The organism is Streptomyces liliifuscus, from assembly GCF_016598615.1.
Taxonomy (GTDB): Bacteria; Actinomycetota; Actinomycetes; order Streptomycetales; family Streptomycetaceae; genus Streptomyces; species Streptomyces liliifuscus.
Map to the genome: position 1 here is coordinate 2,011,285 of NZ_CP066831.1, position 115,343 is coordinate 2,126,627.

The 115,343-nt window shown below is 70.6% G+C and carries 94 protein-coding genes, 1 pseudogene and 1 riboswitch (2 of these 96 only partly in view); of the genes and pseudogenes, 41 read left to right on the forward strand and 54 right to left on the reverse strand.

Going from position 1 to position 115,343, the window contains the following annotated elements; translation table 11 throughout:
- Positions 1–1,179, forward strand: partial view of a glutamate dehydrogenase gene (locus tag JEQ17_RS08625; protein WP_200394671.1) — the 3' portion only. 12 nt of this gene lie to the left of the window's left edge; only the last 1,179 of its 1,191 coding nucleotides appear in the window; its start codon lies off the left edge, out of view; it ends in the stop codon at positions 1,177–1,179.
- 100 nt (positions 1,180–1,279) lie between these two features.
- A complete protein-coding gene (locus JEQ17_RS08630) occupies positions 1,280–1,900 on the forward strand; it encodes a TetR/AcrR family transcriptional regulator (RefSeq protein ID WP_234048121.1) in 621 nt (206 codons plus the stop codon).
- Positions 1,901–2,164: 264 nt separating this feature from the next.
- On the opposite strand, the gene JEQ17_RS08635 is transcribed toward JEQ17_RS08630, so the two are convergent.
- The 4 genes from JEQ17_RS08635 to JEQ17_RS08650 form a co-directional block, all read right to left on the reverse strand.
- The gene (locus tag JEQ17_RS08635) at positions 2,165–2,950 is read right to left on the reverse strand and encodes an SGNH/GDSL hydrolase family protein (protein ID WP_200394672.1); all 786 of its coding nucleotides are present in this window, start codon (positions 2,948–2,950) and stop codon (positions 2,165–2,167) included.
- Positions 2,951–3,096: 146 nt separating this feature from the next.
- Positions 3,097–3,816: a DUF6250 domain-containing protein gene (locus JEQ17_RS08640; RefSeq protein WP_200394673.1), complete on the reverse strand. Its 720-nt coding sequence runs from the start codon at positions 3,814–3,816 to the stop codon at positions 3,097–3,099.
- 197 nt (positions 3,817–4,013) lie between these two features.
- Positions 4,014–4,934 (reverse strand): M23 family metallopeptidase, encoded by a 921-nt coding sequence (locus tag JEQ17_RS08645; protein WP_200394674.1) that lies wholly within the window; start codon positions 4,932–4,934, stop codon positions 4,014–4,016.
- A 2-nt stretch (positions 4,935–4,936) separates the two neighbouring features.
- Positions 4,937–5,103: riboswitch (cyclic di-AMP (ydaO/yuaA leader) on the reverse strand.
- Between the two features lie 295 nt (positions 5,104–5,398).
- Positions 5,399–7,480, reverse strand: coding sequence for an alpha-galactosidase (locus tag JEQ17_RS08650; RefSeq protein ID WP_200394675.1), 2,082 nt, complete (start codon positions 7,478–7,480; stop codon positions 5,399–5,401).
- Between the two features lie 169 nt (positions 7,481–7,649).
- Between JEQ17_RS08650 and JEQ17_RS08655 the strand changes: the two genes are divergently transcribed.
- A complete protein-coding gene (locus JEQ17_RS08655) occupies positions 7,650–8,447 on the forward strand; it encodes a tyrosine-protein phosphatase (protein ID WP_200394676.1) in 798 nt (265 codons plus the stop codon).
- Positions 8,448–8,519: 72 nt separating this feature from the next.
- Here the strand turns inward: JEQ17_RS08655 and JEQ17_RS08660 are convergent, their stop codons facing one another.
- From JEQ17_RS08660 to JEQ17_RS08750, 20 genes are all read right to left on the reverse strand, one after another.
- Entirely contained in the window at positions 8,520–8,645 is a 126-nt protein-coding gene (locus JEQ17_RS08660) for a DUF6126 family protein (RefSeq protein WP_055616152.1), read from the reverse strand.
- A complete protein-coding gene (locus tag JEQ17_RS08665; RefSeq protein ID WP_200394677.1) occupies positions 8,642–9,274 on the reverse strand; it encodes a helix-turn-helix domain-containing protein in 633 nt (210 codons plus the stop codon). Before JEQ17_RS08665 ends, JEQ17_RS08660 begins: the two co-directional genes overlap by 4 nt.
- Before the next feature lie 100 nt (positions 9,275–9,374).
- Positions 9,375–10,772, reverse strand: a complete 1,398-nt coding sequence (locus tag JEQ17_RS08670; RefSeq protein WP_200394678.1) for an aspartate aminotransferase family protein — start codon at positions 10,770–10,772, stop codon at positions 9,375–9,377.
- The gene (gene dxs, locus JEQ17_RS08675) at positions 10,769–12,871 is read right to left on the reverse strand and encodes a 1-deoxy-D-xylulose-5-phosphate synthase (RefSeq protein WP_200394679.1); all 2,103 of its coding nucleotides are present in this window, start codon (positions 12,869–12,871) and stop codon (positions 10,769–10,771) included. Before dxs ends, JEQ17_RS08670 begins: the two co-directional genes overlap by 4 nt.
- A 29-nt stretch (positions 12,872–12,900) precedes the next feature.
- Positions 12,901–14,082, reverse strand: a complete 1,182-nt coding sequence (ispG, locus tag JEQ17_RS08680) for a flavodoxin-dependent (E)-4-hydroxy-3-methylbut-2-enyl-diphosphate synthase (RefSeq protein WP_200394680.1) — start codon at positions 14,080–14,082, stop codon at positions 12,901–12,903.
- 4 nt (positions 14,083–14,086) lie between these two features.
- Positions 14,087–15,109: an adenosyl-hopene transferase HpnH gene (gene hpnH, locus JEQ17_RS08685; RefSeq protein WP_200394681.1), complete on the reverse strand. Its 1,023-nt coding sequence runs from the start codon at positions 15,107–15,109 to the stop codon at positions 14,087–14,089.
- Between the two features lie 5 nt (positions 15,110–15,114).
- A complete protein-coding gene (locus JEQ17_RS08690) occupies positions 15,115–15,759 on the reverse strand; it encodes a phosphorylase family protein (RefSeq protein WP_200394682.1) in 645 nt (214 codons plus the stop codon).
- Positions 15,759–17,777, reverse strand: coding sequence for a squalene--hopene cyclase (gene shc, locus JEQ17_RS08695; RefSeq protein WP_200394683.1), 2,019 nt, complete (start codon positions 17,775–17,777; stop codon positions 15,759–15,761). Before shc ends, JEQ17_RS08690 begins: the two co-directional genes overlap by 1 nt.
- A 112-nt stretch (positions 17,778–17,889) precedes the next feature.
- On the reverse strand, positions 17,890–19,020 hold the full coding sequence (locus tag JEQ17_RS08700; protein WP_200394684.1) for a polyprenyl synthetase family protein: 1,131 nt from the start codon (positions 19,018–19,020) through the stop codon (positions 17,890–17,892).
- Complete coding sequence (gene hpnE / locus JEQ17_RS08705) at positions 19,017–20,441, reverse strand: hydroxysqualene dehydroxylase HpnE (protein WP_200394685.1); 1,425 nt, start codon at positions 20,439–20,441, stop codon at positions 19,017–19,019. The genes JEQ17_RS08700 and hpnE overlap by 4 nt, the downstream gene beginning before the upstream one ends.
- Positions 20,438–20,578 (reverse strand): DUF6380 family protein, encoded by a 141-nt coding sequence (locus tag JEQ17_RS50850; RefSeq protein WP_383386815.1) that lies wholly within the window; start codon positions 20,576–20,578, stop codon positions 20,438–20,440. The genes hpnE and JEQ17_RS50850 overlap by 4 nt, the downstream gene beginning before the upstream one ends.
- The gene (hpnD, locus tag JEQ17_RS08710; RefSeq protein WP_383386767.1) at positions 20,578–21,498 is read right to left on the reverse strand and encodes a presqualene diphosphate synthase HpnD; all 921 of its coding nucleotides are present in this window, start codon (positions 21,496–21,498) and stop codon (positions 20,578–20,580) included. Before hpnD ends, JEQ17_RS50850 begins: the two co-directional genes overlap by 1 nt.
- 26 nt (positions 21,499–21,524) lie before the next feature.
- Positions 21,525–22,427, reverse strand: a complete 903-nt coding sequence (hpnC, locus tag JEQ17_RS08715) for a squalene synthase HpnC (RefSeq protein WP_200394687.1) — start codon at positions 22,425–22,427, stop codon at positions 21,525–21,527.
- Positions 22,428–22,801: 374 nt separating this feature from the next.
- Complete coding sequence (locus tag JEQ17_RS08720; RefSeq protein ID WP_200394688.1) at positions 22,802–23,581, reverse strand: ABC transporter ATP-binding protein; 780 nt, start codon at positions 23,579–23,581, stop codon at positions 22,802–22,804.
- Positions 23,574–24,503, reverse strand: a complete 930-nt coding sequence (locus JEQ17_RS08725; protein ID WP_055616163.1) for an ABC transporter permease — start codon at positions 24,501–24,503, stop codon at positions 23,574–23,576. The genes JEQ17_RS08720 and JEQ17_RS08725 overlap by 8 nt, the downstream gene beginning before the upstream one ends.
- A gap of 98 nt (positions 24,504–24,601) precedes the next feature.
- Positions 24,602–25,486: a glycosyltransferase family 2 protein gene (locus JEQ17_RS08730; protein ID WP_200394689.1), complete on the reverse strand. Its 885-nt coding sequence runs from the start codon at positions 25,484–25,486 to the stop codon at positions 24,602–24,604.
- Positions 25,483–26,262, reverse strand: a complete 780-nt coding sequence (locus JEQ17_RS08735; protein WP_200394690.1) for a CDP-alcohol phosphatidyltransferase family protein — start codon at positions 26,260–26,262, stop codon at positions 25,483–25,485. The genes JEQ17_RS08730 and JEQ17_RS08735 overlap by 4 nt, the downstream gene beginning before the upstream one ends.
- Positions 26,240–27,301, reverse strand: a complete 1,062-nt coding sequence (locus JEQ17_RS08740; protein WP_200394691.1) for an iron-containing alcohol dehydrogenase family protein — start codon at positions 27,299–27,301, stop codon at positions 26,240–26,242. The genes JEQ17_RS08735 and JEQ17_RS08740 overlap by 23 nt, the downstream gene beginning before the upstream one ends.
- Complete coding sequence (locus tag JEQ17_RS08745; protein WP_200394692.1) at positions 27,289–28,041, reverse strand: phosphocholine cytidylyltransferase family protein; 753 nt, start codon at positions 28,039–28,041, stop codon at positions 27,289–27,291. Before JEQ17_RS08745 ends, JEQ17_RS08740 begins: the two co-directional genes overlap by 13 nt.
- Entirely contained in the window at positions 28,038–29,831 is a 1,794-nt protein-coding gene (locus JEQ17_RS08750) for a DUF5941 domain-containing protein (protein WP_200401386.1), read from the reverse strand. The genes JEQ17_RS08745 and JEQ17_RS08750 overlap by 4 nt, the downstream gene beginning before the upstream one ends.
- A gap of 336 nt (positions 29,832–30,167) precedes the next feature.
- Between JEQ17_RS08750 and galE the strand changes: the two genes are divergently transcribed.
- The 3 genes from galE (at position 30,168) to idi (ending at position 33,184) form a co-directional block, all read left to right on the forward strand.
- Positions 30,168–31,148 carry a UDP-glucose 4-epimerase GalE gene (gene galE / locus JEQ17_RS08755; protein WP_200394693.1) on the forward strand — a complete coding sequence of 327 codons (981 nt, stop codon included), beginning with the start codon at positions 30,168–30,170 and terminating at the stop codon, positions 31,146–31,148.
- Positions 31,149–31,318: 170 nt separating this feature from the next.
- Positions 31,319–32,257: a cation diffusion facilitator family transporter gene (locus JEQ17_RS08760; RefSeq protein ID WP_200394694.1), complete on the forward strand. Its 939-nt coding sequence runs from the start codon at positions 31,319–31,321 to the stop codon at positions 32,255–32,257.
- A gap of 333 nt (positions 32,258–32,590) precedes the next feature.
- Positions 32,591–33,184 (forward strand): isopentenyl-diphosphate Delta-isomerase, encoded by a 594-nt coding sequence (gene idi / locus JEQ17_RS08765; RefSeq protein ID WP_200394695.1) that lies wholly within the window; start codon positions 32,591–32,593, stop codon positions 33,182–33,184.
- Between the two features lie 60 nt (positions 33,185–33,244).
- Here the strand turns inward: idi and JEQ17_RS08770 are convergent, their stop codons facing one another.
- Entirely contained in the window at positions 33,245–33,751 is a 507-nt protein-coding gene (locus JEQ17_RS08770) for an ATP-binding protein (protein ID WP_200401387.1), read from the reverse strand.
- A gap of 267 nt (positions 33,752–34,018) precedes the next feature.
- Here JEQ17_RS08770 and JEQ17_RS08775 point away from each other — a divergent pair, with 267 nt between their 5' ends.
- Positions 34,019–34,792 (forward strand): enoyl-CoA hydratase/isomerase family protein, encoded by a 774-nt coding sequence (locus JEQ17_RS08775; RefSeq protein WP_200394696.1) that lies wholly within the window; start codon positions 34,019–34,021, stop codon positions 34,790–34,792.
- On the opposite strand, the gene JEQ17_RS08780 is transcribed toward JEQ17_RS08775, so the two are convergent.
- Positions 34,779–35,414 (reverse strand): DJ-1/PfpI family protein, encoded by a 636-nt coding sequence (locus JEQ17_RS08780; protein WP_200394697.1) that lies wholly within the window; start codon positions 35,412–35,414, stop codon positions 34,779–34,781. The two genes, JEQ17_RS08775 and JEQ17_RS08780, sit on opposite strands and share 14 nt — an antisense overlap.
- A 116-nt stretch (positions 35,415–35,530) precedes the next feature.
- On the reverse strand, positions 35,531–36,499 hold the full coding sequence (locus JEQ17_RS08785; RefSeq protein ID WP_200394698.1) for a GlxA family transcriptional regulator: 969 nt from the start codon (positions 36,497–36,499) through the stop codon (positions 35,531–35,533).
- A gap of 146 nt (positions 36,500–36,645) precedes the next feature.
- Here JEQ17_RS08785 and JEQ17_RS08790 point away from each other — a divergent pair, with 146 nt between their 5' ends.
- From JEQ17_RS08790 to JEQ17_RS08800, 3 genes are all read left to right on the forward strand, one after another.
- Positions 36,646–37,512, forward strand: coding sequence for an SCO6745 family protein (locus JEQ17_RS08790; RefSeq protein WP_200394699.1), 867 nt, complete (start codon positions 36,646–36,648; stop codon positions 37,510–37,512).
- A 230-nt stretch (positions 37,513–37,742) separates the two neighbouring features.
- Entirely contained in the window at positions 37,743–37,886 is a 144-nt protein-coding gene (locus JEQ17_RS08795) for an LPFR motif small protein (RefSeq protein ID WP_186001070.1), read from the forward strand.
- A gap of 159 nt (positions 37,887–38,045) precedes the next feature.
- The gene (locus JEQ17_RS08800) at positions 38,046–40,436 is read left to right on the forward strand and encodes a Tex family protein (RefSeq protein ID WP_200394700.1); all 2,391 of its coding nucleotides are present in this window, start codon (positions 38,046–38,048) and stop codon (positions 40,434–40,436) included.
- A 75-nt stretch (positions 40,437–40,511) separates the two neighbouring features.
- On the opposite strand, the gene JEQ17_RS08805 is transcribed toward JEQ17_RS08800, so the two are convergent.
- Both JEQ17_RS08805 and JEQ17_RS08810 read right to left on the reverse strand, forming a co-directional pair.
- Positions 40,512–42,152, reverse strand: a complete 1,641-nt coding sequence (locus JEQ17_RS08805) for an ABC-F family ATP-binding cassette domain-containing protein (protein ID WP_200394701.1) — start codon at positions 42,150–42,152, stop codon at positions 40,512–40,514.
- A 202-nt stretch (positions 42,153–42,354) separates the two neighbouring features.
- On the reverse strand, positions 42,355–43,374 hold the full coding sequence (locus JEQ17_RS08810) for an oxidoreductase (RefSeq protein ID WP_200394702.1): 1,020 nt from the start codon (positions 43,372–43,374) through the stop codon (positions 42,355–42,357).
- A gap of 66 nt (positions 43,375–43,440) precedes the next feature.
- Here JEQ17_RS08810 and JEQ17_RS08815 point away from each other — a divergent pair, with 66 nt between their 5' ends.
- On the forward strand, positions 43,441–44,400 hold the full coding sequence (locus JEQ17_RS08815) for an FAD-dependent oxidoreductase (protein ID WP_200394703.1): 960 nt from the start codon (positions 43,441–43,443) through the stop codon (positions 44,398–44,400).
- Positions 44,401–44,683: 283 nt separating this feature from the next.
- Here JEQ17_RS08815 and JEQ17_RS08820 read toward each other — a convergent pair whose 3' ends face one another.
- From JEQ17_RS08820 to JEQ17_RS08830, 3 genes are all read right to left on the reverse strand, one after another.
- Entirely contained in the window at positions 44,684–46,390 is a 1,707-nt protein-coding gene (locus tag JEQ17_RS08820) for a BCCT family transporter (protein WP_200394704.1), read from the reverse strand.
- Between the two features lie 89 nt (positions 46,391–46,479).
- Positions 46,480–47,757 (reverse strand): M14 family metallopeptidase, encoded by a 1,278-nt coding sequence (locus tag JEQ17_RS08825; protein ID WP_200394705.1) that lies wholly within the window; start codon positions 47,755–47,757, stop codon positions 46,480–46,482.
- On the reverse strand, positions 47,757–49,718 hold the full coding sequence (locus tag JEQ17_RS08830; RefSeq protein WP_200394706.1) for a Xaa-Pro dipeptidyl-peptidase: 1,962 nt from the start codon (positions 49,716–49,718) through the stop codon (positions 47,757–47,759). The genes JEQ17_RS08825 and JEQ17_RS08830 overlap by 1 nt, the downstream gene beginning before the upstream one ends.
- A gap of 217 nt (positions 49,719–49,935) precedes the next feature.
- Here JEQ17_RS08830 and JEQ17_RS08835 point away from each other — a divergent pair, with 217 nt between their 5' ends.
- On the forward strand, positions 49,936–51,429 hold the full coding sequence (locus tag JEQ17_RS08835; protein ID WP_200394707.1) for a M1 family metallopeptidase: 1,494 nt from the start codon (positions 49,936–49,938) through the stop codon (positions 51,427–51,429).
- Between the two features lie 125 nt (positions 51,430–51,554).
- Here the strand turns inward: JEQ17_RS08835 and JEQ17_RS08840 are convergent, their stop codons facing one another.
- The gene (locus JEQ17_RS08840) at positions 51,555–52,034 is read right to left on the reverse strand and encodes a macro domain-containing protein (RefSeq protein ID WP_200394708.1); all 480 of its coding nucleotides are present in this window, start codon (positions 52,032–52,034) and stop codon (positions 51,555–51,557) included.
- Positions 52,035–52,179: 145 nt separating this feature from the next.
- On the opposite strand from JEQ17_RS08840, the gene JEQ17_RS08845 reads away from it, so the two are divergent.
- Positions 52,180–52,887, forward strand: coding sequence for a MerR family transcriptional regulator (locus tag JEQ17_RS08845; protein ID WP_200394709.1), 708 nt, complete (start codon positions 52,180–52,182; stop codon positions 52,885–52,887).
- A 42-nt stretch (positions 52,888–52,929) separates the two neighbouring features.
- On the opposite strand, the gene JEQ17_RS08850 is transcribed toward JEQ17_RS08845, so the two are convergent.
- Complete coding sequence (locus tag JEQ17_RS08850; protein WP_200394710.1) at positions 52,930–53,655, reverse strand: SDR family NAD(P)-dependent oxidoreductase; 726 nt, start codon at positions 53,653–53,655, stop codon at positions 52,930–52,932.
- A gap of 228 nt (positions 53,656–53,883) precedes the next feature.
- Here JEQ17_RS08850 and JEQ17_RS08855 point away from each other — a divergent pair, with 228 nt between their 5' ends.
- The 3 genes from JEQ17_RS08855 to JEQ17_RS08865 all read left to right on the forward strand — a co-directional run bounded on the left by JEQ17_RS08855 (position 53,884) and on the right by JEQ17_RS08865 (position 57,589).
- Positions 53,884–54,942, forward strand: coding sequence for an ABC transporter permease (locus JEQ17_RS08855; protein WP_200394711.1), 1,059 nt, complete (start codon positions 53,884–53,886; stop codon positions 54,940–54,942).
- A gap of 90 nt (positions 54,943–55,032) precedes the next feature.
- Positions 55,033–56,103, forward strand: coding sequence for a sugar ABC transporter substrate-binding protein (locus JEQ17_RS08860; protein ID WP_200394712.1), 1,071 nt, complete (start codon positions 55,033–55,035; stop codon positions 56,101–56,103).
- A gap of 1 nt (position 56,104) precedes the next feature.
- Positions 56,105–57,589 (forward strand): sugar ABC transporter ATP-binding protein, encoded by a 1,485-nt coding sequence (locus tag JEQ17_RS08865; RefSeq protein WP_200394713.1) that lies wholly within the window; start codon positions 56,105–56,107, stop codon positions 57,587–57,589.
- A gap of 37 nt (positions 57,590–57,626) precedes the next feature.
- On the opposite strand, the gene JEQ17_RS08870 is transcribed toward JEQ17_RS08865, so the two are convergent.
- From JEQ17_RS08870 to JEQ17_RS08900, 7 genes are all read right to left on the reverse strand, one after another.
- Positions 57,627–58,379, reverse strand: a complete 753-nt coding sequence (locus JEQ17_RS08870) for an IclR family transcriptional regulator (RefSeq protein ID WP_200394714.1) — start codon at positions 58,377–58,379, stop codon at positions 57,627–57,629.
- A gap of 168 nt (positions 58,380–58,547) precedes the next feature.
- On the reverse strand, positions 58,548–60,173 hold the full coding sequence (locus tag JEQ17_RS08875; protein ID WP_200394715.1) for a thiamine pyrophosphate-binding protein: 1,626 nt from the start codon (positions 60,171–60,173) through the stop codon (positions 58,548–58,550).
- 363 nt (positions 60,174–60,536) lie between these two features.
- Positions 60,537–62,723, reverse strand: a complete 2,187-nt coding sequence (locus JEQ17_RS08880; RefSeq protein WP_200394716.1) for a 3-hydroxyacyl-CoA dehydrogenase NAD-binding domain-containing protein — start codon at positions 62,721–62,723, stop codon at positions 60,537–60,539.
- A 51-nt stretch (positions 62,724–62,774) separates the two neighbouring features.
- Entirely contained in the window at positions 62,775–63,989 is a 1,215-nt protein-coding gene (locus tag JEQ17_RS08885; protein ID WP_200394717.1) for an acetyl-CoA C-acetyltransferase, read from the reverse strand.
- A gap of 40 nt (positions 63,990–64,029) precedes the next feature.
- Positions 64,030–65,172: an acyl-CoA dehydrogenase family protein gene (locus JEQ17_RS08890; protein WP_200394718.1), complete on the reverse strand. Its 1,143-nt coding sequence runs from the start codon at positions 65,170–65,172 to the stop codon at positions 64,030–64,032.
- Entirely contained in the window at positions 65,169–66,380 is a 1,212-nt protein-coding gene (locus JEQ17_RS08895) for a CaiB/BaiF CoA transferase family protein (protein WP_200394719.1), read from the reverse strand. The genes JEQ17_RS08890 and JEQ17_RS08895 overlap by 4 nt, the downstream gene beginning before the upstream one ends.
- A gap of 118 nt (positions 66,381–66,498) precedes the next feature.
- Positions 66,499–66,879, reverse strand: a complete 381-nt coding sequence (locus tag JEQ17_RS08900) for an MmcQ/YjbR family DNA-binding protein (RefSeq protein WP_200394720.1) — start codon at positions 66,877–66,879, stop codon at positions 66,499–66,501.
- 112 nt (positions 66,880–66,991) lie between these two features.
- Between JEQ17_RS08900 and JEQ17_RS08905 the strand changes: the two are divergent.
- Positions 66,992–68,181, forward strand: a pseudogene (locus JEQ17_RS08905) (saccharopine dehydrogenase family protein).
- A 243-nt stretch (positions 68,182–68,424) separates the two neighbouring features.
- On the opposite strand, the gene mmpA reads toward JEQ17_RS08905, so the two are convergent.
- The 3 genes from mmpA to JEQ17_RS08920 form a co-directional block, all read right to left on the reverse strand.
- Positions 68,425–68,571: a morphogenic membrane protein MmpA gene (gene mmpA, locus JEQ17_RS08910; RefSeq protein WP_169801948.1), complete on the reverse strand. Its 147-nt coding sequence runs from the start codon at positions 68,569–68,571 to the stop codon at positions 68,425–68,427.
- Between the two features lie 103 nt (positions 68,572–68,674).
- Complete coding sequence (locus JEQ17_RS08915) at positions 68,675–69,379, reverse strand: endonuclease V (protein ID WP_200394721.1); 705 nt, start codon at positions 69,377–69,379, stop codon at positions 68,675–68,677.
- A 76-nt stretch (positions 69,380–69,455) separates the two neighbouring features.
- On the reverse strand, positions 69,456–70,517 hold the full coding sequence (locus tag JEQ17_RS08920) for a WD40/YVTN/BNR-like repeat-containing protein (protein WP_200401388.1): 1,062 nt from the start codon (positions 70,515–70,517) through the stop codon (positions 69,456–69,458).
- 295 nt (positions 70,518–70,812) lie between these two features.
- On the opposite strand from JEQ17_RS08920, the gene ssgD reads away from it, so the two are divergent.
- Positions 70,813–71,229, forward strand: coding sequence for a spore wall synthesis regulator SsgD (gene ssgD / locus JEQ17_RS08925; RefSeq protein ID WP_055614704.1), 417 nt, complete (start codon positions 70,813–70,815; stop codon positions 71,227–71,229).
- 15 nt (positions 71,230–71,244) lie between these two features.
- On the opposite strand, the gene JEQ17_RS08930 is transcribed toward ssgD, so the two are convergent.
- Positions 71,245–72,087 carry an isocitrate lyase/PEP mutase family protein gene (locus tag JEQ17_RS08930; protein WP_200394722.1) on the reverse strand — a complete coding sequence of 281 codons (843 nt, stop codon included), beginning with the start codon at positions 72,085–72,087 and terminating at the stop codon, positions 71,245–71,247.
- Positions 72,088–72,243: 156 nt separating this feature from the next.
- A complete protein-coding gene (locus JEQ17_RS08935; protein ID WP_200394723.1) occupies positions 72,244–72,912 on the reverse strand; it encodes a GOLPH3/VPS74 family protein in 669 nt (222 codons plus the stop codon).
- A gap of 322 nt (positions 72,913–73,234) precedes the next feature.
- Between JEQ17_RS08935 and JEQ17_RS08940 the strand changes: the two genes are divergently transcribed.
- From JEQ17_RS08940 to JEQ17_RS08955, 4 genes are all read left to right on the forward strand, one after another.
- Positions 73,235–74,866, forward strand: coding sequence for an ABC-F family ATP-binding cassette domain-containing protein (locus JEQ17_RS08940; RefSeq protein ID WP_200394724.1), 1,632 nt, complete (start codon positions 73,235–73,237; stop codon positions 74,864–74,866).
- Between the two features lie 10 nt (positions 74,867–74,876).
- Positions 74,877–77,258 carry an ATP-binding cassette domain-containing protein gene (locus JEQ17_RS08945; RefSeq protein WP_200394725.1) on the forward strand — a complete coding sequence of 794 codons (2,382 nt, stop codon included), beginning with the start codon at positions 74,877–74,879 and terminating at the stop codon, positions 77,256–77,258.
- A 187-nt stretch (positions 77,259–77,445) separates the two neighbouring features.
- The gene (ddaH, locus tag JEQ17_RS08950; RefSeq protein WP_200394726.1) at positions 77,446–78,222 is read left to right on the forward strand and encodes a dimethylargininase; all 777 of its coding nucleotides are present in this window, start codon (positions 77,446–77,448) and stop codon (positions 78,220–78,222) included.
- 216 nt (positions 78,223–78,438) lie between these two features.
- Positions 78,439–79,419, forward strand: coding sequence for an acyl-ACP desaturase (locus JEQ17_RS08955; protein WP_200394727.1), 981 nt, complete (start codon positions 78,439–78,441; stop codon positions 79,417–79,419).
- A gap of 111 nt (positions 79,420–79,530) precedes the next feature.
- Here JEQ17_RS08955 and JEQ17_RS08960 read toward each other — a convergent pair whose 3' ends face one another.
- Positions 79,531–82,950, reverse strand: a complete 3,420-nt coding sequence (locus JEQ17_RS08960; protein ID WP_234048122.1) for a hypothetical protein — start codon at positions 82,948–82,950, stop codon at positions 79,531–79,533.
- A 156-nt stretch (positions 82,951–83,106) separates the two neighbouring features.
- Here JEQ17_RS08960 and JEQ17_RS08965 point away from each other — a divergent pair, with 156 nt between their 5' ends.
- Positions 83,107–85,578 carry a glucosidase family protein gene (locus JEQ17_RS08965; protein WP_200394728.1) on the forward strand — a complete coding sequence of 824 codons (2,472 nt, stop codon included), beginning with the start codon at positions 83,107–83,109 and terminating at the stop codon, positions 85,576–85,578.
- A gap of 12 nt (positions 85,579–85,590) precedes the next feature.
- Here JEQ17_RS08965 and JEQ17_RS08970 read toward each other — a convergent pair whose 3' ends face one another.
- Positions 85,591–85,857 (reverse strand): WhiB family transcriptional regulator, encoded by a 267-nt coding sequence (locus tag JEQ17_RS08970; RefSeq protein WP_186001068.1) that lies wholly within the window; start codon positions 85,855–85,857, stop codon positions 85,591–85,593.
- Between the two features lie 315 nt (positions 85,858–86,172).
- Here JEQ17_RS08970 and JEQ17_RS08975 point away from each other — a divergent pair, with 315 nt between their 5' ends.
- Positions 86,173–86,961 carry a VOC family protein gene (locus JEQ17_RS08975; protein WP_200394729.1) on the forward strand — a complete coding sequence of 263 codons (789 nt, stop codon included), beginning with the start codon at positions 86,173–86,175 and terminating at the stop codon, positions 86,959–86,961.
- Positions 86,962–87,219: 258 nt separating this feature from the next.
- Positions 87,220–88,446 carry a glycoside hydrolase family 64 protein gene (locus tag JEQ17_RS08980; protein WP_200394730.1) on the forward strand — a complete coding sequence of 409 codons (1,227 nt, stop codon included), beginning with the start codon at positions 87,220–87,222 and terminating at the stop codon, positions 88,444–88,446.
- A 176-nt stretch (positions 88,447–88,622) separates the two neighbouring features.
- Here the strand turns inward: JEQ17_RS08980 and JEQ17_RS08985 are convergent, their stop codons facing one another.
- Entirely contained in the window at positions 88,623–89,663 is a 1,041-nt protein-coding gene (locus tag JEQ17_RS08985; protein ID WP_234048123.1) for a LacI family DNA-binding transcriptional regulator, read from the reverse strand.
- 194 nt (positions 89,664–89,857) lie between these two features.
- Positions 89,858–90,826: a multicopper oxidase domain-containing protein gene (locus JEQ17_RS08990; protein WP_200401391.1), complete on the reverse strand. Its 969-nt coding sequence runs from the start codon at positions 90,824–90,826 to the stop codon at positions 89,858–89,860.
- Between the two features lie 254 nt (positions 90,827–91,080).
- Here JEQ17_RS08990 and JEQ17_RS08995 point away from each other — a divergent pair, with 254 nt between their 5' ends.
- Positions 91,081–93,588, forward strand: a complete 2,508-nt coding sequence (locus JEQ17_RS08995) for a ThuA domain-containing protein (RefSeq protein WP_200401392.1) — start codon at positions 91,081–91,083, stop codon at positions 93,586–93,588.
- A 14-nt stretch (positions 93,589–93,602) separates the two neighbouring features.
- On the forward strand, positions 93,603–95,819 hold the full coding sequence (locus tag JEQ17_RS09000; protein ID WP_200394731.1) for an OmpL47-type beta-barrel domain-containing protein: 2,217 nt from the start codon (positions 93,603–93,605) through the stop codon (positions 95,817–95,819).
- Here the strand turns inward: JEQ17_RS09000 and ligD are convergent.
- The gene (gene ligD, locus JEQ17_RS09005) at positions 95,806–96,834 is read right to left on the reverse strand and encodes a non-homologous end-joining DNA ligase (RefSeq protein ID WP_200394732.1); all 1,029 of its coding nucleotides are present in this window, start codon (positions 96,832–96,834) and stop codon (positions 95,806–95,808) included. The two genes, JEQ17_RS09000 and ligD, sit on opposite strands and share 14 nt — an antisense overlap.
- Before the next feature lie 94 nt (positions 96,835–96,928).
- Here ligD and JEQ17_RS09010 point away from each other — a divergent pair, with 94 nt between their 5' ends.
- Both JEQ17_RS09010 and JEQ17_RS09015 read left to right on the forward strand, forming a co-directional pair.
- Positions 96,929–97,999 (forward strand): ATP-dependent DNA ligase, encoded by a 1,071-nt coding sequence (locus JEQ17_RS09010; RefSeq protein ID WP_200394733.1) that lies wholly within the window; start codon positions 96,929–96,931, stop codon positions 97,997–97,999.
- A gap of 201 nt (positions 98,000–98,200) precedes the next feature.
- The gene (locus tag JEQ17_RS09015) at positions 98,201–99,187 is read left to right on the forward strand and encodes a DUF3048 domain-containing protein (protein WP_200394734.1); all 987 of its coding nucleotides are present in this window, start codon (positions 98,201–98,203) and stop codon (positions 99,185–99,187) included.
- Positions 99,188–99,190: 3 nt separating this feature from the next.
- On the opposite strand, the gene JEQ17_RS09020 is transcribed toward JEQ17_RS09015, so the two are convergent.
- Complete coding sequence (locus tag JEQ17_RS09020; protein ID WP_200394735.1) at positions 99,191–99,664, reverse strand: MarR family winged helix-turn-helix transcriptional regulator; 474 nt, start codon at positions 99,662–99,664, stop codon at positions 99,191–99,193.
- 204 nt (positions 99,665–99,868) lie between these two features.
- On the opposite strand from JEQ17_RS09020, the gene JEQ17_RS09025 reads away from it, so the two are divergent.
- From JEQ17_RS09025 to pcaDC, 7 genes are all read left to right on the forward strand, one after another.
- Entirely contained in the window at positions 99,869–100,651 is a 783-nt protein-coding gene (locus JEQ17_RS09025) for a CoA transferase subunit A (protein WP_200394736.1), read from the forward strand.
- Positions 100,651–101,322 (forward strand): CoA transferase subunit B, encoded by a 672-nt coding sequence (locus JEQ17_RS09030; RefSeq protein ID WP_200394737.1) that lies wholly within the window; start codon positions 100,651–100,653, stop codon positions 101,320–101,322. Before JEQ17_RS09025 ends, JEQ17_RS09030 begins: the two co-directional genes overlap by 1 nt.
- A complete protein-coding gene (locus tag JEQ17_RS09035) occupies positions 101,319–102,521 on the forward strand; it encodes a thiolase family protein (protein ID WP_200394738.1) in 1,203 nt (400 codons plus the stop codon). Before JEQ17_RS09030 ends, JEQ17_RS09035 begins: the two co-directional genes overlap by 4 nt.
- A gap of 8 nt (positions 102,522–102,529) precedes the next feature.
- Positions 102,530–103,300, forward strand: coding sequence for a protocatechuate 3,4-dioxygenase subunit beta (gene pcaH, locus JEQ17_RS09040; protein ID WP_200394739.1), 771 nt, complete (start codon positions 102,530–102,532; stop codon positions 103,298–103,300).
- Positions 103,301–103,302: 2 nt separating this feature from the next.
- On the forward strand, positions 103,303–103,866 hold the full coding sequence (gene pcaG, locus JEQ17_RS09045) for a protocatechuate 3,4-dioxygenase subunit alpha (protein WP_200394740.1): 564 nt from the start codon (positions 103,303–103,305) through the stop codon (positions 103,864–103,866).
- A 77-nt stretch (positions 103,867–103,943) separates the two neighbouring features.
- Complete coding sequence (gene pcaB, locus JEQ17_RS09050; protein ID WP_200401393.1) at positions 103,944–105,293, forward strand: 3-carboxy-cis,cis-muconate cycloisomerase; 1,350 nt, start codon at positions 103,944–103,946, stop codon at positions 105,291–105,293.
- Complete coding sequence (pcaDC, locus tag JEQ17_RS09055) at positions 105,290–106,441, forward strand: bifunctional 3-oxoadipate enol-lactonase/4-carboxymuconolactone decarboxylase PcaDC (protein WP_407700042.1); 1,152 nt, start codon at positions 105,290–105,292, stop codon at positions 106,439–106,441. The genes pcaB and pcaDC overlap by 4 nt, the downstream gene beginning before the upstream one ends.
- 255 nt (positions 106,442–106,696) lie before the next feature.
- On the opposite strand, the gene JEQ17_RS09060 is transcribed toward pcaDC, so the two are convergent.
- Positions 106,697–109,387: an ATP-binding protein gene (locus JEQ17_RS09060; protein ID WP_200394741.1), complete on the reverse strand. Its 2,691-nt coding sequence runs from the start codon at positions 109,385–109,387 to the stop codon at positions 106,697–106,699.
- A 225-nt stretch (positions 109,388–109,612) separates the two neighbouring features.
- Here JEQ17_RS09060 and JEQ17_RS09065 point away from each other — a divergent pair, with 225 nt between their 5' ends.
- The 3 genes from JEQ17_RS09065 to JEQ17_RS09075 are packed head-to-tail and all read left to right on the forward strand — an operon-like array spanning position 109,613 to position 113,240.
- Complete coding sequence (locus JEQ17_RS09065; protein ID WP_200394742.1) at positions 109,613–110,917, forward strand: MFS transporter; 1,305 nt, start codon at positions 109,613–109,615, stop codon at positions 110,915–110,917.
- 58 nt (positions 110,918–110,975) lie between these two features.
- On the forward strand, positions 110,976–112,223 hold the full coding sequence (locus JEQ17_RS09070) for an anhydro-N-acetylmuramic acid kinase (RefSeq protein WP_200394743.1): 1,248 nt from the start codon (positions 110,976–110,978) through the stop codon (positions 112,221–112,223).
- A 54-nt stretch (positions 112,224–112,277) separates the two neighbouring features.
- Positions 112,278–113,240, forward strand: a complete 963-nt coding sequence (locus JEQ17_RS09075; protein WP_200394744.1) for a DUF2510 domain-containing protein — start codon at positions 112,278–112,280, stop codon at positions 113,238–113,240.
- Between the two features lie 178 nt (positions 113,241–113,418).
- On the opposite strand, the gene JEQ17_RS09080 is transcribed toward JEQ17_RS09075, so the two are convergent.
- Positions 113,419–114,042 (reverse strand): TetR/AcrR family transcriptional regulator, encoded by a 624-nt coding sequence (locus JEQ17_RS09080; RefSeq protein WP_200394745.1) that lies wholly within the window; start codon positions 114,040–114,042, stop codon positions 113,419–113,421.
- Positions 114,043–114,291: 249 nt separating this feature from the next.
- Here JEQ17_RS09080 and JEQ17_RS09085 point away from each other — a divergent pair, with 249 nt between their 5' ends.
- Both JEQ17_RS09085 and JEQ17_RS09090 read left to right on the forward strand, forming a co-directional pair.
- The gene (locus JEQ17_RS09085; RefSeq protein ID WP_200394746.1) at positions 114,292–115,167 is read left to right on the forward strand and encodes a phosphatase PAP2 family protein; all 876 of its coding nucleotides are present in this window, start codon (positions 114,292–114,294) and stop codon (positions 115,165–115,167) included.
- On the forward strand, positions 115,164–115,343 hold the start of the coding sequence (locus JEQ17_RS09090; RefSeq protein WP_200394747.1) for a DMT family transporter. The gene runs 771 nt beyond the window's last position; the window shows 180 of its 951 coding nt (coding positions 1–180); the start codon lies at positions 115,164–115,166; the stop codon falls past the right edge of the window. The genes JEQ17_RS09085 and JEQ17_RS09090 overlap by 4 nt, the downstream gene beginning before the upstream one ends.

The window sequence follows — 115,343 nt, forward strand, 5'->3', positions numbered from 1 at the left end:
GACAGCAGCCCGTTGATGACGCTCACCTGGACGGACCACGTCACCGGCCGTCAGGGGCACCTGGTCGTGGACCGGCTGGTACGCGGCGTCTCCAGCGGCGGTCTGCGCATGCGGGCGGGCTGCACGCTGGACGAGGTCGCCGGGCTCGCCCGTGGCATGACCATGAAAGAGGCCCTGCACTACAACCCCGAGAGCCGCTATGTGCCGCTGGGCGGCGCCAAGGGCGGCATCGACTGCGATCCCCAGGCCCCGGAGGCGTACGGCCTGCTCGTGCGCTATCTGCGCGCCATGCGCCCGTACATCGAGAGCATGTGGACCACCGGGGAGGATCTCGGCCTCACCCAGGACCTCGTCGACCGGGCCGCGGCGGAGGCGGGGCTCGTGTCGTCGATCCAGGCCGTGTATCCGCTGCTCGACGACGAGGCGGCGGCCAGGCGGCGGCTGGCGGACGCGTTCGCCGTCGAGGTGGACGGCATCGGGCTCGACGAGTTGGTCGGCGGCTGCGGGGTGGCCGAGTCGGTCCTCGCGGCCCTGGACCGGGCCGGGGTCGCGTACGAGGGGACCCGGGTCGCCGTGCAGGGTCTGGGCACGATGGGCGGGGCCACGGCCCGCTTCCTCACGCGCGCTGGGCTCAGCGTCGTGGCCGTCGCCGACGTGAAGGGCACGATCGCGAACCCCGGAGGGCTCGACGTCGACGCGCTGCTCGCCGCCCGGGACTCGTACGGAACGATCGACCGCGCGGTGCTGCGTCAGGGCGACCGCGAACTGCCCGGCGACGCCTGGCTGTCCGCCGATGCCGACGTACTGGTGCCGGCGGCGGTCTCGTACACGATCGACACCACCAACCAGGGGCGGATCACGGCCCGTTGGATCGTCGAGGCCGCCAACATGCCCGTCCTGCCGGGCGCTGAGCAGCTGCTCGCCGGCCGCGGTGTCACCGTCCTGCCGGACGTCGTGGTCAACTCCGGGACCAACGCCTGGTGGTGGTGGACGCTGTTCGGCGACATCGGGGCCGACGCGGACGAGGCGTTCGCGTACACGCGGCGCTCGATGCGTGCCCTGATCGACCGGACGCTCGCGCGCGCGGAGGCCGACGGGACGACACCGCGGGCGGCCGCGCACGCGATCGTCGCGGACCGGCTGCCGGTGATCGCGGAGCGGTTCGGCTGGTACCGCTGACGCCCGCGGGCACGGCCGGACGAGAACGGTGACGGCCCGGCCGCGGCCGGTAACCGACCCTCCACCGGCGCGGCCCGGAGCGACGCAATAGGGTTGCCCGGTGGCAAGAGTGCGGTTGAGCGTGGCGGAGCGGCGTGAGGAACTGCTGCGGGCCGCCATCCAGCAGATCGAGGAGCGGGGCGTGTCCGCGGTGCGGATCGCCGATGTGGCGACCTCGCTCGGGGTGAGCAACGCGCTGGTGCTCTATCACTTCTCGACGAAAGAGAAACTCGTCGCTGCCGCGTTCACGTACGCGGCCGAGGACGACCTCGCCCATCTGCGCAAGCTGCTCGGCCGCCGGACGACCGCGCTGCGCCGGCTGCGGGCTGCGGTCCGCTGGTACGCGCCCACCGGACAGGCCAAGGGCTGGCGGCTGTGGATCGAGGGCTGGGCGGTGGCGCTGCGCGATCCCGCACTGCGGGACGTCACCCGTGACCTCGACCGGCAGTGGAAGGCCGCGATCACCGAGGTCATCGCGGAGGGCGTCGCCTCGGGCGAGTTCCACTGCCCGGACCCCACCGGTACGGCCCTGCGCCTCACCGCCCTGCTGGACGGGCTCGCCGTCCAGATGACGGCGTACCCCGGCGCGGTGTCACGCGCCCGCACCCAGGAGTGGGTGGACGAGGCACTGGCCCGGGAGCTGGGCCTGGACCGCGAGGCGCTGACGACTCCGGGCGCCTGAGTCGACGTACCGACTTACCGACGTACCGCCGGTTCACGGGCGAGGAACAGCGCGCCCCCGTTCACATCCCCGCGTTCACATCACCGCCGAGGGACGACGGGGCTTCCTCGGCATCACCGGCCGGGAGACGGTTCGGCCTCACCCACAAAGAAAGCGCGGGGCTTCCCCGACGTCACCCGTCAGGAAAGCCCCGCCCCTCCGCGGGCATTCGGGCCACCGGTCGAACCGCGGTCCGCCTCCGAAGGCCCTTAGGCCCCCGGACCTTCAAGCCACCGGCTCGATCCGCATCCTGATGTCACCGGGCGACAGGCTCCCCTTCGCCACCACACGGTCCCCGGAGGACTCCCCGCGCAGTCGCCGCCCGATCCAGGGCACCAGGTACTCGCGCGCCCAGTGGATGTTGTCGCGCCGCATTTCGAGCGTGCCGCGCGGCGGCAGCGGGGGCCACGGCTGGTCGGGGTCCGCGGGCACTTCCAGGCCGAGGACCTGCCCTGCCCGCAGGGCGACCCTCGTGTGCCCCTCGGGCGACAGATGGAGCCGGTCGCCGTCCCAGGCCCGCCGGTCCTGGATGGTCTTGAGGGACCACAGGTCGAGCACGGGACAGCCGTACCGGTCGGCGATGGCCCGGATATGGAGGTTGTACGTGGCGATCTTGCCGCGCATGTGCTTGAGCACGGGTACGCCACGGGTGTCGAAGCCGGTGGTCACGAGGACCGTGCCGACGGCCGACGTGAGGTCCGCGACGGCACGCTCGAAGCGCTCCGCGACCTCGTCGGGATCGGTGCCCGGCCGGATGATGTCGTTGCCGCCCGCGCAGAAGGAGACCAGGTCCGGCGCGAGCTCCTTCGCGCGCGTCAACTGGTCCTCGACGATCTGGTCGAGGAGTTTCCCGCGGACGGCGAGGTTGGTGTAGTCGAAGTCGCCCTCGGGCCGGCGGTCCGCGAGAAGCACCGCGAACCGGTCGGCCCAGCCGACGAACGCCCCGTCCGGGCCAAGGTCGCCGACGCCCTCGGTGAAGCTGTCCCCCACCGCCACGTACGACCCGATCACTGATCTGTTGTCATTCTTCGAATCGTCTGCCACATCGGGCCATGATTCACCTTCGGGTGTGAGCTACGCGACCGTAGGAAGGGGTTGACGCGCGGTGAGATAAGCCACTCGTCAAGTGTTGGTCAATCCCGGAATAAGGGGCTCGTTCAGGGACGTTGTCGCAGCTCCCGCACCCTGAAGTCCGTGATCCTGAAGTGGCTCCACACGGTCCGGAACGCGAAGTGCCCGCTCGTGTACGGCTCTTGGTCCACGAAGTCGAGGACGAGCCGCCCGTTGTTCCACCACTGGACCGTCGAGCCGTTCGAGACGATCCGGACCCGGTTGGGTTCGTTCGCCGTGAGCAGGGGCTCCGTGTAGTCGAGGACGAGCGGCCGCACACCCGCCCGACCGACGTAACGGCGCAGCCTGGTCGTGGTGTTGGTGTTGGCGCCGTATCCGGCGTAGTACGTCGTGAGGTGGTCGTACTCTTCGAGCGCGCCGCCCCGGTGCGTGGCGAAGATGTCGTTCGGGGAGCGGACGTCCGTGGCGTTCCAGAAGTTGTTGAGGTCCGAGACCCGGTCGTTGACGCCGCCCGCGGAGACCGGTGTGGCGGTGTACTCCAGGACGTACGGACCCTGGAGCCTTCGCTTGAACCACACGGTCGCGCCGCTCGGCACGTCCATCTCCAGGACGCCCCGGGACGCGGTGACGCTGCCGCCGGCCTGCAGTTCCGTCGCCCACTGACCGAGGCCGTGCCGGAAGTCGTCGCGGGCGATGAGCCGCCCCGGACGGTGACGTACCGCGGCGCCCGCGGTCTGCGTGGGGACGAGTGCCGTGAGTGCGGCACCGGCGGCCAGGACTCCGAACGCTCTGCGTGTGGTCGTCATAGGGACCTCCATGGCGTGGAAGGCGCGTAGAAAGCGCTTGCGGAGATCACTGTGTCCCGGCTTCCGCACCCCTGTCGATACACCGCCCGGCCATGCCACAGAACCGCAACACCGAAGGCCGGACCCCGGGGATCACAGGGTCCGGCCTTCGGAGACGAGCGGAGTGGTACGCCGCATGGGGCGTGCCCGGCGTCGGGTCAGATGGAGACGCCCTTGCCGCGCAGGTAGGCCAGCGGGTCCACGTCCGAGCCGTAGTCCGGGGTGGTGCGGATCTCGAAGTGCAGGTGCGGGCCGGTGACGTTGCCGGTCGCGCCGGAGAGGCCGACCTGCTGGCCCTCGGTCACGGCCTGTCCGGCCGAGACGGAGAGGGAGGAGAGGTGGGCGTACTGGGCGTAGTGGCCGTCGTCGAGCTGGATGACGACCTGGTTGCCGTACGCGCCGCCCCAGCCGGCCGAGACGACCGTGCCCGCACCGACGGACTTGAGGGACGTGCCGGTCGGCACCACGAAGTCGACGCCGGTGTGGTACCCGCTGGACCACATGCTGCCCGACATCTTGTACGGGGTGCCGACGCTCGCGCCCGCGACCGGCAGCGTGAAGCCGGCGGCGCTGGCGTCGTCCGCGGCCTTGGGGGCGGCGGCGGCCTTGGGGGCGGCCGCCTTCTTCGCGGAGGACTGGGTGGCCTTGGAGGCGCCGGAGTCGGAGCTCGACGTGGCGGCGGCCTTGCCGATCGACAGCTTCAGGCCCGGGTGGATGAGCGCCGGGTCACCGCCGATCGCCTTGCGGTTGTCCTCGTACAGCTTCTTCCAGCCACCGCTGACGTCCTGCGTGTCGGCGATCTTCGACAGTGAGTCGCCCGCACGCACGGAATAGGTCTTGGCCGCGGCCTTCTTCGCCTCGGCCTTCTTGTCGGCGGCGGCAGGCGCGGATTCGGCGGCCTTGCTCGCGACATTCGAGACGCTCGCCACGGAATCGGCGGCGGACTGCGGAGTCGCGGCGTGCGCTCCGGTCGCGCCGAGCAGCGGAAGGGCGAGCGCCGCGCCGCCGGTTCCTGCGACGGCTATGGAGCGGGTGAAACGCTGGGACTTGGGACGGCGGTGCTTACCCTTCGCGGGCATGGCGAATTCCTCTCCGGCGCCTGCGAGGTGAGCTGTCGGGTGCGAGCTGGAGATGCCCGGCCGTGTTTGCGCACGACTTAACCCCTAGCCGTTCCGGAGACCGGAACAGGCGTTCTACCTGTGGGTCCCCCGCTCCTGCCGTGTACGGGTGGGTGAGCGGATTCCGGGCGGCGGCAGGATTGGGCGTCCGTCCGGATTGGTGGCGAACGTAAGCGACATGAAGACGCAGTAACAACCTTTGGGGTTTCCTGTGTGCCCCGTTCTCTTGATCCCTGACCGAAATGACGGTCACGCTGCGTAAAGCAGGGATCTCCCCCGTTTGTTAAATCCCTGAAAACACAGCTGAATCACGTGAACATGGCGACAGCGGACCGTCACGAATATGACGCTGCTCACGGAGTGCCGTTTCAGGAGCCTTTATTCCAGAGCGAGTTGGAACTTAGGCTCCATTACGGACACAACAGTCACATGCGACGCAGCCGGAAAACTGCCGCATCAAGGTCACCTTGCAGCCCCGTCCGCAACCCGTGATGCAACAGCACCGCACCTCGGTGGACTTCGCCCGTTTCGAGGCATTCGTACGCCGCTGCCGGGTCGAGTCCGCACAGTCGCACCGGAGCGACCGGCTCGCCGTAGTGCTGGGCCTGGAGCCAGGCGAGGACGACGACCTCGCCGTCACGCGTGTACTGGACGGCGCTCAGGCCACCCTCCGGCGCCCGCAGCCGGTGGAGGTCCCCGCCCTGCACGACGGGCCGGATCTCCTTGTAGAGCTCCACCCAGGTCCGCGCCTCGGCCAGCTCCTCGTCGCTCCAGCGGGTCAGATCGCCGCCGACACCGAGCACTCCGGCCATCGCACTGACGAAGCGGAAGCGCAACGAACTGACGCGGCCGTTGAGCTGGACGTTCGGGCTGTCGGTGACCCAGGCAGCCATGGTCCGCGCGGGATGCACCTGGGTGAAGCCGTGCTGGATGGCGAGCCGGTCGAGCGGGTCGGTGTTGTCCGAGGTCCACACCTGGTCCGTACGCGCCATGATCCCCAGGTCGATACGGCCGCCGCCGCCCGAGCAGGACTCGAAGGCGACGCCCGGGTGGGCCTCCCTCAGCCGGTCCAAGAGGCGGTACAGGGCGTGCACATGGTCCACCCAGAGCCGCTGCGGGTAGGCCTCGCCGGGCCACCCCGCGTCCGTGAAGCAGCGGTTGAAGTCCCACTTCACATAGTCGATCGGCGCACTGGAGAGCAGTGTGTCGAGCTGCTCCCAGAGGTACTCCTGGACGTCCTCACGGGCGAGGTTCAGAACGAGCTGATTGCGCAGCTCCGTCCTCTTTCGTCCTGGTTGGAACTGCACCCAGTCGGGGTGCGCGCGGTACAGCTCGCTGTCCGGATTGACCATTTCGGGCTCGACCCAGATCCCGAACTGCATCCCCAGCGCGTGCACCTCGTCGGCGAGGGGCTTGAGGCCGGCCGGGAAGCGGTCGGGGTTGGGCGTCCAGTCGCCGAGCCCGGCCCGGTCGCTGGTGCGCGCCCCGAACCAGCCGTCGTCGACCACGAACAGCTCGACCCCCATCTCGGCGGCCCGCCGCGCCAGCGCCCCCTGCTGCTCCTCGGAGATGTCGAACTCCGTGGCCTCCCAGGAGTTGTAGAGCACCGGCCGATGCCTGTCCGCGTCCGGGATCACATACGCGTGCTGGTAGGCGTGCCAGGCACGGCTCGCGCCGCCGAATCCGCCGTCGCTCCACAGCCCCGCGAAGACGGGTGTGACGAAGCTCTCCCCCGGCTCCAGCCGCAGCAGCCCCGAGTCGTCGTACCCGACGCCGCCGGTGATCTGCACGCGCGCGTCCGGGAGTTGCGCCACGGCGATCCGCCAGGTGCCCGACCAGGCGAGGGCGCAGCCGTAGACCTCGCCCCGCTCCTCGGTGGCCGCCCCGTCGGCGTCCAGGGCGACCCACGGCAGGTGCTGGTGCGAGGTGTGCCCACGCCGGCTGCCGATGACCTTCTCACCGTAGGTGAGTTCGGAGCGTACGAGCCGGGACTCGGCCGCCCACCGCCCGTGCAGCTGGGACAGCCGCCAGCCGTCGCGCTGCGGCAGCGTCCAGGCCGCGGAGTCGGCGCGCAGCACCTCCAGGGCGGGCCCTTCGTTGTCGAGGGTCACCCACCTCTCCACGACGTCGGTCCCGGCCCGCATCCGGTAGTGCAGCGTGATCCCGAGCCCGGAGTCGGAGAACCGCAGCCGCAGCTCGTCGCCGTCGGCCTCGTACGTCTCGAAGCGCCACTCGGTGCCGCGCCGCTCGTCCGTCCGCACGGACAGGGCGGGCCGTACGAAACGGGGGCCGCCCTCCACCGGGTACTCCTCGTGTCCGTCGAGGGTGGCCTCGAAGGCCCAGTACTCCGGTCCCGGGCCGGCGGCGAGTGCCTCGGCGTCGGCGAGCGCGATACGCGGACCCCAGTGCAGATGCAGCAGCGCGTCGTCCTCGCCGAGCCGCAGGGCATAACTGCTCGCCGGGCCCGAAAGAAGCCACGTACGACCGTCTTCGCCGATCTCCAACATCAAACCCTCACAGATCCGAACAGGCACGCTCAATCATCAACATCATTATGTGCCGCGTACGTCCGCGGCAACGCCTGTGGACAACTCATTGGCCTACGAATCGATGTCGTATCGTCGAGAACGCACCTCGCCGACGAGCCGCGTCGGCAGCCGAATGGGAGGAGCCCCCGTGACGCAGCAGGTCCCGTCGACCGAGCCCGAGCTGGCTGGAGTGCGCAACTTCCGTGATGTGGGCGGCCTGCCGACGGTGGACGGCCGGCGGGTGGCGTACGGAAAGCTGTTCCGCAGTGGCCATCTCGCGCACGCGACGGAGTCGGACGCCGAGTTCCTCGCGTCCCTGGGCCTGCACACGATCTTCGACTTCCGCAATGCCGCCGACCAGAAGCTGGAGGGGCAGGACGTCGAGCTGCCCGGCGTGCGGAACGTCAATCTCCCGCTGACCGACCCGGCGCACGGCGCGGAGTTCTGGACGATGGTCCGGGACGGCGACCTGGACCAGCTGCGCTCGATCCTCGGGGACGGCAAGGCGGCGGACCGGATGATCGGTTCCTACCGCGCGATAATCAAGGAGCGCACGGCCGAGCACCGCCAAGTGCTGCACTCGATGGCCGAGGACAGCGTCCCCGCCCTGATGCACTGTGCGGCGGGCAAGGACCGGGCCGGCATCTCCATCGCCGTGACCCTGCTCGCCCTCGGCGTCGAGCGCGAGGCCATCGTCGCGGACTATCTGGAGTCGAACGCGACGCACCGCCGCTACAAGGTGCACCGCAGCAAGTCCTCCGCCTCGGCGTACTCACCCGAGGTGATGGAGCTGCTCAGCCCCCTCTTCGACGCGCGCGCCGAGTACCTGCAGGCGGCGTTCGACACGATCGACGAGAAGTGGGGCGGGGTGGACGCGTATCTGGAGCAGGGCCTGGGCGTCACCCCCGAGATCCGGGAGCGCCTGCGGGAGCGGTTCCTCGACTGACCGACAGCCCGCCCGCCCGACGGCCGACCCGGCCCCCGCATCCCACATCCCGCCCTCGGAGTGCGCTACTGCTCACTGCCCCTGGGCTCCGAGCGAGAACAGCAGGTAGATGAAGGCGGCGAAGATGTGCCCGACCGCCACGTAGATGATGAGCCGCACCCACAGAGCGCGCGGGAACTTCTCCTCCATGTCCTTCATGGCGTCTCTCCAGGGGTCGTCGGCCCGAGGCACAGGGTGGCCGTGGGGCTCTGCAGCAGGGTGTGTACGAAGAGGAGCTCGGCCCCGTCCCGGTCCGCGGCGGCGATCCGGTGCGGGGTAAGCGAGTCGAAGTGCGCGCTGTCGCCGGGCGCGAGGACGTGCGCGGTGTCCCCGAGGCGCAGCCGCAGCCGCCCCTCCAGGACGTACAGCCACTCCTCCCCGGGGTGGACGCGCACGATGTCGCCCTGGGCCCCGTACGGGACGTGCACCCGCAGGGACTGCATGCCCCGGCCCGCCGCACCGGCCTGCCAGTACGTCCAGCCACCGGCCCGGGTGGGCTCCATGTCGGCGGCGCGCACGACGGCGTCCCGCTCGGCGACCGTCTCGCCGAGCAGCTCGGAGACGGTCGTGCCGTAGATGCGGGCCAGTGCGAGCAGCATCGGCAGCGAGGGCTGGCGCTGTCCGGTCTCCAGCCGGGACAGATGCGCGGGCGAGAGCCCGGCGGCGCCGGCCGCGGACTCCAGGGTGAGAGAGGCACGGCGCCGCAGCGCACGCAGTTGCGGTGCGACCGCGGGCAGCTCGTCGGCCGCCCCCGGCTCGGAAGGGCCCGTACCCTTGACAGGGTTCATGTCTCCATTGAGCCGGAGGCTTGCCTCTGAGGCAAATTTCTTACCTCAGAGGCAAAAAGCCGGTTTCACGGCGACGGGGCCGGCCCTGCGGCAGAGGGCCCTACCGGTTGGCGACCGCCTGCTTCACCAGCGTCTTCCCGAAGTCCCACATCAGCCCGCCCCCGCTGTGCGCGTCGTCCATCACCGCGGTGAAGGCCTCCACGAACCGGTCGACGTCCCGCTCCCCGACGACCAGCGGCGGGATCAGCTTGATCACCTCCAGGTGATCGCCGGAGACCTGGGTGAGGATCCGGTGCCGTTGGAGCAGCGGCACGACCACCATCTGGGCGAACAGCCCCTTCCGCGCGGCCTGCAGCATCGTCCAACGGCTGCGCAGTTTCAGCGACTTGGGCCGCCCGAACTCGATGCCGATCATCAGCCCACGACCGCGGACGTCGCTCAGCAGTTCGTACTTGTCGACGAGCGCCGCGAGCCGGGACTTCAACTGCTCTCCCGTGGCGCGGGCGTTGGCCACGATCTGCTCGTTCTCCATGACGGACAGCACGGCGAGGCCCGCCGCCATGGCCTGCGCGTTGGCCCCGAAGCTCGCGGAGTGCACGAGGACGCGGTCCATGGTCGAGTAGACCTTCTTGAAGATCCAGTCCTTGCCGAGCGTCGCCCCGACCGGCACATAGCCGCCGGACAGCGCCTTGGCCACACAGACCAGATCCGGCTCGACACCCTCCTCGTGCTGATAGGCGTAGAAGTCCCCGGTCCGCCCGAGCCCCGTCTGCACCTCGTCCGCGATGAGCAGTGCCTTGTGCTTGCGCAGCAACTCCTGTGCGCCGCGCAGATATCCGGGCGGCGGCTCATGCACGCCCTTGCCCTGGATCGGCTCGACGATCAGCGCGGCGACGTCGCCCTTCTTCAACTCCCTTGCCAGCGCGTCGAGATCACCGAGGGAGACGGCCGTGTCGGGCAGCAGCGGGGCGAAGCCGTCCCGGAAGCCGTCCTCGCCGTTCACGGACAGGGACCCGGTGGTCAGGCCGTGGAAGGCGTGCGTGCAGTACAGGACGCGCGGCTTCCCGGTCGCGTACCGGGCGAACTTCAGCGCGGTCTCCACGGCCTCCGTACCGCTGTTGCCGAAGAACACCCGGTCCAGATGCGGACTGTGCGTGAGCAGCTTCTCCGCCAGCAGCCCGGGCAGCGGCTGGCAGTCGAACCGGGTGAGGTCGGCGAGCTGGGCGTCGAGGACGTCGTGCAGCGCCTTGCGGACGACGGGGTGATGGCGGCCCAGACCCATCACCCCGAACCCGGCCAGCATGTCCAGGTACTCATTGCCGTCCGCGTCCCAGAAGTACGCGCCCTCGGCCCGCTCGTAGACCTTGTCGAAGCCGATGGTGTGCAGCATGCGCGGCAGTTGGTGGTTCAGGTGCTTGGCATGCAGCTCGTAGCGCTCGGCCCCGCGCTCGGCGAGGAGACCCGCGAGGTCGAACTCCTGGGGCTTGCTGGTGGTCATTCCTGTTTCTCCTTGGACGCGTGCTCCTTGCCCGCCGGCTTCTTGGCAGGCTGCCTCTTCGCGACGCGCTGCCTGGCGGGCTGCGCCTTCGCAGCACTCTGCCCGGCGGACCGAGCCTTCGAGGCGCCCGACACGGAGGCCTTGCCCGCAGCGGCCTGCCCGTTCACGGCCCGCCCCTCCGGGACCGGCCCCTCGACCGCGGGTTCGGCCTCCATGACCGTCGAGCGCGCCTCCCGAGTGGCCAGGCTCGCGCTGATCCGCCCCGCGATCTCGACCGGCGTGAGACCGATGTCGGCGAGCACCTCACCGCGTTTGGCGTGCGCGAGGAACTGCTCGGGGATCCCGAACCGCCGTACGGGTACGTCGACTTCGGCGTCTCCGAGGGCGAGCGCGACCGCCGCGCCCACGCCGGCCGCCCGGCTGTTGTCCTCGACGACGGCGACCAGGCGGTGCTCGGCGGCGAGGCCGGGCAGCGCGGGATCGACGGGCTTGACCCAACGCGGGTCCACGACCGTGCAGTTGAGGCCCCGCGCCTCCAGCAGTTCCGCCGCCTGGAGGCACACCGGTGCCATCACGCCGACGGCCACGAGGAGCACTTCGGGCCGCTCGCCGCGATGCAGGACGTCCAAGCCGCCCACACGGTCGACCGCCGGAACGACCGGCCCCACCGATTCCTTGGGGAACCGGATCAGGGTCGGGGCGTCGTCCACCGCGACCGCCTCGCGCAACTGGGCGCACAGCTGGTCGGCGTCGCGCGGCGCGGCGATCCTGAGCCCCGGCACGACCTGGAGGATGGACATGTCCCACATGCCGTTGTGTGACGCTCCGTCAACTCCCGTGACCCCGGCGCGGTCCAGCACGAAGGTCACTCCGCAGCGATGCAGTGCGACATCCATCAGCAGCTGGTCGAAGGCACGGTTCAGGAAGGTCGCGTACACCGCGACGACCGGATGCAGTCCGCCCGTCGCGAGCCCGGCCGCGGACACCGCGGCGTGCTGCTCGGCGATGCCCACGTCCCACACCCGGTCGGGGAACCTCTCCGCGAACTTCGCGAGTCCCACCGGGTGCAGCATGGCCGCCGTGATCGCGACGACGTCCTCGCGCGCCTCCCCGATCCGTACGATCTCGTCGCCGAACACCGAGGTCCAGGAAGGGCCGTTGGACGGCGCGAGGGGCTCGCAGGTGAGCGGGTCCATCACACCGACCGTGTGGAAGTGGTCCTCCTCGTGGGCGATCGCGGGCTCGTAGCCGCGCCCCTTCTCGGTCAGACAGTGGATGAGCACGGGCCCGTGGAAGCGTTTCGCGCGCCGCAGCGCCGACTCCACCGCGCCCACGTCGTGCCCGTCGATCGGCCCGACGTACTTCAGCCCCAGGTCCTCGAACATGCCCTGCGGCGCGAAGGCGTCCTTGAACCCCTTCTTCGCGCCGTGCAGCGACTCGTAGAGGGTGCCGCCGATGACCGGCGTGCGCAGCAGCACGTCCTTGCCCCAGGCCAGGACCTTCTCGTAGCTGTCGGTGGTCCGCAGGGTCGCCAGATGGTTCGCGAGACCGCCGATGGTCGGCGAGTACGAGCGTTCGTTGTCGTTGACGACGATGATCAGCGGCCGGTCCTTGGCGGCCGCGATGTTGTTCAGCGCCTCCCACGCCATCCCGCCGGTGAGGGCCCCGTCGCCGATGACCGCGACGACGTGGCCCTTCTCCCCCTGCACCTGGCGGGCCTTGGCGAGCCCGTCGGCCCAGCCGAGCGCGGTGGACGCGTGGCTGTTCTCGATGATGTCGTGCTCGGACTCCTCGCGCGACGGGTAGCCGGACAGGCCGCCCTTGCCGCGCAGCTTGGAGAAGTCCTGACGCCCCGTCAGCAGCTTGTGTACGTAGCTCTGATGGCCGGTGTCCCACAGAATGCGGTCGACCGGCGACTCGAAGACCCGGTGGAGCGCGATGGAGAGTTCCACCACCCCCAGGTTGGGTCCCAGATGACCGCCGGTCCTGGCGACCGCGTGCACCAGGAACTCCCGGATCTCGTCGCCCAGTCGACCTATCTCCGCCTCGGACAGCGCCTTCAGGTCGCGTGGTCCCCGGATGCTCTCCAGAATCGTCACGCTCGGCCCCCTCTCGGTCCGTGCTGCAGCTAACTCGCGGTGACGGTGGGTTGTCCCGGCACCGTGACCTCCGGCTCGCCTGACGCGACGCCGTCCGCCTCCATCTGCTCGGCGATCTTCATCGCCTCGTCGATGAGGGTCTCCACGATCTTCGACTCGGGCACGGTCTTGATGACTTCGCCCTTGACGAAGATCTGGCCCTTGCCATTGCCGGAGGCGACCCCCAGGTCCGCCTCCCTGGCCTCTCCCGGTCCGTTGACGACGCAGCCCATGACCGCGACGCGCAGCGGCACTTCCATGCCCTCCAGGCCGGCCGTGACCTCGTCCGCCAGCTTGTAGACGTCGACCTGGGCCCGTCCGCAGGAGGGACAGGACACGATCTCCAGCCGCCGCTGCCTGAGATTCAGCGACTCGAGGATCTGGATGCCGACCTTGCACTCCTCGGCGGGCGGCGCGCTCAGGGAGACCCGGATGGTGTCCCCGATGCCCTCGGCGAGCAGCGCCCCGAAGGCCACCGCGGACTTGATGGTCCCCTGGAAGGCAGGTCCCGCCTCCGTGACACCCAGGTGCAGCGGGTAGTCGCACTGGGCGGCCAGCTGCCGGTAGGCGTTGACCATCACGACCGGGTCGTTGTGCTTGACCGAGATCTTGATGTCCCGGAACCCGTGCTCCTCGAAGAGCGACGCCTCCCACAGGGCCGACTCGACGAGCGCCTCGGGCGTCGCCCTGCCGTACTTCTGGAGCAGCCGTCGGTCCAGCGAACCGGCGTTGACCCCGATGCGGATCGGCGTGCCGTGGTCCTTCGCGGCGCGCGCGATCTCCTTCACCTTGTCGTCGAACTGCTTGATGTTGCCCGGGTTCACCCGGACCGCCGCGCAGCCCGCCTCGATCGCGGCGAACACGTACTTCGGCTGGAAGTGGATGTCCGCGATCACCGGGATCTGGGACTTGCGCGCGATGGTGGCCAGCGCGTCCGCGTCGTCCTGTGTGGGACAGGCGACGCGGACGATCTGGCAGCCGGACGCGGTGAGTTCGGCGATCTGCTGCAGGGTGGCGCCGATGTCCGACGTACGCGTCGTCGTCATCGACTGGACGGACACGGGTGCCCCGCCCCCGACCGCCACCGGTCCGACCTGGATCTGCCGCGACACGCGACGCTCCGCGATCGGCCGGACCGGCACCTCGGGGAGGCCCAAGGAGATGGCGGTCATGACGTCACCCGCGGTTTCCGGAGACGGTGTCACGGGCGGCCCGCAGGGACTCCTTGAGGGAGCCCATGGTGGCCAGGACCGCGGTCGGCTCGTAGCCGCAGTGCGCCATGCAGTTGGCGCAACGCGGGTCCTTGCCGCGGCCGTAGGAGTCCCAGTCGGTGTCCTCGATGAGTTCCCGGTACGTGGTGACGTACCCGTCGCTCATCAGGTAGCAGGGCTTCTGCCAGCCGAACAGCGAGTAGTTGGGGATCGCCCACGCCGTGCACGGGAAGTCGACCTTGCCCTCCAGGAAGTCCAGGAAGAGCGGGGAGTGGTTGAGCCGCCAGCGCCGCCGGTTGCCGCCCGCGAAGGCCTTCTTGAACAGTTCGCGGGTCTGCTCCACGCCCAGGAAGTGCTCCTGGTCGGGCGCCTTCTCGTAGGCGTAGGCGGGCGAGATCATCATCTCGTCCACCTTCAGGTCGTCATTGAGGAAGTTGAGGACCTCGATGATCGTCTGCGGGGTGTCGGTGTTGAAGAAGGTCGAGTTGGTGGTGACCCGGAAGCCGCGCTTCTTGGCCTCCTTGATGGCCTCCACGGCCTCGTCGAACACTCCCTCCTTGGCGACGGACTCGTCGTGCCGCTCACGCAGGCCGTCGATGTGCACGGCGAACGCGAAGTACGGCGAGGGCGTGAACTTGTCCATCTTCTTGCGCATCAGCATGGCGTTGGTGCACAGGAAGACGTACTTCTTCCTGGCCACCAGCTGCCGCACGATCTCGTCGATCTTCGGGTGCATCAGGGGCTCGCCGCCGGCGATGGACACCATCGGCGCCCCGGACTCCAGCACCGCCCCGACGGCCTGGGCGACCGGCATGCGCTGCTTGAGCACTCCGGCCGGGTGCTGGATCTTGCCGCAGCCCTCGCATGCCAGATTGCAGGCGTAGAGCGGTTCAAGCTCGACGATCAGCGGAAACTTCTCGCGCTTGCGCAGTTTCTGTTCAAAGAGATACGTCGCGACCTTGATGGTCTGGCGGAGCGGCATGGCCATCTGGCTCACCTCCTGGGGAGCAGCAAAGAACGGTGCCATTCGAAGAAAGCGGGTAGAACGGCACGAAGAACGCGGAAGGCTGATATTCCACCGCGCACCGTGCCGATCCGGACGAGTTCATGTTCTGGAGCGTCCACGACCACCCGGACGGCCGCAACCGGGCGCATGCCCGCGCGGACGGCGCTGTGGAGCGTGGCCGCCGACTCCATGTCGACCGCGATCGCGCCGGTCGCGAGCAGTTCCGACCGTTCCTGACCGCGGATGACGTGATCGGAGCCGGTGAGCGGCCCTGTGTGGACAGTGCGCCCGGGCAGGGCTCGCGCCAGTTCCTTGACGAGCAGATCGGTGCCGACGCAGGGCGTGGTGCCGCGCGGGTCCCTGGTCTCGTCGGCGACGACCAGGTCCCCCGGGTGCATGCCGGGGGCGAGCCCGGCACAGAAGCCCGTGGCCAGCACGGCCGCCCCGCTCAGCGCGGGTCCGGCCAGGGCCCGGGTGACCGCCCGCTCGGCGGCCTCGGGACCCATGCCCGTACGCAGCACGGTGACCGGGCCGTCGGCGCCGCCCCGGTCGCCGCCGGTGCGCAGGGCCAACTGCTCGATGCCGAGCGCACAGGCGATCAGCAGCGGGGCGGCGGCCGGTGTCGTGGTCATCAGCTCGCCCTGCCGAAGGAGCCCTGCCGGTCGGCGAACGGTTCGCCGTTGACGTACCGGCCGAGCGCGGTGAGCGGGAAGACCTGCCGGTAGAGGTGGTAGTTGATCGAGAAGTCCCACGGGAACCCCGTACCGGTGAAGTACGGCTCGTCCCAGGAGCCGTCCGCCAGCTGGGTCTCCGCGAGCCAGGCGACACCGCGCTCGGCGGCCTTGGAGTCGCGCTCCCCGGCCGCGAGCAGCGCCAGCAGCGCCCAGCCGGTCTGGGAGGCGGTCGAGGCGCCACGGCCGCTCCACTCGGCGACGTCGTGGTAGGAGCGCAGGTCCTCGCCCCAGCCGCCGTCGTCGTTCTGCACGGTCTCCAGCCACGCCACGGCCCGGCGGATCGCGGGATGCGACCCGGGCAGCCCGGCGGCGACCAGCGCGGGCACCACCGACCCCGTTCCGTATACGTAGTTGACGCCCCAGCGGCCGAACCAGGAGCCGTTCGCCTCCTGTTCGGCGAGCAGCCACTCGATGCCGCGGCGGGTGCGCGGGTCGTGGGACAGTCCCTCGACCGCGAGCATCTCCACGACGTGCGCGGTGACGTCGGCGGACGGCGGGTCGATGACCTCGCCGAAGTCGCAGAACGGCAGCCGGTTGGGGAAGGGGCTGGTGTTGTCGACGTCGAAGGCGCCCCACGCGCCGTTCCTCGACTGCATGCCGAGGTTCCAGCGCACCCCGCGCCCGATCGCCTTGTCGAGGCGCTCCGGGTCGTGGTGCTTGACGCGGCGCAGCGCGAGGACGACCTCGGCGGTGTCGTCGATGTCGGGGTAGTTGTCGTTGTGGAACTCGAACGCCCAGCCGCCCGGCGGCAGATGGGGCCGCTTGACCGCCCAGTCCCCCGGGCGGACGATCTCCTCTCCGAGCATCCAGTCCGCGGCCTTCACCAGCTGCGGATGGTCGGCGGGCACGCCCGCGTCGGCGAGCGCGATGGTCGCGAGGCAGGTGTCCCACACCGGCGACTGGCAGGCCTCGATCATCCGGGCCCCGTCCTCGCGCCAGACGGTGAACCGGTCGAGGGACGCCAACCCCTCGCGCATCACGGGATGTTCGAGGTCGTAGCCCAGCAGGTGCAGTGCGATGATCGAGTACACGGCGGGCGGCTGGATGCCTCCCCAGCAGCCGTCGTTCTCCTGCCGCTCGATGATCCAGCGGGCGGCGGTGTTCATCGCGGCTCTGCGGAGTCTGCGCGGCGCGACCTTGCGGTAGGTGTGCAGGGCCTTGTCGAGCCGCTGGAAGACCCCGTCCCAACTACCCACGGGGGCAAGGGGCTTGACCGGGTTCGGATTGCTCGCGTCGGTGTGCAGCTCGTCGAGCGGGAACGGCGCGGGCCGCACCGGACGCTTCGCCGAGACGACGGTGAGCGGCACGATGGTCTGCCTCGCCCAGCAGCCGAAGTCGTAGATGTTGAGAGGCACCCACTTGGGGAAGTAGATGAGCTCCGGCGGGAGTTCGGGCAGGTCGTCCCACTTCCACCAGCCGAACAGGGCGAGCCAGATCCTGGTGAAGACCCGGGCCGAGGCGATGCCGCCCCGCTCGCGGATCCACGCGGACGCCCTCGCCATGTGCGGCTCGTCCGGCGCGTCACCGGCCAGCCGCAGCGCGACGTACGCCTCGATGGTGGTGGAGAGTTCGCCCGGTCCGCCGTAGAAGGTGGCCCAGGTGCCGTCCTCGCGCTGCTCGCCGCGGATGAAGAGGCCGGCCGCGCGGGTGGTCGCCTCGTCGCGGATGCCCAGGAACTGGCGCAGCAGCAGGTCTTCGGCGTCCATCGTGACGTTGGTCTCGAGGTCGCCCTTCCACCAGCCCTGGGCGTCCTGCGTGGAGAGCAGGAAGTCGGTGGCGCGCAGTATCGCGCGCTCGGCGGCGTCTCGGGTGTCGACTGTCCCGGCCGCCTCGGGAGTCGTGACTTCTGTGGTTTCGCTGGCCGCGGCTGCCCGGGGCGGCAGGGCCCCGGTGCTTCCGTCGGTCGTCGCTGTCATGGCTTCCCCTTCGTGCAGTGGCATGTCTCTGCTGTGGGTCCGCCGTCGGCCGGTGCTCGTTCTCCCGCGGCACCGGCCGGCGACTACGCGAGGCTTATTCGACCGATAGTGATCATCTCTTTCGTACGACGACGAAGTCGGCGAGCTCCACGAACTGGGCCCGTACGTGGTCCGGCATGAGGATCGTGTCGAGCGCCTCGATGGCGATGGTGTGCTGGCGGCGCGCCTCCTGGGCGGTCCACTCGCGGCCGCCCGCCTGCTCGATGAGCGCGGCGCGCGCGGCGAACTCCTCCTCGGAGAAGTTCTCGAAGTCGCTGCTCTTGGCGTCCTCGGCGAGCAGTTCCCCCAGGCGCTCGGAGGCCGGGCCACCCGCCGCGAGCGCGGCCACGACCGGCAGGGACTTCTTGCGCTGGCGCAGGTCGCTCCAGGTCTGCTTGCCGGTGGCCACCGGGTCGCCCCAGATGCCGAGCAGGTCGTCGACGGCCTGGAAGGCGAGGCCGAGGTGGTAGCCGTACTTCTCCAGCGTGTCGGCGGTGACGTCGTCGGCGCCGCCGAGGACCGCGCCGATGGAGCAGGCGCAGGCGAGCAGGGCGCCCGTCTTGTTGCCCTCCATCTCCAGGCACTCCTCGACGCTGACCCGGTCGCGGTGCTCGTAGGAGATGTCCTGCGCCTGGCCGTCGATCAGGGCGCGGGTGGCGGTGGTCAGGCGGCGCGTGGCACGGCCCGCCTCGACCGTGCCGAGCTCCAGGAGCAGCTCGTTGGCCAGCGCGAACAGGGCGTCGCCGACGAGGATGGCCTGGGCGGGGCCGTGCACCTTCCAGACGGTGTCACGGTGGCGGCGCTGCTCGTCGCCGTCCATCAGGTCGTCGTGCAGGAGCGAGAAGTTGTGCACCAGTTCAACGGCGACCGCGCCCGGCACGCCCACCTCGGGGGCCGCGCCTGCGGCCTCGGCGGACATGACGGCGAGGGCGGGACGTACGGCCTTGCCGCCGTCTCCCTCGGCGGGGTTGCCTTCGGCGTCGATCCAGCCGAAGTGGTAGGCGGCGACGGTGTCCATGGGAGGGGCGAGGCGGTTGATGGCCGCCCTCAGTACCGGAGTGGCCAGGGTCCGGCCGCGCTCCAGGAGCGCGGTCACGTCCACCGCGTCGGCAGCCGTCGATGCCGGGGGCACAGTGGGCACAGTCTCTCCTCTTGTGGTGATACGGGGGGTGCGGGGGCCCGCCGCGCTCAGTTCGAGCGTCACGCCGCCTCCTCGAAGAGTTCGAGGAGGTGGTCGCGGGGCCGGCCCAGGGCGCTCAGCGCGGCGTCCGCCGCACTCACGCCACTGCGGACCGCACTCTCCATGGTCGCGGGCCACCCTGTGGCGGTCCACGCGCCGGCCAGGTAGAGGCCGGGTGCCTTGGTGCGGGCGCCGGGCCGCAGCCGCCCGACGCCTGGGGTCGGAGCGAACGTCGCCGTGCGCTCCCTGGTCACGAAGAAGTCCCGGACCTCGGCGCCGCGGGTGCCGGGCAGCAGCCGCTCCAGCTCCGGCAGGTACCGCTCACGCAGTGCCGAGACGGGTGCGTCGATCTCGTCCTGCGCGGCCGACTGCGACAGCGCGAGGTACTGGCCGTCCGGGAGCCCGGACGCCTCGGTCCGGTCGAAGACCCATTGCACCGGCGAGCCGAGCGCGGCGAAGAACGGCCGGCCGAGCACCTTGCGGTCGTAGACGACGTGGATGTTGAGGATCGGCGCCGTGCCGATGTCGAGGAGCTGTTCAGGGGCGTCGAGGGTGCCGTCGGGCAGCAGATCGTGGGCCTCGCGCTGCGGTACGGCGAGCACGACCGCGTCGGCGTCGAGCGTCTCACCGGGAACCTGAACGCTCCAACGGCCGTTCCCGTGTTGGGAGATGGAGGTGACCCGTGTCCGGAGTTCGGTACGGACGCCCGCGGAGTCGAGCGCCTTGCGGGCCAGCCGGTCGTGCAGTTCACCCAGCGGGACGCGAGCCCAGCCGATGTCGGCCGCGCCCGGATCGGACAGCAGACCGGTCTTGAACACCATCGCGGCGAGCCCGAGCGACGCGTCGCCGGCCACCGCGTTGAGGGTGGCGACCCCCACCAGGTCCCACAGCGCCTCGATGGCACGCTCCGACTGACCGTGCGCGGCCAGCCAGGTGCCGAAGTTCTGCGCGTCGAGCGCCGGATCCGCGAGGTCGAGGCCCTTCAGGGCCAGCGCGGCACGTCCTACTTTGGCGCGCTCGGCGAGCGACAGATGGGGATAGGTCGCGAGGCTTTTCGCCAGATGCAGTGGTACGGGCAGCGCCGTGCGGCCGATTCTGCCGAGTCTGCGCCCGGGTTTCGCCTCGGCGTCGAGAACGGGCACGTCGAGACGATCCTGCAGAGGAGCCAGCTCGGCTCCGTCGACGCGGTCGAGGAACCAGCGGTACGCGGTACAGCAGCGCAGATACACATGCTGGCCGTTGTCCACGGTCAGGGCGCCGCGCTGGAAGGAGAAGGCCAGCCCGCCGAGGCGCGGCCTGCCCTCCACCAGTGTCACGCGCACTCCGGAGTCGGCGAGCGCGAGCGCGGTGGTGATTCCGGCGAGCCCCCCGCCGACCACCACGGCCGTCGCCGGGCGGCTCTGCGGATCCGCGTCGAGCCCCTCGTCCTGCGTCGTGTCGTTCATCGTGCACCTTCCCCCGAGGCCGGGCCGCGCTGATCGAACAGTGCACGGTCGGCCGTTGAAGTCAGGGACGCGGTCCCCGACCGGAGGGTTGCGCGCCGTTTCCCTGGACTTGCGTCATCTTGGCCCAAAGTGTCCATCAAGCGCGCCTCCTGATGGTCCGGCGCGAGACGTGCCGCGCGTCGAGGCCGGAAAGGCCCCGCACGGCGACGTACGCCTTCTCGCGGCCGGGCAGTGAGACACGGCCTCGCAGGACGGCCTCCGGCTCGCGCTCGATGCGGTCGAGGAGGCGGCGGTAGATGCCGGCCATGGCCGCGACACAGGCGCCGCTGCGGCGGTCCAGCATGGGCAGCAGCCGGTAGCCCTCCGCGAAAAGCGCGCGGGCCCGTCGCACTTCGAAGTGGACGAGGCCCGCGAAGTCGGAGCCGGCCGGTGGATACGCTCCGTCGAAGCCGGCCGAGCAGCCGAATTTCGCCAGGTCGTCCGCGGGCAGATAGGTCCGCCCGTCCTCGGCGTCCTCGCGAACGTCCCTGAGGATGTTGGTCAGTTGCAGCGCGAGCCCGAGCGTGTCGGCGTACTCCGGCGCCCGCTCGGCGCCGCGCGCCCCCGGTTCCGTACCGAACACGCCGAGCGAGAGGCGGCCGATGGCCCCTGCCACGCAGCGGCAGTAGACCTTGAGGTCGTCCCAGGTCTCGTAGGTCTCGCCGCGGACGTCCATGAGGACGCCGTCGATCAGTTCGTCGAGGCCGTCGAGCGGGACCGGGAAGTGGTCCGCCGTGTGGCTGAGGGCGACCGCGACCGGGTCGGTGTCGTCCTCGTCCACGGAGCGGTCGCGGACCCGGGCGAGCAGCGCCCGGGTGTCTTCGAGACGCGCGGCCTTGACGTCGGGAGCGAGCGTGCCGTCCCCGATGTCGTCGACGCGGCGCGAGAACGCGTACAGCGCCGACATGGCGCGGCGCTTGGGCGTCGGCAGCAGTCTGATGCCGTACGCGAAATTGCGGGCCTGCTGCCCGGTGATCGCCTCGCAGTAGCCGTATGCGGCGAGTACCGGTGCGGACATGTGCGGCGGAGCCTCCACGGTCCGGATCACCCCTCTCCTCGCAGAGTCACTCCCACCTCGCGCAGCAACTGGATCTTGCCGGGCTTGGGCGGGCCGGAAAGTACGTCGTATTCGGCGGCGGCAATCGCACGGATTGCCGCCCTTCCTCCTGCAACGAAGCCCGCGAGCAGCAGCCTCAGCCTGCCGTGGACGCTACCCACGAGGGGGGTGCCTTCATTCAGGAGGTTCCGGGCGCGTTCTGCTTCGTATGCAACCAGTGCGCGCACCGATGCGCCTGCCGTGGCCGTGGCGAGATCCGCCTCCTGGACATGGAAGCGCTTCATGTCCTCGGCGGGCAGATAGATACGGTCGCGGCCCAGGTCCTCGGCCACGTCCTGGAGGTGCTCGACGATCTGCAGTGCCGTGCAGACTGCGTCGGAGCGGCGGACCCGCTCGGGGGTCGAGGTGCCGGTGACCGAGAGGACCAGACGGCCGACCGGGTTCGCGGACAGTTCGCAGTAGGCGACGAGGTCGTCGTAGGTCTCGTACCGCTTGACGAGCTGGTCCTGGCGGTTCGCCGCGATCAGGCCGAGGAAGGGCTCGGGGGTCAGCCCGGCGCGGCGGACCGTCGGCTGGAGGCGGCGCAGGAGCGGGTGGCTCGGGGTCGCGTCGAAGACCCTGCGGAGGTCGGCCTCGAAGGCGTCGAGGAGAAGCAGCCGGTCGTCGGCCTCCTCGGGGGACACGCCCAGGAGGCGGGCGTCGGCACCACCGGGGGCCAGGTCGCCGTCGCCGATGTCGTCGACCAGGCGGGCGAAGCCGTACACGGCCATCAGGTCGGCGCGCCAGGCCCGGGGCAGGAAGAACGGCGCCACGGGGAAGTTCTCGTCCGCGGCCTTGTCCAGGGTGCTGCGCTCCGGGTCACCGGCGCGCGCCGTCCCGGCTGGCGTCACCGCTCACTGCCTGGGCCGGGAACGGCACACGCACAGACGGCACACGCGCAGCTGAGCTGGAGAGTTTCCGTAGCCATTGCCGTCACATCTCCCGTTCTACACTGCCGACCCAATACAGACTATTTCGGACACGCCGCCCGGACGTCCGCGCAGCAGACCCTATGCCGGGTGTCGCGCATTATCGCCCTACTTGCCGCGAATCAGCACCGGTACAGCTTACGTTGTACAACCCGACATGCCTCGTCGGGGTGTCCTGCACATCACAACAACACACCGATTGGCGTCAAGATTCCTAAGGACGCCCAGAGTTGGCGTTTCCTTTGCAGACGCAGGGCCCCGCCGGAACGTTCCGACGGGGCCCTGAGCGATTCGGGCTACTTGCCCGTGAACTTCTCGTACTCCTTGATGACCTCGTCGGTCGGGCCGTCCAGGCGCAGCTCGCCGCGCTCCAGCCACAGGACGCGGTCGCACGTGTCACGGATCGACTTGTTGTTGTGGCTGACGAGGAAGACCGTGCCCGCGCTCTTGCGCAGCTCGCGGATCCGGGCCTCGGAGCGCTTCTGGAAGGAGCGGTCGCCGGTCGCCAGGGCCTCGTCGATCATCAGGACGTCGTGGTCCTTGGCCGCCGCGATGGAGAAGCGCAGACGGGCGGCCATGCCCGAGGAGTAGGTGCGCATCGGCAGGGTGATGAAGTCGCCCTTCTCGTTGATGCCCGAGAAGTCGACGATGGACTGGTAGCGCTCCCTGACCTGCTCGCGGGACATACCCATGGCGAGCCCGCCGAGGATGACGTTGCGCTCGCCCGTCAGGTCGTTCATCAGGGCCGCGTTGACGCCGAGGAGCGAGGGCTGGCCGTCGGTGTAGACGTGCCCCTTCTCGGCGGGGAGCAGTCCCGCGATGGCCCGAAGGAGGGTGGACTTGCCGGAGCCGTTGGAGCCGATCAGGCCGATGGCCTCACCGCGGTAGGCGTTGAAGGAGACACCCCGGACGGCGTGCACCTTGCGGACGCCCCGGTCCTCGCCGCGCTTGATTATGCGGCTGAGGGCCGCGGTGGCGCTGCCCTTGCCGGTCTTGGCGCCGTTGACCCGGTAGACGATGTGCAACTCGTCCGCGATGACGGTGGGGATCTGGCCCCCGGTGTTTTCCTCAGCCACGGCCGTAGCGCTCCTCAGCCTTCCAGAAGTACACGAATCCGCCGACGGCGACGAGGAGGGCCCAGCCGGCCGAGACCGCCCACACGTGCGGGGGCAGGTTCTCGGAACCGTAGCCGTCGATCAGCGCGAAGCGCATCAGGTCCATGTAGATGGCGGCCGGGTTCCACTGGAGGATGTCGGCGATCCAGGCGGGGTGCTTCTCCAGCATCACGGGGATCGAGAACATCACGCCGGACGCGTACATCCACGTACGCATCACGAACGGCATGAGCTGGGCGAGGTCCGGGGTCTTGGCGCCCATCCGGGCCATGATCATCGCCAGGCCGGTGTTGAAGAGGAACTGCAGGGCGAGCACCGGGACGATCAGGAGCCAGGACAGGCCCGGGTAGCTGCCGAAGCCGACCGCCACGACGAACAGCACGATCATCGAGAAGAGCAGCTGCTGGAGCTGCTGCAGCGAGAACGAGATCGGCAGCGCGGCGCGGGGGAAGTGCAGCGCCCTGACCAGACCGAGGTTCCCGGAGATCGCGCGGACGCCCGCCATCACCGAGCTCTGGGTGAAGGTGAAGACGAACACGCCCGTCACCAGGAACGGGATGTAGACCTCCTGGGGCATACCGCGGTCGGCACCCAGGATCAGGCCGAAGATCAGGAAGTACACGGCCGCGTTCAGCAGCGGTGTGGCCACCTGCCAGAGCTGGCCGAGCTTGGCCTGGCTGTACTGGGCGGTCAGCTTCGCCTGCGAGAAGGCAAGGATGAAGTGACGCCGTCCCCAGAGCTGGCGGACGTACTCGACGAGTCCGGGCCGGGCGCCGCTGACGGCAAGCCCGTACTTGGCGGCGAGGTCCGCCGCGGAGAGCCCTTCATCGGGCGACGGAGGAGCGCTCACCGCGACACCACCGTCATGCGTTGTCTCACTCACAAGTGGAAACTTTCGTCCTCAAGATACGCAGCCTGGTCGGGCGTAGGCCAAAGCCAGGGACCGGGGTACGGCCCGAATGCTCTCAGATTTCGAGCTTGTCAGATGACGGGTGGCCGGCCCAGTCTGGTCAGGCGCCATACCGTACGCCACTTCATGGGGCGCCGGGGGCCGCACGGACTGGTCCAGCCCTCCTTGAAACCACCGAACCAGGCTCTCAGCGCGGGGCGGGAGGGGCGACGGGCGAGGGTCAGCAGCATCCACACGCCGAGATATATGGGAACCAGCGGCGCGGGCAGATTACGACGGGCCAGCCAGACACGGTTGCGGGCGACCATCCGGTGGTAGATCGCGTGCCGCGAGGGCGCGGTCGTGGGGTGGTACAGCACCATGTCCGAGCGGTAGTCGATCATCCAGCCCGCGTCGAGGGCACGCCAGGCGAGGTCGGTCTCCTCGTGGGCGTAGAAGAACTCGTCGGGCAGTCCGCCGACCTGCGCGAGCACCTTCGTACGGACGGCGTTGGCGCCGCCGAGGAAGGTGGTGACGCGCGAGTTGCGCATCGGGTCGGAGGCGCGCAGCCGGGGCACGTGACGGCGCTGGGTGACCCCGGTCTCGGGGTCGGCGATGCGGAAGCTGATGATGCCGAGCTCCGGGTCGGCGCCGAAGGCCTGCCGGCAGAGCTCCGCGGTGTCGTGGTTCGCGAGAAGGCCGTCGTCGTCCAGGAAGAGAAGGACGTCCACCTCGGTGCCGCCGGGGCCGAACGCCTCGATACCGACGTTGCGGCCGCCGGGGATACCGAGGTTCTCGGCCAGCTCGACCGTCCGTACGCCCGCGGGGACGTCCGGTACGGGCGAGCCGTTGCCGACCACGACCACCTCGACCGGGTCGCCGTCCTGCTTGGCGACCGAGTCGAGGAGGGCACGGAGTTCGTCGGGGCGGTTGCCCATGGTGATGATCACCGCGCCGACCTTCATGGACGTGCTCACTTCAGCCTGCTCGAAGCCAGGATGGACACCAGGTGCAGCACGGTCTGCAGCAGCGCGATGCCGGCCAGGACCGCGACGCCGAGCCGCGAGAAGAACAGGTCGTCCCGGACCGTGTCCAGGACCGCGAGGACCAGGATCAGCAGGGAGGCCTCGATGCCGAGGACGAGCCGGTGGAACTTCAGCGCGCCCGCGGCCCGGCGGGCCAGCGCCATGCCGGAGGAGCGTGGCTCGGAGGCCGACTCCTGGACCGGCTCCTTGCCGGTCTGGTGCCGGGCGACCCCGACGAGGTCCGTCTCGGACTTGATCAGAACGGCGCCGAGGGCGGCCAGGGTGCCGAGGAAGGCCCACAGCCAGTCGATCCGCCCAGGGCCCCACAGGTCCGCGGCGCGCAGGCCGAAGCCGACCAGGACCGCGGCGTCGCACAGGTAGGCGGCGACGCGGTCGACGTACACCCCGGTCATCGAGTACTGCTTGCGCCAGCGGGCGATCTCGCCGTCGACGCAGTCGAACAGCAGGTACAGCTGGACCATCAGTACGCCTAGCAGGGCGCCCGGGATGCCCGGCACCAGCAGGGCCGGGGCGGCGAGCACGCCGAAGACGGTCATCACGTAGGTCAGCTGGTTGGGCGTGACCCGGGTGTTCACCAGGTGCCGGTCGATGCGCAGCGAGATCTCGCGCATATAGAGCCGGCCTCCCCAGTGCTCGCCGCTCCGCCGGTCCTTCACACCCGGGGGGTGGACGACCGGGCGGAGCTCAGCTACCGATGGCTTTTGCATAGTCGGCGTATGCGTCCCTGATCTGGTCGGTGGACAGGTCGAGGTGTTCGAGGATCGTGTAGCGGCCCGGCCTGGTCGACGGAGCGAACTCCACGACCTGGACGAACTCGTCCACGGTGAAGCCGATCTCCTCCGGGAGCACGGGGAGGCCGTGGCGGTGGAGGACCTCCGCCATGTACGCGGACTCCTCACGGGCCCCGCGCAGGTGCATCGCGAAGGCCGCGCCCATGCCGCACTGCTCGCCGTGGCTGGCAGCCCGCTTGGGGAAGAGCAGGTCGAAGGCGTGGTTGATCTCGTGGCAGGCGCCGGACGCGGGGCGGGAGTCGCCCGCGACCGACATGGAGATGCCGGTGAGGACCAGGCCCTCGGCGAGCACCTGCAGGAAGGCGTCGTCGCCGACCCCGCCCGGGTGCCGCAGCACGGCCTCGCCGGCCTGGCGGGCCATCGCGGCGGCCAGGCCGTCGATGGCCTCGCCCTTCTCGCGGTTGGCCAGCTCCCAGTCCGCGACCGCGGAGATGTTGGACAGGGCGTCGCCGATGCCGGAGCGCACGAAGCGGACGGGGGCCTCACGGATCACGTCGAGGTCGATGATGACCGCGATCGGGTTCGGCACACCGTAGGAACCGCGGCCCGCGTCGTTGTCGAGGGTCGCGACCGGCGAGCACAGACCGTCGTGCGAGAGGTTCGTGGCGACGGCGACCAGCGGGAGGCCGATGCGTGCCGCGGCGAACTTCGCGCAGTCGATGATCTTGCCGCCGCCGAGGCCGACGACCGCGTCGTAGTGCCCCTTCTTCATGACGTCGGCGAGCTTGATCGCGTCGTCCAGGGTGCCGCCGCCGACCTCGAACCAGTCGGCGCCGGGCATCGCCGGGGCCAGCCGGTCGCGCAGCTTGGCGCCCGAGCCGCCGCTGATCGCGACGGCCAGCTTGCCGGAGTGCGAGATGCGCTGGTCGGCGAGGACACTCGCCAGGTCGTCCAGGGCACCCGGACGAATGTCGACGACGACCGGCGAGGGGATGAGCCTCGTCAGTACTGGCACGCGATCACGCGTCCCTTGGCGAGGTCGTCGTGGTTGTCGATCTCGACCCACTTGACGTCGCCGATGGGGGCCACGTCGATGCGGAAGCCGCGGTTCACGAGCTCCTGGTAGCCGTGCTCGTAGAACTGCTGCGGGTCGGTCTCGAAGACCGTCTTCAGCGCGTCGGCCAGCTCGTCGGCCGCGTCGCCCTCGATAAGGGTCACGCCGATGTACTCACCGGTCGCCTCGGCCGGGTCCATCAGCTTGGTGATCTTGGTCATGCCACCCTCGGGGCCGACGACGACCTTCATCTCCTCGTCGGCGAGGGACTTCACCGTGTCGAGGGCGAGGATGATCTTCTTGCCGTCGCCACGGGCGGCGAGCAGGGTCTTCTCGACGGAGACCGGGTGCACGGTGTCGCCGTTGGCGAGGATCACCGAGTGCTTGATGGCGTCACGGCCGCACCACAGGGAGTAGGCGTTGTTCCACTCCTCGGCCTTGTCGTTGTCGATCAGGGTGATCTTGACGCCGTACTTCTGCTCCAGCGCCTCGCGACGCTCGTAGACGGCTTCCTTGCGGTAACCGACGATGATCGCGACCTCGGTCAGGCCGATCTCGGCGAAGTTGCCGAGCGTGAGGTCGAGCACGGTGATGCTGTCCTCGTTGCCCTCGGGTCCCACCGGCACCAGTGCCTTGGGCAGGGTGTCGGTGTAGGGGCGCAGACGCCGTCCGGCGCCGGCAGCCAGCACGAGGCCGATCATGCGGGTTCTCCTTCATCGTGTACGGCGGGTGCGCCGAGTTTGTGGGCGGTCACCCAGAAGCGGATGCTCTCGACGAGCACCACGAGCGCCACGGCCACGGCGAGAGCCGTGAGCGCGACCTTGAAATCTGTGGCGGTGAGCAGCGCGGCCAGGACGGTGACCAGCAGCGTCCTGCCTTCGTGCCCGCCGATCGCCCGCACCAGCCAGTGCGGCGGCGCGCCGGCGTTGCCGCGGATGCGGTACACCGTGTCGTAGTGATGGTAGGCGACGGCCGCCACCAGCCCGAAAGCCGCAGGAAGGGCTCCGTTCACATCGGCTTTGGCCGCCAGTACCAGAACGGTCCCGTATTCGGCCGCGCGGAACAGCGGGGGAACCAGCCAGTCGAGAGCGCCCTTGAGAGGGCTCGCGACGACTTCCGCCGACACCAGGACGTACACGACCGCGCACACGACAACCGACCAGCCCGGTCCGTCGATCCAGGCCGCGAGCACCATCACGACGGCACCGGCCACGGCGAGGAGCTGTGCCACGACACGGGGGCTGCGCGGCAGGATCCGAACGAACAACTCGGCCAAGGGCCCGCTGTCCGCGAGGTCGGCCAGGGCCTGGGCCGCCCGGTCCGTGCGCTGGGCCTTGCGGGTCAGGGACCTGAGCACCCGGCCCGCGGTCGTGTACGTCGCGGCGAAGGCGCAGCCGATCAGCAGCACGTAGAAGGTGATGCGGGGCGTCGTGACCGCAGTGAGCACGGCGATCATCGCCCAGCGCTCGCCGATGGGCAGGACGATCATCCGGCGGACCCAGACCGTCCAGCCGACACTGTCGAGCCTGCCGGAAAGGGCCGCGGTGGGGCTGGTGTTGGCGGTGGCGTCGTGGTTCGCCTCGTTGAAGGAGAAGTCGACGACGTGCCGGCAGGTCTGCAGGACCATCGCGCCGAGGGCGAGTGCCCACACGTCGTCGCCGCCGCGGGCCGCGCCGAGGGCGAGGCCCGCGTAGTAGGCGTACTCCTTGGCTCGGTCGAAGGTCGCGTCGAGCCAGGCGCCGAGCGTGGAGTACTGCAGGGAGTAGCGGGCGAGCTGGCCGTCCGTGCAGTCGAGGACGAAGGAGAAGAGGAGCAGCAGTCCCGCGGCGCCGAAGCCGGCGCGGGTGCCGGTCGCCGCGCAGCCCGCCGCGATCAGCGCGGTGATCAGCGAGGCCGTGGTGACCTGGTTCGGCGTGAAGCCGCGACGGGCGCACCAGCGGGCGAGGTAGCGGGAGTACGGGCTGATGCAGTACGTCGTGAAGAAGCCGTCGCGGGACTTCACGGCCGTACGCAGCCGGATCGCCTCGTCGTCCACGACGGTTACGGCCTGCCGGGCCTCGTTGCGGGCCTGCGGGTCCCTCGGGACCTCGGCGACGAGTTCGCCGAGTTCGGGGCGGTACAGGTCGGTGTCGAGGACGTCCGCGATCCGCTCGGCGAGGATGCCGACCACCACCGAGCCGTTCGAGGCGTCCTCGGAGGCGGTGCGCAGCGCGCGGGTCAGCGCCGGACGGGCCGCGGGCCGGGCGGTGACGGCACCGGGGATGGCGGCGGCGTCGAAGCGCGGGTCGGTCAGGCCGAGCCGCAGCGCGTGGACGTGCCCGACGAAGCGGGCGTCGACGACGGCGACCCGCTGGTTCGCGGGGACGGCGGCGAGGAGCGTCTCGGCGTCGGCCGCGTCAGTGGCGACCCGCACGTCGAAGCCGAGCGACCGGAGATCGTTCTCGAGCGACGACCCGGGGACCGGCTGACCGGTGAGGATGGCGGTCGACAGACGAACTCACTCCTCTGGGTTCCGGCGTACGCCGACGCCGGGCATGTGCGTGGTGGGGGGCGCCCCAGGCCGGTGACGGCCGGGCAGCGTGTCGGCAGAGGCTATCGGATGATGGGAACGGACCGTTCACCGGCCGTTCACGGCCCGATCAACAGGGTCTGCTGTGCCGCGTCCGCCGCGATCATCATCGGGGATCCGGGCCCCGGCCCACAAACCACGGCTGATTCCACCGCAATTCACGGCATAGCTCCCGTGCCGGCCCACGGGGTCGCGTACCCCTCCTCATGACCCGCACACCGAACCGGCCGTGCGCGGACCGGCATAGGGTTGGCGTCCATGACATGGCTGATCACAGGCGGAGCTGGATACATCGGGGCACACGTGGTGCGTGCCATGACCGGGGCCGGGGAGCGCGTGATCGCGCTGGACGACCTCTCGGCCGGCGTTCCCGCGCGGCTGCCCGACGACATTCCTCTGGTCCAGGGCTCGTCGCTGGACGGGGAACTGCTGAAGCGGGTGCTCGCCGAGCACGCGGTGACGGGTGTGGTGCATCTGGCCGCGCGCAAGCAGGTCGGCGAGTCCGTGGCCCAGCCCACGCGCTACTACCAGGAGAACGTGGGAGGACTCGCCACACTCCTGGAGGCGGTCGCCGGGGCGGGCATCGAGCGCTTCCTCTTCTCCTCCTCCGCCGCCGTCTACGGCAACCCGGATGTGGATCTCATCACGGAGGACACCCCCTGCGTCCCGGTGAACCCCTACGGCGAGACGAAGCTCGCCGGTGAGTGGCTGGTGCGGGCGGCGGGCCGCGCGCACGGCATCGCGACGGTGTGCCTGCGCTACTTCAACGTGGCGGGCGCGGCCACGCCCGAGCTGGCGGACACCGGCGTCTTCAACGTGGTCCCGATGGTCTTCGACCGGCTCACCCGCGACGAGGCCCCGCGGATCTTCGGCGACGACTATCCGACGCCGGACGGCACCTGCGTACGCGACTACATCCATGTCTCCGACCTCGCCGAGGCACATCTCGCGGCGGCCCGGCGGCTGACCTCGACGGGCGGCTCGGGCGGCTCAGGCGATCTGACGGTCAACATCGGCCGCGGCGAAGGGGTTTCGGTGCGCGAGCTCGTGACGCTCATCGGCGAGGTCAGCGGTGACAGCCGTCCGGCACTCGTCGAGCCGCGTCGGCCGGGCGACGCCCCGCGCGCGGTCGCCTCGGCCGCGCTGGCCGCCGAGAAGCTGGAGTGGACCGCGCGCCGCGGGGTGCGCGAGATGGTCGAGTCGGCCTGGGAGGGCTGGCGGCTGCACCACCCCGGATGACCCGCCGGAAGCCTCATCGGACCACCGGACCGCCACTCTGACCTGCGGACCGTTTCCGCAGGTCAGAGCATATGACAACGGTGTTCAGTACCGCGTTGCACATACCCCCCACCCGTAGTTCACTGGAGATCGCCGACAGGGCGTCGGGGCGATTTCGGAGGGTGGTTCTCATGGGGGCCGGTCACAGCCACGGGCATGCGCACGGTGCCGCCGGCGGGGGCACGGCGGCAGCCGCGTACCGCGGGCGGCTGCGCATCGCGCTGTGGATCACGCTCACCGTCATGGTGGTCGAGATCGTCGGCGGCATCGTCGCGAACTCGCTCGCGCTCGTCGCGGACGCGGCACACATGGCGACGGACGCGCTCGGCCTCGCCATGGCACTGCTCGCGATCCACTTCGCGGGCCGCCCGCCGACCGGAAACCGCACCTTCGGCTACGCGCGCGCCGAGATCCTCGCCGCGCTCGCGAACTGTGTGCTGCTGCTCGGGGTGGGCGGGTACGTCCTGTACGAGGCGATCCAGCGCTTCGTGACCCCGGCGGAGACCGAGGGCGGACTGACCGCGGTGTTCGGCCTGATCGGTCTGGTGGCGAACATGATCTCGCTGTCGCTGCTCATGCGCGGACAGAAGGAGAGTCTGAACGTGCGCGGCGCGTTCCTGGAGGTGGCCGCGGACGCGCTGGGCTCGCTGGCGGTGCTGGTCTCCGCGGTCCTCGTCCTGACCACGGGGTGGCAGGCCGCCGACCCGGTCGCCTCGATCGTCATCGGCCTGATGATCGTTCCTCGTACGTGGAAACTGCTGCGGGAGACGCTGAACGTGCTCCTGGAGGCGGCGCCCGAGGACGTCGACATGGCCGCGGTGCGCTCGCACATCCGTGCGCTGCCGGGTGTGGAGGGCGTCCACGATCTGCATGCCTGGACGATCACCTCGGGGCTGCCGGTGCTCTCCGCGCACGTGGTCGTGGGATCCGAGGCCCTCGACACCATCGGTCACGAGAAGATGCTGCACGAGCTGCGGACCTGCCTCGGCGACCACTTCGACGTGGAGCACTGCACCTTCCAGCTGGAGCCCGACGGGCATGCGGCGCACGAGCTGCGTCTCTGCCACTGAGCTGCGGGGACGGGCCGGGCGTACGTCCGGTGACGGAGGCGACACGCGCGTGCGGGGGCGGTCGAGGGGCACGGTGTACCGACTTCCGGTTACGGCATCCGGCCCGGATTCCGGGTGCCGCGGACAGCGGCGCCGGCACCTGATCGGACGGTTCCGCCCCGGTGGCGCCGGGCACGATGAGGTATCCGGCCGCTTTCGGCGCCCGACCGGCGCGGGCCGCGATGTCCGGTTCGGCCGAGGGGCGGAACCGGACATGCGGGACTCCGCGTGATGCCGGGAGTGCCGGTTTCGTACGGCAGACTTGGGGCTTGAAGACCGATGCGAAGGATGGGTATGCCGATCACACCTGCCACCGCGACGCACAGTTCGTCGAACGGCACCGCCGAAGCCATCTTGCTCGAACTGGTAGACGAGGACGGCACCACGATCGGCACGGCGGAGAAGCTCACGGCCCATCAGCCGCCCGGGCAGCTGCACCGGGCGTTCTCCGTCTTCCTCTTCGACGAGCGGGGCCGGCTGCTGCTTCAGCAGCGGGCGCTGGGCAAGTACCACTCCCCCGGTGTCTGGTCCAACACGTGCTGCGGTCACCCGTATCCCGGCGAGGCGCCCTTCGCGGCGGCCGCGCGGCGGACGTACGAGGAGCTGGGGGTCTCGCCGTCGCTGCTCGCCGAGGCGGGGACTGTGCGGTACAACCACCCCGATCCGAAGTCGGGGCTGGTGGAGCAGGAGTTCAATCACCTGTTCGTGGGGATGGTGCAGTCCGCTGTGCGGCCGGATCCGGAGGAGGTGGGATCCACGGCGTTCGTGACCGCGGGGGAGCTTGTGGAGCGGCATGCGGAGGATCCGTTCTCCGCGTGGTTCATGACTGTGCTGGATTCTGCCCGGCCGGCGATTCGGGAGTTGACCGGGGCCGCTGCCGGCTGGTGACCGCCCGTATCCGATATGGCTGCAGGCCCGTTGTGGCCTGTCGCGCAGTTCCCCGCGCCCCTAGAGGGGCGCGGGTGTGAGAGGCAGTGCCGACCAGATCACCTTGCCCCCTGTCGCCGTGTGTTCCACGTCGCAGACTCCTCCCGCCTCTCTCGTGACCTCGCGGACCAGGAGGAGGCCGCGGCCGCCGGTCTGGCCGTGGTCGGCCTCCAGGGCGGTCGGGCGGTAGGGGTGGTTGTCCTCGACGGAGACGCGCACCCACTCGGCGCCGACGGCGATCTCCACGGCGAGCATCGGGGAGAGCAGTGCCGCGTGCCGGACCGCGTTGGTGACCAGCTCAGAGACGATCAGCAGGAGCCCCTGGACCAGTTCGTCCGAGACGGGTACGCCCTGGCGGGCCAGCAGGTCACGTACGGCGTGGCGCGCCTGCGGTACCGAGGCGTCGACGGCGGGAGCGGTGAACCGCCAGACCCCCTCGTACGGCAGCGGCCCCGGCGGTCTGACATCGGGGGGCGCATCCCCTCCGCCTTCGGGGCGTGGGCCGGACCCCCGCCCCTGGTCGTCCATCGTCCGGTCGCCACCCTTGCGCTCGATTGTCACCACACGTCGAGTGTTGGTAACGCGCTGGTCCGTACCGGATAACTGAACAGAAGTCAGCGAGTATCGGCGATTTCCGATCGCCTGCGCATGACATCGTCAGCTGTGGGACCGGTCCTGTCCATCCTGTGCCGAATCGGGAACTCTTCGGGTTGTACGGGTTTGCTCCGGGCAGCGCAGCGTGATCCCGATGCCTGCTTGATCGTGCGTTCGACGAGGGCGGATAGCATCCGGCGTATGGAGCCGCAGCTGCTGCACAGCGTCGCCGACGGGGTCGCCACCGTCGTGATCCACCATCCGGCGAAGCGCAACGCCATGACGGCGGACATGTGGCGGGCGCTGCCACCCCTGCTCGACACGCTGGCCGCCGACCCCGCCGTACGCGTGCTCGTGCTCACCGGTGAGGGCGGGACGTTCTGCGCCGGGGCCGACATCTCCTCGCTGCGGGGTTCGTCGGGCGAGGCACAGGGGCTGGCCGTACGGGCCGAGGAGGCGCTCGCCTCGTTCGCCAAGCCGACACTCGCAGCCGTACGCGGCTACTGCGTGGGCGGGGGGTGTCAGCTCGCGGCGGCGTGCGATCTGCGGTTCGCGGACGAGGAGGCGTCGTTCGGGATCACTCCGGCGAAGCTGGGAATCGTCTACGCGGCCTCCTCCACCCGGCGGTTGGTGTCCCTCGTGGGGCCCGCCACCGCCAAGTACCTTTTGTTCTCGGGCGAGTTGATCGACGCGGAGCGTGCGCTGCGCACCGGTCTGGTGGACGAGGTGCTGCCCGGCGGCGAACTCGACAAGCGGGTCGCGGAGTTCAGCCGGATCCTCGTATCGCGTTCGCAGTTGACGCAGGCCGCGGCGAAGGAGTTCGCCGACGGGCGTACGGACCGGGACGCCTACTGGGCGCGGCAGGCGCGCGACGGCGGCGACACCGCGGAAGGGGTCGCCGCCTTCCTGGAGCGCCGGCCGCCCGACTTCACCTGGACCACGCCCGCGCCCGGGCCTCCGGCTACGCCACGCTGAAGCGGCTGTCCGCGCGGAACCGCTCGACGAGATGGGCCGGGGCCTTCTGCGGTGAGCCCGCGTCGTAGGGCGGCTGCGGGTCGTACTCCGTCAACAGCTGTACCGCCTGGGCCTGTTCGTCGCCCGCGATCCTGCCGAGCAGGGTGAGCCCCATGTCGATGCCGGACGAGACGCCGGCCGCCGTGACGTACTTGCCGTCGGTCACGACCCGCTCGCCGGTCGGCTCGGCGCCGAAGTTCTTCAGGTGGTCGAGGGCCAGCCAGTGGGAGGTCGCGCGGCGGCCCTGAAGGAGTCCGGCCGCCGCGAGCAGCAGTGAGCCGGTGCACACGGATGTCGTCCAGGTGCTCGTGGTGTCCGCCGCGCGCAGCCAGTCGAGGAGCACCTCGTTGTCCATCTGCGGGGTCTGGCCGGGGCCGCCGGGGACCACGACGATGTCCGGGTTCGTGACCTCGGCGAGGGTCTTGTCGGCGGTGATGGCCAGGTTGCCGGTGTCCGTGCGGATGGGTCCCGCTTGCTCGGCGACGAAGACCGTTTCTGAGCCGGGGAGGCGGCCCAGGGTTTCGTAGGGGCCCACCGCGTCCAGGGCGGTGAAACGGTCGAAGAGGACGATGGCGATCTGCATGGCGAGCCTTTCGATTTCTTGGGGTGCGGAGGTCTGTGCGTTCCGTGCGGGTTGTATGTGGCTGGTCGCGCAGTTCCCCGCGCCCCTGGCGGGGCGGTCGTGAGCCGGCGCCCTGATCACGAGGTTTGTGTCGTGTGGAAACGGCGGCGGTACTCCGCCGGAGGTGCGCCCAAGGTTCTGATGAAGGCTCGGCGCATTGCCTCCGGGGTTCCGTAGCCGCTTGCCCTGGCGATCTGTTCCACTCCGTCCGTGGTGTCCTCCAGGAGGCGGCGGGCGTGTTCGAGGCGGACCGTGTCGACGTAGCGGCCCGGGGTCATGCCCGTCTCGGACTGGAAGGCGCGGGCAAAGTGGCGGGGCGACAGGCGGGCGCGGGCCGCCAGCGACTCGACGCACAGGTCGTCGCCCGGGTGCTCGGTGATCCAGTGCTGGACCTGGCGGAGCGGTTCGCGACGGGCCGTCTGCGCGGAGAGCTGGGCGCTGAACTGGGCCTGGTTCCCCGGGCGCCGTAGGAAGACGACGAGATACCGGGCGACGCTGAGCGCGGCGTCCCGGCCGAGGTCCTCCTCGACCAGCGCGAGGGCGAGGTCGATCCCGGCGGTGACACCGGCCGAGGTGGCCACATGGCCGTCGCGTACGTAGATGGGGTCCGGGTCGACCTCGATGGCCGGGTGGTCGCGGGCGAGCCGGTCGCAGTACGCCCAGTGGGTGGTCACGCGGCGGCCGTCCAGGAGGCCCGCCTCCGCGAGCAGGATCGCGCCGGTGCAGACGGAGACCAGGCGGTCGGCGCGCGGGCCGTGCTCCCGCAGCCAGTCGATCACCCGTGGATCGGGACCGCGCGTGCCCCTGCCTCCGGGAACCAGCAGGGTGTGCGGCGCCGGGGCCTCGGCCAGGGCGTGGTCCGGCACGACGGTCAGGCCGCTGGAGGTGCGTACGGGAGCGCCGTCCAGGGAGGCGGTGTGGATGCGGTAGGTCGCTCCGGGCTCGCCGGCGTAGGTGTCGGCGCCGGTGAAGACCTCCACGGGGCCCGTGACGTCGAGGCTCTGGACGCCGTCGAAGAGGACTACGAGGACGGTTCGGTACGCCATGTGTCGATTCTTCGCGGCCGGCGGGGTGGCCGCAATGACGAACATCCCACCTTTCCTGCCATCAAGGCCCATGCAGAGGGCTGGACGACCGAACCGATCGTGCCCCGCCATTCCACACGTACCAACCAGTCGGTAACGTGCCCGGCATGACCACTGCCCTGCCGGAGCGCGCCGGACGCCGATGTCACAACGTCCTCAATCCCCTGCACTCGACCCACTACTTCTCGCCCGATCTCGCGGAGCAGCTGGCCGGGGTCGGCGTCACGGACCCCAGGGCCGCGTACTTCGCGGTGCGTGCCGCGGCCATGGGGCCGGTGGGCGCGGGCACGGTGACGGCGACGTTCTACAACTTCCGTCATGACCTGGTCGCACGGCACGTGCCCGAGGTGTGGCGGAGCGCCTCTCCGGAGGTGGTGCTCGCGGCACGCGCGCGTGCCGCGGACGCGACACTGCGACGGCTGCTCGGGGACGGGATGATCGCGTCCAAGGAGGTCGCCGAGGCGGCGGAGCTCGCGCTGCGCGCGGCCGAGGCGTGCACCCGTACCGCCCGCCCGCTGTATGCCGCGCACGCTGATCTCCCGGTTCCCGACGAGCCGCATCTCGCGCTGTGGCACGCGGCCACGCTGCTGCGCGAGCACCGCGGCGACGGGCATCTCGCGGTGCTGCTCGACGCGGAACTCGACCCCCTGGAGGCGCTGGTGAGCCACACCGCGACCGGCAAGGGGATGGCCCCGAGGTGGGTCCTCGCCACACGCGGCTGGGGTCGCGAGGACTGGGACGCGGCGGTGGGCCGGCTCAGGGAGCGCGGACTGCTCAACGCCGAGGGCGAGTTGACGGAGTCGGGGGTCGCCCTGCGCAAGGAGATCGAGACCCGGACGGACCGCCTCGACGTGGCCCCGTACGAGCATCTGGGTGCGCCGGGCGTCGAGCGCCTCACCGAGCTGGCCACGGGGCTGCTCATGGCGGCGATGGCCGCGGGGGCGTTCCCGGAGGGCATGATCGGCAAGAACTGAGCACGGCTGGACCGCGGCGGAGGGCGCCTGTCGTCGGGCACGCGCGCGTGGCTTGCGGGTGGCCGGTGGCGCGCCGAGCGAGGGCGCCGAGGCCGCGGCGGCCACCGCCTCGCGCTGTTCGGCACGGGCGGCCTTGCGCTCATCGCGGGTCCCGCCGGGATTCGGAACCCCGTAACGAGGTACTCGGCCTTTGCCCGGCCGTGCCGGCCGGGAGAGGAAAGGGGAAACACGTGTTCCGTGCCATCGCAGACGTACTGCGGCAGATCGGCGGAGCCATCGCCACAGTTGTGACGCTGCCGTTCCGGGCCCTGGCCCGGCTTTTCGGCGGCGCCTCCCAGTCGACGCGGCGCGGCGGGCGGGCCCGCAGGGCCTGACCGCGGACCGCCACCGGAGCCGGACACACCACGGGTGTGTCCGGCTCCCCGCGTGTTCCGCTGCCGTGCCACGGCCCTGTTCGCCGCCCTGATCCCCCGTTGTCGGTGCCACCTGCCACAATTGCCGCGCAACCTCAGTCAAGAAGGCGGTACGGGATCGTGACGACACCCCTCGTAGGGTCCATCGAAGGCAGGATCGCCGAGGAACTCGGCGTACGGGAGCGGCAGGTCAAGGCCGCCGTCGACTTGCTCGACGGCGGATCGACGGTGCCCTTCATCGCCCGCTACCGCAAGGAAGCGACCGAGATGCTCGACGACGCGCAGCTGCGCACGCTCGAGGAACGGCTGCGCTATCTGCGGGAGCTGGAGGAGCGGCGCACGGCGATCCTCGACTCGGTGCGCGAGCAGGGCAAGCTCACCGACGAGCTGGAGGCGCAGATCCGTGGCGCCGAGACCAAGGCGCGGCTGGAGGACATCTATCTGCCGTTCAAGCCGAAGCGGCGCACGAAGGCGCAGATCGCCCGTGAGGCGGGCCTGGAGCCGCTGGCCGAGGGGCTGCTCGGGGACCCGTCCGTCGACCCGATCGCCGCGGCCACGGCCTTCGTGGACGCCGACAAGGGCGTCACCGACCCGCAGGCCGCCCTGGACGGCGCCCGCGCGATCCTCACCGAGCGGTTCTCGGAGGACGCCGACCTGATCGGCGAGCTGCGCGAGCGCATGTGGGTGCGGGGCCGGCTGGCCGCCAAGGTGAAGGACGGCAAGGAGGAGGCGGGCGCCAAGTTCGCCGACTACTTCGACTTCGCCGAGCCCTTCACCGACCTGCCCTCGCACCGGATTCTCGCCATGCTGCGCGGCGAGAAGGAGGAGGTCCTGGACCTCGTCCTGGAGCCCGAGGAGCCCTCCGAACAGCCCGGCCCGTCCTCGTACGAGGGGATCGTCGCCCACCGTTTCGGGATCGCCGAGCGCGGCCGTCCCGCCGACAAGTGGCTGACGGACACGGTCCGTTGGGCCTGGCGCACCCGGCTGTTCGTGCACCTCGGCATCGACATGCGGATGCGGCTGCGGACGGCCGCCGAGGACGAGGCGGTCAACGTCTTCGCGGCGAACCTCCGCGACCTGCTGCTCGCCGCCCCTGCGGGCACGCGCTCGACGCTGGGCCTGGACCCGGGTTTCCGTACGGGTGTGAAGGTGGCCGTGGTGGACGCGACCGGCAAGGTCGTCGCCACGGACGTCATCTACCCGCACGTCCCGGCGAACAAGTGGGACGAGGCCGTCGCCAAGCTCGCCCGCCTCGCCAAGGAGCACGCGGTCGAGCTGATCTCCATCGGCAACGGCACGGCGTCCCGCGAGACCGACAAGCTCGCCGGTGAACTCATCGCCAAGCACCCGGAGTTGAACCTCACGAAGGTGATGGTGTCCGAGGCGGGCGCGTCCGTGTACTCGGCGTCGGCGTTCGCCTCGGCGGAGCTGCCCGGCATGGACGTGTCGCTGCGCGGCGCCGTATCCATCGCCCGCCGCCTCCAGGACCCGCTCGCCGAGCTGGTGAAGATCGACCCGAAGTCGATCGGTGTCGGCCAGTACCAGCACGACCTGTCCGAGGTGAAGCTCTCCCGCTCCCTCGACGCGGTCGTGGAGGACTGTGTGAACGGCGTGGGCGTGGACGTGAACACCGCCTCGGCCCCGCTGCTCTCCCGGGTCTCCGGCATCACCTCCGGACTCGCCGAGAACATCGTGGCGCACCGCGACACGAACGGCCCCTTCACCTCGCGTACGGCGCTGAAGAACGTGGCACGGCTCGGCCCCAAGGCGTACGAGCAGTGCGCGGGCTTCCTGCGGATCCGTGGTGGTGACGACCCGCTGGACGCCTCCAGCGTGCACCCCGAGGCGTATCCCGTGGTGCGGCGGATGGTGAAGACGGCGGGCAGCGAGGTCGCCTCGCTGGTCGGGAACACGAGTGTGCTGCGGTCGCTGAGGCCGGACGACTTCGTGGACGAGACGTTCGGTCTGCCGACCGTGACCGACATCCTCAAGGAGCTGGAGAAGCCGGGGCGCGACCCGCGGCCCGCCTTCAAGACCGCCACCTTCAAGGACGGCGTGGAGAAGATCTCCGACCTGACCCCCGGGATGGTCCTCGAAGGGGTCGTGACGAACGTGGCCGCCTTCGGTGCCTTCGTGGACGTCGGCGTCCACCAGGACGGTCTGGTGCACGTCTCCGCGATGTCCAAGACGTTCGTCAAGGACCCGCGTGACGTGGTGAAGTCCGGTGACATCGTCAAGGTGAAGGTGCTCGAGGTCGACATCCCGCGCAAGCGGATCTCGCTGACGCTGCGGCTGGACGACGAGGCGGCTGCCTCCGGCGAGGGGCGGCAGGATCGGCCTCAGCGGGGTGGGCGACCGCCTCAGCGGGGGCAGCAGCGGCAGGGCGGCCGTGCCGGTGGTGGCGGGGGCGGTGGCGGGGGGTCCCGTCAGGCGCCTCCGCCCGCCAACAGTGCGATGGCGGACGCCTTGCGGCGGGCGGGGCTTGCCGACCCGAAAAAGGGCAAGCGCTGATCACTGGGGGCGCGTGGCAGAACTGCCGGTGGATCGTGGCTGGTCGCGCGGTTCCCCGCGCCCCTTCGGGGCGCTCTAGCGCTCTGTCACCTTGCCCGATGCCACCTCCAGGCGGCGGGTCGTTCGGACCGCGTTCAGCATTCTGCGGTCGTGGGTGACCAGGAGCAGCGTGCCCTCGTACGAGTCGAGGGCCGACTCCAGTTGCTCGATGGCCGGCAGGTCGAGGTGGTTCGTCGGCTCGTCGAGGACGAGGAGGTTGACGCCCCGGCCCTGGAGGAGGGCCAGGGCCGAGCGGGTTCGTTCGCCCGGGGAGAGCGTGGCGGCCGGGCGCAGGACGTGCTCCGCCTTGAGGCCGAACTTGGCCAGCAGGGTGCGGAGTTCGGCGGGCTCGGTGTCGGGCACGGCCGCGGAGAACGCGTCGATCAGTGCCTCCGGGCCGTGGAACAGCTTGCGGGCCTGGTCGACCTCGCCGACGATCACTCCGGAGCCGAGGCTGGCGTGGCCGGAGTCCAGCGGCACCCGGCCGAGCAGCGCCCCGAGCAGGGTCGACTTGCCCGCGCCGTTGGCGCCGGTCACGGCGACCCGGTCCGCCCAGTCGATCTGGAGCGTGGCCGGGCCGAAGTTGAAATCGCCCCGCCGGACCTCGGCGTCCCGCAGGGTGGCGACCACGGCGCCGGACCGCGGGGCGGCCGCGATCTCCATCCGCAATTCCCACTCCTTGCGCGGCTCGTCCACCACGTCGAGCCGCTCGATCATGCGCTGGGTCTGCCGGGCCTTAGCGGCCTGCTTCTCGCTGGCCTCGCTGCGGAACTTGCGGCCGATCTTGTCGTTGTCGTTGTTCGCCTTGCGCCGGGCGTTCTTGACGCCCTTGTCCATCCAGGAGCGCTGCATCTGGGCCCGCCCCTCCAGCGCGGTCCGTTTGTCGGCGTACTCCTCGTAGTCCTCGCGGGCGTGCTGACGGGCCACGTCCCGCTCCTCCAGATAGGCCTCGTAGCCGCCGCCGTACAGCTTGATCTGCTGCTGGACGAGGTCGAGTTCGAGGACCTTGGTGACCGTGCGGGTGAGGAACTCGCGGTCGTGGCTGACGACGACCGTGCCGGCGCGCAGGCCGGAGACGAAGCGTTCGAGGCGCTCCAGGCCGTCCAGGTCGAGGTCGTTGGTCGGCTCGTCGAGCAGGAACACGTCGTAGCGGGAGAGGAGGAGCGAGGCGAGTCCGGCGCGGGCGGCCTGGCCGCCGGAGAGGGCGGTCATCGGGTGGTCCAGACCGACGGCGAGACCGAGCGAGTCGGCGACCTCCTCGGCCCGCTCGTCGAGGTCGGCACCGCCGAGGTCGAGCCAGCGCTCCAGGCTGGTCGAGTACGCGTCGTCCGAACCCGGTGCCCCGTCGACGAGCGCCTGCGTGGCCTCGTCCATCAGGCGCTGGGCCTCGGCGACGCCCGTGCGGCGCGCCAGGAAGTCCCGGACGGTCTCGCCGGTCCTGCGCTCCGGCTCCTGCGGCAGATGGCCGACGGTCGCGGCCGGCGGGGAGAGTCGCAGCTCGCCCTCCTCGGGTGTGAGCAGCCCGGCGAGCATCCGCAGGAGGGTGGACTTGCCCGCGCCGTTGGCACCGACGAGACCGATCACGTCACCGGGCGCGACGACGAGGTCGAGCCCGGAGAAGAGCGAGCGGTCGCCGTGGCCGGCGGCGAGGTTCTTGGCGACGAGGGTGGCAGTCATCAGAGGGCGATCCTAATCGCCCGGCCACGCACGTCCGCCCCTGGTTTTCGCGCACGCGGACGCTCCGGCGCCGGTACGCACTCGCCCCGGTCCCGGCGCGGCGGCGTCGCGGGCGCCCTCGCGCCGATGCCGGGGGTCTCGGCGCGCCGATGTCGGGCTCCCTGCGCACGGCCGTCGGAGGATCCGGGCGCGCCCCGGGAGGTCAGCGCACCATCGCCTCCACCAGCACGCCTCCCGATGTGCGCGCCACGATGAACGACTCCCCCTTCGTGGCCTTCGCGTCCAGGGCGAGCCGGTGGCGGCCCGCTTCCAGGACGCCGTCGAAGACCTCGTACATGTGCGTGCGGTAGAGGCGGTCCAGGCGGTACGCGGTCAGCTGGACCCGGCAGGTGGAGGTGACCTCGACGCCCGCCTCGCCGTCGGCCGCGACCAGCCGGGTCAAACGGCGCTGTTCCCGGGGGCTGCGGTCCAGGGCGTTCTCTATCTGGGCGACCAGGAGCGGGACGATCGGGGCCAGGCCCTCGACGTACGCGACCTCGGCGCCCGCGTGCTCGAAGGACTGCCGTACGGCGGCACGTTCCTGCTCGGTGACCGCTCGGCCGAAGGCGACGGCGCCGTACGTGCGCAGTTCGTCGGCGGAGATGTCGGTGGCGTCCTGGGCGGTCTCGGCACCGATGCCGATGATCCGCAGGGCGGCGGCGAGTTTGGCCAGGACGGCGGCCCTGGCGCCGATGAGCAGGACCCTGCGGCGCTCGCCCGCGGTGCCGGTGAGCAGTGAGCCCAGGGCGGCGCGGTACTCCTCGCCGTGGAAGAGGAACGGGCCGATGCCGTGATAGCCGTTCCGCTCCAGATCCGCGTGTTCGTCGGTCTGCCAGGCGAAGTCGCGCCATACGTAGTCGTCGCCGTGCCGTTCGATCGCGGCGGTCACGGCACCGCACCCGAGGTCCTCGCACTCGGGGCAGCCGTAGATGACGTACCGGCCGCCCTCCAGCGGGGCGTCGGCTTCCAGGAGGAGACTGCGTACCTGTGCGGTGAAGATCGCGGGCGGTACGTCGGAGGCGAGGGGGGACACGGCGTCGAGGTCGGAGAGCTGGTACAGCAGCGGGCGGCCGTCGACGATGAAGTCGACGAAATCCCGGTGCGCTTGGTAGTCACCGTTGGCAAGGACTCCACCGGCACGCATCGCCGGTGCCAGGCCGAAGGTCGCGTACTCGGCAGACATGCTGTGAGTATCCCCAGAGTGAGCGCTGTCTGAGCACGGCATGACACATTCCGCTACCGTCCCCGCGTGACGAGGGATCGAAGCGGTGACGTGATCGTGGTCGGCAGCGGGGTCATAGGACTCACGACGGCCGTCGTTCTGGCCGAGAGCGGCAGGCGGGTGCGGATCTGGACACGGGAGCCCGCCGAGGGAACCACCTCGGCGGTTGCGGGCGCGCTGTGGTGGCCGTACAGCGTCGAACCGCTGGAACTCGCCCGCGCGTGGGCCCTGGAGTCACTTTCCGTGTACGAGGAGTTGGCGGCGCGGCCCCAGGAGACGGGCGTACGCATGGTCGAGGGCGTACTGGGTGGGTCGCGGCTGGACGAGCAGGGGCCGTGGGCCGCGGCTCGGCTGCCGGGGCTTCGGGCGTCCACGCCCGAGGAGTACGCGGGTACCGGGCTGTGGGCCCGGCTGCCGTTGATCGACATGCCTGTGCAGTTGCGGTGGCTGCGCGAGCGGTTCCTGCGGGCGGGCGGGACGGTCGAGGTGCGGGCCGTGGCTGATCTCGCCGAGGCGGAGGCGGCGGCACCGGTGGTCGTCAACTGCACGGGGTTGGGCGCCCGGGAGCTCGTACCGGATCCCGCGGTTCGGCCCGTGCGGGGGCAGCTCGTGATTGTGGAGAACCCCGGTGTGCGCAACTGGCTCGTCTCGACGGATGCCGGCGCCGGGACGACCACCTATCTCTTTCCGCAGCCTGACCGGTTGGTCCTGGGTGGGACGACCGACGAGGACGAGTGGTCGCTCACGCCTGATCCGGCGGTGGCCGCGCGGATCGTGGAGCAGTGTGCGCGGTTTTGGCCCGCGGTGGCGCGGGTGCGGGTGTTGGAGCATCGGGTCGGGTTGCGGCCGGTGCGGTCGGCGGTGCGGTTGGAGCGGGAAGTCCGGAGTGGGGGTGGGGTGTTGGTGCATAACTATGGGCATGGTGGGGCGGGGGTGACTGTGGCTTGGGGGTGTGCGCGGGTGGCTGCGGGGCTCGCCTTCGGCTGAGCGCCGTGCGGGGTGCCCTTCGCAGGGCACCCCGCCGGGAGGGTCGTATGTCGACTGCGGGTTCGCCGTGGCTGGTCGCGCAGTTCCCCGCGCCCCTAAAAGCCGAAGCCTGGCCCTCGCCCCCGCCTTCGCCACCGCGCTAGCCGAGCCTCAGCACACAGCCGCGCTCGCCGAGCCGCAGCCCGCAGCCCGCAGCCCGCAGCCCGCAGCCCGCAGCCCGCAGCCCGCAGCCAAGCTTGCCCCGATCCAGCCCAATCTGGTCCAATCCAGCCCAAGCTGGGACTCAGCCGTGGTCGTGGCCCAGTGGGTCGCCCTCCGTTTCTGTGCCTGCGCCCGGGCCGACCCTGATCTCGAATTCGCCGTCGTACTTCTTGTGGCCCTCGATCACGGCGAGTTGGACGGCCTCGGAGCCCATTTCGCGGCGGACGATGACCGGGTCCCTGCGCAGGTCGCGCATGAGGGAGATGCACATGCCGATCATCACGAGGACGAAGGGTGCGGCGGCCAGGATCGTGAGGTTCTGCAGGCCTTGGAGCGCGTTGCCCTCGGTGCCGACGAGCAGCATGATGGCGGCGACTGCTCCCGTGACCACGCCCCAGAACACCACGACGAAGCGGCCGGGTTCGAGGGCGCCCTTCTGGGAGAGCGTGCCCATCACGATGGACGCGGCGTCGGCGCCCGAGACGAAGAAGATGCCGACGAGGATCATCACGAGCAGGCTGGTCGCGGTCGCGATGGGGAACTCCTGAAGGACGCCGAAGAGCTGGCCCTCGGGGGTCGACTCGCCACCGAGCGCGCCGCCCTCCTTCAGCTTCATCGCCGTACCGCCGAAGATCGCGAACCACACGAGACTGACGGTGCTGGGCACGAGGATGACGCCGCCGACGAACTGCCGGATGGTGCGGCCGCGGCTGATGCGCGCGATGAACATGCCGACGAAGGGCGTCCAGGAGATCCACCACGCCCAGTAGAAGACGGTCCAGCTGCCGAGCCAGTCCGCGACGCCCTCGCCGGTGCTGGCCTCGGTGCGGCCGGCCAGCTGCGGCAGGTCACCGAGGTAGGAGAAGACCGAGGTGGGCAGCAGGTCGAGGACGATGACCGTCGGGCCCGCGATGAACACGAAGACCGCGAGCACCAGGGCGAGCACCATGTTGATGTTGGACAGCCACTGGATGCCCTTCTCGATGCCCGAGATGGCCGAGGCGACGAACGCGACCGTCAGGACGGCGATGATCACGACGAGCAGACCGTCGCTCACCTTGTCCAACCAGTCCAGCTCGGTGAATCCGGAGCCGATCTGGAGGGCGCCGAGGCCCAGTGAGGCCGCGGAGCCGAAGACGGTGGCGATGATCGCGAGGATGTCGATGGCCCGCCCGACGCCGCCGTTCGCGTGCTTCTCCCCGATGAGCGGGGTGAAGACCGCGCTGATCGTCTGGCGGCGGCGCTTGCGGAAGGTGCTGTAGGCGATGGCGAGGCCGACCACCGCGTAGATCGCCCAGGGGTGCAGCGTCCAGTGGAAGAGGGTGGTGGCCATCGCCGTCTGCATGCGTTCCGCGGAGTCCGCGGGGTCGGTTCCCGGTGGCGGGGTCGTGTAGTGGGAGAGCGGCTCGCTCACGCCGTAGAACATCAGGCCGATGCCCATACCGGCGCTGAACATCATCGCGACCCAGGACACGGTCTTGAACTCGGGCTCCTCGCCCTCCGCGCCGAGGTGGATCCTGCCGTACCGGCTGATCGCGAGCCACAGTGCGAAGACCACAAAACCCGAGGCGGCCAGCATGAAGGCCCAGCCGCCGTTGTGCATCAGGCCGCTGAGCATCTTGTCGGAGGCGCTCTTCAGGGAGTCGGTGCCGGCCGATCCCCAGATCACGAAGGCCACGGTGATGGCGGCGGTGACGCCGAACACCACCCAGTCGGTGTGCTGACCGGGGCCGCCGGGAATGTCCGATGGACCTTCCCGGCCTCCCCTCTTGTACAGGTCTTCAGTCATCTGCGGCACCTTCCCCTGGAAAACCGTGGGTAAGCCATTTCCTCGCTATGCCCTACGACCTACCACAGGTGCTACAGATCTCACCCGCCTCAGCAGTCGGTGTCGGGCTCCCCGACCGTGAGGCGGTACGGAGCGCGCTCGTCGAGGAGCAGCGGTACGAGAGCGCGCAGGGACTGGCGCAGCGGGACGAAGGCGCCTTCGGCGTCCTGCCGCGCACTGACCCCGTGCAGGGCGAGTTCGTCCTTTACGTCCGCGTATTGGTCGGCCGTCAGCCGGTAGGCGCAGGGCGGGTCCGCGATGATCTCGGACGGCTCGGCCGGGTCGTTGTCGGCGCCCCCGACGTAGACCGGGCCTGTGTCCCGGTAGCCGGCCAGCCGGGCCGCCGTCGTGGCCGCCTCGATGCGGGTGCGCCGTTCGCCCGTGAACTCGAACAGCCCGTCCAGCGCTGCCAGTTGGGAGTGGACGCGGCGCCGGTTGTTGAGTGCCTCGTCGGCCTTCTCGGCGTCCGTGAGGGGGTCGACTCGGCTCTCGATGAGCAGCCCGACGCCGTGTTTGACGCCGGACATGTTCCGCAGGATGCGCTCCTGTCCGTCGCCCGCGACCTGCCGGATCGGGTCGCCGGTCACGGGGTCGGTCCAGATCCCGTACGTGCCGGTCGAGTACCCCTCCTCCTGGGCAGCGGGGCGTACGTACGCCTCCGACAGGGTCTGCCCCTCGTCGTGCACGGCCGCGTCGGTGTTGAGGTTGCGCGGCCAGAGGTCGAAGAGGTCCTTGTCGTAGTACGGGGGTGTGGCCCCGTACTCGTGCAGGTCGTAGATCACGTCGGGCTTGCGGTCGCGGACGAGGGCGGCCATGGCGCGGCCCTCGGCCGTCTGGAGCGCGAGGTGGTCGCGGTTGATGTCGACGCCGTCGCTGTTGCCGCGGGTGTCGGCGGCCCGGCCGTCCGGGTTGGCGGTGGGCACGACGAGCAGCGTGGTGCGGTCGAGGAACTTCCGCGTGGCGGAGTCCTTCGCGTACGCGAGGTCACGGACCGTCGTGAGGCAGGCCTCGCGCCCGGACGGTTCGTCGCCGTGCTGGCTGCACACCAACAGGACGGTGTTGGCCGCGTGGCTGTTGCCGATGCGTACGAGCCGGAGCGGGCGATCCTGTTTCGTCGTGCCGATCCGGCTGATGGACACCCGGCTGCTCGACTTGTCGACGGCGGCGAGGAAGTCCCCCTCCTCGGGCGGGGTGGTCCAGCGTGCGCCGTCGGTCTCCTCGAATCCGGTACGGGGCGGGGTCTGGGCGGCTTGGGCGGGCACCGTCAGGAGGGGTGCGGTGAGCACCGCCACCGTCAGGGCGAGTATTCCTGTGCGGCGGGATGTCATCAGTGGGTGCCTCCGGGTACGCGCTGCGTGGCACGCGGCTCGCCGATGCCGTCGAGGGTGGCGTCGGGGGTGACGTACGAGGATCCCGAGGTGGCGCGTGCGAAGGCGGCGGCGCCTCCGACGAGCGGGACACTGGCCTTCGTGCGCGCGAGGTCGAGGGCGAGGGTCGGAGTGCTGGACGGCGGGTCGATGAGGCCCTCGTCGGTGCCGGCGACGATCAGCGCGAGGCGGTGTCCGGCCGGGACGACGTGGTCGCTGGCGTGCAGGTCGAGGGTGATGGTGTAGCGCTTGCCCGGGGTGAGCGGTTCGCCCTTGTCGTCCGAGCGGTGGTTGCCGAGGTCGGCCCAACCGCGGCTGAACACCGTGTAGTCGACGTCCGCGGTCTTGGCCTGCGTCTCCTTGAAGCAGGAGCTGTCGCCTGTGGTGCTCGGGCCCCAGCAGGTGCGGCCGGTGAGCGTGGTGATGCCCTCGCCGGAGGCGGAGTAGTCGCGGATCGTGTCCGGGCCGAGGTCGACCAGGACCGCGGAGAGATGAGCGCTCGACGTGGTCGGGGTGGCGGTGACGGTCACCTTGGAGGAGCCGGACAGGCGGACGTCACGGGTGAGCGGCTTGGTGGTGAAGCCGGCCTTGGCGGTCGTGGACTGGTCGATCTGGGCGGCCCAGTCCGTCTCGTCCTGCTGCGGGTCGTCGGTGAAGGTCTCCGTGCCCGATCCGGTACGCAGTCCGAGGGTGCCGACGCCAGCCTGCGCTCCCTTGCCCGGGCGCAGGCTCACGGTGTCGGTGGCACGCGGGGGCCAGACGTTCGAGGTGACCCACTGGTCGGGGGCGCGCTCGATGTCGGCCATCGGCTCGTCGTCGATGCCGTTGTCGTAGCCGAGGAGTTCATGGTCGAACCAGCGGTGCAGGGTGTCGGCCCATTCGGCGCGGCGGAAGTCGAAGGGGTCGACGTGACCGGTCTGGGACAACCAGATCTTGCGGTCGACACCGTTCTCGGCGAGGCCGTCCCACCACTGGCCGAAGTGCTTGGGGCGGACGTTGAGGTCCTGCATGCCGTGGATGACGAAGACGCTGGCGTCGACCTTGCGGACGTCCTTCACGTAGTCGCGCTCGGTCCACAGCTTGGTCCAGTCACCGGTGCGCGGGGCGCCGTCGACGAGTTTCTGCTGGACGGCGGCGCACCTGGCGCGGGCGTCGGGGCTCTCGACGTAGTCGGACAGCCACTCGGGGCCGGAGTCGTAGAGGGGGGCGCCCTTGGCGAAGTAGTAGTCGTACCAGGAGGAGATGGCGGCGATGGGGACGATCGTCTCCAGGCCCTCGACCCCGGTGGCGGCGACGCCGTTGGCGATGGTGCCGTCGTAGCTCTTGCCGATCATGCCGGTCCTGCCGTTGGTCCAGCCGGCCTTGGCCTTCGTGGTCCCCGTGCGGGAGGTGTAGCCCTTGGCCCGGCCGTTCAGCCAGTCGACGACGGCCTTCGCGGACTGGACGTCGGAGCGGCCGCCGACGTCCACGCAGCCGTCGGAGCGGTTGGTCCCGGCCAGGTCGACGGCGACGAAGGCGTAGCCGCGCGGCACGAAGTAGTTGTCGTAGTAGAGCGGCATCTGCACGACGTTGCCGTTGGCGTCGTACGTCTTGCGCTGGCTCTCGTTGCCGCGCCCGCAGCAGGAGTAGTACGGGCTGGCATCCATGATCACGGGTACCTTGCGGCCCTGCTGTGCGGGTTCCCGCGGGCGGACTATGTCGACGGCGACGCGGTCGGTCTTCCCGTCGCCGTCACCGTCCAGTTGGGTGTCCACCCAGACGGATTCGCGGATCGCGTTGTCGTAGGAGTAGACGGGGGCGCTCTCCCGCGGGGCGCTGTGGGCGGCGACCGGGGTGAGGAGCGTGGCCATCAGGGCGGCTGTGGCCGCCGTCGCGAGCGATCTCCAGTTGGTGAAGCGCTTGTAGCGCGCAGGTGTCCGCATGCGCGGAAGGTACTCCGGTCAACTCCTGTGCAAAAGAGGGCCGATTGGGGTGTGCGGAGGTTCGGCCGGTGGTGTGGCTTGAAAGGTGCGTGGGACGGGGTCGCTCATGTCGGCCGAATGGCGATCGTGTGACAGGAGCGGTCATGGACACCGATGGGTCCACAGCGAATGAATAGGCTCCGAACAGACTTCGTGCCCCTACGACTTGGAGCTTGACGTGCACCGCAGACTCATCGCCCCGGGCGCACTCGCTGCCTCCCTGCTGCTGGCGATCCCGGCATCGGCGGCCGACTACTCCCCCGGAGCGCCGGGCATCGGCGATCCCTACTACCCGGCTTACGGCAACGGCGGATACGACGTCTCCCACTACGACCTCCGGCTCCAATACCAGCCGGAGACGGACAAGTTGGAGGGAACCGCGACCCTCCTGGCGAGGACCACGCAGGATCTCTCGCGCTTCAATCTGGACTTCCTGCTCGATGTGAGCGAGGTGCGGGTCAACGGCACGAAGGCCGCGTTCACCACCTCGGGCGAGCACGAGCTGGAGATCACGCCGAAGAACCCGCTGCCCAAGGGCACGGCCGTCACGGTCGTGGTGCGCTACAGCGGGGTGCCTTCCTCGAAGAAGGCGTACGGGTTCACCAGTTGGCACCGCACTCCGGACGGCGGGGTCGGGGCGAACGAGCCCGAGGCGGCCTGGTGGTGGTTCCCCAGCAACGACCATCCGCTGGACAAGGCCACGTACGACGTGTCGGTCGCCGTGCCCGACGGTTCGCAGGCGATCTCCAACGGCACGCTCCAGTCGGTGAGTTCACGGGCCGGCTGGACGCGCTACAGCTGGCGGTCGAACAAGCCGCAGGCCACGTATCTGGCCACGTTGGCGGTCGGGAAGTTCGACCTCACGACCGGGACGTCGGAGAGCGGCATCCCGATCGTCAACGCCTACAGCAAGGATCTGGGCGACAACTACGGGGCGGCGCGCGCGAGCATCGAGCGGACCGGGGAGGTCGCGGACTGGCTGTCCGAGTATTTCGGGCCTTATCCGTTCAATGCTTTGGGTGGTTATGTCCCCAATACCAACACCGGGTACGCGTTGGAGACGCAGACCCGGCCGTTCTACAGCCCGCGGCAGTTCGCGAGCGGGACGAACGTGTCCGTGGTCGTGCACGAGCTGGCCCACCAGTGGTACGGCGACTACGTGTCCGTCACCGGATGGAAGGACATCTGGATCAACGAGGGCTTCGCCCGGTACGCGCAGTGGCTCTGGTCGGAGCACGAGGGCGAGGGGACGGCGCAGGAGATCGCGGACTACGTGTACGCGTCGCGGGCCGCCGACGATCCGTTCTGGACCGTCGAGCCCGGGGATCCCGGGCCGGAGAACCAGTTCCACATCGCCGTGTACGACCGCGGGGCGCTGGCCTTGCAGGCGCTGCGCAACGAGATCGGGGACGAGGTGTTCTTCGCCATTCTGAAGGGCTGGCCGAAGAAGTACGCGAACGGGAACGCGACGGTCGGTGACTTCGTGAAGTACGCGGAGGAGGTGTCGGGGCAGCCGCTCGCGTCGCTGTTCGACACGTGGCTGTACCAGGCGTCGAAGCCGGAGGCGCCGGCGGCGCGGGCTGCTTCTATCGCGCCTCGGGCTCAGGGGGAGCTGGTGCGGCCGAAGTCGTGGAAGAAGATCGCGGCGACGAACTCGGTTCACGAGCGGTAGCACTCCGTGGGGGGGCGGGTAGGGGTGCGGGTGCGTTGATGTAGGTGGCCTGGTGCGGGTTGTGTTGGGCTGGTCGCGCAGTTCCCCGCGCCCCTTTCGGGGCCCGGCCTCGTTGGCGGGCTCGCTCAGTCGCCGTGGTCGTACACCGTCACCTTGATGCCCTTTGCTATGAGGCGCTCGGTTATCAGTGGCTCCACTCGTGACCACTTGCCGCCCGCCAGTCCGCAGCCGATGCGGGGCATGTGGACGGAGGCGCCGAGTTCTAGGGCCTTGTCCGCCAGCGGGGCGAGGGCCGTGTCGATCGCCTCGTACCGGACGGGGACGCCCTTGCTGCCGGTCTTCGTGCCCCGCTGGCCGATCATGTTGGCCACCCATACATATCGGTCGACCTTGACGAACTGGGTCGCGCCCAGGGCGAAGTCGTTGCCCGCGCGCTCGCGGTGCCAGCGGCGGTAGGCGGCCTCCGGCTCCGGCCAGCGGTTCGACAGGGCGAGGACGAAGCCCTTGCCCCAGCCCCCGACGTCGTTGCAGACATGGGCGATCAGCTTGACGCCCTTGCCCAGTGGGGTGGTGGCGTCGCCCCGGACGTATGTGATCTCCGACATGACGCCAACCGTACGGACCGCCACTGACAATCGGTCTCGGCGTCGAGGGCCGCCGGTCGGCCGTGGGAGCTTTCACAACTCAGGTGAGACAGCAATACTGTTGCACCGCACCCGTGTGGCAGATGTGGTAGTCGAAGGAGCGGTCATGGCGACGGACGTCGAGGAGCCGACGCTCACGGTCGATGAGCTGGCCGCGCGGGCGGGGGTCACGGTGCGGACCGTGCGGTTCTACGGCACGAAGGGGCTGTTGCCGCCGCCCGTGATCGGGCCTCGCCGGGTGGGGCACTACAGCCAGGAGCATCTGTCCCGGCTCGCACTCATCGAGGAATTGCAGCACCAGGGGATGACGCTGGCCGCGATCGAGCGCTATCTGCAGCAGCTGCCGGAGGGGCTCAGCGCCCATGACCTGGCCATCCACCGGGCCGTGGTGGCCTCCTGGGCGCCGGACTCGGCGGAGGAGATGAACCGCGCGGAGCTGGAGCGCCGGGCGGGGCGGCCACTGAGCGCGGAGGACCTGGACCGGCTCGTCGCGATGAGCGTCGTCAGGGAGGCGGCCGCCCCGGGCAGCTACCGCGTGGACCTCGGACTGCTGCGGCTCGGTGTCCAGCTGCTCGACGTACCGATCGCGCACGAGACGATCCTCGCCGCGCGCACGGTCCTGCTGAAGCACACACGAGCCGCTGCCCACGAACTGTCCCTGCTGTTCCGGGACGAGGTGTCCGAGCGTGAGTCCGTCGAGGCCGTGAAGGACCTGTCCGCGCACATGCAACCGCTCGTGGTGCAGGCACTGTTGACGACCTTTCAGCGGTCCTTGAAGGAAGAGCTGCGGGAGTGGCTCACCGAGGAGTCCTGAGTCACCGGCCGCTGCCGACACCCACGCATACGCCTCCGGCCCTCACAAGTACGCCGATCCGCCTGCCACGTTGAGCGTCTGGCCCGTCAGGAAACCGCTGCCCTCGTCGACGACGTACAGCAGTGTGGAGACGAGGTCGGACGGCTCCTGCGTTCTGGGGACGGCCTGTTGGGCGCGGACGTGCTCGAAGCCGCCCCCGGCACCGACCGTGCGCTCGGCGGTCGCGGTGCGGACCATGCTCGGCGCGATCGCGTTGACCGTGATGTCGTACGGGCCGAGCGCCGAGGCGAGCGCCCGGGTGAAGCCGATCAGGCCTGCCTTAGAGGCGGTGTACGCCACCATCGTGGGCGGTGCGGTGAGGACGGCGGCGGAGGCGATGTTCACGATGCGCCCCCAGCCCGCCGCCTTCAGGTACGGCAGGACGGCCCGGGTCATCAGGAACGGCGCCTCCAGGTTGACGCGCATGACACGCCGCCACTCCTCGGGCGTGGTGTCCTCGAAGGGCGACTCCGGGTACACGCCCGCGTTGTTGACCAGGACGTGCAACGTGCCGAACTGTTCCAGCACCCGCTCAAGAGCCGCGTCGACCTGCGCCTCGTCGGTGACGTCGGCGATCAACTCCACGTAGTCCAGGACGCGTTCGGCCGTCCGGGTCTGCGGGACGAGGTCGATCCCGGCGACTCGATAGCCTCGTCCGGCGAGCGCGACGGCGAACTCCTGCCCGAGGCCCTGTGCCGCTCCGGTCACCAGCGCGGTCCGCGTCTCCATGCCGGTGAGTGTGATGACCCGTCAGGCGGCGGGCAAGGGGGCGTTTCCGGTCTTCGGAACGCGGTGGCCGGGTTCGGCGGGGGCTCCCTGCGACCTGTGGCTCCCCGAGTCGGCCCGACCACCACCGACCCCTGTTCCATTCGCTGGAACGGCCGTGTTGCCGCCCGCGCCCGGCGGCCCGACGCTGCGGGGCAACCCCCAGCCGCCAGCGTTCGGGAGCCGTGCCCGATGACCGAGACCGACCGTGCCGTGGACGACGCCGAGCGCGCCCGCGAACAGGGCGGCGGCCGGTGGTTCAGGCCGTCGCCCGGTCGGCTCCTGGCGGGCCGTCTCGGGAACCGGCGGCGGCTGCTGCCCGACGAACTCGGCGTCCTGGTCGTACTCGCCCTGCTCGTCGCCGGCATCGGCATCCCCTACCCGGACTTCCTCGACAGCGACAACCTGCTCTCCACGGCGCACAACTCCGTCTACATCTCGCTGATGGCGTGCGGCATGGTCTTCGCGCTCGCCATGCGCGAGGTCGACCTGTCGGTGGGCGGCAGCTACGCGATGTGCCTGGTCGTCGGGGCCCTGCTCATACGGGAGGGCGTCGCGCCCTGGCTGGCGGTGCCGGCGGTGCTGCTCACCGGGATCGCGCTCGGGGTCTTCAACGCACTGGTCACGACGCTGCTCGCCCTGCCGTCGTTCATCGTCACCCTAGGCACGCTGATGCTGTTCCGGGGCGTCGGACTGGCGCTCGCCGACGGAAAGCAGATCACCGATCTGCCGCTGGACGACTCGTTCTTCACGCTCGCGGGCGGTGACGCGGCCGGAGTGCCCTTCGCGCTCTGGGTGTTGCTCGCGGTCGTGGTCGCTCTCGCGGTGCTGCTCGCCCGCACCCGGTTCGGGGCTCGGGTGCGGGCGATCGGGTCCAATCCCGACGCCGCCGCGTTCAGCGGTATCCCCGTCGTCCGTACGCGTGTTCAGGCCCTCGCGCTGTCCGGTCTCACCACGGCGTGCGCGGCGGTCCTCGCCCTCGCGTACTACGGCGCCGGCGATCCCACGCTCGGCCAGGGCTACGAGCTGCAGGCCATCGCCGCGTGCATCATCGGCGGCACTCCGCTCGCGGGCGGCCGCGGCTCAGTGGTCGGGGCGGTGGCCGGCGCGATGATCCTGTCCGTCGTCGCCTCCGGGCTCGTGTTCTTCGAAGTACCCATCAACTGGACGTCGTTCGCGACCGGCGGGGTGATCCTCGTCGCGGTCGCGGCGGACAGCGCGCTGCGGCGCGGCGGGCGCAGCCGACATTGAAGTCCCTTTGTCCGGAGCCTGGTTCGGATTGGCCAGGGCCCTGTTCGGAGCCTGGTTCGGAGTTTGTTCAGAGCCGCCTTGGAGGCCGTCATGCACTCCCGATTGCGTACGCTGTCCGCCGCGCTCGGCGCGCTGGTCCTCCTCTCCGCCACCGGCTGCGGCGATGACGACGGCCCCGGCGGCTCGGGCGGCGGCAAGCTCGACATGGGCATCGCGGTGGCCAACATCAGCCTGAACTTCGCCCACGAGATGGTGCTGGGCGCCGAGAGCGCCGCGGACCACGCGGGCGACGTGAACTTCAAGGCCGTCGGGCCGCCCAACACTGACGGGCCCGCCGAGGTGCAGCTCTTCCAGAACCTCACGGCCCGCGCCAAGGACGGCATCGTCCTGGAGAACCTCGATCCGCCGATCTTCACCCGGCCCGCCGCGCGCGCCGTCGACCAGGGCATCCCGATCGTGGCCCTGGACACCTCCCCCACCGACGGCAGCAAGGTGACCTTCTACGTGGGCAACGACAACTACGCGCTGGGCGAGTTGATGGCCAAGGAGGCGCTGAAGCGGCTCGGCGACGACCCGAAGGGGGAGATCGTCGTCGGGGTGCCCAACCCCGGGACGCCGGTGCTCGACAACCGGGCCAAGGGCATCGCCGACACGTTCAGGAAGGAGGCCCCGGGCGTGAAGGTGCTCGGCCCCTTCCAGACGTACAGCGATCCGGGGCAGAACCACAGCTCCTGGTCGTCGCAGGTCGGCGCGCACCCCAAGGCCCTCGCCTTCCTGGGGGTCGGTGACGCCGACAGCTACAACCTCGCGAAGATCAAGAAGGAGAAGAACGGCAAGTGGCTGACGGCGGGCTTCGACGTCGACCCGAAGACCCTGGACGCGGTCGAGGACGGCTCGAACTTCGTCACCATCGACCCGCAGCACTTCCTCAAGGGCTACCTCTCGACGGCGATGCTCATCGAGTCGGTGCGCGACAACGACGGCAAGCTGCCCGACGGCTGGTTCCTCTCCCCCGGCGGGGTCGTCGACTCCTCCAACATCGACGAGATCATCACGCGGCAGAAGTCCGCGAAGGCGGCCTACGACTGGTACAAGCCCGTGATCGACAAGCTGCTCGGTGACCAGAAGGCGCAGCTCAAGCCGTTGAAGGACGCGCGCTGAGATGACGTACGGCGACATGCTGGCCGCGCAGGGCCTGGTCAAGTCGTACGGCGGGGTCAGGGCCCTGGACGGAGCGGACATCCGGCTTCGGGGCGGCGAGGTCCATGCGCTGGTCGGCGAGAACGGGGCGGGCAAGTCGACGCTCGTGCGGATCCTGTCGGGCACACTGCGGCCGGACGAGGGGACGCTGAGGCTCGCGCCGGAGGCACGGTCGGGTGGAATCGCCGTCGTCTCCCAGGAGTTGAGCCTCTTCCCTGATCTCTCGGTACGGGAGAACCTCTTCCCCTACCGTCCGCCGCGGCGCTTCGGTTTGCTCGACCGGAGTGCGATGGACCGGGCCGCGCGCCCCGTGCTGGCCGAGTTGGGACTCGACGTCGAGCCCGGTGCGCTCCTCGGTGAACTCCCGCTCGCCGACCAGCAGTTGACGGAGATCGCGCGGGCGCTGCTGCGTCGGCCGCGTGTGCTCGTGCTCGACGAGCCGACGTCCGCGCTCCCGGCCGCCGCGGTGGACCGTCTCGAACGGGTCCTGCGGACGCTCACCGGGCGGGGCATCGCGATCCTGTACGTCACCCACTTCCTGGAGGAGGTGATGCGCCTCGCGCAGCGCGTGACGGTGCTGCGCGACGGACGGGTCACCCTGGCCGGCGTACGGCGGGAGGACGTAGGCATGCCGGATCTCGTGACGGCGATGCTCGGCGGGACACCGCAACAGCCGGTACGGCGGACGCGTGCCGTGACCGACGGGCCGCCGCCGGTCGTGCTCTCCGGGGTGTGCGTCCCGGGGCGTCTCGCGGACGTGACCTTCACCGTGCGCGCGGGAGAGGTGGTGGGCGTGGCCGGACTCCAAGGGGCGGGCCATCTCGACGCGTTGGCGGTGGTGTGCGGGCGTACGGCCGTCTCTGTGGGCCGGGTCGACATCGGTGGCCGGGGGCTGCCACGGTCCCTGCGGGACGCGGTACGGGCGGGCGTCGCCTTCGTGCCGAGCGACCGCAAACGGTACGGGCTGATGACCGACCGCACGGTGTGGGAGAACACCACGGCGGTGAGCTGGCTGGCGCTGGGGCGCGGCGGTTTCATGCCCTCACGGGCCGAACTGGTCCGCCGTACTGGTGACTTGACGGAGCGTCTGCGTCTGCGCGGCGACCCTCACGATGTCGTGGCGCGGCTGTCCGGCGGCAACCAGCAGAAGGTCGTCTTCGCGAAGTGGCTGGCCACCGAACCCCGCATCGTCGTCCTGGACGACCCCACGCGTGGCGTCGACGTCGGCGTACGGTCCGAAATGCACCGCATCGTGGGCGAGTTGGCGGCGGGCGGCGCCGCCGTGCTCATCTCCTCGACCGACCTCGCCGAACTGACCGAGGTCTGCGACCGGGTGCTGGTCTTCGTACGGGGCCGGACCGTGGAGGAGTTGAGCGGCGCCCGACTGACCGAGCACCAACTGGCGGTGTCGATGCAGGCGGGAGGGAGGACCGGGACCGGGCGGTGACCGGACCGGTCCCGGGGCGCCCCGCCCCGGGGACCGCCTACGCCGACAGCGCCCGCGTCAACGCACGCGCCGCCGCGCACACCCGCGCGCCGACGCGTTCCATGTCGAGGCGTCGGGTCCCGCCCGTCACGGAGATGGCGGCGACCGGGCGGCGTTCGTGGGCGTAGACCGGGGCCGCGACGGCGGAGATGCCGATCTCCGCCTCCTCCAGGTTGACGCCGAAGCCTCGGGCGCGGGTCCGTGCGAGGTCGCGGGCCAGCTGGCCGGGCAGGACGAGCGTGCGCGGGGTGAGCCTGGGCAGGGAGACGCACGGCGGCCGGGGGTCGTGCGCCAGGAAGACCTTCCCCGTGGCGGTGCAGTGGGCGGGCAGGCGGCCGCCCGTGCGCGAGACGATCGGTGTGGCGCGGCGGCCGGTGAGCTTCGCCAGGAAGAGGGTGTCGGGGCCGTCGGGCACGGCCAGGTGCACGTTCTCGCCGGTCGCCTCGTACAGATCGCCGAGGAACGGCAGGGCGATGTCCCGCAGTTCGCGAGCGGACGGCGCCGACTGGCCGAGTACGAAGAGGGCGAGGCCGATGCGGTAGCGGCCGTCGGTTCCGCGCTCCACGAGCCCCAGCCGGACCAGTTCACCCAGCAGCCGGTGCGCGGTCGGCTTCGGCAGCCCCGTGCGCAGCGCGAGTTCGGCCAGACTCTGCGCTCCCTCGGCCTCACCGCAGGCCCGCAGCAGCGCCGCCCCGCGCGCGAGTACCGACTTCGGCACCTGAGGGACCCGAGGCACCTGACCGTCCGTCATGGACCGATGGTCGGGCCCCGGCACGCGGGTGACAAGGTGCGGGTCCCTGTGAGTCCCCGGTCGCCGGGGAACTCGTACGCGGGGCGAGGAAGTTCGTACGTCGTCCAATGGCGGTCACGTCGCCCCGCCCGCCCTCTACCGCCGAAGCGCCACACCACCGGGCCTCCCCTACCGAAGCGGCACGTCGACCAGCATCGGACCCGCCAACTCCCCAGCTCTGCCCACCAGTTCACGCAAGTGATCCGCACTCTCCGCGCGCACGGCGTCGATCCCGAAGAACCGGGCCGCCTGTGTGAAGTCGAGTCGCCCCAACTCGGTGCCGGGGCAGGGGCCGTTGCCGCCCATCGCCTCGTAGGTGTTCTGGAGCGTGCGGTACGCGCCGTTGCTCATCACCACGAACAGCACCGGAGCCGCGTACCGGGCCGCGCTCCACAGGCCCTGGAGCCCGAAGAGCGCGCAGCCGTCGCCGAGCACCGCGACGACGGGCCGCCCCGGCTCGGCGAGGGCACGGCCGACCGCGGCGCCGATGCCCCAACCGAGCCCGCCGCCGACGGTGTGCGTGTAGCTGCCGGGCCGGTCGAGGTGTACGAGCCGGCGCAGCAACAGGCCCACGGTGATGGCCTCTTCGACGACCGCGGCACCCGGCGGCAGCCCGCGGGCGACGGCGTGGGCGGCGGCCCAGGGGGCGAGGGGCGCGGGTGAGTACGCGGCCCGCGCGGCGGCTTCCGCGCGCTCCCGTTCGACCGTGTGCCGGTCACAGGCACGCAGCACCCGGATCTTCGCCGTGCGCTCGGAAACCCGCTCGCGCAGCAACTCCGCGAGCCGGTCCAGGGAGGGACGGAGTGCGCCCACGACCCCGTGGTCGGCCGGGAAGTTGCGGCCGATCTCGTCCGGGTCGGAGTCGAGCTGTACGACGGTGATGCCGGGCGGCAGGGCGGGGCCGGGGCTGTAGTGGTGCGGTGTGAACGCGTGCGCTCCGGCGATCAGCACGGTGTCGTACGGGGCGAGCGCGGTGCGGATGGCGTCGTGGCGTGGTGGCAGCATCCCGGCGTACAGGGGGTGGGTGGTCGGGAAGTCGAGGTGGTCCGCCATGGGTTGGTGGTGCACGGGTGCGCCGCATGTCTCGGCGGTCCTGACGAGCGCGGCCATCGCGTCCTCGCGGCCCACCCCGTCCCCGGCGACGATCACGGGCCGGGCGGCGGCGCCGAGCAGGACGGCGGCCCGGTCGAGGCCGCCGGCGGGGGTGGGCCTGAGCGGCGGCGTGCGGGCCGGGACGTCGACCTCCGTGTCCTCGGCCAGCAGGTCCATGGGTACGGACAGAAACACGGGTCCTGCGGGCGGCCGTACGGCGAGTGCGAAGGCGCGGCGCAGGGCGAGCGGGAGGTCGCGGGCGTGCTGGATGTCGTAGGTCGCCTTCACGGCGGGCGCGGCGAGGGCGACGAGGTCCCCGGAGAGCATGGGGTCCTGTTGGAGGTGGCGGCGGTCCTGCTGGCCGGCCATGACGACCAGTGGGGTGCGCGAGCGGCGGGCGTTGAGCAGGCCGATGAGTCCGTTGGCGAGGCCCGCGGCGATGTGGAGGCTGACGAAGGCGGGCCGGCCGGTGGCTCGGGCGTATCCGTCTGCCATGGAGACGACCGCGCCCTCGTGGACGCCGAGGACGTACTCGGGTGCCTCTTCGTTGTCCACCAGGGCTGCCAGGAAAGGCAGTTCGGTGGTGCCGGGGTTGCCGAAGACGCGGTCCACGCCCTCGCCGCGCAGGATGTCCAGGAGGGCGGGGGCGGGGTGGCGGCCCATCGTTGGCTCCTCGCGGGGACGGGGAACTGGGTTCGTCGGTCAGCGTCGGGGCCGTGGGGGCGGGGGGCAAGGGGAGCGTGTCGCTCAGCGGTACGGCTGGCTGAGGCGGGGTTTTTCTCGCCCCCGCCGCCCCTACCCTCCCCCACTCTCGGCTTCGCTCGAGCGGGGGGACCCCCATCGTCCCTGACTCAGGGGCTCCGCCCCCGAACCCCCAAAAGACCAAAACACTGCGCAGTTCCCCGCGCCCCTAGGTCTTTAGGGGCGCGGGGAACTGCGCGATCAGCCCCCACCGGCCCGCACCCGAAATCACACCCCACGGGGTCTGGGGCGGAGCCCCAGGGGATGGGAACCGGCGTCTAACGCTCACGCGTCCGTGAACCGCTCCCCCTTCTCCGCCTTCTCCACCAGCAGCGCCGGCGGCGCGAACCGCTCCCCGTACCGCTCGGCGAGCTCACGCGAGCGAGCCACGAAGCCCGGCAGCCCGCCCTCGTACCCGTTGATGTACTGCAGAACGCCCCCCGTCCAGCCGGGGAAGCCGATCCCGAAGATCGAGCCGATGTTGGCGTCGGCGACGGACGTCAGGACGCCCTCCTCCAGGAGCCGGACGGTGTCGAGCGCCTCGGAGAAGAGCATCCGTTCCTGCATGTCCTGGAACGGAATCCCGGCTCCCGCGCGCGTGAAGTGCTCGCGCAGCCCGGGCCACAGTCCGGCGCGCCTGCCGTCCTCCCCGTACTCGTAGAAGCCCGCGCCGCCGCTGCGCCCGGGGCGGCCGAACTCGTCGACCATGCGGTCGATGACCTCGTCGGCGGGGTGCGCCGTCCAGGTGCCGCCCGCCTCCTCGACGGCCCGCTTGGACTCGGCGCGGATCTTGCGCGGCAGGGTGAGGGTGAGCTCGTCCATCAGGGAGAGGACCTTGGCGGGGTAGCCGGCCTGGGCGGCGGCCTGTTCGATGGAGGCGGGCTCGATGCCCTCGCCGACCATCGCCACGCCCTCGTTGATGAAGTGCCCGATGACGCGGGAGGTGAAGAAGCCCCGCGAGTCGTTGACGACGATCGGGGTCTTCCTGATCTGCCGTACGAGGTCGAAGGCGCGGGCGAGTGCCTCGTCGCCGGTGCGCTCGCCCTTGATGATCTCGACGAGCGGCATCTTGTCGACGGGCGAGAAGAAGTGCAGTCCGACGAAGTCGACCTGTCGCTCGACGCCTTCCGCGAGCGCGGTGATCGGCAGGGTCGAGGTGTTGGAGCAGAGCAGCGCGTCCGGTTCGACGATGTGCTGGATCTCCTGGAACACCTTGTGCTTGAGCGCGGAGTCCTCGAAGACGGCCTCGATGACGGCGTCGCAGCCCGCCACGTCCTGAGGGTCGGCGGTCGGCGTGATGCGGGCGAGCAGCGCGTCCGCCTTCTCCTGGGTCGTACGGCCCCGGGAGACTGCCTTGGCGCAGAGCTTCTCGGAGTAGCCCTTGCCCTTCGCCGCCGCCTCGGCGGACACGTCCTTGAGGACGACGTCGATGCCCGCGCGGGCGCAGGAGTACGCGATGCCCGCGCCCATCATCCCGGCGCCCAGGACGGCGACCCTGCGGACCGGGCGCGGCTCGATGCCCTTGGGCCGGTTGGCGCCCGAGTTGACGGCCTGGAGGTCGAAGAAGAAGGCCTGGATCATGTTCTTGGAGGTCTGGCCCGCGGCCAGCTCCACGAAGTAACGCGCCTCGATGACCTGCGCGGTCTCGAAGTCGACCTGCGAACCCTCGACGGCCGCCGCGAGGATGTTGCGCGGCGCCGGGTAGGGCGCGCCGTTCGTCTGCTTGCGCAGGTTGGCCGGGAAGGCGGGCAGGTTGGCCGCGAACTTCGGGTTGGACGGGGTGCCGCCCGGGATGCGGTAGCCGGGCTTGTCCCAGGGCTGGCTCGACTCGGGGTTGGCGTCGATGAAGGCGCGGGCCTTGGCGAGCATCTCCTCGCGGGTGGCGGCCACTTCGTGGACGAGGCCGTTCTCCAGGGCGCGCTGCGGGCTGTACTGGGTGCCCTGGAGGAGCACCTTGAGGAGCGCGTCGGCGATGCCCAGGAGGCGTACGGTCCTGACGACGCCGCCGCCCCCGGGCAGCAGGCCGAGTGTGACCTCGGGGCAGCCGATCTTGGAGCCGGGCGCGTCGAGGGCGACGCGGTGGTGGCAGGCCAGCGCGATCTCGAAGCCGCCGCCCAGGGCCGCTCCGTTCATGGCGGCGACGACGGGCTTGCCGAGCGTCTCGATGCGGCGGAGTTGGCTCTTGATGGCGAGGCCGCCGTCGAGGAGTTGCTGGGCGGTCTCGGGGGTGACCCGGATGAGGTCGCGCAGGTCACCGCCCGCGAAGAAGGTCTTCTTGGCGGAGGTGAAGACGATGCCGCGGATGGCGTCGGGATCGGCCTGGACCGCCGCCTCCAGACGGTCGGTGATCACGGCGAGCGAGTCGCGGAACGCCTGGTTCATGGTGTTCGCGGACTGGTCGGGATCGTCGAGGACCAGGGTGACGATGCCGGTCTCGTCCTGTTCCCAGCGGATGGTGGTGCTCTCGGTCATGAGGGGGTTCTCCGTAGAAGTCCGTTGGAAGTCCGTTGATCCGCTGGGAGGTCAGACGCGCTCGACGATCGTGGCGATGCCCATGCCGCCGCCCACGCACAGGGTGGCGAGGCCGAACCGCTTGTCCTGGCGCTCCAGTTCGTCGACGAGCGTGCCGAGGATCATCGCGCCGGTGGCGCCGAGCGGGTGACCGAGGGCGATCGCGCCGCCGTTGACGTTGACCTTGTCCAGGGACAGGCCCATGTCCTTCACGAAGCGCAGGACGACCGCGGCGAAGGCCTCGTTGATCTCGACGAGGTCGATGTCGTCGATGGTCAGCCCGGCCTTGGCGAGCGCCTTGCGCGTGGCGGGCGCGGGCCCGGTCAGCATGATGGTCGGCTCGGAGCCGGAGACCGCCGCGGAGACGATCCTCGCGCGCGGGGTGATCCCGTACCGCTCGCCGACCTCCTTCGAGCCGACGGCGACCAGCGAGGCGCCGTCCACGATGCCGGAGGAGTTGCCCGCGTGGTGGACGTGGTCGATCTTCTCCACCCAGTGGTACTTCTGCAGCGCCACGGCGTCGAAGCCGCCCAGGTCACCGATGTCCGCGAACGACGCCTTGAGCTTGGCCAGCGAGTCGGCGGTCGTTCCGGGGCGCAGGTGCTCGTCGTGGTCGAGGACGACGAGTCCGTTGCGGTCCTTCACGGGGACGACGGACCTCTCGAACCGGCCGTCCTTCCAGGCCGCGGCGGCGCGCTCCTGGGACAGCGCCGCGTACTCGTCGACGTCCCGGCGCGAGAAACCCTCGATGGTGGCGATGAGGTCGGCACCGATGCCCTGCGGTACGAAGTTGGTGGCGATGTTGGTCATCGGGTCGGCGAACCAGGCGCCGCCGTCGGAGGCCATCGGCACCCGGGACATCGACTCGACGCCGCCCGCGAGGACGAGGTCCTCCCAGCCCGAACGGACCTTCATCGCGGCGAGGTTGACGGCTTCCAGGCCCGACGCACAGAAGCGGTTCTCCTGGACTCCGGCCACCGTGTCGGGCAGTCCGGCGGCGATGGCGGAGATCCGGGCGATGTCGGAGCCCTGGTCGCCGACGGGTCCGACGACACCGAGCACGATGTCGTCGATGGCGGCGGGGTCGAGTCCCGGGAAGCGGGCCCGGATCTCGTGGATGAGCCCGACGACCAGGTCGACGGGCTTGGTGCCGTGCAGGGCGCCGTTCGCCTTGCCGCGGCCGCGCGGGGTGCGGATCGCGTCGTACACGTACGCTTCGGTGGTCACGCGTGAGCCTTTCAAGGAGAGCCCGCAAGGGCCGGGAGGGTCAGCCGAGCAGCGAGCGGCCGATGATCTCCTTCATGATCTCGGTCGTCCCGCCGTAGATGGTCTGGATGCGGCCGTCGGTGAAGGCCCTGGCCACGCGGTACTCCGTCATGTAGCCGTAGCCTCCGTGCAGTTGGAGACAGCGGTCCGCGACGCGCTTCTGCAGTTCGGTGGCCCACCACTTGGCCATCGAGGCGTGCACCGCGTCGAGTTCGCCGTTCGCGTGGTCCTCTGTGCAACGGTCGACGAACGTCCTGGTGACGGCGCACTCGGTGGCCATCTCGGCTATCTCGAAGCGGATGTGCTGGAGCCGGGACAGCGGCCGCCCGAAGGCCTCGCGCTCCTTGACGTACTCCGTGGTGATCTCCAGCAGGTACTCGGCGGCGGCGATCCCGGCGACGGCGATGTTCAGCCGCTCCTGAGCGAGGTTCGTCATCAGGTGCACGAAGGCGCCGTCGAGCTCGCCGAGGAGGTTCTCCTTGGGGACGCGTACGTCGTGGAAGAACAACTCGGCGGTGTCCTGGGCCTTCTGCCCGATCTTGTCGAGGTTGCGGCCGCGCTCGAAGCCGTCCATGCCGCGCTCGACGACGAGCAGCGAGAGGCCCTTCGCGCCTCCCTCGGGGGTCGTCTTCGCGACGACGATCACCAGGTCGGCCAGGATTCCGTTCGAGATGAAGGTCTTGGAGCCGTTGAGCAGCCAGTGGTCGCCCTTGTCCTCGGCGCGCGTCTTGATGCCCTGAAGGTCCGATCCGGCGCCGGGCTCGGTCATGGCGATGGCGGTGATCAGTGAGCCGTCGCAGAAGCCCGGCAGCCAGCGGCGCTTCTGTTCCTCGGTGGCGAGGCCCGTCAGATAGGGCCCGATGATGTCGTTGTGCAGCCCGAGCGCGAGCCCGGCGGCCCCCGCGCGCGTGAACTCCTCGGCGAGTACGGCGCTGTAGCGGAAGTCGGCGTTGCCCCCGCCCCCGTACTCCTCCGGGACGGCGAGGCCGAGCAGCCCCTGTCTTCCGGCGGCCAGCCAGGCGTCCCGCGAGACGATGCCGTCCTTCTCCCACTGCTCGTAGTGCGGCAGCACCTCCTTGGCGAGGAAGGTCCGGACGGTCTCGCGGAACGCGTCGTGCTCGGGCGCGAAGATCTGCCGCTTCATTGGGTGCTGTCCTTCGGTTCGCGGTTGCTCTTCGGTTCGCCGTCGCCCACCAACTCGGCGCTGCCCTCCGGCTCGGGGCTGCCCTTCAGGAGGTCCGGTACGTCCCAGTCGCGGGCCACGTCCGCGGTGTCGGCGCCCGGCAGCGCGGGCCCGCCCCGGACTGCGGTGGGGGTGGCGGAGAAGCGGGGCGCGGGCGCGGGCTGGGTGATGCCGCCGTGATCGGTGAAGGTGCCGCGGGCGGCGAGATGCGGATGGTGCGGGGCCTCGCGCAGCGACAGCACCGGCGCCACACAAGCGTCGGAGCCCTCGAAGACCGCGGTCCACTCGTCCCTCGTACGGGTCCTGAAGCGGGCCGCGACCGCCTCGCGGAGGTCGCCCCAGCGGGACACGTCCTTGCGCGCCGAGGCGTACTCCCCCAGGCCGAGCAGCCGCACGAACTCCTCGTAGAACTGCCCCTCCAGCGCGCCCACCGCCATGTACCGGCCGTCGGCCGTCTCGTACGTCCCGTAGTACGGGCAGCCGCCGTCGAGGAGGTTGGCGCCCCGCCGGTCCTGCCAGCCGCCGGCGGCCAGCATGCCGTGGATCATCGAGGCGAGGTGGGTCGTGCCGTCCACGATCGCCGCGTCCACGACCTGTCCGGCGCCGGTCGCGCGGGCGTGGTGGAGGGCGGCGAGGACGCCGACGACGAGGTAGAGCGAGCCGCCCGCGTAGTCCCCGACGAGGTTCGCGGGGACGGCCGGGGGCTCGCCGGGAGCGCCGATCATGCCGAGGGTGCCGGTGAGCGCGATGTACGCGATGTCGTGGCCCGCGAGCGGGGCGAGCGGGCCCTCCTGGCCCCAGCCGGTCATCCGTCCGTAGACGAGCTTCGGATTGCGGGCGTGGCAGGCCTCGGGGCCGACTCCGAGGCGCTCGGCGACGCCCGGACGGAAGCCCTCGATGAGGATGTCGGCGCGGTCGGCCAGGTCGAGGACGCGGTCCGCGCCGTCGGGTGCCTTCAGATCGACGATCACCGAGCGCTTGTTGCGGTTGGTGATGTCGTAGTCGGGGTTGATCGCGAGTCCCACGCCGTTCGGTCTGTCCACGCGGACGACGTCCGCGCCCAGGTCGGCCAGGAGCATGGCGGCGAACGGGCCGGGCCCGATGCCCGCCAGCTCGACCACGCGCACCCCGGCGAGCGGGCCGTGCACTGCCGTTCCTGCCGCTGCCATCAAGCCCCCAGCACTGTGACACACCTGATGTAACATCAGCGATGTTAAGAACGTGTTCCACTCCGCACAAGCCCTGGCGAGCAAGCGCTTAGTAGATTCTGGAAGCCAACCAGGAGCTTCAGCGCGCGTCCAGCTCCGCTATGAGCCTCTTTGGCGCGATGGTGCGGTAGCTCTCCTCGACCCAGTCGCACAGCAGCTCCGCGGCCGGGGCGCCCTTCTCCTCCAGCGGGACCCTCACCCAGCCCGCCTTGCCCAGGCCGTAGCGGGCGGGCTCCGCGCCCGGTGAGGACAGCGCGTGGGCGTGCGCCACCTCGTCCCTGAGCTTCACGGTGACGCCCAGCGGATAGCTGCCGTCGTCGACACCGAGGAACACGAACACCTTCTTGTTGACCTTCGCGACGCTCTCGCCCCAGGGGAACTCCTCGACCGCGCCCGGCAGTCCGAGGGCGAACTCTCGTACTTTCTCCCACTTCTTCAGGGCGGTCTTCGTCGGGGCCACGGCTGCCTCCGGTCCTTTTCGGCCCCGCGCACGGGGTCCTGGTTCGGCTCCTCGTACCTCACGCTAGCCTCAGCCACCGACAACGGCGCGGGCTGGACGGCTGAGAGGTGCCATGAGCAGGCAGGACAGGACTGAGCGCGCGTACGACATCGTGCTCTTCGGGGCCACGGGGTTCGTCGGCGTGCTCACGGCGGAGTATCTCGCCGCGCACGCTCCGGAGGGGCTGCGGTGGGCGATCGCGGCCCGTGACACCACGAAGCTGGAACGGCTGCGGGAGCGTCTGACGTCGATCGACCCGGCCTGCGCGGAGCTGCCGCTGCTGCGGGCCGATGTCGCCGATCCGGCGTCCGTGCGGGAACTCGCGGAGCACGCGCGCGTGGTGGCCACGACCGTCGGGCCCTACCTGACGTACGGCGAGGACCTGGTCGCCGCCTGCGCGGAGGCCGGTACCGACTACCTGGACCTCTGCGGCGAGTCCGAGTTCGTGGACCTCATGTACGTGCGGCACGACGCACGCGCGCGTGAGACCGGCGCACGGCTGGTGCACGCCGCCGGCTTCGACTCGGTCCCCCACGACCTCGGCGCCTACTTCACCGTGCGTCAACTGCCCGAAGGGGTGCCGCTGACCGTGGACGGGTTCGTACGCGCCGGGGGCATGTTCTCGGGCGGCACCTTCGCCTCCGCCCTCAACCAGATGTCACGCGGGCGGCACATGCTCGCTGCGGCGCGGGACCGCAAGCGGCACGAGCCCCGGCTGGTGGGACGGCGGGCGTACGCGCCGTCGAGCGCTCCTCGGTACGCCAAGGAGGTCGGGGCCTGGGCGTTGCCCCTGCCCACGATCGACGCGCAGATCGTGCAGCGGTCCGCGCGGGCGCTGGAGCGGTACGGGCCCGATTTCCGCTACCGGCACTACGCGGCCGTCGAGACACTGCCGTTCGCTGTGGGCGGGGTGGCGGGGGCCGGGGCGGTCGTCGCGGCGGCCCAGGTGCCGCCGGTACGGCGGTGGCTGTCCAACCGGCTCAAGCCGGGTGACGGGCCCAGCGAGGCGAAGCGGGCGGAGAGTTGGTTCTCCGTGCGGTTCGTCGGCGAAGGGGTGGGCGGCGGGTGTTCACGGAGGTCTCCGGTGGGGATCCCGGGTACGGGGACACCGCGAAGATGTTGGCCGAGTCCGCGTTGTGTCTTGCGTTCGATGAGCTGCCCTCGACTTCTGGGCAGGTGACGACTGCTGTTGCCATGGGGGATTCGCTGATTGAGCGGCTTCGAGGGGCCGGGATCATTTTTCGGGTGGCTGCGACTCGGTAGTGCTCCGCAGGTTCGTTGTGGCTGGTCGCGCAGTTCCCCACGCCCCTAAGAACCCTGAAGAAGGGGCGCTGTACTGGGCCCCCACCACCACAGGAGTGCACTTGAGCCGCTCGATCGATGTCCTCGTTCTCGGCGGTGCCGGGGTCGAACCATCGTGTACGTGCCCTCGTTGCCGCCGCCGGGGCCCACGCGTGCACGGTGCCGTCCACACGGGCCCATGTCATCGGCGCCCGGAGGAACTGCTCAGAGCGGCCACCCCATGACCGTGTAGATCATCCCGGCTATCCAGGCGACACCGGCGAGGACGGCGAGGAGCAGTCCGGCCATCACGGCCCGCTCGACGGGCTGGGTGGGGCTGGTGGCGGGCTTCGGGGCACGGTGTGTCGTCATGCGTCACAGCCTGCCGATCATGGCGGGGGCCCGGCATCCGTACGGATACTCAGAACCGGTACTCAGAACGCGTACTCAGCGGCCGGGGCCGAGTACTCGTCACTCAGAGGGCCGTCCCAGTGGCCGTCGCCTTCAACGCCCGTCGGCACAGGGCGTCCGCGTGCCTGGTCGTCTCCGGTTGGCGGAAGCGCGGCGCGAGGTGGAGGGTGTGGGCGCAGGCGGTGTCCAGGGTCACCCGGTGGCCGACGGAGACGAACACCGGCTTGACGCCCGCCTGGGTGCGCAGTGCCCGGCCGACCTCCTCCTCGCCCGCGAGCAGCGGTGAGGCGGATCCGCGCGGGGCGCCCGGCTCCTCGTACGTGAAGGTGAACGGGTTCTTGGCGACCCCGATCGTCGGCAGGCCGGTGAGGACGCCGAGGTGGCTGGCGAGGCCGAAGCGGCGGGGGTGGGCGAGGCCGTAGCCGTCGCAGACGACCAGGCCGGGTGCGCACGGCAGCGCTTCGAGGGCGGCCAGGACGGCCGGGATCTCCCGGAAGGCCAGCAGCCCGGGGACGTACGGGAACGGCACCTGGCCCACGGCCGTGGACTCGGCGACCACGTCGAGCGTCGACGCGTCGAGCACGACGGCCGCGGCCACGACGACATCGCGCTCGTCGTCGTACGCCACGTCGACCCCGGTCACCCGGCCGGTTCCCGGCAGCGGCCCGGGCTCGTCGAGGACCACCCGTCCCCGCAACTCGTCCTGCACGGCCCGGGCCCGGTCCTCGGTGGCGGGCCAGCCCGCGGGGATGCGTACGGTCGTCGTCATGATGTGACGAGCGTACGGCCCCGCGGCCGACGGCCACTTGCCACTTTTCGCGCCCGTTCTCCCGGGGGATCGCTGTTCAGCGCTCCAGGCGGGCCACCCGGCCCTTCTCGCCGGAGGCCCAGCAGGCCCGGTCGGGTGTGCAGTCCACGGTGTCGTACGAGCCGGTGTCCAGGGTGCGCCAGGTGCGGCCGCCGTCCGTGGTGAGGTCGGTGCCGGTGGGGCCGACCGCGAGGGCGGACGTGCGGCTGTGCGGGAGCCAGGTGACGCCCGAGCGGTAGGCGGGCGGCGGTGTGCCGGCCGTGGTCCAGGTGCGGCCGCCGTCGCGGCTGGTCGCTGCCGCCTGCGGGGAGGCCTGGTCGGCGCGGTAGTCGCCGCCGACGGCGATGCCGTGCGTCCGGTCGCGGAAGGCGACGGCGAAGACGCCGCGCGCCGGGTCGCCCGCCGGGATCGGGGTGTCGGTGGCCGTCCAGGTCAGGCCCCGGTCGGAGGAGTGCAGCACACGCGCGCGTGCAGCCCCGCCGGTGGCCAGCCACACGTCCCGCGGCCCCGAGCTGACCAGGCACTGCCCGCTGGCCGCGAAGCCCGCCTCGCCGGTCTGGGCCGCGGGCATGCCAGCGCTCGGCAGGACCTTCCAGGAGCGGCCGCCGTCACGCGTCGACAGGATGCGGAACTTGCCGTCCACCGGGTCGCTCATGGCCAGGCCGTGGCGGCTGTCGAAGAAGGTGATGCAGTCGTAGAAGGCCTTGGCTTCGGTGTTGCGGAACGACTCGGTCCAGGTCGCCCCGCCGTCCTCGGTCCGGAAGACCCGGGACGCCTCGCCCTCGCCGATGGCCAGCACCACGGCACGCATGCTGTCGAAGGCCTCGATGTCCCGGAACTCCAACTCGGCGGCTCCCGGCGGCGATACGTTCCGCCAGTTCCTGCCGCCGTCGGCCGTGCGCAGCACGGTGCCCTTGGACCCGGCCAGCCAGGCGGTGTTCCGGCTGACGGCGGAGAGCCCGCGGAAGCGGACGTCCGTGCCGCTGTCCTTCAGCTCCCAGTGCGGTGGCTTCCCGCCACCGGATCCCTGGTCGTGTGCCTGTGCGGGTGCCGAGAGCGTGGCGGCAAGTGCGAGTCCGCACACCCCCGCGGTCACCAGCCGCCTCGTGGATCCCGTACGCCCTGTGAATCCCGTAAGTCTCGTGCGTCGCGTCTTCCCCAAGCCCCTCATGGCGGGCGAAGCTAGCCCACTCCCCCAGTGGCGTCCAGATGCCCCGGAAGGGATCGGCGGTCACTTCAGGAATCTTTGATCACTTCCGTGATTGAAAGGCGGTGACGGAGGTCACTCGAATTTCATGCGTTTTAGTGCGCACGGATTGGCCGGTTCGAGCGTCTCTACAAGTGCCCGGCTCATCCGTCCACCGTTCGTCCAGCCGTCACAAGGGAGCAAGGCGTTGTCCACCGTCATCGAGCAGCCCGTAGAGGCCCGTCTCGTCGCCGCGGCTCCGCGGATGCCGAGCATTCCCGCAACACTCCGATACGACCCGCACGACCCCTTCGCCGTCCGCATGTCCTTCCCGGCCCCGGCCACGCTCGAAGGCGTGGACGTGATCTGGACCTTCGCCCGCGAACTCCTCGCCTCGGGCCTGGAGGAGCCGGTGGGACGCGGGGACGTCCGCGTGCGGCCGTACGGGTACGACCGCATCGTCCTGGAGTTCCACGCCCCGGAGGGCACCGCCGTGGTCCACGTCCGCACGGGCGAGCTGCGGCGCTTCCTGGAGAGTACGACCCAGGTCGTGCCCTTCGGTCTCGAACATCTGCACCAGGATCTGGACCAGCAGCTCGCCGAGTTGCTGCGGGACGCCTGCTGACCCCTTCCGGAGAGGTCAGCGCCCCTTCCCCAGCAGGGTGTTGAGCTCGCCGTAGTCGAGTCCGCCGGCCAGCGACTCGTACGTTCCCGTGTCCAGCAGCTCCCGCGCGGCACGGCGGACAAGCGCGTGTGCGGCCTGCGCGATTCCCGAGCCGACGCTGATCCGGGCGACGCCGAGTGAGGACAGCTCGGCGACGGACGGGGCGCCGGGGCCGGCCATCACGTTGAGCGGGCCGTCCACGCCCTCGGCCAGAGCCTTGACGGTGACCGGGTCGACGGGACCGGGCACGAAGACTCCGTCGGCCCCGGCGGCGAGGAAGGCGGCGGCGCGCTCCAGGGTGGCGGCCAGGTCTCCGGCTCCCCGCAGATACGTGTCGATGCGGGCGTTGACGAACAGCGGTACCCCGGCCGAGTCGGCGGCCTCCCGGGCGGCCGCGATCCGCTCGGCCTGCTCGGCGACCGACCGCAGGGCCTCACCGCCCCTGCGCGCCTGGTCCGGCCCGTACAGGGCGTCCTCGATGTTCACGCCCACCGCGCCGGCCGCCAGCACCGCGCGGACCGTGTCGCCGACGCCCTGGGCGTCCTCGGCGTAGCCGGTCTCGATGTCGGCGCTCACCGGCACCCGGACGGCGGCCGCGATGAGCCCGACGGCCTCGAGTGCGCGGTCCCGGTCGAGACGGTCGCCGTCGGCGGCGCCCAGGTCCCAGGCCAGGCCCGCACTGGTGGTCGCGACGGCAAGGGCTCCCGCCTCCTCGACGACACGGGCGCTCACGGTGTCCCAGGCGTTGGCGAGGACGAGGGGCCGGCCGGGGATGTGCAGCTCGCGGAAGGTCAGGGCCTGTGCACGGAGATCTGTCATACGGACGAGCCAACCACCGGGGCGGCCGGCTTGGCTGGCAGGAATCCGACACGTACGTGGGCCGCCCCGGCGGACCTCACGGCCCCGACCGGGCTCCCACCACACCACTCACCCGGACGGGGCCGGCTCCCGGGCAACCCCGACCGCTCCTGCCCCTCAGCTCCCGGGCACGCCCGTAGTCGTCATCACCAGGGTCACCGCCGAACGCACCTCCTGGACCGCCTTCTTCAAGGCGGGAGTCGTCGCCCCGCTGCGTTCGGCCAGGTCCTCGATCCGCTGCTTGTACTGCCGCTGTTCCTTGCCCGACAGCAGGGTGCGCAGCTCGGCCCCGGCGGCGAGGGCGACGAGCGCCGCGTCGTGCTCGGGCACGTCCTCGACGGGCGTCGGCCCCTCCAGTACCTCCCGGGCCTCCTCGCGCAGCCTGTCCACGACGGCGACGCGGTCGATCTCGTACTCCACGGACGGGAACACCCCGAGCACCCGTGTCTTCTCCGCGCGCAGGTATCCGTCGGCGGCGAGCTGCGCCCGTACGGCGTCCAGGGTGACGCGGGCCCGAAGGCTCACCCAGGTCTTCCACCTGTGCGGGCGGGACTCCTCGACCAGTTCCAGGAGCCCGTCGAGGACGGGGTCGCCGGTCTGGGCGTCGGGGTCGGTGGGCGTGGCGATGCCGTCCACGTCGGCGAGCAGCCCGCGCTGTGCCAGCTCGGTGAGGGCACCGGCCCGGACGATATGGGGGAGGTGGGCGGCGTCGGTGACCTTCAGCTTCGTGGTGTCCCAGGCCAGCAGGTAGAGCCGGGCGGGCAACGAGAGGGAACCGTCGGGCACGGGGTCTCCTTGGTGCGGTCGAGGTGGGGGCTCACGTTAATTCGTTGACAGCCGTGAGAGCCCTTCGTACGGTGTATGACGGTTCTGTTGTCGCCGATTGGAGAAGGACGTTGCTCGTCTGAGGTCCTGAGACACCTCGTCACACATGTATTCGTGTGTGCGCAGCGTGCGACCTCGGCATTCGAGCCGTCCTCCCGGAACAGGGCCTTCCCCTTTCCTCCCAGGATGCCTTGAGGACCTCTGTCCGTCCTCCCGGCCGTCGTCGCCGCCCCTGTGTCTCGATACGCGTTGCCCTGACCGCATCAAGTACCGCGAGGCGCGTATGTCAACCTTCCCCACCTCCATCACCTGTACCTCCCTTTCCTTCGCCTGGCCGGACGGCACCCCCGTCTTCGACGATCTGCAGGTGGCCTTCGGACCCGGCAGGACCGGACTCGTCGGCGTCAACGGTTCGGGAAAATCAACCCTGTTGAAGCTGATCGCCGGGCAACTGACCCCGGCCGACGGCACCGTGCGTGTCGCGGGCGAGGTCGGCTACCTGCCGCAGAACGTCACCCTGGACACCGGTCTGCGGGTCGACGAGGCGCTGGACATCGCCGCCAAGCGGGCCGCGCTGCACGCCATCGAGGCGGGCGACGTGTCCGAGGCGCACTTCGACGTCGTGGGCGACGACTGGGACGTGGAGGAGCGAGCCGTCGCCACCCTCGGCGAACTCGGCCTCGGCCACATCGAGTTGGATCGCACCATCGGCGAGGTCTCGGGCGGCGAGTCGGTCCTGCTGCGGCTGGCCGCACTGCTGCTGCGCCGGCCCGACGTCCTCCTCCTCGACGAGCCCACCAACAACCTCGACCTGTACGCCCGCCGGCGGTTGCACGCGGCTGTCGAGGCCTGGTCGGGAGTCATGATCGTGGTCAGCCACGACCGTGAACTCCTGGAGCTGGTCGACCAGATCGCCGATCTGCGTTCCGGCGAGGTGACGTGGTACGGCGGCAACTACTCGATGTACGAGGAGGCGCTCGCCACCGAGCAGGACGCGGCCGAGCGGATGGTGCGCGTCGCCGAGTCCGATCTGAAGAAGCAGAAGCGTGAACTGGCCGACGCACAGGTCAAGTTGGCCCGGCGCAAGAAGTACGGCCAGAAGATGTTCGAGCAGAAGCGCGAGCCGAAGATCGTCATGGGTGCCCGCAAACGCGCCGCCCAGGAGTCCGCGGGCAAACACCGCATCATGCACGAGGAGAAGCTGGCCGAGGCCAAGGAGCGGCTCGACGAGGCCGTGGACGCCGTACGGGACGACGACGAGATCCGCGTCGACCTGCCGTACACGGCCGTGCCGCCGGGCCGTACCGTACTCACGCTCCTGGACCTGGAGTTGGCGTACGGCGCGAGCGTGGGCAACTTCGATCTGCGCGGGCCCGAGCGGGTCGCGCTGATCGGGCGCAACGGGTCGGGCAAGACGACCCTGCTGCGGACGATCGCCGGCGAGCTGGCGGCTGTCTCCGGCGAGGCGCGGGCGCATGTGCCCCTGCGTTTCCTGCCGCAGCGGCTCGACGTGCTCGACGACGAGCTGACGGTCGCCGAGAACGTGGCCCGCTTCTCGCCCGGCGCGACCAACAACCGGGTCCGGGCACGGCTGGCCCGCTTCCTGTTCCGGGGCGCGCGGGCCGACCAGCGGGCGGCGACGCTCTCCGGCGGCGAACGCTTCCGGGCGGCGCTGGCCGCGCTGATGCTCGCCGAGCCCGCGCCGCAGGTCCTGATGCTGGACGAGCCGACCAACAACCTCGACATGGCGAGCGTGCGGCAGCTCACCACGGCCCTGGAGTCGTACGAGGGAGCGCTGGTCGTGGCCAGCCACGACGTGCCGTTCCTGGAGTCGATCGGGATCACCCGCTGGCTGCTGCTGGAAGGAGGAGAACTCAGGGAAATCACGCCAGAAGCTGTCGGGTATCCCGGCTAGCTTCGGCGGTATGAGCCAGTTGACCACCGGTACACATCCGCCCGCCACCGGCCCTGACCAGCCCGTTTCCGGTACGCACTCGTTCATCGGGGTGGTCGGGGCCCGTGAGAACAACCTCCAGGACGTGACCCTGCGCATCCCGAAGAGCCGGCTGACGGTCTTCACCGGGGTGTCGGGGTCGGGGAAGTCGTCGGTCGTCTTCGACACGATCGCGGTCGAGTCGCAGCGCCAGCTGAACGAGACCTTCACCTGGTACGTCCGCAACCGGCTGCCGAAGTACGAGCGGCCGCACGCGGAGGCCATCGAGGATCTCTCGCCCGCGATCGTCGTCGACCAGAAACCGGTCGGCGGGCACTCCCGGTCGACGGTGGGCACGATGACGGACGTGTACTCGGTGATCCGGGTGCTGTTCTCGCGGCACGGCAGTCCGAGCGCGGGCCCGGCCACCGCGTACTCGTTCAACGATCCGTCGGGCATGTGCCCCGAGTGCGACGGCCTCGGGCGCACGGTCCGGCCCGACTGGGACCGCATCCTGGACCCGGACCTGTCCCTGGCGGACGGCGCGATCCGCTTCCCGCCGTTCGCCGCCGGGACCTGGCAGGGGCAGGGGTACACGAACACCACCGAACTCGACCCGCACAGGCCCGTACGCGAATTCACCACGGCCGAGCGGGAGTTCCTGCTGCGCGGGCGCCCCGGCAGCAAGGTCACCATCAGCGGCTCGGGCGGCACCTGGAGCACCGACTACGAAGGACTCGCCGACCGTTTCGAGCGGCTGTATCTCAAGCGGGACCTGTCCGCGCTCAGCCAGAAGACACGTGACCAGGTGCAGGGCTATATGACGGAGGGGCTCTGCCCCATGTGCCGGGGCGCTCGGCTGAACGAGGCGGCGCTCGCCACCCGGATCGGCACCGGGCCCGCCGGGCGGTCCGGCCTGTCCATCGCCGACTGCGCCCGGATGCAGATCAGCGACCTGATCCCCGTACTGAAGGACATCGACGACCCGGTCGCCACACCGGTCGCGGCCGCCGCCGTGGCCTCGCTGGAGCGGATCGAGGCGATCGGGCTCGGCTATCTCAGTCTGGACCGGGAGACCTCGACGCTGTCCGGCGGGGAGGGGCAGCGGCTGAAGATGGTCCGGCACCTCGGGTCGAGCCTGACCGGAATGACGTACATCTTCGACGAGCCGAGCGTCGGGCTGCACCCGCGTGACGTGGGGCGGCTCGGGGATCTGCTGCTGCGGCTGCGGGACAAGGGGAACACCGTGCTGGTCGTCGAGCACGACCCGGACGTCATCGCCCTCGCCGACCACATCGTCGACATGGGACCGCGGGCGGGAGCGGACGGCGGACGGGTCGTCTTCGAGGGGACGCCCGTCGAGCTGGCCTCGGCCGACACCCCGACGGGCCGCTGTCTGCGCCGCCGCACCGAGGTGAAACGGCGGACACGGACGGCCACCGGCGGGCTCTGGGTGAAGGGCGCCGGTCTGCACAACCTGCGGGACGTGACGGTCGAGTTCCCCACGGGGGTACTGACCGCGGTGACCGGTGTCGCCGGCTCGGGGAAGAGCACGCTCGTCTCGAAGGAGTTCACGGCCGCGCACCCGGACGCCGTGGTCGTCGACCAGTCGTCCATCGGCATCTCGGCGCGATCGACTCCGGCGACGTACCTCGGTGTCATGGACACCGTTCGGAAGATCTTCGCGCGGGAGACGGGCGTGGAGCCGGGCCTGTTCAGCTTCAACTCCGAGGGGGCGTGCGGGACTTGTCAGGGGCGCGGGGTCAGCTACACCGACCTCGCGTTCATGGACCCGGTGACCACGACCTGCCCCGACTGCGAGGGGCGGCGCTTCAAGGACGAGGTGCTGCGGCTGACCGTGGGCGGCAACTCCATCGTCGACGTACTGGAGATGACGGCAGATCAGGCCCTGGGCTTCTTCGAGGACCCGGGTGTACGACGCCGCCTGCGGGCTCTACGGGACGTGGGACTCACATATCTGACACTCGGTCAGCCACTCTCCACTCTCTCCGGCGGGGAACGCCAGCGCATCAAACTCGCGACCCGGCTCCACAGGACCGGAGCGGTGTACGTGCTCGACGAGCCGACCACCGGTCTGCACATGTCGGACGTCGACGGCCTGCTCGCCCTCCTGGACCGGCTGGTCGACGCGGGCAACACCGTCCTCGTCGTCGAACACAACCTCGATGTCGTCGCCCACGCCGACTGGGTCATCGACCTGGGGCCTGACGGCGGCAAGGAGGGTGGGCTGGTCGTCTTCGAGGGGACGCCCGGGCAGCTGCTGGAGGCGGAGGGGTCGTTCACGGCGGAGCACCTTCGGCGGTTCGTGGGGCAGGACTCCGCCGGGGCACTGACGGACATCACCAGGTCGTGACGGAGGGTGCGGGGCGGTGGGGGCTGGTCGCGCAGTTCCCGGCGCCCCTTCGGCGCGGAGCGCCTCGCGGATACGGACACACCCGCCACAATCCCCTCTCCAGCCCCGCACCCCGGGGGGCTGTTGCGACTCCGGCATGGGCTGCATGATGTGCGGGGACACACCCGGCCGAGACGGAGAAACGCACGTGCCCAGCCAGAAAGCCCTCATCCGCCGCCCGAGCCCCCGCCTGGCCGAGGGTCTGGTCACGCACATCGAGCGCACGAAGGTCGACGTCGAGCTGGCGGTCGAGCAGTGGGAGGCGTACGCGGAGGCGCTGCGTACGCACGGCTGGGAGACCGTCGAGGTGGAGCCCGCCGACGACTGCCCGGACTCCGTGTTCGTGGAGGACGCGGTGGTCGTCTACCGCAACGTGGCGCTGATCGGCCGCTCCGGCGCGGAGTCGCGGCGCGGTGAGACCGCCGGGGTCGAGCAGACCGTGGCGCGACTCGGCTGCTCGGTGAACTGGGTGTGGGAGCCGGGCACGCTCGACGGCGGCGACGTCCTGAAGGTCGGCGACACGATCTACGTCGGCCGGGGCGGACGGACCAACGGGGCCGGCATCCAGCAGCTGCGGGCCGCCTTCGAACCGCTGGGCGCCCGAGTCGTCGCCGTACCGGTGAGCAAGGTGCTGCATCTGAAGTCGGCGGTCACCGCGCTCCCGGACGGCACGGTCGTCGGGCACGAGCCGCTGGTGGACACCCCGTCGATCTTCCCGCGCTTCCTCGGGGTACCGGAGGAGTCCGGCGCCCATGTGGTGCTCCTGGGCGGCGGCAAGCTGCTGATGGCGGCCAGCGCACCCAAGACCGCCGAGCTGTACGCCGATCTCGGCCACGAGCCCGTCCTCGTCGACATCAGCGAGTTCGAGAAGCTCGAAGGCTGTGTGACATGCCTCTCGGTCCGACTCAGGGGGCTGTACGCCTGAACGACCGACGGGGACACCCGTTCGCCCCCTGGGACCTGCGGTGTCCGCCAGGTGGGCGATTCAAGGAAGCGGCTCTTGGTGATCTCCGGAGAGATCGTCCCTGATCAGGGCCCTTTACGTCGCGCTTAACCTACGGCATCGTAACCTACGGATACGTAGCCTACGATGCCGTAGGTTGTGTGAACGCTCAGCATTTACGTCCCCCCTGGAGCCCCCGTGACGATCACTTCTCCCCATCTCGGCAGCCCGTCCTCCGACTGGACCGACGCACGGCTGCTGTACGCGTTGGAAGAAGTGGTGGAGACCGAACTCAACCGTCATCTGAAGGTCGCCAAGGACTGGATGCCGCACGAGTACGTGCCCTGGTCCGACGCCCGCAACTTCCCCGGCATCTTCGAGGACGGCGAGGCCTGGGACAAGGAACAGTCCAAGGTCACCGAGCTCGGCCGAATCGCGCTGGTCGTGAACCTCCTCACCGAGGACAACCTGCCCAGCTACCACCACGAAATCGCTTCCCTCTTCGGCCGTGACGGCGCCTGGGGCACCTGGGTGCACCGCTGGACCGCCGAGGAGGGCCGCCACGGCATCGTGATGCGCGACTACCTGCTCGCGTCGCGCGCCGTGGACCCGGACAAGCTCGAAGAGTTCCGTATGCAGCACATGAGCGAGGGCTTCGAGTCGGACAACCGCCACTCGATGCTGCACTCCGTCGCGTACGTCGCATTCCAGGAGCTCGCGACCCGCGTATCGCACCGCAACACCGGCCACCAGTCGGGCGACCCCGTCTGTGACCGCATGCTGGCGCGCATCGCGACCGACGAGAACCTGCACATGGTCTTCTACCGCAACCTCCTCAAGGCCGCGTTCGAGCTCGCCCCCGACCTCACCATGCAGGCCGTGCGGGACGTCATCGTGCAGTTCCGGATGCCCGGACACGGCATGCCCGGCTTCGAGCGGGCCGCCGCGCAGATGGCGATCGGCGAGGTCTACAACATGCGGATCCACCACGACGACGTGCTGATGCCGGTGCTGCGTCACCTCAGGGTCCTGCAGATCGACGGTCTGGGCCCCGAGGGCCTCAAGGCCCAGGAAGAGCTCGGTCTCTACATGGGCGGGCTCGACGCCGAGGCCTCGAAGTTCGACGAGAAGCTCGCGGCTCGCAAGGCGCGGATGGCGGCGCGCGCCGCGGCCGTCTGACCGATTGGCTCGGGCGAGTCGTTCAACTGCGGCTCGTCGAGGGCTGAGCCCGCCCACGCGGCGGAGCCGCATATCGACACAGCCCCGCGCCCCTTCCGGGGCGCCCCCGACTCATTCGTACGCCGTCACCTTCGCCAGTGCCGCGTCGCGGACGTCGGGGTGTGGGTGGCGGCGCAGGGCTCGTAGCCGGGCCCGCCACGGAGGCGCCCAGCCCGTGCGGGTGCCGAGCGTGGCAGTGATCGCCGTGGCCAGCAGTCCCTCGCTGTGACCACCGTGGACAGTCAGCCGTTGGGCGGCGCCGAGCAGGATCTCGGCGTCGCCCTCCTGCGTCCGGCGGAGCCGGGCGGCGAGTTCCGTGGCGGTGCGCGCGGCGAGCGCAGGCCGTCCTGCCGTCAGCGCGGCCAGCCGGTCCAGGGCCGTGTCCACCCGCTCCGCCGCCGCGTCCAGGTCGAGATGGAACGCCGCGACGGTGGCGGCCTGCGGTACGAATCCGTCGTACCGCGCCAGCAGCTCACCGGCCCCGAGGGCCGCGTCCCGGATGGGCCCGGCGGCCGTCCTGGCCTGCTGGGCGAGCCGGTCGACGAGATGGTCGACGCGTTGGCGGGCCGGGCGGTCGCGACGGGGTGCGGCGTCGACGAGGGCGAGTTCCGCCGTCTCGGCATCGCTCCCGGCATCGGTCTCAGTCTCGAACTCGCCTTCGGACTCGGCCTCGGCTTCGGCCTCGGCCAGCACGCGCAGAGCTTCCCGCAGGCCTCTCGCTCCGTCGGCCGAGCCGGTCGCCGCGACCACCAGCCCTTCCGCCGCCGCCCGCCAGCTCGTGCGGTTCGACAGGTCCGCCGTGGCGGAGGCCAGGACGGTGGGGGCGTCCGGGGACCAGGGCGCCCAGTGGGACAGGGCACCGAAGGCGAGGGTCGCCGTCGCCGGGTCGTCGGTCGCGCACACATCACGGACGAGACGGGCGTACCTCGCGCGGTGCCGTTCCGGCAGGTCGAGGGGCGAGACGCGCAGGACGGCCGCCCGGAGCACGGGCTCAGCGCCCGCGGCATCGTGCAGGAGCGTCCAGACGGTCTCCTCGGTGAGCAGCGCGCCCGCGAAGGCGACACACGCGGCCCGGACGTCGAGGTGGGCACCTGGACGCTCGTACGCCTCGGTGAGGAGGCGCGCGGCCACCGGTATCGGGAGCCGGGCGGCGGCGAGGCGGGCGGCCTCCTTGCGGCTGGTCACCTTGGTGTCCGGGGCGAGCAGCACCTCGCGCAGCTGTCCCACGAGCCGCGACGGTGCCACGTGCCGGGATGCCCGGGTGGCCGCGTACACGGCGACGCGGGCCCGGTCGTCCCCGACGTGCGCGAGGAGTTCGGGCAGCACGTCGCCCGGCCGGTCGGTGTGGGCGAGCGCGCCGAGCGCGGCCTCCGCGAGCACGACGTCCGACGAGCCGGTCCAGTCGCGTACGAGTCCGACGCCGGCGCCCGGTATCCGCGCGCCCTGAGCGATGGCGGCCGCCCGCGCGTACGACGGCAGCCCGGCGTCGGCGGCCTGCTCGGCCAACTGCCCGGCCACAGCCTCCTGTTGGCGTGGCAGCCAGCGCCGTACGTCCTGGTCCACGGGTACGGTCCACGGGCTGCCCTTGGTGAGGAAACGCCCGTACGGAGGGGTGTCCGCGAGGAGCACGTCGAGGAGGTCGGTGCGGCGCCGGGTGATCACGTCCAGGACCGGCCACAGCGTTCCCGCCGAGGGTTCGAGGGAGAGGACGCGCGCGGCTCGTTCGTCGCGGGTGGCGGGCGGTTCCAGCCACAGCTCGACAGCGTCGCGTGCGGTGTCGTCGTTCCCGAACCGGACGGCCTGCCACAGAAGTTCCTGCAGCTCGGACATGCCGGCGGCGCGACGTCCCACGGCCCGGGCGAGAGCGAAGGCGAGGCTGTAGTCGGCCTTCTCCGCGCCCGCCTCGATCCACGGCCGCAGCGCGTCGTACACCTGGTGTTCCTGACCGCGCCGCAGCTTCGCGTCGAGTCGGCCGAGGTCGGCGCCTCCGGTGTTCCCGGAGATCCGGACGAGTGTGCGCAGCGCCCAGTTCACCAACTCCCGCGAACCGCCCGCCGCGTGCTCCCGCAGCACGGAGAGGGCGAGCTCGCTGAGATTGCCCCGGGTCTGGTGCGAGGAGTCGCGGGCCTCGACGGCGTCGGCGGCGATCCGGTCGAGGTGCGGCTCGGCGTCCTCGGTGAACAGTGCGGGCGGGGTGCGGGACACCGCGTACAGGGCGGGCAGCCGCACCGGTTCCTGCTCGTTGCGCAGCCTGGCCGTCTCCTCCAGTACGGAGGTGACGGCCGCGGGGTCGCTGGAGCGGGCGGCGTTGCGGATCAGCAACGGCCAGGCCGGCGCCCGGTCTTCGGCGGCGGGGCGGCGCGTGGCCTCGATGAGCCGCTCCCGTACCTCGGCGACGGGCAGGAAGGATTCCGCGAGCAGCACGGTGTCCCATGCCTCCCCTCGCTCGCGCGCCGCGGCGGCCATCCTTCGGGCCTCCTCGGCGACGCAACTGCGGGGCAGCGCCTCAAGGATGACCGCGTCCACGGCGGCGCCACCAGCGCCTCGGCCCGCGGTCGCCGCCGTGTAGAAGGTGTGACGGCGAGCGGGCGGCAGCGCCTGGAGGAGCGGCGCGAGGCCGCCCGACGCGGCCAGCATCCGCCCGTAGACGGCGAGTTCCTCCGCCTCGGATCGCGCGAGTCTGCGTTGCAGCGAGCGACTGCGGGTGCCGATGTAGGAGGGGAACCGGCCCGAGATCAGCAGCCGGAGCACTCGTTCCGGTGCGACGGCGGCGAACGCGCCCACCTGGTCGAGGAGTTGAGCCGGGATCCTGGAGGGTCCGAGACGCTCGACCAGGTCCAGCACCCGCAGTGGCTCGACGGCCACGGTGACGACGACGACCTCCGTGTACCGCTGCCACCAGGCGTCGCGCAGCGACTCCGGCAGGGCTGCCAACTCCCGTTCCGCCACGTCCAGCAGCGCGTTGGGGTGCCACCGGCCGAGGGACTTCGAGCCGTGTACGGCGTGCAGCAGCGAGGGCAGCAGCCGGGCGACCGTCTCCGGGGAACACCCGGGCAGCAGCCGAGCCGCCTCCGCGTCACCCCATTCCGACCGCAGCCCGTCGACGAGCCGGTCGGCCAGCACGGTGCGCCGGCCCGCGACGACGGCACGCAGCAGCTGACGACGTATCGTCTCGGGCGCGTCGGTGAGCGCCGACTCGTAGGCGGAGTCGGGCACTTGGAGACTGTCCGCGACGCGCAGCGCGTGTCCGCGCACGAAAGAGTCCGGATCGGCGATACGCGACGCGATCCACTCGGTGTCCCCGGCGACGGCCGCCGCGACGACAGCGAGCCCTCGCTCGTAGGCGCCACGCGTTTCGAGCTCGTCCAGCAGCGGACGCGACTCCTCCAATTCCCGTGTGCGAGCGGCGAGTTCGCGCATGCGCAAGGGGTACGGGAGTGGATCGAGGGCGTTCAGCAGGCTCTCGGCCTGGTGCCGCGGGGTGTGGACCATGGGGTGGATTGTGCCTGCCGGGGACCGTGGTGCGCGCCGATTTACCGATGCGGCCCACCGCGAAGCCGAAAGCCGCCCACCGCGCCTGCGCTGTCAGCCCTACGCATTTACGGGTCGCTCCCGCGGTGCAACGGTGCCCGCAGGGGGTGACACACCATGGCACAGACCCATGAGTGGATGTTCTACGAGGTCATGTGGCGCGGCTGGGCGGGCAGGGGGCAGGTTCCGTATCCCGTGCCCTGGTGGGCGCAGCAGGCCTTCCGGCGCTGGAGCGACGACTTCGACACCGGCACGTACGAGTCCAAGGAGGCGGCCTTCGCCTCCAACGCCCTGTACCGCTACTGGCACATGGTCGGCGTCAAGGACCATCGGCAGGAGTCGCTGATCGGTCAGGCCGGCGAGATCGAGCCGGTCTACGACAAGTACTGCCTCTCGTTCTTCCTCCACGACCCGGCGACGGGCACGCTGCGGCTGCCCCAGCTCCCGGACGGCGGAAGTGTCGAACAGCGCATGGAGGCACCGCACTTACCGGTCGTCCTCACGACCTTCCGTACGCCGGAGGGCGTGGAGTTCGTGCAGCGCACGTTCGCCACACCCGTCGGCGCGCGACAGCGGGACCTGGTCGTCTCGCGGGTGTCGGTGAGCAGCCCGACCGGGCAGCCGCGCGAGGGGCTGCTGTGTGCGGCGGTCATGCCTGCCGGGCCGAGCGGTTTCCAGCGGCACGACCGCAACGGCCGTCAGGTCACCGACCGGCGGCTGACCTATCTGCGTCATCTGCCGGACGAACAGCGCGTGGAGACCAACTCGGGCTGGGGGCCGGTCTTCGACACCCCGCCCGAGCAGTACGGCGTGTACGGCAACCCGGACTCCTCCTTCGACCCGGACGCGTATCTGGCGCACAGCCCGTTCCACGACCTGGTGACGGGCGGGAAGCTGAACGGCGCCCTGGACGCGCAGGACCAGGTGGCGGGGCTGTGCAGCGCCGTGTTCGCCTGGCCGTTCCGGGTCACCGCGGACGAGGTCTTCGAGCTCGACGTACGACTGCCCGTCGACCTGTACGCCGGGGCCGACGACCTGGCGGAGCTGAAGGGGACGCCGGCGACGGAACTGGAGTCGGCCAACCGTGACTTCTGGGCGGCGAAACTGCTGGGGCAGGGACTCCAGCCGCAACTACCTTCCCCTGTAACTCATCTGACGGACCTGTTCCGCCAGTCGCGGTCGCAGCTGCTGATCCTCTCCGACCACGGCGAGATCCATCCGGGCCCGACGGTCTACGACTCCTTCTGGATCCGCGACTCCTCGGTGGAGGCCACGGCCTGCTCACTCGTCGGCGATTCGGCGCTTGCCGAGCACCAGTTGGGCACGCACTACCCACTGCGGTTCAACCGCGGCGACGGCCGAATCGGCCCCTGCGCCGAGTACGGCTTCTACGGCGGCCCGCACGAGAAGGACGACCGCGAGTGGGACAGCAACGGCCAGGCGCTGTGGGCCATCGGCCGGTTCGACCGCACCACCGGCCGACAGGCCGCGTTCGGGGCGAAGTTGTACGTCCCGTACGTGCGCGACGCGGCCCGCTGGCTCCGCGACAACCGTGACGGGCACGGGCTGCTGCACAGCGGCTGGAGCGCCGAGCACCTCGGTGAACGCGACAAGCCGCACTACTGGGACGACCTCTGGGGCCTCGCCGGACTGTACGAGGCAGCGCGCCTCGCGGAGCGGATCGACGCACCGGAAGTACCCGAATTCTGGGCAGCCTTCGACGACTTGAAGCGGGCCACCGGGGACTCCATCCGCTGGGTGCTGGCCGAGCAGCGCGCTCGCGGCGCCTGGGAGACGTACATCCCGACCGGGCCCGCCGACGTCGGCCGGCTCGACTCCACGATGATCGGCACGGCCGCCTACTTCCACCCGCTGCGCCTGCACATGGGCAGCAAGCTGGGCGAGGAGGTCGACCGGGCCGCCCGCCTCACCCTGGACACGATGTACGCGCACTTCGTCACCGGCGGCTTTCGCCACGAGGCGGCCTGGAACGCGTACGGGCCCTATCTGACACTGCAGTTGGCGCACGCGTACCTGCTCGCGGGCGATCCCGCCCGGATGGACGCGCTGCTCGGCTGGACGGTCGGCGCGGGCTTCCCCCGAACGGCGGACCGGGTGGCGGCACTTGGCGCGTGGAACGAGCAGCACGCGTTCCCAATTGCCTCGGACTTCGCCGAAGTCCCGTACCGGCCCTGGTACATGGGCGACATCCCGCACGGCTGGGCGGCGGCCGAGTATCTGCTGCTGATCCGCGACATCCTCTTCTTCGAGGCGGACGAGGACCGCGATCCGCATCTCTACATCGCGCCGGGCATACGTCCGCACTGGGTACCGGCGAACGAACAGGTCGCGGTGAAGGCGGCGCCCACGCTCTTCGGGGATCCGTTCGGGTACCGGCTCGCGCACGATCCGGCCGGGCGAACGGTGACCGTCGACATCACGGAGGCTCCGGACGGGGTGCGGTTCGTTTATCCGTGCCGGTTCGGCCGGGTGCGGGCGGCGTCCGCCGACGGACGGGAGCTGGAGGTGACGGGCCAGGACGTGCGGGTACCGGCCGGGACGGAGAGGTTCACCGTGTCGTACGAGTGACCGGCGCCGCCGTCAGTACTGCTGCTGGTGCTGCTGGTCCTGTGTGCGACGGAGGCTGAGCCGCTCCTTCTCGGACAGGCCGCCCCAGACGCCGAAGCGTTCGTCGTGGTCGAGCGCGTATTCGAGGCAGGCGGAGCGTATCTCGCACAGTCCGCAGATGCGCTTCGCCTCACGCACCGAGCTGCCCGGCTCGGGAAAGAAGAACTCGGATCCGGTCTGGGCGCACAGTGCCTGTTCCTGCCAGGAGAGGTCGGGCGCGGCAATGGTGTCGTTGTGCATGCCCAGGATCGTGCCGCGAACCGAAAAACGTTCGATCAACGCCGGATCAATGCCAGCCCCTGACCCCATCGTGCCGCCGAGAGCCAACCGCTGGCACGGCGGCGCGCCCCAAAGGGGCGCGGGGAACTGCGCGACAAGCCCCCACCGGCCGGCACGAACCCACAACCGCAAGCACCCACCACAAACAGCGAGCACGGAACTACCAAGGGTAACCACTACCCCACCAAGCCCAGCGGCAGCGCTCCGGCAGCGATTGTCAGTGCGCAGTGCCAGACTCGGCAGTGCAGGCAACGGGACCCCTCAAAGGAGGGCAACATGCTCACCACCCGTTTCGTCACCGGCGCCCCGAACTGGGTCGATCTCGGCACGAGCGACATCGACGGCGCCACATCCTTCTACAACGGCCTCTTCGGCTGGGACTTCCGGTCGGCGGGACCGGAAGCCGGCGGTTACGGCTTCTTCCAACTGGCGGGGAAGACCGCCGCCGGCGGCATGCAGACCTCTCCCGAGCAGGGCCCACCGTCCTGGAACGTGTTTTTCCAGACGCCGGACGCCGACGCCACCGCCAAGGCCGTGGAGCAGACCGGCGGCACCGTACTGATGGCGCCCGACGACGTCATGAAGGAGGGCCGCCTGGCCGTCTTCAGCGACAAGGCGGGCGTCTCCTTCGGCGTCTGGCAGCCGGGTCAGCTGCGCGGTATCGACATCGCGGGCGACCCGGGCTCCTTGTGCTGGGTCGAGCTCTACACACCGGACATCGCCGCAGCGGCCGCGTTCTACAACTCCGTACTGGGCCTGGAGACCTCCGCCATGCCGTTCCCCGGCGGCACCTACACATGCGTGAATCCCGCGGAGGGCGGCGAGGATTCCATGTTCGGCGGAGTCGTCCCGCTGGCCGACGACCCGACGGAGCGGGAGGCGGGGGCCTACTGGCTGCCGTACTTCGAAGTCACGGACACCGATGCCGTGGTCGCCAAGGCCGAGGAGCTGGGCGGCACGGTCCGGATGCCCGCCACGTCCGTGGAGGGCGTCGGCCGCATGGCCAAGCTCGCCGACCCGTACGGCGCGCGCTTCGCGGTGATCAAGAGCGAACCGCAGAGCTGACCCCACAACTGACGACAAGACAGACAGCCAGCAAGGCTGGCAACAGGGCAGCCAGCAGGGCGGACGGTGGCCGGGTCCCCTCGATCGGGGCTCGGCCACCGCGCCGTCAACTTCTGAACGCAAGCAGATTTCGAGAGCGCTCTCAGTCATAACCCTTGACGCCCCAACTCCCCCTGGGAACAGTGGTGCACCGCAGGGCGCCGACCCCCCACAGGTCGGCCCGCCCTCCTGCCTCCCCCCCACCCCCAGGAGACTTCCGTGATCTCACGCAGAACGTTCCTGTCCGGAGCCGCGGCCGTCGGAGCCACCGCAAGCTACCCCGTCTGGGGAAGCGCTCTCAGCCCCACCGCCGAGGCGGCCCCCGCCACCTGTGAACTCGCCCTCAAGAACGCCTCGTTGCCGGGCACGGTCCGCGCGTATGTCACCGGGCACGAGCAGTCGACGGGCAACTGGGTGCTGCTGCGGGCCGACGGCAGTGTCTACCGGCCCACCTCCCCCTCCGCGCCACAGACCCCGCTGCCCGTCGACTGCGCCATCCCGCTGGGCGCCGCGGGGTCGGCCCCGAAGGTCCTGACGCTTCCTCAGATGTTCGGCGCCCGCGTCTACTTCGTCCGGGACAGCACGCTCAACTTCTTCCTCAACCCGGGCCCCGCGCTGGTCGAGCCCGCGTTCGCCACGCCCGCCGACTCGAACTACGGCAAGACCTGGTCGTTCTGCGAGTTCACGTTCAACACCCAGCAGCTGTACGCCAACATCAGCTACGTCGACCTGGTCACCGCCCTCCCGATCGGCCTGACCCTGGAGGGCGACGCCACGCACACGGTCGCACCCCTGCCCGACGGCGCGGTCGACAGGATCGCCTCGGACCTCACGGCACAGGCGGCCAGGGACGGCCAGCCCTGGGACAAGCTGGTGATCCGCGGTGACGGCGGCTCCGTACTGCGCGTGATCTCCCCGCAGAACCTGATGGCCCCGTACTTCGACCGGCCCGCCGAGATGCCGTTCCGCGACCTCTGGAACGGCTACATCGACGAGGTGTGGGCGAAGTACCGCTCGACCGACCTGAGGATCGACCTCCAGGGCGGCCGGGGCACGCTCACCGGCCGGGTCAGCGGTGACACGCTCACCTTCGCGGGCGGCCACACCTTCGCCAAGCCCACCTCGAAGGACATCTTCACCTGCAACCACGGGCCGTTCACCAACAACCCGGGCGACTCCGACGACAAGAAGGCCCTCCTGGCCCGCCTCGCCGCCGGCTTCAACCGCTCGATCATGCTCACCCACCCCACCCAGCCGAACGGCACGACCACGGCCGACTACTACAAGGGCTCGGCCGTCAACCACTGGTCGCGCGTCGTCCACGCCAACTCGCCCATCGGCTACGCCTTCCCGTACGACGACGTACGCCCCGACGGCCAGCCCGACGTATCGGGCGCAGCCCACGACGGCAACCCACGCCGCTTCACGGTGACGGTCGGGTCCTGAGGGCTCCGGCCGGAGTGTCGTGATTCATCTGCGGCTGCGTCGTGGCTGGTCGCGCAGTTCCCCGCGCCCCTGAAAGACGGGGCTGCGCCCCTGTCTTTCATCCTTTGGGGGCGCGGGGAACTGCGCGAGCAACCCCCAGCAAGCCGCACCCAACACACAACCCCTCCGCGGAGCGGCTACGCCGAGGCCCGCCGAACCAATGTCGTAGGCAGCACGACACTGGACGGCGCCCCTGCCAATCCGCCGGAGGCCGACGCGGTCCGGTCCAGCCCCCGCAACAGCAACCGAGCCATCAGCCGACCCATCTCCTCGATGTCCTGCCGGACCGTCGTGAGCGGTGGGTCGGCCTGCTCGGTGAACGGCAGCATGTCGTCGAAGCCCACGACGGCGACATCCTCGGGCACCCGCCGACCCCGCTCACGCAGGACACGCATGGCGCCCACCGCCGTGAGGTCGTTCGCGGCGAACACCGCGTCCAGGTCGGGGCAGCGGTCGAGGAGTTCCCGCATCGCACGCTCACCGCCCCCCGGGGTGAAGTCGCCCTCGGCGATCAGCCTCGGATCGGCGTCCACCATCACGTCCCGGAACCCGTCGAGCCGGTCGACCGCCGAGGTCTGGTCGAGGGCGCCGGTGATGTGGCCGATGTTCCGGCGGCCCAGCCCGACGAGATGACGTACGGCCTCGCGGGCACCACCCCGGTTGTCGCAGTCGACGTACACCGCGCCGCGCGAACCGTCGATCCAGCCGGGCCGCCCGCCGTACACCGTCGGCACCCCGTGGATGAGGCCGGGCAGCGGGTCGTCGAGGTGCAGCGAGAAGACGAGAGCGCCGTCGACATGGCCGCCGGCGAGATAGCGGCCCACGCGCGCGTGGTCGGCGCGCCCCTCCGTGAGCAGCAGCACGAGCTGTGAGTCGTGAGCCGTCAGTTCCTTGCTGATGCCGCGGAGCTGAAGGGCGAAGAAGGGGTCCGCGAAGACCTTGGTCTCCGGCTCCGCGATCACCACGGCGACGGCGTCGTGCCGCCGGGTCACGAGGCTGCGCGCGGCCTGGTTGGGCACGTAGCCGAGTTCCTCGACGGCCTGCCTGACCCGCTCGACCAGGGGCTCCCGCACGCCGTCACCGCCGTTGACGACACGCGACACGGTGGCCCGGGACACTCCGGCCCTGGCGGCCACGGCCTCCAGTGTCGGGCGGGGCTCTGTCGACTGCTCGGACACCTCGGGGCTCCTCAGGGCGGCGTTTGCGGATCAGGATAGCCGCCGTACGACGCACCATTGAGAGCGCTCCCTGTTCGAATGGTCGAATGTGTGCCCCTGAAGAACCGCCTTGCCGGCGCCCCAGCGGGGCGCGAGGAACTGCGCGACCGGCTCACACCGAACCCGCAGACACCAATCAGCCCCCAGCGGGGCTGTCAGTGCTCGTGCGGCTCGTGCGGCTCGTACCCCGGGATCGTGCCGTCCGTCTTCTTCACCAGGAACAGGCCCGCCATCCCCATGTCGGAATGACTCTGGACATGGCAGTGGTACATCCACGCCCCGGCTCCGACACCCTCCCCCGCGATCACCTGGAAACCGAACGAGTCGGCGGGGCCCACGATCTTGTTGTCGATGACCTGGCTCGGGTCGTCGGGGCCGGTCAGCAGCCCGGTGCGGTTGTCCGCCCAGCGGTGACCGTGCACATGGAACGTGTGGTAGTACTCGCCGTGCGTGATCATCACGAACTCGACGCGATCGCCCACCGTGGCCTCGAAGTTGGGGCTCTGGTGGCCGGGCTTGTTGTTGATCGTCATGTCGTTGAAGACGATCGTGTGCGTCTTGTCGGGGAGGATGTCTCCCTTGCGGCGGACGATCACAGGACCGTAGAGGCCCTTACGGAGGCCGACCGTACCGTGTTCCGTGCCGACGACGTGGTCGTGGTAGTGCCAGTAACCGGCGCTGCCCGCCCGCCAGGTGCCGTCCTTGCGGCGGCCCGGGGCATGGGTACGCCAGGTGTACGTACGGGTGTCGCCCGGCTCGACCTGGGACCTGCTCAGCTTCGTGCCGTCGCTGGAAATCTCGTAGTCCACGCCGTGGACGTGCAGACTCGCCGCCACGTCCATCGTGTTCTCGACCTCGATGTGGGCGGTGTCGCCCTCGTTGAACTCGATGAGCGGGCCAGGGATCGAGGCCTTGCCCTTCTCGAAGCCGTAGCCCATCGATCCGTCGGCCAACTTCTCGATGTAGAGCTTGAGGTGCTTCACCTCGCCGCCCGCGGGCGCGGTCCGGACCGGACTGTCCGCGGAGGTCGCGTCCTGCGCCGCCACGAGCGACAACGATGTCGCGACCGTGGCCACCGCAGCCCCGCCCAGCACCATCCGCCGGCTGAGGCCGCGTCTGTCCATGTCGTCCGTGGTGCCCATGCCGAACTCCCCCAACTTGGTGCGGAATCAACGGAATTGACGGAATTGAAGGACCGAGTGACAGAGACGAACCCGGGAGACGGTAGTGGCATCGCGCCCGTTTATCCACACCCAGGACAAAGTTCGTGCGATCCCGGTCATACCTATTGGCGAGTTCCACGAAAAGGTCTAGCTTCCATGGCGCTGTTGCTGTGACGCGAGTGAGCCCTAAAGGAAGCAGAGGGGTGGGTGACCACATGCGGTTCACACCGCATCAAAAGCCCTTGACCGTACGAGGGTTGAGCAGAGGTAGACGGAGAGGCTGGGCGGCCGCACTGGCCGCGGGAGTCGTCACCGCGGGCGTCCTCTCGGGGCCGGCCGCGAGCGCGCGCCAGGCGCCCGACCCGGCGCTGACAACGATGTCGATCAAGTCGCCGCCAGGCGGCGCCAACGTACGTGTGCTGATCTTCCACGGATCCGCGGCGAACGGCGAGGAGTCGCCCGTCGTCAACGCCGGGATCGAGGCGATCGAGGACATCGGTCTGACGGGTCCTGCGGCCCAGCGGTTCAGCGTGACGGCCACGGACGACGCCTCGGTCTTCACCAACGACACGAAGCTCAGCCGCTTCAACGCCGTCGTCTTCCTGACCGGCGGCGGAGACATCCTCGAACCGGAGCAGGAGTCCGGTCTCGAGGCATATATGGAGGCGGGCGGCGGATTCCTCGGCGTCCATGACGCGGCCCGGGCCGAGCCCTTTTCGGACTGGTTCACAGGACTCGTCGGCGCCCGTCCGGCGGCCGGCAGTCCAACCGCCGTACAGCGCGCGACCGTTGAGGTCGGTGACCGCCAGCACCCGGCCACCAAGGACCTCCCGCTCCAGTGGAAGCGCCCCGACCAGTGGCTGAACTGGGTCAAGAACCCGTCCGGCGACGTGCACACCGTGGCCCGCGTCCGCGAGTCGACGTACCAGCCGGGCGACAGCAAGAACGGCGCCGACCACCCGGTGTCGTGGTGCCGCGACTACGACGGCGGCCGCTCCTTCTACACCGGCATGGGCGGCACGGTCTCCTCGTACGACGAGACGGACTTCCGCGCCCATCTGCGCGGGGCCCTGAACTGGACGACCCGTATCGCGCAGGCCGACTGCAAGGCCACGATCAACGCCAACTACAAGGCTGAGCGCCTGACCCAGCCCAACCAGCCGGGCCAGAACGACCAGATCGGCGAGCCGCACGGCCTGGTCACCGCGCCCGACGGCCGCGTGTTCTACATCGGCCGGGGCGGCGCCGACTCCTCGCAGCCCGTCGTGACGGACTGGAACAACCCGGACATCGGCAAGGGCAAGGGCGAGATCCACGTCTACGACCCGAAGACCAAGAAGGTCACGCAGGCCGGCGCGCTCACCGTCTTCGGCAACAAGGGCGGCGGCGACGAGCTCATCAAGGTCGAAGAGGGCCTGCTGGGAATCGAGTTGGACCCGCGGTTCGAGGAAAACGGCTGGGTGTACCTGCACTACACACCCCACTCCCGGATCAACCGCGACACCCGGATGGCCGAGCGCTACGTCTCCCGCTTCACCCTCAGCTCGACCACGGGCAAGCTGGACATGACCAGCGAGAAGGTCCTGCTGAAGTGGCCGGTGCAGATCCACAGCTGCTGCCACTCGGGCGGCGGTATGGCGTGGGACTCGAAGGGCAACCTCTACATCGCGACCGGCGACAACAACTCCAGTGGCTTCAGCGGCGGTTACTCGGGCAACAACCCGCAGCCGAACTACAAGGGCGTCTCCTTCGCGGACGCGCGCCGCACCGCGGGCAACACCAACAACCTCAACGGCAAGATCCTGCGCATCCACCCGGAGCAGGACGGCACGTACACCCTGCCCGAGGGGAACCTCTTCACGGGCAAGGAGACCGCCGAGGGCGGCGGCAAGACGCGCGGTGAGATCTATGTGATGGGTGTCAGGAACCCGGCGCGCATCTCGATCGACAAGAAGACCGACACCCTGTACGCGGGCTGGGTCGGCCCGGACGCCTCGGCGCCGTCGACGACCTGGGGGCCGGCGAAGTACGACACGTTCGCCGCGATCACCAAGCCGGGCAACCACGGCTGGCCGTACTGCATGGGCAACAAGCAGCCCTACCGGGACCGCAACCTGCCCGATCCCAACCAGCCGCTCGGCTGGTACAACTGCGACGCGCCGAAGAACGAGTCGCCCAACAACGACGGCCTCGTCAACCTTCCCCCGGTCACCTCCAACACCATCTGGTACTCGCCCCAGGGCGGCGGCCCGGACTACCCGCGGGACGCCAACGGCATCCCGTCGTACAAGGTGGAGGACCAGAAGTTCCTGCTGCCGTGGCTGAAGGGCGGCGGCCAGGCGGCCATGGACGGGCCGGTCTACCGGTACGACGCCACGACCGCGAGTGACGCGAAGTGGCCCTCGTACTGGGACGGCAAGTGGTTCGTCGGCGACTTCTACGACGCCGACCAGCCGCGGCACGCGGTGCTGCTCGATCCCAAGACGGCCGGACAGGGCGGCATTCCGGTGCACGCCGAGTCGCTGAAGAAGATCATCCCCATCGGCAACGACGGCATCAAGAACCTCATGGACTGGAAGTTCGGCCCCGACGGCACGCTGTACGTCCTCGACTACGGGCGCGGCTTCTTCACGTCGGACCCCAAGTCCGCGCTGTGGCAGGTGACGTACAAGGGCGGTGGCCCCACGCCTGCCGCCGATCAGTTGGCCAGGGAGGCGCAGTGACAAGCGTGACGGACATGCGAAGGCGAAGAACTGGACGGCTGTGGACGGCGCTTGTGGCGTCGCTGCTGATGGTGCTCGGGCTCGCCTCGACCTCTGCGTCCGGCCAGACCGACGGCGCTCCGGCCGGCGCGGCGGCGGCCGCGCAGACACTCACGTGGACCGCCGGCGACGACATCACCAAGTACGCGTCCGCGCCCACCACGGCGGTCGCGGGCCCCACGACGATCGTCTTCGAGAACAGCAAGGCGACCGGCAACACCACCGGTATGCCGCACACGTTGACGTTCGACGTGTCCGACCCGGAGTACCAGAACGACGTACCGCTGAACATCCTGGCCAGCCCGAACGACGACCAGGGAGGCAAGTACACGGCCGAGGTGACACTCACTCCCGGCCGGTACCGCTACTTCTGCACCATCCCCGGCCACGGCCAGATGCAGGGCATCCTCGTGGTCACCGAGGGCACCGGCGAGGACACCACGGCACCTCAGACCGCGGCGGACGTCAGCGGTACGCAGAACGCGGACGGCGCGTACGTCGGTTCGGCGACCGTGACGCTCAGCGCGACGGACGCCGGTTCGGGTGTGGAGCGGATCGAGTACGCGATCGGTGACGCGGGTGCCTGGCAGCCGTACACCACGCCGGTGGTGGTCGATCAGGTCGGCGCCCACAAGATCCGCTACCGGGCGCTCGACAAGGCCGGGAACATGGCCGCCGAGAAGTCGGAGTCGTTCACGGTGGTGGCCAAGCCGACGGACGACACCACTCCCCCGGAGACGTCGGCGTCCGTGACCGGTGAGCAGAACCCGCAAGGGGAGTACCTCTCCATGGCGACCGTCACGGTGACGGCCTCCGACACCGGTTCCGGCGTCAACACCATCGAGTACGCGCTCGGTGACGCGGGAGCCTGGCAGCCGTACACCGCTCCGGTCATGGTCCATGAGGTGGGCACCCACAAGGTGCGCTTCCGGGCCACGGACAAGGCGGGCAACGCGGCGGCCGAGAAGTCCGTCTCGTTCACCGTCGTGGCGCCGCCCGAGGAGGACAAGACTCCCCCGGTGACCGGTGTGAACGTCGACGGCACGAAGAACTCGTCCGGTGCGTACATCAACAGCGCCAAGGTGACGGTGACCGCGACGGACGCGCACGGTTCGGGTGTCGAGGCGATCCAGTACTCCCTCGACGGCGGACCGTATCTCGCCTACACCGCCCCCGTGGTGGTCGACCGCGTGGGCGCGCACACCGTGGCGTACCGCGCGCGTGACAAGGCGGGCAACACCTCGGACGCCCGGACCGTGAGCTTCACGGTCGCCCCGGGCGGCGGTGTACCGGCGCCCAACTGTGCGGAGTACGACGAGCGGTTGACGGTCATCGTTGGGACGATCGACTCGGGCGTGCCGAACCGGATCACCAACAGTCGTTGCCGTATCAACGAGTTGATCGAGGACGAGAAGGAGTGGACGTCCCACGCGCTGTTCCTCAAGCACGTGACGACGGTCCTGGACGCCCTCCTCAAGGAAGGTGTCGTCGTCCAGCGCGAGTACAACCTGATCAACAGGGCGGCCAAGCAGTCGGGCATCGGCAAGCCCGGCCAGACCGAGGGCTACCGGACGATCCTCGACGGTACGCCGGCGTCGTTCGCCAAGTGGCAGCACGTGGGCGGCGGCTCGTTCGGCCTGAACGCCGACGGGACCATCACCTCGGGCACGTCGAAGGCCGGGCTCGGCATGCTGTGGTTCCCCGAGCGCAAGTACGGGGACTTCTCGCTGAAGCTCCAGTGGCGTGACGACGCGCCGGGCACGGGCAACGCCAACTCCGGTGTGTTCGTGCGGTTCCCCGGGGTTCACAACCACCCCGAGGAGTCACGGCCCGAGTGGGTCGCCATCAAGTACGGGCACGAGATCCAGGCGTTCGACAGTCCCACCGGCGACATGTACAAGAGCGGTTCGGTCTACGGCTTCGACCGGGTGGGTCTGGCCGGTGCCGGCGTCACCCAGAAGGGCACCTGGAACGACTACGAGATCCGTGTGGTGGACCAGCACTACTCGATCTACCGCAACGGTGTGCTGATCAACGAGTTCGACAACACCGGTGGCCAGGACTTCACCCCGCCGCGCTCGGACGACCCGGGCACGGACGGGCGACGGTTCGCCTCCGGCTATCTCGGACTGCAGGTGCACGGCACGACGGATGTCGTCTCGTACCGGGACATCCGGATCAAGGAGCTGTAGGGCCGTTCTCCTTCTTGGCCCTGCTCGGCTGTACCCGCTTCGGTTCGCCCGGCATCTTCGGGTACTCGGGCGGGTACGGCAGATCGCCCAGGCCGTGGTCGTGTTCGTCACGGCTGGCGAGTTCGAGCAGGGCTTCGAGGGAGTAGGCGTGCTCGTCCATGTCCGCGTGCACATCGCCGAGTTGGGCGAAGCGCGCGGGCATGGTCGCGAGATCGAAGTCACGGGGAACGGCGTCGGGGACCTCGTCCCAGGTGAGGGGCGCCGACACCGGGGCGTGCGGGCGGGGGCGTACGGAGTAGGCGGAGGCGATCGTGCGGTCACGGGCCGTCTGGTTGTAGTCGACGAAGATCTTCTCGCCCCGCTCCTCCTTCCACCAGGCCGTGGTCACCTGCTCCGGCATCCGCCGCTCCAGCTCACGTCCGACGGCGATCGCGGCCCGGCGGACCTGGGTGAAGGTCCAGCGAGGCTCGATCGGCACGAAGACGTGCAGACCGCGGCCTCCGGATGTCTTGGGAAAGCCACGCAGATCCCCGTACTCGTGGAGCACCTCGCGCAGTTCATGGGCGGCGCGGACGGCGTCGTGGTAGTCGGTGCCCGGCTGAGGATCGAGGTCGATGCGCAGTTCATCGGGGCTGTCGACGTCATCACGGCGTACGGGCCAGGGATGGAAGGTCAGCGTGCCGTACTGGGCGGCCCACAGCACCGCGGCGACCTCGGTGGGACACATCTCGTCGGCGCTGCGTCCGCTCGGGAAGGTGATGTGCGCGGTGGGGATCCAGTCGGGCATGTTCTTCGGCGCCCGCTTCTGGAAGAACGACTCGCCGGTCACCCCGTCCGGGTAGCGCTCCAGGGTCGTGGGCCGGTTCCGCAACGCGCGCAGGATGCCGGGGCCGACGGCGATGTAGTACTCGGCGAGGTCCCGCTTGGTGAACCCGCGCTCCGGAAAGAAGATCTTGTCCGGACTGGACAGCCGCACCTTCCGCCCCGCCGCCTCCAGCTCCACAGCGTCTCCCATGCGAGCCACGGTAGGCGCACGGCGCGCACCTCGCATATCAGGGTGCACGCGCCTACACCGGGCGAATCTTCTCCGATCCGCGCAGAATCGGAACATGGATCTGCCGGTGATGCCGCCCGTGAAACCCATGCTTGCCAAGTCCGTGGTGCGGATTCCGCCGGACATGCACTACGAGGCGAAGTGGGACGGGTTCCGGGCGATCGTGTTCCGGGACGGGGATGAGATCGAGATCGGCAGCCGTAGCACGAAGTCGCTGGTCAGGTACTTTCCCGAGCTGGTGGAGGCGCTGCGGGAGCGGTTGCCGGAGCGCTGTGTGGTCGACGGCGAGATCGTGATCGCGCGCGAGGGGCGGCTCGACTTCGACGCGCTGACCGAGCGCATCCATCCGGCGGCCTCCCGGGTGAAGACGCTCTCCGAGCGGAATCCGGCGTCGTTCGTGGCGTTCGACCTGCTCGCGCTCGCCGACGAGTCGCTGCTGGACGTTCCGCTGAGCGACCGGCGGGCGCTGCTGGTGGCGGCACTGTCCGGCGTCACGGCTCCGGTCCATGTGGCACCGGCGACGACGGACATCGAGGTGGCGCAGCGGTGGTTCGAGCAGTACGAGGGCGCGGGCCTAGACGGGGTGGTCGCCAAGCCGCTCACGCTGCCCTACCGGCGGGACGAGCGCCTGATGTACAAGATCAAGCACGAGCGCACGGCGGATGTCGTCGTCGCCGGCTACCGGCTCCACAAGAGCGGGCCGGTCGTCGGTTCGCTGCTGCTCGGGCTGTACGACGCCCATGGCGCGTTGCAGCACGTGGGGGTGTGCGCGGCGTTCACGATGAAGCGGCGTGAGGAACTGATCACGGAGCTGGAGCCGCTGCGGATGGAGTCGGCCGCCGGGCATCCCTGGGCGGCGTGGACGCAGGACGCGGCGCACGAGTCGGCGCGGATGCCGGGCGCGCCCAGCCGGTGGACGGGCAAGAAGGACCTCTCCTGGCTGCCGCTGCGGCCGGAGCTGGTGTGCGAGGTGGCGTACGAGCACATGGAGAACGGTGAGCGCTTCCGGCACACGGCCCGTTTCCGCCGCTGGCGGCCGGACCGTACGCCCGAGAGCTGCACCTATGCCCAGCTGGAGGAGCCGGTGGGCTACGACCTGGCGGACATCCTGGGGCCGCGGGACTGACCGGCGCCGACCGGACGGCAGTGGACAGGGCGCACATGGGTACTCGGACGGTCACCGCCGGGCACCTCGGCAGGTATCGATCGGTCATCAACTTGGGCTGATCGGCCGATCGACGCGCGCAATCAGAACCGAGCGGGTAAGGCCATCAATGAACTTATAAGCACACAATCATCAATACGAGAATTGGTGGCAACGGTGGGCATGGGACGCATGGCGCGCAGGCGGCGCCGCACGATGACGGCGGCGCTGCTGGCTGCCACGGTGGCCGCCGCCCTGGCGTCGGGCTGTACGACAGCAGGCGGTCGGCTCGACGACGGGCGCGGAGACGTCCCCGACAGCACGGACAGCGGCAGCCCGGAGAGCTCGACACCCCGCGCCCCCTCGCCGCTCGCCGTGAAGATCGACAACGTCTCCGCCGCCCGGCCGCAGACAGGCCTGGACGCCGCGGACATCGTGTACGCGGAGCAGGTGGAGGGCGGTCTCAGCCGGTTGATGGCGGTGTACGCGACCAAGCTGCCGAAGACCATCGGCCCGGTACGCAGCGCCCGCGAGTCCGATCTGGAGCTGCTGCGCCAGTTCAACGAGCCGACGCTGGCCTTCTCGGGCGCGCAGGGCAAGCTGATGCCGCTGATCGACAAGGCGCCGCTGCGCGCGGCGACCCCGGAGGACGACGGGAACGCGTACTACCGGAGGTCGGACAAGCCCTTGCCGCACAACCTCTACCTGCGTCCGGACCGGCTCCTGAAGTCCGCGCCCGGGGCGGACGCGCTGACGACGGGGTTCCGGTACGGGGCGGCTCCCGCGGGCGGCAAGGCCGAGAACACGCGTACGGTCCGCTTCCCGGCGGCCCGTTTCACCTTCGACTGGGCGCAGGACCGGCAGCGCTGGCTGGTGTCGATGGACGGCAGTCCGACGGTCACGACCGACGGCAAGCGGGTGGCGGCCTCGACGGTCGTCGTGCAGTACGTGAACGTCCGGAAGTCCACGTTCCGCGACTTTCTGGGCAACAACACGCCGTACACGACCACGGTGGGTTCGGGCACGGCGAAGGTCCTGCGCGACGGCAAGGTCTTCGACGCCGGCTGGAAGCGCCCGGCGGCCGAGGACGGCACGGAGTTCACGACGACTGACGGCAGCCCCCTGAACTTCGCGGAGGGCCAGGTCTGGGTGGTGTTCGCGAAGGCCTGAGCCTCAGCGCTGTGTGACGAGGGGCGCCACCGGGGCGCCGGGGTTTCGCAGTCCCTCCGCCGCGTCCGACACCCGCTGGAGCAGATCGAAGAAGACGGTCTGCTCCTCACCGGAGAGCGGCGCCAGGAAGACCTGGTTCATCCGCGCCGTCCGTACCGTCAGCTTCCGGTGGACGCGCACGCCCTCGTCGGTGAGGCGGAGCAGGAAGCGCCGCCCGTCCTGCGGGTCGCGGACCTTGTCAAGGAGTCCGCGCCGCCCGAGCCGGCTGATGACCTCGGCGATGGTGGACCGGTCGAGCCCGACCCGCTCCCCCACCGAGCGCTGATCGAGCCCCGGTTCGGCGACGAGCGCGTTCAGGACCGCGAACTGGGGTGAGGTGATCTCCTCGGAGACCATCGTGTTCCAGAGCAGATAGTGCGCCTGCTGCAGCCGCCGGGCCAGGTGCCCGGGGTGGGCGGAGAGATCCACCGCGGCCATGTGCCCTCCTTGTTCGTTGGTGCACTGAACGATACCGGCCGACCGCTCTCCTTGTCCCGCCGTACGCCGAGACTCTGAGCTGCCGGTTCCCTGGAGGTCTTGACGGTCGGGGGTTCGAATGGCAGCGTGTTTGAAACCTCGAATAAATACTCAGTGCCCTGACTAATCGGGCCGCTGACGCTCGGCAGAGATGAGGCTTCGCAGATGGACAAGGTGGTCGCCACAGCCGCCGAGGCAGTGGCCGATGTGCCCGACGGCGCGACCCTGGCGGTCGGCGGTTTCGGGCTCAGCGGTGTGCCGAACGTGCTGATCGAGGCGCTGTACGAGCGCGGAGTCGCCGGTCTGGGCGTGGTCTCGAACAACTGCGGGGCGATGGAGTCCGGCCTGGCGGTGCTGCTGGCGGCGGGGCGGATCGCCCGGGTGACCGGCTCCTACATCGGTGCGAACAAGGAGTTCGCACGGCAGTATCTGGCCGGTGAGCTGGAGGTCGAGATGATCCCGCAGGGCACGCTGGCCGAGCGGCTGCGGGCCGGCGGGGCCGGGATCCCCGCGTTCTACACCCCGGCCGGGGTCGGCACGCAGGTCGCCGACGGCGGACTGCCCTGGCGCTACGACGGCAACGGCGGGGTCGCGCTCGCCTCGCCGCCGAAGGAGGTACGGGAGTTCGACGGTACGGAGTACGTGCTGGAGCACGGGATCCGCACCGACTTCGCGCTCGTACGGGCCGCGAAGGGCGACCGGCACGGGAACCTCGTCTTCAACAAGTCGTCGCGGAACTTCAACCCGCTGGCGGCGATGGCCGGGCGGCTGACGATCGCCGAGGTGGAGGAGCTGGTGGAACCCGGTGAGATCGACCCGGACGCCGTGCATCTGCCGGGCATCTTCGTGCAGCGGGTCCTCGCGCTCACGCCCGAACAGGCGAACGCCAAGCTGATCGAGAAGCGGACGGTCTCGGCGCCCGCCACAGAGGGAACGGTGAGTGCGTGATGGCCTGGAGCAGGGAAGAGATGGCCGCCCGCGCCGCGCGCGAGCTTCGGGACGGCCAGTACGTGAACCTCGGCATCGGTCTGCCGACGCTGATCCCCAACTACCTCCCGCCGGGCGTCGAGGTGATCCTGGAGTCCGAGAACGGGATCCTGGGCACCGGCCCGTATCCGACCGAGGACCAGGTCGACCCGGACCTGATCAACGCGGGCAAGGAGACCGTCACGGTCCTGCCCGGGGCCTCCTTCTTCGACTCGTCGCTCTCCTTCGGGATGATCCGCGGCGGGCACATCGACGTCGCCGTGCTGGGCGCCATGCAGGTGTCAGCGGGCGGGGACCTGGCCAACTGGGCGATCCCCGGCAAGATGATCACCGGGATCGGCGGGGCGATGGACCTCGTGCACGGCGCCCGTACGGTCATCGTGGTGATGACGCACACCGCCAAGGACGGCTCGCCGAAGATCCTTCAGGAGTGCGCGCTGCCGCTGACCGGCAAGGCGTGCGTCAACCGGGTCATCACCAACCTCGGCGTCCTGGACGTCACCGACGAGGGGCTCGTGCTCGTCGAGACCGCGCCCGGTGTCACCGTCGAGGAGGTCGTGGCGAAGACCGCCGCGAAGGTCCGTATCGCCGACGAGCTCACTGGCGAGCTCACCGAGGAGATCCAGTCGTGAAGGACGTCTACATCGTCGACGCGGTCCGCACGCCGTTCGGCAAGTACAGCGGGTCCCTGGCATCCGTGCGCCCGGACGATCTCGCCGCCCACGCCATCCGTGAACTCCTCGCCCGTACCCCGGAGTTGGACCCCTCCCGGATCGAGGACGTCTACTTCGGCAACGCCAACGGCGCCGGCGAGGAGAACCGCAACGTGGCCCGCATGGCCGGACTGCTGGCCGGACTACCGACCTCCGTACCCGGCGTGACGGTCAACCGGCTGTGTGCCTCCGGTCTCGAAGCGGTCATCCAGGCCGCCCGCGCCATCGCGGTCGGTGACGCGTCGATCGCCCTGGCGGGCGGTGTGGAGTCGATGACCCGCGCCCCCTACGTGCTGCCCAAGAACGACAAGCCCTTCCCCGCCGGGCACACCGAGCTGTACTCGACCACCCTCGGCTGGCGGATGACCAACCCGCGGATGGATCCGCAGTGGACCATCCCGCTCGGCGAGTCCGCCGAACTCATCGCCGACAAGCACAAGATCAGCCGGGAGCAGCAGGACGAGTACGCGCTCGGCAGCCACCGCAAGGCGGCCCGGGCCCAGGCGGACGGCCTGTTCGACGCCGAGCTCGCGCCGGTGCCGGTCCCCCAGCGCAAGGGCGACCCGCTGGTCTTCGGCGCCGACGAATGCGTACGGGCCTCGACGTCGCTGGACGCGATGGCCAAGCTCAAGCCGTCGTTCCGCAAGGAGAACGGCACGGTCACCGCGGGGAATGCGTCACCGTTGAACGACGGAGCCGCCGCCCTGCTCCTGGTCGACGAGGAAGGTCTCAAGGCCACCGGCCGCGAACCCCTCGCCCGTGTCTCCGCGACCGGCGTCTCCGCGCTCGACCCGCACTACTTCGGACTCGCCCCCGTCGAGGCCGTCAACCGTGCGCTCGCCAAGGCGGGCAAGGGATTTGACGATCTGTCAACTCTCGAACTGAACGAGGCGTTCGCCGCGCAGGTCCTGGGCTGTGTCGCCGAGTGGCCCGAGTTCGACCCGGCGATCCTCAATCCGCAGGGCGGTGCCATCGCGCTCGGACACCCGCTGGGCGCGTCCGGCGCCCGGCTCGCCGGGACCGTGGCGCACCAGCTCGCCCGCAAGGGCACCGGGGTCGGCGTCGCCACCCTCTGCATCGGCGTCGGCCAGGGCCTCGCCCTCGTACTGGAGCGTTAGGAACTCTCATGGCTCTCACCCAGTCGGACATCGACACCGAGATCAAGGATCTCCAGGACGCGTACGACAAGGCGGTCGCGGGCGGCGCCCCGGTCCTGCACCACCCGCGCCGCGACTACGCCCCGTACCGCAGCTCGCTCCTGCGCCACCCCAAGCAGCCGCTGGTCGCCGTGAGCGGCGGGGACCCGGAAGCCGTCGAGCTGTCGGGGCCGGTGTTCGGGGTCACCGACATCACCGAGCACGACAGCGATCTGACCCTCCAGCACCGGGGCGAGCCGATAGGCGAGCGCATGACGGTCTCGGGCCGCCTGCTCGACCGCGACGGCCGTCCCGTGCGCGGCCAGCTCGTCGAGATCTGGCAGGCCAACGCCGCCGGGCGGTACGCCCATCTGCGCGAGCAGCACCCGGCGCCGCACGACCCCAACTTCACCGGTGTGGGGCGAACCCTGACGGACGATCAGGGACGGTACTCGTTCACCACGATCAAGCCGGGCCCGTACCCGTGGGGCAACCACACCAACGCGTGGCGGCCCGCGCACATCCACTTCTCGGTGTTCGGCACGGCGTTCACCCAGCGGCTCGTGACACAGATGTACTTCCCGAGCGACCCGCTGTTCCGGTACGACCCGATCCTGCGGTCCGTGACGGACGAGGCGGCCCGGAACCGGCTGATCGCCGCCTACGACCACGACCTCTCGCGGCCCGAGTTCTCGATGGGCTACGCATGGGACATCGTCCTCGACGGTCCCTCCGCCACCTGGATCGAGGAAGGCCGTTGACCATGGCCGAGCGACTGCTCCCCACCCCGTCCCACACCATCGGCCCGTTCTACGGGCACGCGCTCCCCTTTCCGGGCGGCGCCGAGGTCGCACCGCAGGGCCACTCCGACGCGATCACCCTGCACGGGTACGTGTTCGACGGCGCGGGCACGCCGATCCCCGACGCCCTGCTGGACTTCTGGCAGGCGGCGCCCGACGGCTCGCTGAAGGGCGCGCCCGGCTCGATGCGCCGCGACCCGTCGACGGGCGGGTTCGTGGGCCGCAACGGCGTCGACTTCACGGGCTACGGACGGGTCCCCACGGATGCCGACGGGCACTACGCGCTCCACACGCTGCCGCCGGGCAACGCCGGGCTGCCGTACATCAGCGTGTGCGTGTTCGCGCGCGGTCTGACGCACCACCTCTTCACCCGCGCGTACCTCGCCGACGGCGCGGACCCGCTGCTCGACTCGCTCCCGGCCGAGCGGCGCGCCACGCTGATCGCGGCCGAGGGCGCGAACCGGACGTACCGTTTCGACATCCGCCTTCAGGGCGAAGGCGAAACGGTCTTCCTGGAGTTCCAGTGACAGCTGCCGCCCCTGACGATCCCGTCGGACCCGGCGATCTCATCGAGCCCGGTGGTCCCGGCGGCCCCGGTGGTCCCATCGGTTCGGGGGATCCCGTCGGTTCCGACGTCGGCCTGCTAGCGCCCGGCCGTGCGGGCTCGCCCGCCGAGTCCGCGACCGGCGACCGCGCCTTCCTTCAGGCGCTGCTCGACGCGGAGGCGGCACTCACCCGCGCGCAGGCCTCGCTCGGCCTCGCCCCCGCGGAGGCCGCAGACACGGTCACCGCGGCGGCCGACGCGGCGCGCTTCGACGTCCGCGATCTGGCGCTCCGCGCGCGGGGCGGCGGCAATCCGGTGATCCCGCTGGTCGCGGACCTGACGGCGGCGGTCGAGACCGTCGACGCCGGGCACGCCCCTTACGTGCACCGGGGCGCGACCAGCCAGGACATCATGGACACGGCCACCATGCTGGTCGGCGCCCGGACACTGGATCTGATCCTGGCGGACCTGGCCCGTACGGAGGTCGCGCTGGCGCGGCTCGCGCGGGAGCACCGGGACACGGTCATGCCGGGGCGCACCCTCACCCAGCACGCCGTACCGACCACGTTCGGGCTGAAGGCGGCCGGCTGGCGCTCGCTGGTGCTGGACGCGAGGGACCGCGTGCAGGCCGTACGGGACCGGCTCCCGGCCCAACTCGGCGGCGCGGCTGGCACGTTGGCGGCCTTCACCGCGTACGGAACGCCGGACACGGGGGCACTGGTCGAGGCGTACGCCCGTGAACTGAACCTCGCCGCACCGGTGTTGCCCTGGCACACCCTGCGTACCCCCGTCGCCGACCTGGCGGGAGCCCTCGCGTTCACCGCGGGCGCCCTCGGCAAGGCGGCCACCGACGTGCTCACCCTCGCCCGTACGGAGATCCGTGAGCTGAGCGAGGGCACGGGCGGCGGTTCCTCCGCCATGCCGCACAAGGCGAACCCGGTGCGCGCCACCCTCGTCGCCGCGGCGGCCCGCCGGGCGCCGCAGCTCGCCGCGACGCTGTACGGATCCCTGGCCGCCGAGGACGAACGGCCCGCCGGTGCCTGGCACGCCGAGTGGGAGCCCCTGCGCGACCTGCTGCGTCTGGTCGGCGGGGCCGCGCGTGACACGGTCGAGCTGGCCGAGGGTCTGCGGGTCCACGCGGACGCGATGCGCGCCCATCTGGACCTCACCCACGGCCTGATCATCTCCGAGCGGCTCTCCGCCGAACTCGCGCCGGTCCTCGGGCGCGCCCGGGCCAAGGACCTGCTCACACGCGCCGCGCGGCGGGCCACCGCAGAGGACCGGCCACTCGTCGAGCTCCTCGCCGAGGAGCCCGAGTTGAAGGACCTCGACCTCGTGGCCCTCACCGACCCGACCCAGTACACCGGCTCCGCCGGAGCCCTCACCGACCGTGCCCTGGAGCGAAGTTGAGCACCCGACAGCAGCCCCTGTCCGACGGCAAGTTGCTCCACCACCGCGCCGAGGGTCCCGTAACCGCTCCCCCGCTTCTCCTCGGCCCGTCCCTCGGCACGTCGACGGCCCTGTGGGACAAGGTCGCGCCCGAACTGTCCGTCACCCACCGGGTCGTGCGCTGGGACCTGCCGGGTCACGGCCACTCCCCCGCCGGTCTGATCGGCCCCGGCGCGACCGTCGCCGACCTCGCCGCGCTGGTGCTCGCGCTCGCCGATTCGCTCGGCCTCGACCGTTTCTCGTACGCCGGTGTCTCGCTCGGCGGCGCGGTGGGGCTGCATCTCGCCGTCCACCACCCCGAGCGGGTGGAACGGCTCGCGGTGATCTGCTCCTCCGCCCACTTCAACGGCTCCAGGCCGTGGGAGGAGCGGGCCGCGCTGGTGCGCGCCGAGGGGCTGGCCGGGCTTGCGGAGGGCGCCGACGCGCGTTGGTTCACACCGGGTTTCACCGTTCCGGAGCTGGTCGAGGACCATCGCAGGGCGGATCCGGACTCGTACGCCGCCTGCTGTGACGCGCTAGCGGCCTTCGACCTGCGGGAGCGGCTGCCGGAGATCGGCGCGCCGACGCTGCTCGTCGCCGGGCGCGAGGATCCCGCGACACCGCCCGCGCATCTGCGCGAGATCGCCGACGCGGTGCCCGGTGCCGCGCTCGTCGAGATCCCGGGGGCCTCTCACCTCGCGCCCGCCCAGTGCCCGGAGGCCGTGCTCACCGCGCTGCGCGCGCACTTCGACGGCGGTGCCAAGCGGGGCATGGAGGTGCGCCGCCAGGTGCTCGGCGACACACACGTCGACCGTGCGCAGGCCCGGCAGTCGGAGTTCACGGCACGGTTCCAGGACTTCATCTCGCGGTACGCGTGGGGCGAGATCTGGACCGATCCGACGCTTGCGCGCCGCGAGCGCAGCATGATCACGCTGACCGCCCTGGTGGCGCACGGCCACTACGACGAGTTGGCGATGCACATCCGCGCCGCCCGCCGCAACGGGCTCACGCCGGAGGAGATCGGCGCGGTGCTGCTGCAGACCGCCGTGTACTGCGGGGTCCCGGCGGCCAACTCGGCGTTCGCCGTGGCGCAGCGGGTGCTCGCGGAGGAGGACGAGGCGGCCGGCTGACTGTCGGCCGACCGGGGCCCTTGAACCTGGACGCCGGTCACCGCGCCGTCTGCCCTCGGTCACAGCTACCGGGGCGCCCACCCCTGAACCACCGGCCACTGGGCCCGTCCAGCCCTCGGCTACCGGCTACCGGCTACCGGCTACCGGCTACCGGCTACCGGCTACCGGCTACCGGCTACCGGCTACCGGCTACCGGCTACCGGGCCATCCTCCCTCGGCCACCGGCCACCGGTCACCGAGCCGTTTGCCCCTCGGTCACCGAGGGCGCGGCACTCGGCCCGTGTTCAGTGCCAGTGCCTCCCGGGCCCTGGTCACCAGGCCGTCCGCGCCGCAGGTCCGTGCCAGTGTCAGACCGCGGGTCAGCTCCGTGACGGAGTGGGACGCGATGCCGTATTCGACGCGGGCCGCCGCGTGTTCGTAGGCGCAGGGAGACGCCTCCAGGTACGCGACCGCCTGGGCGAGCAGTGTGACCGAGCGCCGGCCGGTCTCCAGGGCGGCGGCGCAGCGCAGGGCCTCTCCTATGGCGGTGTCCGTGCCGAAGCGTTCGGCCTGCATACGGGCGTCGGCCGCCACCTCGGCGGCGCGCCGCGGGTCGGCGACGGCGAGGGTCCGGGCGAGTTCTCCGGCCCAGGGCGCCATCACCGTGTTGTGGCCGCCGCGGGCCGCGGACAACTTCTCCGCGGTCTCCAGCTCGTTCACGCCCTCCTCGACACGGCCGGTGGCGATCAGCAGGCGGCCCCTTATCGAGTGGGTGTCCGGCAGGACGATCGTGGACGGGTGGGGCGGTTCGAAGGAGTACCGCTCGGCGATCTCCTCGGCCGCGCCCACATGGCCGCGGGCGAGCAGCGTGTCGATGAGCATGCACGCCGCCGACCAGTGCATGGGCAGCCCGTGGCCCACGCGGTCCGCCAGGCGGAGGGCCTCGCGCAGGGACTCCTCGGCGTCCACGAGGCGGCCCCGTCTGCGGAGCACGTATCCGCCGAAGGCGTGCGAGAGGGCCAGATGGCCGCCGCTCCATCCGGCGTGCTCGTAGCTGCGCTGGGCCTCCGTGAAGAGGCTCTCGGCGCGGTCGAGACGGTCCGCGTACGTGTAGGAGATGCCGAGCATCATGAGGAGCTCGAAGCTCCACTCGGTGTCGGTCCAGCCGAGGCCCGGCGCGAGGCGGCCGTTGACGAGGGCGCGGTCGCAGAGTTCGACGACCTCCTCGGCGTTCTCCCCGCGGGTCATCGCGTCGAAGGCGCGCAGGATGAGCAGGGCGCGCTCGGAGTTGTCGCGCCCTGTGAGCGGCCTGACGAGTTCGGCGAGGCGGCGGGAGCGGCCGGTCGCGTCCTCCTCGCCTGCGTGGATGCCCTCCCACATGTAGTGCACGGCCTGCAGGCGCATTCGGGCGGGACCGGCCTCCAGCCGGTCGGCCTCCGCGTCGACCGTGGCGACGGCCTCCTCCAGCTGGTCGTTGTGGACGAGCGCGGAGGAGAGGCGGCAGACCGCGTCGACCCGGAGTTCCTCCTCCAGGCCGTGCACCGTGAGCGCTTCCCGGAGGTGTCCGATCGTCGTCGCGGGCGAGGTGAGGAGCGTGGCGCAGCCCAACTCGTAGAGCACGCGCGCGTGGACCTCGGGAAGCGGCGGTTCCAGCAGGGCGCGCTCCAGACAGCGGCGGGCCGCGTCCGGGGCGCCGACGGCGAGGTGCTCGCGGGCGGCCTCGCGCATCTGCTCGACGAGTTCGGGGTCGTCGTCCGGATGTACTTCGAGGAGGTGGCGGGAGGCCGCGGCGGCGCCGAGGCCCGACGCGGTGACTACCGAGGCGGCCACGCCGTGCATCGCGGTGCGCAGCGCGTCCGGGATCGAGCGGTAGACGGCGGTGGCGATGAGCGGGTGGACGAACTCCAGGTCACCGTCGTCGACTTGAGCGGTCGTCCGGTCGGCCTCGGTGAGGATGCGTGCCGCGCCGAGGAGCGCCGCACAGCGCTCCGCCTCGTCCCGCGGCATGCCGGCGAGTTCGGCCGCCAGTTCCAGGGAGATCTGTGTGCCGAGGATGGCCGCCGCCCAGGCGAAGCGGGTGGCGTCCACGCCGAGCCCTTCGAGCCGGTCGACGAGTCCGCGGCCGCGCGCCGAGCGGTTCAGCGCGCGTAGTTCCGAGGCCGAGTCCTCGACCGGTTCGAAATCGCTGTCCTGGACCTTGGCGAGGAGTTCCACGGTCTCGTACGGGTTGCCTCCGGTGACGGCCCAGACCTCGCGGCAGAACGGGACGTCGGCGTGCGCGCCGAGTGTGGCGCGGGTGAGTCCGGCCGTGGCGTCCGGGGTCAGCGCGCGAAGCGAGGGCATCGGTCCTGCCAGAGCGCCGACGGTGTCGAGGTGGCGGGCGCTCTCGCCGGTGGCGTCCCCTGGGCGGCGGGCGACCACGACGAGGACGGGCAGGTCGTCGAGGCGCTCCGCGAAGGCGCCGAGCCAGTGCAGGCTCTCCTGGTCGGCCCAGTGCGCGTCGTCGACGAGCAGCACCAGCGGCCACTCTCGCCGGGCGAGCCTGCGCACGGCCGCGACCAGGCCGTCGCACACACCCTGCGGGTCGGCCTGGCGGTCGCCCGGTTCGGCTATACCGAGGGCGGGACCCGCGATGTCGTACCAGTCGCCGAAGTACTCACGCGCCTCGTCGGGCATCAGCGCCACGAGCGCCGGCTGCAGCAACTGCCGTACGACATTGAAGGGAACGGACGTGATGGTCTCGCCGCCGCGTGCCGACCACACCGTGCATTTGCGTGTCTCCGCGATCCGGCGCGACTCGGCGAGCAGCGCGGTCTTGCCGATGCCCGCCTCTCCGGTGAAGACCAGCAGGCTGCCCGAGGCCGAACCCGCGCACAGCGCGTCGACTGCCTCCGCGACCGCGGCGAGTTCCGCGTCGCGCTCCCAGAGGGGTGCCGAGGCGGCCGTTCCCGGCCGTGCCTCCGTCATCCCGCTACCTCCCCAGGTCGCCCAAACGACGTACAGACCTTGAGCCTAGCCCTCCGGAAGACCCGATGGAGCCTGGTCGGGACACCTGCTGCCGCCACGGGTGACGTCGGCGGCGCGAAGACGACGGACGACACCGCCGACCTGCCGGGGTGAAAGTTATTGACAGTCAAAAGCCATGAATTGAAACTAACTTTCCAACATCGTCAGGGCGGCGGGAGGAACGGCATGGGCGCTCCGGTGCACGGCTCCGACCTGCGGACCGACCGGCCGGAGCGCTCCCGCAGGGCGCTGGTCGCGGGGTCGGTGGGCAACTTCATCGAGTGGTACGAGTTCGGCGTCTACGGCTACTTCGCGACGGTCATCGCGGCCCGGTTCTTCACGCCGGAGGGCGGCAGCGAGGTCGAGGCGCTGGTCAAGACGTACGCGTCCTTCGCGCTCGCGTTCTTCTTCCGGCCCGTCGGCGCCGCGCTGTTCGGGCGGCTCGGCGACCGCGTCGGACGCCGTCCCGTACTCATCATGGTCATCGTCCTCATGACGGTCGCGACGACATTGATCGGCGTGCTGCCCACGTACGACACGGTGGGTGCCCTCGCGCCCTGGCTGCTGACCTTTCTGAGGGTTCTTCAGGGGTTGTCGGCGGGCGGGGAGTTCGGAGGCGCGGTGTCGGTGATGACGGAGTTCGCGCCACCGGGCAGACGGGGCCTGTACGGGTCGTGGCAGTCGTTCACGGTGGCGCTGGGGCTGCTGGGCGGGGCGGGAGTGGCGGCGCTCCTCGCGACCGTGCTCACCGAGGGGCAACTGGGCGACTGGGGCTGGCGGTTGCCGTTCCTGCTGACGCTGCCGATGGGGCTCGGGGCGCTGTGGCTGCGCCTGCGGCTCGACGAGACGCCGTCGTTCGAGTCGCTCCGGGAGGAGTCCCGGCCGGAGCGGCCGCCGGGGCGTGAGGTGGCGAAGGCGATCGCGCTGGGCGCGGGCCGCATCATGGGCTGGGCGGCGGCCGGCTACACCTTCCTCGTCGTGCTCCCCTCGTATCTGCAGAGTTCGCTGAACGCCACGTTCCAGCAGGCACTGGTCGCCACCGTCCTCGCCAACCTGGGCTTCGCGGTCACCATCATCCCGGCGGGCCTGCTCAGCGACCGGATCGGCCGACGGCCGGTGATGCTGACGGGCGCGCTGCTGGTCACCGTCCTCGCGGTCCCGCTGCTCAACCTCCTTCAGAACACGGGCACTTCGAACGCGGTGAAGGGCGGGGCCGTGTTCGTCGCGGGCGCCGTCGTGGGGCTGATGGCGGGACCGGGCCCCGCGATGCTCTCGGAGATGTTCCCGACGAGCGTCCGCTACACGGGCCTGGGACTCGCCTACGCCCTGTCCAATGCCGTGTTCTCGGGATGCGCTGGCCTCATCATCACGGAGACCATCAAGCGGACGGGGAGCGTGGACATTCCGGCGTACTACGCGGCCGTGACATGCGCGGTGAGCGTGTTCGCGCTTCTGACACTCCGTAAGGAGCCGGTACGGAAAGGGAGTTGAGCCGGTTGAGCAGGTGGAGGCCGAGCGGGTGTGACTGGATCCGGAGGGGGTCGGGCGGGTGCGGGTGATCGGCCTGATGTCCGGCACGTCGTACGACGCGATCGACGCGGCGGCGGCCGATCTGCGGCTCGACGGGGACAGTCTGGTGCTGCGGCCGCTCGGCATGGTCGGCGACGCGTACGGGGCCGAGGTGCGCGAGGCCCTCGCTGCGGCGCTGCCCCCGGCGGCCACGACCCTCGCCGAGGTGTGCCGCCTGGACACGCTCATCGGGCAGGCCTTCGCGGCGGCCGCCCTCCGCGCCGACCGTGAACTGTGCGACGGACAGGCAGAGTTGGTGGCCTCACATGGCCAGACCGTCTACCACTGGACCGACGGCGGGCGGGTGCGCGGCACGCTGCAGATCGGTCAGCCCGCCTGGATCGCGGAGGCCACCGGGCTGCCCGTGGTCGCCGACTTCCGGCCGCGTGACATCGCCGCCGGCGGCCAGGGGGCGCCCCTGGTGAGCCTCGTCGACCTGCTGTGGCTGCGCGGCAGGCCGGGCACCCCGGTCGCGCTGAACCTCGGCGGCATCGCCAACCTCACCGCGCCCGACGGAACCGCCTTCGACACGGGTCCCGCAGGTGCGCTCATCGACGCGGCCGTCCACCACTTCACCGGCCGCGCCTACGACACGGACGGCGCGCTGGCCGCCCGCGGCAGAGTCCACGAGCCGCTGCTGCGCCGGCTCCTCGACGAGCCGTACTACGCCCTGCCCGCACCGAAGACGACCGGCAAGGAGCTGTTCCACCGGGACTATCTGCTGGCGGCTCTGGCGGCTGTGGCGGATCCGGCCGCCCCGGCCACAGCGGCCGATCCGGGCACTCCTGCGGCTCCGGCCACTCCGGCGGCCCCGACGGCTCCGGCGTCTCCGACGGGCCGCGGCACTCTCCCCCACCAGGACGTGATCGCCACCCTCACCCGGCTCACCGCGCGCACGGTCGCGGACGCCGTCCGTTCCGTGTGCGCCACCGAGGTCATCGCCTCGGGCGGCGGCACGCGCAATCCCGTCCTGATGGCGATGCTCGCCGAGGAGTTGCCGGGGGTGCCGCTGCACACCTCCGACGCGCTGGGCCTGCCGTCGGCGGCGAAGGAGGCGTACGCGTTCGCCGTCCTCGGATTCCTGACGCTGCACGGTCTCGCGGGCACCGACCCGAGGAGCACCGGAGCCCGGCATCCCAGCGTGCTGGGCTCGGTGACACCAGGGCGGGACGGGCTGCCCCGGGCGCCCCGGGGCTTGAAACAGCCGGTGCGGCTGGTGATTGGGTGAAATGAATCCGGATCCTCTCATCCGGCTTTCACCCGCGCCTCATACGGTGGACCCATGACGCAGGCGACTCCCCCCGGCTGGTATCCCGACCCCGGGCAGACAATTGACGGCCCCGCAACGCAACGCTGGTGGGACGGCAGGACATGGACGGACCAGACCCGCCCGGCGGAGTCCGGCGCCGTTTGGGGTCCTCCGGCGTTCTCACCGGGCTCGCCGTATCCCGGCGCGCACCCCGGCGGCCCGCGGCGCAAAGCCCGCACGGCGATAGCCGTGGCCGTCGCCGTGGCGGTCCTCGCCGGCATCGGCGGCGGTGTGTACGCGCTGACCGCGGACGACGGCTCGAACGGCACCGATTCGACCAACGCCCAGCCGGTGCCGACCCCGCCGGGCGGCCCGCAGGGACAGGACGGCGGCGGACAGGGCGGCCCCGGTGCCCCGGAGGGCGGCGAGTCCGCGATCCCGCAGCCGCTGCCCTCCGAGGACGGCTACGCCACGGACCCGATCAACGGCATCAGCCTGCCCGTGCCCGACGGGTGGAGCGGCTCGACCATCCAGGTGGGCGCGCAGGTGACGACCAAGGGCTCCTACGAGTGTCCCGGCGACACCTCGGAGAAGTGCAGCCTGGGCGGCGCCTATTCGGCCCCCGCGCTCGCCCTGGAGCTCAAGGCCACCACCGCCGAGGCCGCCGCCAAGGAGGACATCGCCAAGAACGCCGAGGAGTCCTACGGCGGCAAGAGCTACGGCAAGATCACCTCGCACGACGAGCTCTCGTCCAAGGCCGTGACCGTGGCCGGGCAGAAGGGTTACGCGGTCCGCTGGAAGGTCGTCACGAGCAAGGGCGACGACGGCTACGTCGAGTCGCTCGTCTTCCCGGCGCCCTCCAACTCCAAGCAGCTCGTCGTCGTGCGCTTCGGCATCGATGTCAGCTCCAAGGCCCCCGAGCAGTCGGTCATCGACGAGATCACCAAGGGCATCAAGGAGGCCGCGGGCGGCGGCGGCAACGGGCAGAACGTGTAGGACGTACGACGGTCACGGCCCCGGAGCCGTGACCGTGACCGGACACCGATCGGCCGGGTGGAGCGCCTCTCCGCTGGAGAGGAACCCCACCCGGCCGGGGGGTGCGCGCCGCCCCCGTCCCCACGGTGCGGCGCGAGCAGGTCACCGTCCAGTCATCCCGTGGACGGCGGCCTGGGTCTCAGGTGGTGTCGGACAGCCCCAGGGCCGGCAGCAGGGCCACCTCCACATAGCGCAGGAGGTAGTCCGCGTCCGCGGGGCGCCCCTCAAGGAGTGGGCGGACGCGGAGCACGCCGAGCAGCTGCGCCGGCACGAACTCCAGGACCGGATGGTCGGCCGCGATCTCTCCGCGGTCGACCGCGCGCCGGACCATTCCCCGGAGCGCCTCCAGTTCGGGCTCCACCAGCGCGTCGCGCAGCGCCCGCTGCAGTTCGTCGTCCTGCATGAGGGACTGCCCGAGCGCCTGGAGCAGCCTGGTGTCCTCGTCCGACCGCTCGCCCGCCGTGCGGGCGACCGCACGCAGGTCACCGGCGAGCGAGCCGGTGTCGATACCGATGAACTTGGGACAGTGGTTGGCGCGCAGCGCGGCCGCCACGAACTGCGGCTTCGTCTTCCACTGCCGGTAGAGCGTGGACTTGCTGCACCGGGTGCTGGAGGCGACGCCCTCCATGGTCAGCGCGTCGTAGCCGCACTCGCGGATCTGGTCGAGCACGGCGTCGAAGAACTCCTGCTCACGCTCGCGCGTGATCTTGGAGCGGCGCGAGGCGACGACCGTCTCCGGTCCGTCCGCTGCCTGCGACGTCATGGCTCTTCTCCTCGCTGGTCTCCGCGGCCCCGTGCGGGCCCGCTTCCCGTGTGCTCTCCAGTGTGGCCCTCGACCCGGCCCCAAGTGTGGCGTAAGTCCTATCGATACGCCAGTGTACCGGAACGCGATCGTATCGGTACACTGGCGTATCGATGAGCCTTGGACAGGACCCACCCCTGTGTCGAGTGGATCCCCTCCTGGGCTCACCACGCACCAGCACCACCAGAACGTCAGCAAAGGGGCCGGGGGATGGAAAGCGGAACCGAGCCTGCAAGAGAAGGGGAAGCCGCGATACGGCGGCCGCCCCTCGTCCGTGAGCTCCTGCTCGTCGCGGGGCTCTTCCTCGTCTACAAGCTCGGCCGGCAGCTGGCCACGGGCCACACCGCCGAGGCCTTCGACAACGCGCACCGGGTCTGGGACCTCGAACGGTTCCTGCGTCTGCCCGGCGAGGGCGATGTGCAGTCGGCGCTGCTGCACGGCGACACCCTCGTGCACATCGTCAACACCTACTACGCGACCGTCCACTTCCCCGCCACCGCGGCCTTCCTGGTCTGGCTGTACCTGCGGCGGCCCGGGCACTACGTGTGGGCCCGCCGGGTGCTTGCCGCGGTCACCGCCGCCGCCCTGGTGGTGCACCTCACGTTCCCGCTCGCCCCGCCACGCATGCTCGCCGCGACGGGCCTCGTGGACACCGGCCAGGTGTACGGGCCCACGGTGTACGGCGCCTCGCCCGCGACCGACTCGCTGTCGAACCAGTTCGCGGCGATGCCGTCCCTGCACTTCGGCTGGGCCCTGATGGTCGCCATCGGCCTGATCGCCGCGACCCGGTCCCGGTGGCGCTGGCTGTGGCTGCTGCATCCGCTGGTCACGCTGCTGGTCGTCGTCGGCACGGCGAACCACTACTGGCTCGACGCGATCGTGGCGGCCGCGCTCCTCGGCATCGCCCTCGCCGTGATCCGCGTACCGCGCCGGACGGCGACACCGACGGCGCCCACCCCGGAGCGCGTGGGCGCCGGCAGCTCCGTACCGGAAGGACCGGGAGGATCGGACGGGCCCAACGGGCCGAACGGGCCGGGGACACCCGGCGCGCAGGACGCTCCGGAGCTCGTGGGAGCCGGACGATGAGCGCCACGCTCGTCGCCGTCGTCCTGTCGCTGTTCTCGGCCGTCGCGTACGCCGCCGCGGCGGTGGCCCAGCAGCGGCTGGCCGCACGGACCCCCGACTCCGGGGTGCTCCGGCTGCTCGGCAGCGGTGCCTGGTGGTGGTCCGTGGGCCTCAACGCGTCGGCGGCTCTGCTGCAC

Coding starts and splice junctions, on each gene's coding strand:
- JEQ17_RS08805 (WP_200394701.1), bottom strand. CDS start 42,152: ATGACTGCCACCCTCGTCGCCAAGAACCTCGCCGCCGGCCACGGCGAC.
- JEQ17_RS08775 (WP_200394696.1), top strand. CDS start 34,019: ATGGAGCCGCAGCTGCTGCACAGCGTCGCCGACGGGGTCGCCACCGTC.
- idi (WP_200394695.1), top strand. CDS start 32,591: ATGCCGATCACACCTGCCACCGCGACGCACAGTTCGTCGAACGGCACC.
- ispG (WP_200394680.1), bottom strand. CDS start 14,082: ATGACCGCCATCTCCTTGGGCCTCCCCGAGGTGCCGGTCCGGCCGATC.
- JEQ17_RS08895 (WP_200394719.1), bottom strand. CDS start 66,380: ATGGCAGCGGCAGGAACGGCAGTGCACGGCCCGCTCGCCGGGGTGCGC.
- JEQ17_RS09025 (WP_200394736.1), top strand. CDS start 99,869: ATGGACAAGGTGGTCGCCACAGCCGCCGAGGCAGTGGCCGATGTGCCC.
- JEQ17_RS08870 (WP_200394714.1), bottom strand. CDS start 58,379: ATGACGGACGGTCAGGTGCCTCGGGTCCCTCAGGTGCCGAAGTCGGTA.
- JEQ17_RS09030 (WP_200394737.1), top strand. CDS start 100,651: ATGGCCTGGAGCAGGGAAGAGATGGCCGCCCGCGCCGCGCGCGAGCTT.
- JEQ17_RS08965 (WP_200394728.1), top strand. CDS start 83,107: ATGGCACAGACCCATGAGTGGATGTTCTACGAGGTCATGTGGCGCGGC.
- JEQ17_RS09060 (WP_200394741.1), bottom strand. CDS start 109,387: ATGACGGAGGCACGGCCGGGAACGGCCGCCTCGGCACCCCTCTGGGAG.
- JEQ17_RS08880 (WP_200394716.1), bottom strand. CDS start 62,723: ATGACCGAGAGCACCACCATCCGCTGGGAACAGGACGAGACCGGCATC.
- JEQ17_RS08940 (WP_200394724.1), top strand. CDS start 73,235: ATGTCAACCTTCCCCACCTCCATCACCTGTACCTCCCTTTCCTTCGCC.
- JEQ17_RS08845 (WP_200394709.1), top strand. CDS start 52,180: ATGGCGACGGACGTCGAGGAGCCGACGCTCACGGTCGATGAGCTGGCC.
- pcaG (WP_200394740.1), top strand. CDS start 103,303: ATGGCCGAGCGACTGCTCCCCACCCCGTCCCACACCATCGGCCCGTTC.
- JEQ17_RS08975 (WP_200394729.1), top strand. CDS start 86,173: ATGCTCACCACCCGTTTCGTCACCGGCGCCCCGAACTGGGTCGATCTC.
- JEQ17_RS08890 (WP_200394718.1), bottom strand. CDS start 65,172: ATGAAGCGGCAGATCTTCGCGCCCGAGCACGACGCGTTCCGCGAGACC.
- JEQ17_RS08645 (WP_200394674.1), bottom strand. CDS start 4,934: ATGCCCGCGAAGGGTAAGCACCGCCGTCCCAAGTCCCAGCGTTTCACC.
- JEQ17_RS08945 (WP_200394725.1), top strand. CDS start 74,877: ATGAGCCAGTTGACCACCGGTACACATCCGCCCGCCACCGGCCCTGAC.
- JEQ17_RS08850 (WP_200394710.1), bottom strand. CDS start 53,655: ATGGAGACGCGGACCGCGCTGGTGACCGGAGCGGCACAGGGCCTCGGG.
- JEQ17_RS08960 (WP_234048122.1), bottom strand. CDS start 82,950: ATGGTCCACACCCCGCGGCACCAGGCCGAGAGCCTGCTGAACGCCCTC.
- JEQ17_RS08660 (WP_055616152.1), bottom strand. CDS start 8,645: ATGAAGGACATGGAGGAGAAGTTCCCGCGCGCTCTGTGGGTGCGGCTC.
- JEQ17_RS08780 (WP_200394697.1), bottom strand. CDS start 35,414: ATGCAGATCGCCATCGTCCTCTTCGACCGTTTCACCGCCCTGGACGCG.
- JEQ17_RS08735 (WP_200394690.1), bottom strand. CDS start 26,262: ATGCAAAAGCCATCGGTAGCTGAGCTCCGCCCGGTCGTCCACCCCCCG.
- JEQ17_RS08990 (WP_200401391.1), bottom strand. CDS start 90,826: ATGGACAGACGCGGCCTCAGCCGGCGGATGGTGCTGGGCGGGGCTGCG.
- JEQ17_RS08830 (WP_200394706.1), bottom strand. CDS start 49,718: ATGCGGACACCTGCGCGCTACAAGCGCTTCACCAACTGGAGATCGCTC.
- hpnE (WP_200394685.1), bottom strand. CDS start 20,441: ATGAACGACACGACGCAGGACGAGGGGCTCGACGCGGATCCGCAGAGC.
- JEQ17_RS09065 (WP_200394742.1), top strand. CDS start 109,613: ATGGGCGCTCCGGTGCACGGCTCCGACCTGCGGACCGACCGGCCGGAG.
- JEQ17_RS09075 (WP_200394744.1), top strand. CDS start 112,278: ATGACGCAGGCGACTCCCCCCGGCTGGTATCCCGACCCCGGGCAGACA.
- JEQ17_RS08865 (WP_200394713.1), top strand. CDS start 56,105: ATGACGTACGGCGACATGCTGGCCGCGCAGGGCCTGGTCAAGTCGTAC.
- JEQ17_RS08970 (WP_186001068.1), bottom strand. CDS start 85,857: ATGCACAACGACACCATTGCCGCGCCCGACCTCTCCTGGCAGGAACAG.
- JEQ17_RS08840 (WP_200394708.1), bottom strand. CDS start 52,034: ATGTCGGAGATCACATACGTCCGGGGCGACGCCACCACCCCACTGGGC.
- JEQ17_RS08665 (WP_200394677.1), bottom strand. CDS start 9,274: ATGAACCCTGTCAAGGGTACGGGCCCTTCCGAGCCGGGGGCGGCCGAC.
- shc (WP_200394683.1), bottom strand. CDS start 17,777: ATGACAGCGACGACCGACGGAAGCACCGGGGCCCTGCCGCCCCGGGCA.
- JEQ17_RS09085 (WP_200394746.1), top strand. CDS start 114,292: ATGGAAAGCGGAACCGAGCCTGCAAGAGAAGGGGAAGCCGCGATACGG.
- JEQ17_RS08690 (WP_200394682.1), bottom strand. CDS start 15,759: ATGACCACGACACCGGCCGCCGCCCCGCTGCTGATCGCCTGTGCGCTC.
- JEQ17_RS08995 (WP_200401392.1), top strand. CDS start 91,081: ATGCGGTTCACACCGCATCAAAAGCCCTTGACCGTACGAGGGTTGAGC.
- JEQ17_RS08915 (WP_200394721.1), bottom strand. CDS start 69,379: ATGACGACGACCGTACGCATCCCCGCGGGCTGGCCCGCCACCGAGGAC.
- hpnH (WP_200394681.1), bottom strand. CDS start 15,109: ATGGCCATGCCGCTCCGCCAGACCATCAAGGTCGCGACGTATCTCTTT.
- JEQ17_RS09015 (WP_200394734.1), top strand. CDS start 98,201: ATGGGACGCATGGCGCGCAGGCGGCGCCGCACGATGACGGCGGCGCTG.
- JEQ17_RS08760 (WP_200394694.1), top strand. CDS start 31,319: ATGGGGGCCGGTCACAGCCACGGGCATGCGCACGGTGCCGCCGGCGGG.
- JEQ17_RS08820 (WP_200394704.1), bottom strand. CDS start 46,390: ATGACTGAAGACCTGTACAAGAGGGGAGGCCGGGAAGGTCCATCGGAC.
- mmpA (WP_169801948.1), bottom strand. CDS start 68,571: ATGACGACACACCGTGCCCCGAAGCCCGCCACCAGCCCCACCCAGCCC.
- JEQ17_RS50850 (WP_383386815.1), bottom strand. CDS start 20,578: ATGGACACTTTGGGCCAAGATGACGCAAGTCCAGGGAAACGGCGCGCA.
- JEQ17_RS08785 (WP_200394698.1), bottom strand. CDS start 36,499: ATGGCGTACCGAACCGTCCTCGTAGTCCTCTTCGACGGCGTCCAGAGC.
- JEQ17_RS09080 (WP_200394745.1), bottom strand. CDS start 114,042: ATGACGTCGCAGGCAGCGGACGGACCGGAGACGGTCGTCGCCTCGCGC.
- JEQ17_RS08670 (WP_200394678.1), bottom strand. CDS start 10,772: ATGACCACCAGCAAGCCCCAGGAGTTCGACCTCGCGGGTCTCCTCGCC.
- JEQ17_RS08930 (WP_200394722.1), bottom strand. CDS start 72,087: ATGACAGATCTCCGTGCACAGGCCCTGACCTTCCGCGAGCTGCACATC.
- JEQ17_RS09010 (WP_200394733.1), top strand. CDS start 96,929: ATGGATCTGCCGGTGATGCCGCCCGTGAAACCCATGCTTGCCAAGTCC.
- JEQ17_RS08640 (WP_200394673.1), bottom strand. CDS start 3,816: ATGACGACCACACGCAGAGCGTTCGGAGTCCTGGCCGCCGGTGCCGCA.
- ligD (WP_200394732.1), bottom strand. CDS start 96,834: ATGGGAGACGCTGTGGAGCTGGAGGCGGCGGGGCGGAAGGTGCGGCTG.
- JEQ17_RS08650 (WP_200394675.1), bottom strand. CDS start 7,480: ATGTTGGAGATCGGCGAAGACGGTCGTACGTGGCTTCTTTCGGGCCCG.
- JEQ17_RS09000 (WP_200394731.1), top strand. CDS start 93,603: ATGCGAAGGCGAAGAACTGGACGGCTGTGGACGGCGCTTGTGGCGTCG.
- JEQ17_RS09020 (WP_200394735.1), bottom strand. CDS start 99,664: ATGGCCGCGGTGGATCTCTCCGCCCACCCCGGGCACCTGGCCCGGCGG.
- JEQ17_RS08790 (WP_200394699.1), top strand. CDS start 36,646: ATGACCACTGCCCTGCCGGAGCGCGCCGGACGCCGATGTCACAACGTC.
- JEQ17_RS08825 (WP_200394705.1), bottom strand. CDS start 47,757: ATGACATCCCGCCGCACAGGAATACTCGCCCTGACGGTGGCGGTGCTC.
- JEQ17_RS08855 (WP_200394711.1), top strand. CDS start 53,884: ATGACCGAGACCGACCGTGCCGTGGACGACGCCGAGCGCGCCCGCGAA.
- JEQ17_RS08875 (WP_200394715.1), bottom strand. CDS start 60,173: ATGGGCCGCCACCCCGCCCCCGCCCTCCTGGACATCCTGCGCGGCGAG.
- galE (WP_200394693.1), top strand. CDS start 30,168: ATGACATGGCTGATCACAGGCGGAGCTGGATACATCGGGGCACACGTG.
- pcaH (WP_200394739.1), top strand. CDS start 102,530: ATGGCTCTCACCCAGTCGGACATCGACACCGAGATCAAGGATCTCCAG.
- hpnD (WP_383386767.1), bottom strand. CDS start 21,498: ATGTCCGCACCGGTACTCGCCGCATACGGCTACTGCGAGGCGATCACC.
- JEQ17_RS08860 (WP_200394712.1), top strand. CDS start 55,033: ATGCACTCCCGATTGCGTACGCTGTCCGCCGCGCTCGGCGCGCTGGTC.
- JEQ17_RS08770 (WP_200401387.1), bottom strand. CDS start 33,751: ATGGACGACCAGGGGCGGGGGTCCGGCCCACGCCCCGAAGGCGGAGGG.
- JEQ17_RS08810 (WP_200394702.1), bottom strand. CDS start 43,374: ATGTCTGCCGAGTACGCGACCTTCGGCCTGGCACCGGCGATGCGTGCC.
- JEQ17_RS08745 (WP_200394692.1), bottom strand. CDS start 28,041: ATGATCGGCCTCGTGCTGGCTGCCGGCGCCGGACGGCGTCTGCGCCCC.